We start from the raw sequence: 114,443 nt of genomic DNA on the forward strand, positions 1-114,443 counted from the left end.
GCAGGGCGCAGCCGCCGAATGCCCATTCGGAGCGTCAATTTCGCCTCGCCGCTGACGCCTGGGCCATTGGCACCCGGTCCGTTTGCGCTCGGTTTCAGCATCTGCTTCGACATCCGACTAAGCCCATCCTGCTTTTTGCGCCCGATTGCGCCAACACGCCGTTAATCGCCTGTTAAGCACGCTAGTCGCACTTTGGACCGGCCGACAGGACAGTCTGGTTCAGTTTGGACTCCAATCTGAACTTTGACGGGGATCGACATGGGCCGTTTTGTCCCGGTAGAACATGTTCGCTTTATTGTCATGGGATCAGGACAACAGCATCGAAATGGCCGGGCCCCCGTGAACGCAACCCACAAACCCTTCGGACCTTTGGCCAATGCCTCGGGACGTCTGCTCACGGTGCTGGCGATCGCCGTGGCGCTGTCTGCCGCGATCATGCTTGGCGCGGTCGGGTTGACCAAGCGCGCGGAACAGGAGTTCGAAAGCCGCGCCGTTCTCCAGGTTAAATACGAAACGCAACTGTTCGAGGTCTTCACCCGAAGTCTGCTTCAGCGCTTCGACCAGGTGCTGATGCTCCTCCGCGAGGAAGTGCTCGACGACGGCCCTCCGGTCGACATCGCGACATGGTCGGCACGGCGGGGCGTGCTGCGCGAACCGGTTTTCCAGATCGCCGTGATCGGCGCAGACGGAAAGCTGCTCGCCACCACTGAAAACGCCTCGAGCATCGGCGTCGATCTGTCGGATCGCGAGCATTTCAGCGTGCATCGCGACACGGACGCCGATCGCATGTTCATCAGCAAACCGCTTGTCGGGCGCGCGTCCGGGCGCTTGTCCTTGAACATCAGTCGACCGGTACGAAACGCAAGCGGCCGGTTCCTGGGCGTGGTCGTCGTTTCGATCGATCCCCGGCTTTTCTCCGACTTCCTCGAAATTCTGGGCGAGCCCAACAACACGCTCGTCAATCTTTTCGGGCTGGACGGCATCATCCGCGCGCGCGCGCCAAGCGGTCCTGGGGGGCAGTACATCGGCGGCTCGATCGCCGGCTTCGAAGTCGAGGCGTTGGTAAAGGTTGCGTCGGAAGGGACGTTTCGAACCGCCAGTCGGCTGGACAAGGTGGAACGGATCTTCGCCTTCCGACGTCTGGACGACATTTCGCTGACGGTTCTCGTCGGCAAGAATACCGATGCCGTGTTTGCGGACTTCTACGACCAACGCCGTCTCTACCTCATGATCGGCTTTCTGTCGGCCGCCTTCGTCATTGGTCTTGCCGTTCTGTTCGAAATCTTTCTGCGTGCGCAGGACAGGATCCGGGTCGGCGACGCGCTGGCTGCGTTGCAGAAACAGCAATCGACGGACCTCATCGGTATCATGGACGGCTGCGGTGCGGCCCTCGTCCAAACCGACGCAGCAGGCCAGATCGCAGCCTGCAATTCGGCGTTCGCCGTGATGTTCGGCGTCACGAATCGCAGCGCGTTGGTCGGGCGGCACTTCGACTCCGTGGTCGCGGCAGGCGGCCTTGTTTCCGACCAATTGGGTCAGTTCAGCAGAATTCGATCTGCCGACGAGTATCCCGTGCGTTTCGAGTCTTCGTTCGTGCCGAACGATGTCGCAAGTCTGCGGCGCGACATTATGTGGAGCTGGACGCAGAGCAAGACGGGCATGGATCCAACAGTCAGATTTATTGGTGTTGGCATCGACAATACCGAACTGCGCGCCAAAGAGATGATGTTCATCCAATCGGCAAAATTGGCATCGCTCGGGCGGCTGGCGGCAACGCTCAACCACGAGATGGTCCAGCCGCTGAACGTGGTCCGGCTCGGACTTGCGAACCTAACCACGCTTATCGAGCGGGGCGCGCCCAAGGAAGACCTCCTGGCGCGCGCCGGCAAAGCCGTCGAAAACATCCATCGCACGGGTAGCATCCTTAAGCGCTTTCGTTCGCTGATCCGGCAAGACAGGAATGTCGTCGAAATTGCCAAGCTATCGGATGCGATACACGCGGCAATCGGCATGTACGAAGAACAGTTTCGGATCGACGGAATCAATCTGATTGTCGAGACGGACATCGGGTGCGAACTCGAATGCAGTCGCATCGAGCTTGAGCAGGTCTTCGTGAATTTGCTCGCGAACGCCTACGACGCAATTCTGCGGCACCGTTTGGAAGGCAAGGCGAATCCGGGTTCCCGAGCGCGCGCGCCGGACATGGTCAGGATCCGCATGGAAACGGGTCCTGGGGCGCCGGAAATCGTGCGAATATTCGTCGAGGACAGCGGCGGGGGTATTCCTGCCGACATTATCGCGAATATCTTTCAGCCGTTTTTCACCACACGGTCCGGAAGCGGCGGCACCGGTCTCGGATTGGCCATATGCCGGGCAACGGTCGAAAGCCTGAAAGGGACGATCGAAGTGTCGAATGTCGATCGCGGCGCCTGCTTCGTCGTGTCGCTGCCGATACGCGCGGACGCTGCCGCGGCAACGCTTGCCTCATAGCATCATCTCGACGAGTGCCGAAGCATGCAGATAAATCAGCAAGCAGAAGATGCCGTAAAAATCCTCGTCGTGGACGACGAGGAATGTGCCGTGGAAGAACTTGTTTTTGCGCTTTGTGCTGCCGGGTTCAACGCCATCGGCGCGAATAGCGCTTCGCGGGGGCTCGAATGTTTTCTGAAGGACGATCGCATCGGCGTCGTCGTTTCCGACATTCGAATGCCCATGCAGGACGGCATTGGTTTTCTTCAAAAGATTCGGCGATGCGGCGAACGCGGTGCAGCTTGCTCGCTCATCCTGATGACGGGGTTTCCGGAGATCTCGAGCGCCATCGAGGCCATCGATCTGCGGGTCGCGAGGTATCTTCAGAAGCCATTCGAGCCCGACGAGGCGCTTGCCGTCGTCGCCGCCGCTGTTTCGAGTTACCGACGCGCCGTCGAAGCGTCGGACGCCAACGATGCGGCGGTCTCGGCACTGCGCGCACTCTTGCTCGCACCGACGCCTGGCGCTGCGTCGACAGAAACCGCCAAACCGGGACACGGTGCAGAGACTCCGGAGAACCGCGAGCAACGTCGGACCGAAACCCTCAGATCTCTGCTCCGCTTCCGCAAGCAGCGATCCGAGTTTTTGCCGCAGGAGATGTTCGGGGATCCTGCTTGGTTCATGTTTCTCGAGCTTGCACTCCTCGAAAGAAGCGGCAAGGCGACGTCGGTGTCAGGCTTGTGCATGTCTGCGAACATTAGCCAGACAACGGCGCTGCGGCGGATACAGGACATGGTCGAGGCAGGGCTTATCGTGCGCCACGAGGACCCGCGCGACAAGCGTCGCTCGCACATCAATCTGACGACTGAGGCGAATGAGCGACTGAACCAGCTTCTAGATCGCGCTGCAATCGATGCTTGAATTGTATCACCCATGCATTTCCGACGATTTCGACCTTCAAAAAGGTTGAGCGCAATTTGCGCAAGATCTGCAGAGATCGTCGTGCTTGGGTTCTGGGTTCGAGTGCAGGCGGGCTCACCAAGCGGCGTAGCATTCGCCCAACATTTACCGCTGGAATATCAGCGTGCCGCCGGTCTCGGGCGCGTTGGCGAATGATGTGACGCGCATCGGATCCAGATTGTCGCTCGCCCAAACGATGCAAAAGCCGCCCAGCAGCACGGCGATCGAGCCGTCGGGCTCGGCAAGCGGCAGCACGAGGCGTCGATAGCTAGCATAGGCACTCGTCTCGCTGGCGAGACGCGAGGCGTAGTAGCCAGGGCGGCGCTCGCCTGCCACTGTCGCGAAAAGATGGACGAGGTCGTCGTACGTCTTGCCCGTCCGCATCTCTTCGAGCCGGCGCCCGGTAAACGAAACGCCCAAATGTGCGTCGATCGCCGTTCCGACCAGCCGGTACCGAAATGCGCCTTCCGGCAGCACGTCCATCAGAAAGAGATTCGGCATCACGCGCGGAATCGCGAACGGATCGAAGGCGGCGCGCGGCGGCGCCTCGCCTTGGGCCAGCGACCGCCAATGGCGGTACAGCGCCTGCAGATCCGGATGGTCGATTACTTCGTCGAACGTCACGTGCCGCATGCCCGCAAAAAGTCATTGTTGCTTTTTTCTCTACAATCCGGAGCGGGGGCAGCGCCAGAACAATCTTCGCCGTCCGCCATACAATTGCATGGCGCACCGGAATACGGCGACTAGTTCGCCATCAGCGGCAGTTCCGGCGGCGCGGCCGGCAGATCGAGGGCCGCAACGGCGCCCACGGCCGCGTTTTCGATCGTGAGTTCGCCGTCCATGCGCTTGGCAAGTTCGACCGCGATCGACAGTCCCAAGCCCGCACCGCCTTTGTCGGCGACGAACGACGACTTGCCGAGGAAAGGCTTGCCGATCTGCGTCAGAAGGTCGGCGGCGAACCCCGGCCCGTCGTCGGCGACCTCCAGGCGCACGCGCGCCCCCGGTGCTGTCGAAAGGCGCGCCACGATCTGTCCGCCTGCACGGCCGTGGCGGGCGGCATTCGCGAGCAGATTGACCGCGATTTGCCGGAAAGCGAGCGCGTCGCCGAGTGCGGCAAGCCCCGGCTCGGCCTCGATCTGGAGCTTGGCGCCGGTTTTGCTCGTTTCGGCCGCCGCCAAAGCCGCCGCCTTGGTAAGTTCGATCGCGGGGTCGAATCGTTCGACCGCAACGGCGCGTACACCCTGCTGCAGGCGCGCCATCTCGAGAACGTCTTCGACGATCGCCAACAGGTGCCGGCCGCTCGCCGCAATGTCGTCGACGTAGTCGCGGTGGCGTTTGTCGAGCGTGCCGTTGATACCCATCAGCATCAGATCGGCATAGCCGATCACGGCATTGAGCGGCGTGCGCAGCTCGTGGCTCATGCGCGCCAGGAACGAGTCCTTGGCGCTGTTGGCGGCCTCGGCGCGCTGGACGAGTGCGCGCAAGCGCTCCTCCATTTCCACACGCGGCGTCACGTCCGAGAACGCGCTCACGAACGCCCGCAAGTTGCCCTCGGCGTCGCGCACGGGGGCGATGCTGAGGTCGGCCCAATAGGGCGTGCCGTCTTTGGCGTAGTTCAGAATATCGACGCGAACCGGGCGGGCGGCGGCCACCGCCTCGCGGATTTTCGCGACGGTCGCAGACGACGTGCCCGGCCCCTGCAGCATTCGGCAATTGTAGCCGACGAGTTCGTCGATCGAATAGCGCGTGATGCGTTCGAAAGCGCGGTTGACATAGACGAGCTTGGCGTCGTCGGCTGCCGCGATGGCGATGGCGTTGTCGGCGATCGACATCGACTGCAGCAGCAATTCGCGTTCGGCAATCACGCGGTTGCGCCGCCGCAGTTCGAAGGCCGAATAGCCGCCGCCGGCGAGCGCAAGCGCCAGTGCGATCGCGCCGAACAGCAGCAACTGTCCGCGGCCGAACAGCGCCGACGCCAGAATGTCCCTTTCGCCGCGGGCCGAAAGCACGAGCAGGTCGCGGTTGGGCGACAGCGCAAAACCGCCCATGCGGCGCACCCCGTCGAAAGGCGAAACAGCGGGATAGTAACCCTCCAATTCGCCCGCTCTGTATTTGATGTAGACAGGCCGGTCGCGCGCATCGGTGCCCGCGATGTCGAACGCGAGATCGGGGAAGCGGAACAACGCGACGCCGTCTTCCCGCAAGACCAAGAGCGTGCGCTCGCGCAGCGAGAAGGCCTTGTCGGTCGCCTCGCGCAGGCGAACCAGATCGATCGACAGCGAAACCAGACCGAGCAACGCGCCGTCGCGGCCGACCACGCGATGATTGACGGCGAAAGCCGGACGCCTTCCGACAATGGAACCTTGCGTGGCGGAGAGTTCGAAATCGGCGCCGCTTTCGAGCATGCGCGGCAGGGAGAGCCGAATTGCGTCGGCAATCTGCGCCTCGGTGGCGCTGCTGGCCGCGAGAAATTGCCCATTTGCGTCGATGATCTTGAGAGCGAGGAACTGCGGTTCGAGCGCCAGATTTTCAGCGGCTGCCACGACCGCCGCGCGCGCGCCGTCGTCCGGATCGCTCGCCTCGCGCCATGTCTTCGCAGCGATGGCAATGACTATTTTGGCCGTTCGGATCGACTGGTCGATCTGCTGCGAGACCAGCCGGGCGACCACGATCTCCTCGCGACCGGCATCCTCGAGCAGACGGTTGCGCACCGCACTCGCCACGCCCAGGATCGCCGAACCGGCGATCGCGAAGGCAAGCACCGCGACGACCGAAAAACGCCGCAGCGCGCCGGGCGGCAGACGGCGAAAAAACGACTTGCGCTGATGCGCGACGCCGAGAGTCAAGGTCGGCACCCTTGCGTCGCGCAGGCAGAGCGCCACCCGGCGGCTTGCAGGGCATCCCAGCCATGCATCGCAATTTTTTGCTGAAGGCTCGGCGACCTGCTGGGCACCGAAATGCCAAACATTGGTATTTCTTTCTGGACGTAGGGCGACCTACGAATGCATTCAGGTAGATTGTATTTATTTGTGCAATTGGAGGGAATTGCAAGCAGAATGCGTTCCAATATGATTTAAAGATTCACATTAACCCTTTGTAAACAATTGGGATATGCGGCAGCACGGCGACGGCGAGGGGCTTGCCCCGCCGCCGCCGGCTTGGCGCCTTAGGCCGCGCGAACTTCCGTAAGGAAACTCGTCACCGAGCGGCGCAGATCGCTGGACTGCGTGCCCAATGTCGAGGCGGCGTCTTTGACCTGGCTTGCGGACGTGCCGGTTTCGCTGGCGGCTTGCGTCACGCCCGCGATGTTCGAGGAGACTTCGTTGGTGCCTGCAGCGGCCTGCTGCACGTTGCGCGCGATCTCCTGCGTCGCTGCACCCTGTTCCTCGACCGCCGAGGCAATGCCGGTTGCGATCTCGTTCATCTTGGCGATGGTCTGCCCGATCGCGCGCATTGCTTCGACCGATGCGCCGGTTGCCGTCTGGATTTCGGCGATCTGGCCGCCGATTTCGTCGGTCGCCTTTGCCGTCTGGCTCGCGAGGTTTTTGACTTCCGACGCGACGACGGCAAAACCCTTGCCGGCATCGCCCGCGCGCGCCGCTTCGATCGTGGCGTTGAGGGCGAGCAGGTTGGTCTGCGAGGCGATGCTGGAGATGAGCTTCACCACGTCGCCGATCTTCTGGGCGGCAACCGCCAGCTTCTCGACCGTCTCGCTGGTGCGCGCCACGTCCTCGACCGCCTGGCCGGTAATGCGGCTCGATTCCGAGACCTGGCGCGAAATCTCCGTGATCGAGCTCGAAAGCTCTTCGGCGGCCGAGGCCACCGTCTGCACGTTGGTCGAGGCCTGCTCGGAGGCAGCGGCAACGGCGGTCGCCTGGCGGCTCGTTTCCTCGGCCGTGGCCGACATCGCACCCGCCGAGACCTGCAGCTGTTGGGCCGCACTCGACACGCCGGCGACGACGCTGCCGACTTCGGCTTCGAAACGGTCGGCGAGGGCGGCCATGGCGGCTTTCTTTTCAGCCAACGCTTTGGCCTCGAGTGCCGCTTGTTCGTCCTCGAGCGCTTTGACGCGGATGGCGTTGTCTTTGAACACCTGAACCGCCTTCGCCATCGCGCCGATTTCGTCCTTGTTGTCTTTGGACGGAACTTCCGTTGCGAGATCGCCGCCGGCAAGGCGACCCATCGCCGCCGTCATGGCGCCGACCGGCCCCGTAATGCCTTTGGCGATCCCAAACGCAGCCAGCAGCCCCAGAACGAGCGCAATCGCCGACAGCGTCAGCATGGTCGCCACACCTTCTTGCACTTCGTCGGCTGCTTCGGCGTCGATCTGCGTCGTCGCGGCTTTCTGGCGTTCCTTCAGCGTATCGATGCGCTCGGCCACGCGCGCGGCGACCTGCGCATTCGTCGTGTTCACGAGTTCGTCCATTGCGCGCACGGCCTCCGTCGCCTGGCGGAAGGCAGCGAGATAGCGCGGGGCGATTGCGGCGGCCTGCTCGACCAGCGCGCGGGGCTCGCCGCTTGCGCCGTCGCGCGCCCGCGCCAAATCCTGGTTGAGCTCGTTCATCTGGCGCTCCGCCGCCTGGATCAAGGCCGGATCCGGCTTGATCAGATAGCGCAGCGCGTTGAGGCGAACCAAGCCGAGCTCTTCTTGCGCCTTGCCGACATACGCGGCCGCGCGGTAATCGCCGGCTGCAATGGCGCTATCCATCGCGTTTGTGAGCGCCGTTCGTGCCTGCAGGCCCAGTTCGTTCATGCCGCGATCGACGGCTGCGACCTGCGCTTCGCGCAGCTGGTACATGCGATCGAGATTGCGCATGTACTCTTCGAAAGCCGCCTGCGCTTCGCGCGCAATGGCGCGGCGTTCCTCCGAAAGGATCGAGGCGATCGCCGCTGCGAGATCCTGGCGTATCGAAACTGCCGCCTTGTCGATATTGGCGCGGTCGGCGGCGGCGCCGTCGTCCGCGTAGCGCACCACGGAGCGCCGCATCGCCTGGAAGTCGGCGTCGACGTCACCCATGCGGATCGTATTTGTGCTCACCGAGCTGTAGCGGGCGAAGAGCGTTTTTGTGTCGGTCAGGCCGTTCCACCCGAACAGACCTACGGCGGTGAGAAGAACGAGAATGAGGGCAAAACCGGCGCCGATACGCGTGCCGATGCGGATATTGCTGTTGAGCGAGGCGAGGAACGACATGGTGGGGAGGGCTCTCCGGTTCTGGGTTCTGCAATCCGCAGTTTTCGCGGCTTGTTTGGTTGTTCTCTTAAGTAGTTTTCTTTTTAAACTTTTCGATGAAAAGTTAAGCGAGGCTAATGACTACTGTTGTAGGACGTGTTGTATACATTAGTTTCTGGTAAACCGCTTCGCAATGGTATAAATAAAAACAGACTTGTAAAATATTGTTATTAAACAGTTTTTGTAATTTTTCGATTTTCTACTTAGTCTGAAGTATATGACTAAAAAGCGGCCATTATTTGCATTTTGCGAATAAAAAGGCGCCGACCGGAATCCGAATCCGGCTTGTGGCGACACCGCGTATTCGACCTACGCGGCCATGGCACACGCCATTGCTTCCGGTGCGGGAAATCCAGCGCGACTGGCGCAGGCCCGGAAAACTCGCTACAAACCGCGCGCGGTCGATCAGCGGCTTTGCGGAAGATTCGGGCGGCAGAATTCGGAGACGGGAATGGCGTTGGATTTCGGGGGCGCTCGCGCCCAGTTCGACAATATGAAGGGCGGCGTCGTGATCGAGGCGCGCGATGGCGCCAAGGTCGTGCAGTTCACGGTCGACCAGCGCGCTTTGGCCGATCTCGAAGGGGTTACCAGCACCTCGCCGGGGGCGCTCGTTTCGATCTACCGTTCGAACATGGCGCGCATCCACAAGGTCGCCTCGGTCATGTATGAGGCCGGCGAAATCGACCCCAAACTCGGCTACCACATCACGTCCGACCGCCTCAACGGCGTCAAACGCAAGGGCTAGAACTGCAATGGACATCGAAAAAATCTCGATCGGCGCCAAGCCGCCGCAAGACGTCAACGTGCTCATCGAAATTCCGCTCGGCGGCGAACCGGTCAAATACGAAATCGACAAGAAGTCGGGCGCTTTGTTCGTCGACCGCTTCCTGCACACGGCCATGCGCTATCCCGCCAACTACGGCTTCATCCCGCACACGCTGTCGGGCGACGGCGACCCGGTCGACGTGATCGTCGTGGGCCATGTGCCGGTGGTGCCCGGGGCCGTGATCCGCTCGCGCCCGATCGGCGCGCTCCTGATGGAAGACGAGGGCGGCCCGGACGAGAAGATCGTCGCGGTCCCCGTCGACAAGCTGCATCCGTTCTATTCGGGCGTCAAAAACTACACCGATCTGCCCGAGATCCTGATCGAGCAAATCGCCCATTTCTTCCAGCATTACAAAGATCTCGAAAAGGGCAAATGGGTCACGATCGTCAAATGGGTCGATGCCAAAGGGGCCGAAAAGATGATCCTCGAGGGCATCGCGCGCGCCAAAAAGGCGAAAAAGGGCCGAAAATAGGCAGATAGCGTCGCCGATCCTGTCAAGGACCTCGACAGACCGGGCGCCGGTAGTTTAAATAATCTTAACGAAACTTCGTCCATGGAGAATCCCGATGGCGTCAGCAATTGGTGCATCCGGCCTCACGGCCAGTTTTCTGCCCGTCCAAAAGGCGGCCCTCAATCGTGGCGAGCTCTACAACGACACGACCCAGCAGGTCGCCCAGGTCGCCGCGACGCAAGTCCAGCGCGGCATCCAGGCCGCCGCCGGCGAATCGTCGGACGTGGCGAGCACGGCCCTGCAGAGCCGCGGCACCGAGATCAATCTTCTCGCCTAAGCCAAGCGCGCGGCCCTCGATGCGCAAGGCGTTGCGGCGGCGCGTCTTGTCGCGGTTGATTCGGCCGTGATCGAACTGGTCGTCCTCGGCGCCACGGGATTCGTCGGCCGCAATCTCGCCGAATTTTTCGCGGCCGATCCCGCCTATCGCGTGACGGCGATCTGCCATCGTCGGCCGGCTTTCGATCACCCGCGCATCGCGTGGCGGTCGGCCGACCTCACCACGCAAGCCGGGGTGGACGCCGCCCTCAAAGGCGCCTCGCTCGTGCTGCACGCAGCCGCTGCAACCGCAGGATCGGCTGCAAATCTGCACGATCCCCTGTCGCTCGTGGTCGACAATCAGGTCATGACCGCGCGCATTTTCGCAAGCGCCCACAAGGCTGGGGCAGCGCATGTGGTCTGGTTCTCGTGTGCTGTCATGTATGCCGACACGGCCACGCCGCAGCGCGAGGACGACTACGACCCCGCACTGCCACTGCACCCGGCCTATGTGGGGGCGGCCACGACCAAGGTCTATTTCGAGCGCATGTGCGCCTGGTATGCGAGCCTCGGGCGCACGCGCTTCACGGCCTTCCGCCACACCAATATCTACGGGCCGTACGACAAGTTCGACCTTGCGCGCAGCCACGTGTTCGGCGCCACGGTGACCAAGACGCTGACCGCGACCGACGGGAAGCTCGTGCACTGGGGCACGGGCCGCGCCGAGCGCGATCTCCTGCATGCCGACGATCTGTGCGCGGCCGTGAAGCTTGCGGCCGAACGCCAGCGCACGCCCTTCGGGCTCTACAATCTCGGCAGCGGCAAGACGATTTCCACACTGGCGTTGGCACAGCGCATCGTAGCACTTTCGGGCCGCAAGCTTGCGATCGAGCTCGACCCAAGTCGTCCGACGATCGACACGCGTACAGCGCTCGATTGCAGTCGCTTTGCCGACGAATACGGCTGGGCGCCGCAGGTCGATCTCGACGACGGCATTGCGCGCACGCTCACCTGGTGGCGGGAGAACCGCCCCGATTTTGCAGGAACGTTGGCGCCATGAAGATCAGCTTCGTGCTGCCCTCGATCTTTCCCACGCTCGTGGCCGGCGCCATCGAAGCGGCCCGCACGGAAGCGGCCGGTCTCGACCACGAGATCGTCGTCGTGTCGCCGTTCGAAATCGCAGGCCCGAACGTGCGATGGGTCAAAGAAGAAAGCCCGCGCGGCTCGATCGCCGCCTGCAATCTCGGTTTTGCGGCGGCAACCGGCGACGTGCTTGTGCTGCTGGCCGACGACAACCGGCTCGACCCCGGCGCTTTGGCTCTCGCCTTCGCGCATCTGCAGGCACACGAAGCCCAAACGCCGCTGCTCTCGGTCGGGTTTCCGCTCGGCGTGCGCGGGATCGTGGCGGTCGGCAGCGTCTATGGGCGCTACTACCCGTATTTTTTCATACTGCGGCGCACAACCCTTGCCGCCGTCGGCGGCGGGTTCGATGAAGGGTACGTGAAATTCCACGCCGATCCCGATCTTGGCTTGCGCATCTGGAAGGCGGGCGGGCGCTGCGAATTTGCGCCTGGTGCCATCATCCGCGCTGTCGCCGATCGCGCCGGGGCTGGGCAAGCGCCCGACAAAAGCCGCGGCAGTGCCGTCAGCGACTTTGCGCGTTTTGCCGATATCTGGGGACCGTCCTATCCAGGCTGGGGGACGGCCCAAAACATCATCAATCTCGATATTGCAACCGATCTGCTGCCGCTCGCGGGCTTGCCTGCCAACACGGTGCTGGCCCAGACCCCGGCCCAGATCCTGGATCTGCGCATTCTGGCCGGCCTCACGACGGTGAGCCTGCATCACGGCGTCCGGGTGGGGGCAGGGCGCGCCTTGCAAGCGCTCGAGTATCTGCGTTGGCTCGCCGCGATCGCCCCGGACGTACTGAATGTCGTGGTCAAAAACGGCTGCGAGGCCGCACTCGCGCGACCCTAATTATCTCGGGATTTCGGCGAGTCGTTCGTGATAAAACAAAGCGTTTTCGGGGATGCCCAAACCTTGAGGTAACGACGCCATGCCGCCGCTGCAACGATCCGTATTCACGGCCGAAAAACTTTTGATCCGCGAAGGCAAAATGCCCGCCAACGGCCACGCGACTGCCCCGCTCGCCAAAATGGGCGCGATCGCCGTACCGGCGGCGGCACTGGGCGGCGACGCTTCCGCCGCGATCGCGGCCTTGCGCGCCGACATCGCCGATCTCGGCAAGAAGATCGACGGCATCGGTTCCGCCGCCGCCGCTGCTCCCGGCTTCGACATGACCGAGATCAACAAGATCCGCGACGAGGTGCACGGCATTGCCGCGCGCATCGCGCAGACCAAGAAGGAAATCGGCGCCCTCAAGCATCCGCTCGCGACCGAAGACAAGCTTGCGAGCGCGTCGATGGAACTTTCCTCGGTCGTCTCGCAGACCGAAACCGCGACGTCGCAGATTTTCGACGGCGTCGAAAAGATCGAAGAGATCGCGCGCGAACTGCGCACGATGAAGATCGACGAATACGGCCAGCAGCGCATCGCCGAGATCTCGGACATGTGCACCGCCATCATCGAAGCCTGCTCGTTCCAGGATCTGACCGGCCAGCGCATCAACAAGGTCGTGCGCACGCTCGCCTTCATCGAAGAGCGCGTGCAGAAGATGATGGAAATCTGGGGGGCCGAGGAAATCAAGCTGCTGCCGGTGTCGGACGCCGACAGCATCCACATCAAGGACGTCGGCGGCGTGGTGCTGCACGGGCCGCAGGACGCCGAAAAGACCAACTCGCAATCCGACATCGACAAGCTCTTCGACTGATGCCGGACACGCCCGATCTCATCCTCGCGCGTGCGATCCGCGAAGCCGACACGCGCTATTTTTTCGAGAACTACAGCATCCAGGCGCAAGCCGCGATCCAAGCGCTCGAACGTGCCGGCTATCACATCGTGCCGGCCGTGCCGTCGCGGCCGATGTTCGACGCGGCCGTAAAAGCCATCGTCTACGGCACCAAGCGGCCAGGCGACATCGTGCTGCCGATCTGGAACGCGATGCTCGACGCGCGCCCCAGCCCCTACGGCGAGTAAAAAAGGGATAGCGCTTGGATACGGCCGATTGCGTGGTGGCGGGGGCAGGCGTGGTCGGACTTGCCGTTGCGCGCGCCCTGGCTCGTGCCGGGCGCGACGTGATCGTGCTCGAAGCCGCCGACGCGATCGGCACGGAGACATCGTCGCGCAACAGCGAAGTGATCCATGCCGGCATCTATTACCCGACCGGCAGCCTCAAGGCGCGCCTATGCGTGGCGGGCAAACAGTTCATCTACGACTATTGTGCGGCACGCGGGCTGCCCCATCGGCGCTGCACGAAGCTGATCGTCGCGACCGACGCGAGCCAAATCGCGTCGCTCGAAAAACTGCGCACCCAAGCGGCTGCCAACGGCGTGGAAGACCTCGAACTTATCGAGGGCGCCGCCGCGCGCGCGCTCGAGCCTGAGCTCACTTGCGTTGCGGCCTTGCTCTCGCCCTCGACCGGCATCGTCGACAGCCACGCGCTGATGCTGGCCTACCAGGGCGAGGCCGAGGACCACGGCGCGATGCTCGCATTCGAAACGCCGGTCGTGGGCGGATACGTTGCCAACGACGGCATCGTGCTCGCCACCGGCGGGGCGTCGCCGATGCAGATCAAGGCGTGCACTTTCGTGAATGCCGCCGGGCTGGGAGCCCAAAAGATCGCCACCGCAATCGACGGCATCGCGCAAACGCATGTGCCGCCGCTCTACTACGCCAAAGGCAATTACTTCGCCCTGCAGGGCCGCACGCCGTTTTCGCGGCTTATCTATCCCGTCCCGGCACCCGGCGGGCTCGGCGTGCACATCACGATCGACCTTGCGGGCCAGGCGCGCTTCGGCCCCGACGTCGAATGGATCGATGCGATCGACTACGACGTCGATCCCAAGCGCAGCGACTCCTTCTATGCCGAAGTGCGCCGCTATTGGCCGGGCCTCAAAGACGGGGCCATCCAGCCGTCCTATTCGGGCATTCGGGCCAAGATCGTGCCGCAAGGGGCGGGCAACCCGGATTTCCTGATCCAAGGGCCCGAAACGCACGGCGTTGCGGGCTATTACGCGCTCTACGGCATCGAATCGCCGGGCCTCACCGCCTCGGGTGCGATCGGGGCCTATGTCGCCGATCTAGTTGCGCAACAGGACGGACCGGCTTAAGACGCTATTCAACAAACGACACACGTAAACAAGTGGGGAGCACGACGCCATGGAATTGCCAGTCAACGCCTTCAAGAAAGCGCTCAAAGAAGGCAAGCAGCAGATCGGCCTGTGGTCGAGCTTGGGCTCGAACATGGTGGCCGAGGGCATCGCGCATTCGGGCTTCGACTGGATCCTGCTCGACACCGAACATTCGCCCAACGAATTGCCGGGCCTCGTCTCGCAGTTGCAGGCAATGAAGGGCGGTACCGCCACGCCGATCGTGCGCCCGGCCTGGAACGATGCGGTGCTCGTGAAGCGCCTGCTCGATATCGGCGTGCAGAGCCTGCTGTTCCCGTTCGTGCAGACGCCCGAAGAGGCCAAGCGTGCGGTCGCGGCAACGCGCTATCCGCCGCAGGGCATTCGCGGCGTCGCCACCACGGCGCGCGCTTCGAATTTCGGGCGCGTGAAGGACTATCTCAAGAAAGCCAACGACGAGATCTGCGTGCTGGTGCAGGTCGAAACCATGGAAGCGATCGGCCGCCTGCGCGAGATCGCGTCGGTCGAAGGCGTGGACGGCGTGTTCATCGGCCCGTCGGACCTCGCGGCATCGATGGGGCATCTCGGCAATTTCCAGCACGCGGACGTGCAGAAGGTGATCACGGCCGCGATCGGCGAAATCCGCGCGGCCGGCAAGGCTGGCGGCTATCTCACGGGCGTGGAAGACGAAGCCAAGAAGCGCTTGGCCGAAGGCTACCAGTTCGTCGCCGTTGGCTCCGACAACGGCGTGCTGCTCAAGAACACCGACGCGCTCGCACAGCGATTCAAATCCTGAAGCCGAAAGGGTTGCCGCCATGGCCGCCAAGCCCGATCTGATCTCGACCGCCAAACTGCCCGACAGTAGCTGGGCGAAATTGCAGGAGCGTTTCACGACGCATCTGCTGCCGCCGGCCGGTGCCGAGCGCGATGCATTCATTGCCGCACACGGCGCCAATGTCCGCTTCATGCAGGCAAGCGGGGGCAGCATCGTGCCCGCCGCGATGATTGCGGCCCTGCCGAAGCTCGAAATCATCGCGAGCAACGGCGTAGGCTACGACGGGATCGACGTGGCGGCGGCCTCGGCACGCGGCATCGTGGTAACCAATACGCCCGACGTGCTGAACGATTGTGTGGCCGACACGACGTTCGGCCTCATTCTCGGCGCCTTGCGCAAGCTGCCGCAAGCCGACCGCTTCGTGCGCGAAGGGGCATGGCTCAAAGGCGGCCAGGCGCTGACCACGTCGGTGCACCACAAGAAGCTCGGCATCCTCGGCTTCGGGCGCATCGGCAAGACGATCGCCAAGCGGGCCGGCGGCTTTGACATGGAAGTGGGCTATCACGGCCGCACCAAGCAGGCGGACGTGGCGCATCGCTATTTCGACAAGCTCGTCGATCTTGCCAGCTGGTGCGACGTGCTGGTTGTCATCACGCCGGGCGGGGCGGCCACGCGCCATCTCGTGAATGCGGCCGTTCTCAAAGCCTTGGGGCCGCGCGGCTATCTTGTGAACGTCGCGCGCGGTTCGGTCGTGGACGAGGCGGCCTTGCTGGCGGCCTTGCAGAACGGAACGATCGCGGGTGCAGGGCTCGACGTGTTCGAAGACGAGCCGCGCGTGCCGCCGGCGTTTTTCGCACTCGAGAATGTTGCCCTTGCCCCGCATGTGGGCTCGGCCACGGTCGAGACGCGCAAGGCGATGGGCGACCTTACGGTCGACAATCTGGTCGCACATCTCGAAGGACGCCCGAAACTGACGCCCGTCAATTAGGGATCAAAAACGCGCTCTCAGCGAGCGTTGTTGAACAAGCCGAGCAGCACGCCGGGTTGCTGGTTGGCGATCGCGAGCGACTGCACGGCCAATTGCTGGCGCACCTGCAGCGATTGGCTTTGCGCCGACGCCTTGCCGATATCGGCGTCGATCAAAGCGCCCAAGCCGGTCGTAACGGCGTCGGTGACGGCCGACTGGAAGCTCGACTGCACCGAAAGCGTGCGCGACTCAGTCGCACTCGTCGACAGCGACGAGGCGATGGCACTTTGGAAGGTCGTGAGGGCGGTCAGCGAGTTCGCGGCATCCGACGCAGTCGAGACGTTGACAGCACCGGTGAAGGTGGTCAGCGCCGTCGCCGTCGCACCCAGGCCCGACAGGCTCAGCGTGCTGCCGGTGATGCTCGAAAGATAGGTGCGCGCGGCCGAACCCGACGAAATTAGGTTGGCGCCATTGTAGTTCGCCTGAGATATGAAATTGTTGATCTGCGAAGTGAGCGTGTTGTAGTCGGCCGTGTAGATCGTGCGCTGGGCGGCGCTGATCGAACCGTCCGACAGCTGCACGAGCTTCGCCTGGATGTTGCCGGCCGTGTCCGAGATCGAGGTGAGGGCGGCTTGCGTGACTTGGCCGAGGCCCACGCCGTTGGCAAGCGAGCTCTGCACGGCCGAAAACGCCTGCAGATCACCGCGCAGACCTTGGGCGACCGAGAAGGTGGAGGCGTCGTCGGATGCGTCCGCAACCCGGTAGCCGGTCTGCAGCTGCTTGTTGGCGACCAACAGTTCGGCGTTGATCTTGCGCAGCGACGCAAGTGCCGAAATGGCGCCCAAATTCGTATTGACCGAGGTGGACAGCGAAGCGACCAAGACAACCTCCACAACGCGCCCGCAAACAGGGGCCGTGTCAAGTTATGCTCGGACAACGGGGCCAGTTCTCGCCCGCGGCGTTTTCAAGTTCGCCATCGCAGTCAGCAGTCAAGAGATAAATGCAAAATTAACCAAAATCAAGCCCCTATCTGCCGCCAATCCGACGCCAGATGAAGTTTGGCGCCGGTTTGGGCGCACAGGGCCTCGAAATCGACTCCGGGCGCCATTTCGCGCACCAACAGCCCGTCTTTGGTCACGTCGATGACGGCCAAATTGGTGAAAATCCGCGTGACGACATGGGGAGCCGTGAGCGGATAGGTGCAGGAGGGGACGATTTTGGGCGCGCCGTCCTTGGTCGTGTGCTCCATCAGCACGTACACACCCTTGGCCCCAGCCGCCAAATCCATCGCCCCGCCAACGGCCGGCGGCATCTTCTCGTCGCCGGTCGACCAATTGGCCAGATCGCCCGTTTCCGAGACTTGCATCGCACCAAGCAGCGCCAGGTCGATATGGCCGCCTCGGATCATCACGAACGCGTCGGTGTGGTGGAAGATCGACGCGCCGGGCACCAGCGTGATCGGCGTTTTCGAGGCGTTGATGAGATCGGGGTCGACGTCGTTGGCCAGCGGCGAAGGACCAACGCCGAGCACGCCGTTCTCGGAGTGGTAGACGATCTCGCGGCCGGCGGGCACGTAGTTGGCGACCAAGGTCGGCAGACCGATGCCGAGATTGACGACGGCCCCGTCCCACAAATCCTGGGCTGCGCGTCGCGCGATCGCTTCGCGATCCAGTCCTTTGGGGGCGATACCCTTCATCCGGGCGTCCCTGCTTGTTTGGGGTTGGGCACATGCACGACACGGTCGACGAACAAGCCAGGCGTGACGACCTGTTCGGGATCGATGCCGCCGAGCTCGACAATATGGCGTGCCTGCACGATCGTGAGATCGGCGGCAGCCGCCATGGTCGGCCCGAAATTGCGCGCGGCCAACCGATAGGTGAGATTGCCCCAACGATCGGCGTGCTCGGCTTTGATCAGTGCGACGTCGCCTTTGAGCGGCATTTCGAGCACGTAATCGCGGCCATTGAGCGTGCGGGTTTCTTTGCCGGCGGCGAGTTTGGTGCCGGCGGCCGTGGGCGTATAGAAGCCGCCGATCCCGGCGGCGGCCGCACGTAGGCGTTCGCTGAGGGTGCCTTGCGGCACGAGTTCGAGTTCGAGGCGGCCCGCGCTGTACATCTCTTCGAACACGACCGAGCCCGAGGTGCGCGGATAGGAGCACACGAGCTTGCGCACATGCCCCGAAGCCAAAAGCTTTGCCACATCTGTGCGGCCCGAGCCCGCATTGTTCGAAACGACCGTGAGGTCTTTGGCCCCTTGCTCGATTAGCGCGTCGATGAGCTCGACCGGAATGCCGGAATTGCCGAAGCCCGCGATCAGTACGACCGCACCGTCTTTGATGCCGGCCATAGCTTCTGCAAGCGAGGCTTTTTGTTTGTCGATCATGATGGAACTAGCCTAGAGCCTCGCCCTGGTCAGCGCAAAGATTTCGTGGCTAACTGCCGCGATGTTCGAAGATTTCAGCGTTGGTTCCGCATCCCCCGAGGGGGTTTCCATCCATTACCGCAAGGGCGGAGCCGGACCGCCCTTGCTGCTGCTGCACGGCTATCCGCAGACACACGCGATGTGGCACAAAATCGCGCCGCGATTGGCGCAGCGTTTCACGGTCGTGTGCCCGGATACGCGCGGCTATGGGGCATCCGGCAAACCGGTAGCCGATGCCGAGGACATGGTCTATTCCAAACGCACCATGGCCAAGGACATGGCGGGCCTTATGCGCGGCCTCGGCTTCGACAAATTCTCTGTCTGCGGCCACGACCGCGGCGCGCGCGTGGCCTATCGCTTGGCGCTCGACCATCCCGACGCGGTGCAGAAGCTGTGCGTGCTCGATATTCTGCCGACGTATTCGACCTGGCGGCGCATGGAGAAGGGCTTGGCGCTCGGCATGTACCATTGGCAGTTTCTGGCGCAAGGCGGGGGCTTGCCCGAGAAAATGCTCGGTGCCGATCCCGACTATTATCTGCTCGAGAAGCTGAAACGCTGGTCGAAGGATTTTTCGGCGTTCGCGCCCGAAGCGCTCGAGGCCTACAAAGTCGCGTTTCGCGATCCGGCTTCGATCGCGGCGACCTGCGCCGATTACCGCGCGGGGGCAACGGCCGACGACGCGATCGACGGCGAAGATTTCGGCCGCCGCAAGATCGTCGCCCCTACGCTCGTGCTGTGGGGCGAGGGCGGCCTTGCAAGGCGCGTCGACGATCCGCTCGCCATCTGGCGCCAATGGGCGATCGAGGTCAGCGGCCACGCCCTGAAGTGCGGGCACTTTCTGCCCGAAGAAGCCCCCGACGCGACGGCTGCAGCACTCGAAGAATTTCTCGGCACTTAGCCGAAGCGCGCGAGTTTGAACGCTTCATCGCGCGCAAACAGATAAAGCAGCGTTCGCAAAGCGCCCCCGCGTTCGCTTTCGAGTTTGGGATCGCGCTCGAGCACGGCCGTCGCATCGCTGCGCGCGATCTCGACCAAATCGGCGTGTACGGCAAGATCGGCCAAGCGGAATTGCGGCAGGCCCGATTGTTTGGTGCCCAGCACTTCGCCCGCGCCGCGCAGGCGCAAATCTTCTTCGGCAATACGAAACCCGTCTTCGGTCTCGCGCAGGATTTCGATGCGGGCTTTTGCCGTCGCCCCGAGCGGCTGCGCGTAGAGCAGCACGCAGCTGCTTTCCTCCGCCCCGCGGCCGACGCGGCCGCGCAGCTGATGGAGCTGGGCGAGGCCGAAACGTTCGGCATGTTCGACGACCATCACTGTCGCACTCGGCACGTTGACGCCGACTTCGATGACCGTGGTGGCCACAAGCACGCCCGGCGGGCCGTCGACGAAAGCGGCCATTGCGGCGTCTTTCTGCGCAGGCTTGAGCTTGCCGTGGATCAGATGCACACGGGCTTCGCCGAGCGCTTCGACCAACGCCGAATGGCGCTGGGTTGCCGCCGCGAGATCGAGCACTTCGGATTCCTCAACGATAGGGCACACCCAATAGACGCGTGCACCCTTGGCGATCTGGCGGCGCACGGCATCCACGATGTCGTCGAGCCGTTCGAGCGGGACCGCGACGGTTTTGACCGGTTTGCGGCCCGGCGGTTTTTCGGCGAGCTTCGATACGTCCATGTCGCCGTAAGCGCACATCACCAGCGTGCGCGGGATCGGCGTGGCGGTCATGATCAGCGTGTCGACTTCGCCCGCTTCCGACAGGCCCTTGGCCGAAAACGCCACACGCTGATGCACGCCGAACCGATGCTGCTCGTCCACGACGACGAAGCCGAGTTCTTTGAATTCAACTTCGTCTTCGAACAAAGCATGCGTGCCAACCACAAGATCGAGTTCGCCCGACGCGAGCCCGTCAAGGATGGCTTGGCGGGCTTTGCCCTTGTCGCGGCCCGTGAGGACCGCAAAGCGCACGCCGGCCGCCTCGGCCAACGGCTTGATCGTCTCGAAATGCTGGCGCGCGAGGATCTCGGTCGGCGCCATCAGGGCGGCTTGCAAGCCGCATTCGACCGCGTTCAGCATCGCGAGCAAGGCCACGACCGTCTTGCCGCTACCGACGTCGCCCTGCAGCAGCCGCTGCATACGACCGCTCACGCCCATGTCGCCGAGAATTTCGGCGAGCGCCATTTTTTGAGCACCCGTGAGATCGAAGGGCAGGGCCCTCAGCGCTTTCTCCCGCAATCGCCCGTCGCCCTTCAACGTGCGGCCCTTGCGGCGCTTCTGGTGCGCGCGCACAAGCGCCAAGGCCAACTGGTTCGCGAGCAATTCGTCGTAGGCAAGGCGGCTGCGCCAGGGCGTTTCCAGTTCGGTATCGGCTTGGTCGCTTGGGGCGTGTGCATGCGCGATCGCCGTACGCCAATCGGGCCATCCGTTTTTTGCCACAAGATGCGGATCGGCCCATTCCGGCAGCACTGGGGCGGCAGCGACGGCCGCTTTGGCAGCCTTGGCAACGGTTTTGGGCGAGAGGCCTGCCGTGAGGGCGTAGACGGGCTCGACGATCGCGATCTCATCGAAGCGTGCGAGCGGCACGATATGGTCGGGATGTGCCATCTGTACGTCGTCGCGATAACGCTCGACCCGCCCGCTAACCGCGCACATCTCGCCCACCGGCAATTGCCGCTCGAGATAGTCGCCTTTGACGCGGAAAAATACGAGATCGATCGGGCCGGACTCGTCCTGGCAATGCACGCGATAGGGCAGGCGCGGCGTTCGCCCCGGCGCGTGGCTCAGGACCTGCAGCTTGAGCGTGACGACTGTGCCCTCGGGTGCCGCCGCCACGCTTGGGCTGAAACGCCGGTCGACGAGCCCCGTCGGCAGATGCCACAGCACGTCCACGACGGCCGGTCCTGCCGCGCGCTCGAGCAGCGGTGCGATCTTGGGGCCGACACCGGGCAGCGTGCGAATATCGGCGAAAAGCGGGAACAGGATGGCGGGGCGCATCGGGTGGCGGCTTGGCCTTTTTCGGGGTCCGTGACAGGCGGGGCGTGCAGCGCTATATCCATGCCCCGATTCCAACAAGGCCGCTATGTCCGAATCCCTCGAAATCCGCCGCAAGCGTCTGATCCATCGCAGCGTCTATACCGGCATGAAGGAAACCGACATCCTGCTGGGGGCGTTTGCGCGCGCGCACGTGCCGGATTTCGACGCCGCCCAGCTCGGCGAATACGAGAATCTGCTGACGGCGGGCGACCCCAATATCCTCGATTGGGCGCTCGGGCGCGCGGCCCCGCCGGCCGCTTACGACGGCCCGGTCATGAAACTTCTTCAAAGCTTTAAGATCGCAAGATAACAAATTGTTAAACATCGAACTTCAGAACCGAATCGCCTCCGGCAAAAGGCTTGAAATTGCCGGGGCACCGGCCGGCGTGGACGGCGCCGTTCTGGCAGCCCTGGTACGCCACGGCCACGACGTACTGCATGTGGCGCGCGACGATGCCAGGCTGAGCCAGCTTGCCGAAACGCTCGCCTTTGCAGGGACGCGCGCCCAGGTGCTGAGCTTCCCGGCCTGGGACTGCTTGCCCTATGACCGCGTGTCGCCGAACAGCGAGGTCGTCAGCCGGCGCCTCGATGCACTCGTCGATCTGGCGCGGCCTGTTACGGGCGGTGGCCGACGCATCGTGCTGACGACCGTGAACGCGATCTCGCAGCGCGTGGTGCCGCGCGCCAAATTCGCGCAAGCCGTGTTCGAGGCCAAACGCGGAGCGGCCCTGAAACTCGATGCGCTGTCGGCCTTCCTGGTGCGCGACGGCTATCGGCGCGCCGAGACCGTGCGCGAGCCCGGCGAATACGCGCTGCGCGGCGGCATCGTCGATCTGTTTCCGCCGGGTTTGGCCGAACCCGTACGCCTCGATCTGTTCGGCGACGCGATCGAGCAGATCCGCCGCTTCGATCCCATGACGCAGAAGAGTACAGGCACGCTCGACGCATTTGCGCTCAAACCCGTCAGCGAAGTACTGCTCGATCCGGACTCGATCGAGAATTTCCGCTTGGGCTATCGCGCGCAGTTCGGCGCCGTCGATGCACGCGACGCGCTCTACGCGGCCGTGTCGGCGGGCCAGCGTTATGCCGGCCTCGAACATTGGCTGCCCTTGTTCCACAACGGGCTCGAAACCCTGTTCGACTATCTGCCGAACGCCGTCGTCTCGCTCGACGACCAGATCGACGAGGCGGCGGCAGCACGTTTCGAGCAGATCGACGAATTCTACGAGGCGCGTGTGCTCGCCCGCCAAGCCTTCGCCAAGGGCAAGGCCGCCGACCAGTTCGGCGAAACCGCATCGAGCTACAATCCGCTGCCGAACGAACTTCTATATCTGAAGCCCAGCGAATGGCGCGGCATCCTGGCCAAGCGTGCGGTCGTGGCCTTGACGCCGTTCGCGCGGCCTGTCGGTGCCGACTGCATCGATGCGGGCGGGCGCACGGGCGTTGATTTCACGTCCGAGCGCGCCAAGGCAGACGCCAATCTGTTCGACGCCGTGCGCGTGCGCGTGGCGGCCGAGCGGGCCGCGGGGCGCCGCGTGCTGGTTTGCGCCTATTCGCCGGGCTCGCGCGAACGCTTGGCGCATCTCCTCAAAGAACATGGCCTCACCGAGACGGCGACGGTGCGCGATTGGGCGGAGGCCGAAGCTTTGGCGCCGCAGATCGTCGCGACGACCGTGCTGTCGCTCGACAACGGCTTCACCACACCCAACCTCGCCGCGATTACCGAACAGGATATTCTGGGCGACCGGCTCGTGCGCGCGGCGCGCAAGCGGCGGCGCTCCGACAATTTCCTCACTGAAGCGGCGGCGCTGGGCGAGGGCGACCTCGTCGTGCATGTCGACCACGGGATCGGGCGCTACGACGGGCTCGTGACGATCGAGGTGGCGGGTGCTCCGCACGATTGCCTGCGCATCGTCTATGCCGACAACGATAAGCTTTTTGTGCCGGTCGAAAACATTGAGATGCTGTCGCGCTACGGCTCGGAAGACGCCGGCGCACAGCTCGACAAGCTCGGCGGGGCTGGCTGGCAAGCGCGCAAGGCGCGCGTCAAAAAGCGCGTGCTCGAAATCGCCGACCATCTCATCAAGCTCGCGGCCGAACGCCAACTGCGCGAGGGCGAGCGCTTGGCGCCCGCCGAAGGCCTGTTCGATGAATTTTGCGCGCGTTTCCCCTATGTCGAAACCGAGGATCAGGCGCGCGCGATCACGGAAACACTCGACGATCTTGCCGCGGGCAAGCCGATGGACCGGCTCGTGTGCGGCGACGTCGGTTTCGGCAAAACCGAAGTCGCCTTGCGCGCGGCGTTTGTGGCGGCCATGGCGGGCGTGCAGGTTGCGGTCGTCGTACCCACGACGCTGCTCGCACGCCAGCATTACCGGAATTTCAAAGCGCGCTTCGAGGGCTTCCCCGTGCGCGTGGCGCAGCTTTCGCGCCTCGTGCCCGCCAAAGACCAAGCGCAGACGCGCATCGAAGCGGAAGCAGGCCGCGTCGAGATCGTAATCGGCACTACAGCGTTGCTCGCCAAGGCGGTCAAGTTCAAGCAGCTCGGCCTCGTGATCGTGGACGAGGAGCAGCATTTCGGCGTAGCGCAGAAAGAACGCCTCAAGGAACTGCGCGCCGATGTGCATGTGCTGACACTCTCGGCCACGCCGATCCCGCGCACCTTGCAGATGGCGCTTGCGGGCGTTCGCGACCTGTCGCTGATCGCAAGCCCGCCGGTCGACCGCCTTGCGGTGCGCAGCTTCATCCTGCCGTTCGATCCCGTGGTTATCCGCGAAGCGATCATGCGCGAGAAGTTCCGAGGCGGGCAGACCTTCTATGTCGTCCCGCGCATCGAAGATTTGGGGGCCGTCCGCGAACGGCTCGTGCAACTGTTGCCGGAATGCAAACTCGCCGTCGCGCACGGCCAGCTCACGCCCGCCCAGATCGAAGACGTGATGGTGGGCTTCGTCGAAGGCCGTTTCGACATTCTTCTGTCGACCAATATCATCGAAAGCGGCCTCGACATTCCGAGTGCCAACACGATGATCATCCACCGTGCCGACATGTTCGGCCTTGCGCAGCTCTACCAGCTGCGCGGGCGCGTCGGGCGCGGCAAGCTACGCGCCTACGCGTATTTCACCGTGCCCGGCGATCGCGTGCTGACGGCCGGTGCCCAGAAGCGCCTCGAAGTGATGCAAACGCTCGACAGCCTCGGGGCAGGCTTCCAGCTTGCGTCCTACGATCTCGACATTCGCGGGGCGGGCAATCTGCTGGGCCAGGAACAGTCGGGCCATATCCGCGAAGTCGGCGTCGAACTCTACCAGCAGATGCTCGAAGACGCGGTGCGCGCGGCGCGCACGGCCGGACCCAAGCAGGGGGCCGAGGAATGGGCGCCGCAGATCGGGCTCGGCACGCCAGTGCTGATCCCGGAAGAGTATGTGCGCGACCTCAATGTGCGCTTGGGCCTCTATCGCCGCCTGTCGGGCCTCGTCGAGCGCAGCGAGATCGACGCGTTTGCGGCCGAACTCATCGACCGTTTTGGGCCACTGCCGAGCGAGGTGCAGAACCTGCTCGACATTATCGAGCTCAAGCGGCTGTGCAAACTCGCGGGTGTGGACAAGGTCGATGCCGGCCCCAAGGGCACCGTGCTGGGTTTCCGCAAAAACAAATTCGCGAACCCGGACAAGCTCATCCAGATGGTCTTCAAGCAGCCGACCTTGCTGAAGCTGCGCCCCGACCATCGGCTTGTGTATTTGCGCGCCTGGGATGATGCGGGCGACCGCGTCAAAGGCATTCGCCGCCTGCTCAGCGAACTCGCCAAGATCGCGGCTTAACGCTCAGGCGCAGCGGCCCCAGTCGCGCGCATAGGCTTGGGCGGTATCCATCTCGGCATGGCGCGCGTTTGCGGTCGCAAAAGCGCGCTCGAAGCCGCCTTCGATGGGTTTGCGCAATATCGTGCGATAGCGCGCGAGTGCGGCATTGGCGACCTCGCGTCCGCCGTCGGTGGGGCCGAGCTGCGGGACGAGTTCGGCGAGGCTGCGTTCGATGCGCTGCTTGGCGTCTTCGAGCAGTTCGAGATTGATGCGCACATGGCGGCTTTCGTGCTCGAGCACGACGTCGCGCTGGCAGGTACCCGAGCGGGTCGCGTCGCGTGCCACATAGATGCGATGGCGATCCATCGACACGGTGACCTCGACGCGCTCGGGCTCAATGCAGGCTTGGCGCCCTTGGCCGCGCGCGATCACGCCGACACTCCAATCGAGCTTGATGTCGGCAAGCGTGAGGCCGGCGGGACGCTGGCCGTGCTGCGTGCGCGTGCCGAACAAACCCTCGCGTGCACCCGCGACGCGCGCGAGATCGGCCACTTGCAGCGAATAGTCGATGGCGGCCCCGAGCGGCTTCGTGCGCACGACGAAGCGTGCGGGCGTGCCGAAACATTCGCGCATTTGGGCTGCGGCAGGCGTTGCAACAAGCGGAGCCGCTGCGGCGACACACAGGCCGCGCAGGAAGAAGCGACGCGACAAACACGAACAAGCCATGGCTTTTCGTCAGGCCGCTTCGCGCACCTGGCGGAACACGTCGGCGAACAATTCGGCGGGTTGGGCCCCCGAGACCATGTATTTGCGCTCGATCACGAAACACGGCACGCCCTGGATGCCGAGTTCGCGCGCGTATTTGTCTTCCGCCCGCACGATGGCGTCGTCTTCGTCGGATGCGAGATAGCGCCGCACTTCACCCGCATCGAGCCCGGCCGTGCCCGCTATGTCGGCCAGCACTTCGATGTCGCCGATGTCGCGCGCTTGCGCGAAATAACCCGTGAACAAGGCCTCGACGACGGCGTCGGCCGCCTTGTGATTCTCGGCAAAACGGATCAGGCGTTGGGCGCGCACGGTGTTGGGCGTGCGCTGCATGCGCTCGAATGCGAACGGAATGCCTTCTTCGAGGCCGGCGGCCACCACATGTTTGTAGCGCTCGCCGCCATCGTCGGTGCCGAATTTGGCGCGCAGATAGTCTTTGCGCGACATGCCCTCGACCGGCATGTCGGGATTGAGCTGGAACGGGCGCCAGCCCACCACGATGCTGCCCGGCGCCTCGGCCGCCAGAGCACGTTCGAGGCGGCGCTTGCCGATGAAGCACCAGGGGCAGATGACGTCGGAGACGATGTCGATGCGGATCATAGTAGCTATTCTAGCATCGTCGCCATTGACGCGGCTAGGGGCGGTTCCCGACAATGGGGCAGGGAAGGAAATTCCAATGGCGCCAAAGCGCTCGATCTTCGAAACCGATCTGCCGCAGACGGCAGCAAATTTCGCGGCCCTTACGCCGCTGGGCTTTTTGTTCCGTGCGGCGGCGGTCTACCCGACCAAGACCGCGATCGTGCACGGGCAGACGCGCATCAGCTATGCGCGCTTTGCCGCCCGCGTGCGCTGCTTTGCACATGCGCTGGTCAAGCGCGGTTTGAAGCAGGGCCAGACGGTCGCGATCCTTGCCCCCAACATTCCGGCGATGCTCGAAGCGCATTACGCCGTCCCGCTCGCCGGCGGCGTGTTGAACGCACTGAATTACCGGCTCGATGCCGCGACGATCGCCTTCATTCTCGACCATGGCGAAGCCAAATTCGTGCTCGCCGACCGCGAATTTGCGGCCACGTTGCAGGCGGCTTTGGCGCTTTGCAAAAGCAAGCCAACGGTCATCGACATCGACGACCGGGCGTATACAGGCGAGGGGCCGCGTTTGTCGGCGCTCGATTACGAATCGTTTTTGGCCGAGGGCACACCCGACTATGCGGGCCGCTGGCCTTCCGACGAATGGCAGGCGATTTGCCTGCTCTACACGTCGGGCACGACCGGCGATCCCAAGGGCGTCGTGTACCATCATCGCGGCGCTTTCCTGAACGCGCTCGGCAATGCGCTGACCTTCGGGCTGCGGCCCGAGAGCGTGTATCTATGGACCTTGCCGATGTTCCATTGCTCGGGCTGGTCCTATACGTGGGCGGTCACGTCGGTCGGCGGCACGCATGTGTGCCTGCGCAAAGTGGAGCCGGGTGCCATCTTCGCGTCGATCGAAGAGAACGCGGTCACGCATATGTGCGGAGCACCCATTGTGCTGAATACGCTTGCCCATGCGCCCGCGAATCTCCGCCGCAAATTGCCACATCGCGTCGAAGTGATGACGGGCGGGGCGGCTCCGCCCTCGGCCATCATCGCTTCCATGGAAGAACTCGGCTTTCGCGTGACGCACGCCTACGGCCTCACCGAAAGCTATGGCCCGGCCACCTTGTGCGAATGGCAGCCGGGCTGGCCCGATCTGCCGCTCGAAGAGCGCGCGAAGCTGATGTCGCGCCAAGGTGTGGCCTATCCGACCTTGGGCGAACTTGCCGTGCTCGACGTCGAAACAGGAAGCCCGGTGCCGTCGGACGGGGCCACGCTCGGCGAGATCGCCCTCAAGGGCAATACGGTGATGAAGGGCTATCTCAAGAACCCCAAAGCAACCAAGCGCGCTTTCAGAAACGGCTGGTTCCGCACGGGCGATCTCGCCGTGCGCCACAAGGACGGCTATATCGAGGTCAAGGACCGCAGCAAAGACATCATCATATCGGGCGGTGAAAACATTTCCTCGCTCGAGGTCGAAGAAGCGCTCTATCGCCATCCGGCGGTGATGGAGGCCGCCGTCGTCGCCAAGCCGGATCCCAAATGGGGCGAAACGCCGTGCGCGTTTGTGGCCCTAAAGCCCGACGCCGTCGGCATCTCGGGGCCTGAGATCATTGCCTGGCTGCGCGGGCGCATTGCGGGCTTCAAGTGCCCGCGCTATGTCGTGTTCGGCGCCTTGCCCAAAACCTCGACCGGCAAGATCCAGAAATACGTGTTGCGCGCACGCGCGCAGGAGATTGCCTGATGGGGCCGTTCGATCTTGCCGGAAAAACAGCGCTCGTGACGGGTGCCTCGTCGGGGCTCGGCCTGTCGATGGCTCTGACCCTTGCGCGCGCCGGTGCCAAAGTCGCGGTTACAGCGCGCCGCGTCGACCGGCTCGAAAGTCTGTGCGCCGACATTGCCGCCTTCGACGGGCGTGCACTTGCCGTCGCTATGGACGTGACGGATTCCGCGAGTGTCGCCCAAAGTTTTTCGCGCGCCCAGACCGAGCTGGGTCCGCTCGACATCTGCATCAACAATGCAGGCATCGTGCGCAAAGAATCGCCCGACATCGCCGACGATGCGGGCTGGCGCGACACGATGGCAACCAATCTCGACGGTGCCAATCTCGTCGCGCGCACCGCTGCCAATCTGATGCGTACGCAAAGCAGCGGCGGGTCGATCGTCAATATCGCCTCGATCCTGGGCCTGCGCCCGAGCGTGCGGGTCCCGGCCTATTCGGCCGCCAAGGCCGCGATCGTGAGCCTCACGCAGTCGTTGGCGGTGGTTTACGCGCCGCACCGCATCCGCGTGAACGCGATCGCACCGGGCTACATCGAAACCGATCTCAACCGCGACTATCTGCGCTCAAGTGCGGGTGCTAAGTTGGTCGAGCGCATTGCCCTTGGCCGCTTCGGCCAGGCAAGCGATCTCGACGGCGCGTTGCTGCTGTTGGCATCGGATGCGGGCCGCTTCATGACGGGCACCACGCTCGTCGTCGATGGCGGCCATACTTTGGCGTTTCTCTAGAAGACGGAGCGGGTTCCATGATCGTCGACGTGCGCAGCTACACGGCCCACCCCGGCAAACTGCCGGGCTATTTCGCAGGCTATGCGGCCGAAGGGTTCGAGGTGCAGAAGCGCCATCTCGGCAATCCGCTCGGCTACTACGCCGTCGAGATCGGCGCCATGAATACGGCGATCCATATCTGGGGCTACAAGGACATCGCCGAGCGCCAAGCCAAGCGCGACGGAATGCAGGCAGACCCTGCCTGGGCGGCGTGGCTCGGCAAATCGGCCGGAACTTTCATCAGCCAGGAAAACCGCATCATGAAGCCGGCCCCGTTTTGGCCGATCGCGGGCCAGCCTTCGGGCGGCTACGGCGTGCTGGATTTCCGCGTCTACACCGCCCATCACGGCAAGCTGCCGGAGTTTCTCAACGTCTATCGCGACATGGCGCTGCAGCTGCAACTCAAATATCTCGGCAATTGCGTAGGCTGGTACCAGTCGGACATTGGCGGCCTCAACCAGGTTCTGCATATGTGGGGCTACAAGGACATGGGCGAGCGCCAGGCCAAGCGGGCCGCGATGGCGGCTGATCCATTGTGGGGCGACTATCTCAAGCGCGGTACGCCGCTGTTGCAGCGCATGGACGTGCAATTGCTCGTCAACGCGCCATTCTTCAAACCCTAAAGGTCGAACCCATGGACTTTACGCTGTCGCCGAAGGCGGAGCGCACGCGCCTCGCCGTGCGGACGTTCGTCGAGCGCGAACTCTTTCCGGCCGAAGCCGATCTCGCAAGTTGGGGCGACGGCGAGAATGTGCGCCTCGACACGCTCGCAAAGCTGCGCAACAAGGCCAAAAAAGCGAAGCTTTGGTCGCTGCAATTGCCCACCTCCCATGGCGGCGGCGGGCTCGACATGGTCGGCATGGCCGCGTGCTACGAGGAGATGGGCCGCGCCCTGTTCGGGCCGGTGTGCTTCAACTCCGCCGCCCCCGACGACGGCAACATGATGGTGCTAGCCAAGGTCGCGACGGCCGCCCAGCAGAAAAAATGGCTCGCACCGATCGCCAACGGCGACGTGCGCTCGGCCTTTGCGATGACCGAGCCCGATCCGGGCTCCGGCTCCGATCCCGGCATGATGCTGACGACCGCGACCAAGCGGCGCAACACATGGCGCATCTCGGGCCGCAAATGGTTCATCACCGGGGCGGGCGAGGCCAAACACTTCATCCTCATAGCGCGCACCTCGAAGGATGCGCGCAAGGGCCTCAGCGCCTTCCTGTTCCATGCCGACCAGCCGGGCTGGCGCATCAAACGGCGCATTCCGATCATGGGGCCGGAAGAACATGGCGGGCATTGCGAGATCGAGTTCGACGGACTCGAAATCGACGATTCCGACCGGCTCATGGAAGTGGGCGACGGACTCAAGGTCACGCAGATAAGGCTGGGGCCTGCGCGCCTCACACATTGCATGCGCTGGCTCGGCATGGCGCGGCGCGCGCTCGAAATCGCGCTGCCCTACGTGAAGGCGCGCAAGAGTTTCGGCCACAATCTGATCGACCACGAAGGCGTGCAGTGGATGCTGGGCGAGGCCGCGATGCAGATCGAGATCGGCCGCCTGCTCACGATGCGCGCGGCGTGGAAGCTCGATCAGGGCGATTTCGCGCGCAAAGAAGTGTCGATGGCCAAAGTCGCGGTTGCCGACGTACTGCACAAGTCGATCGATACGGCGATCCAGCTCATGGGCGCGCGCGGCTATTCCAAAGATACGCCACTCGAATGGATGTACCGCTATGCGCGCCAGGCGCGCCTTGTGGACGGTGCTTCGGAAGTGCACAAGATGGTTTTGGCGCGCTTTCTTGCGAACGAAGGCACGGAGTTTTGGGGATGGCGCTGAACGCGCTCGCGGCCCCGCCGGGACTGGCGGGCTGGCTTGTGGGCGCACTCGGCGCCACACAAGTACAGGTTCTGGCGTGGCGGCAATTGTCGGGCGGTGCGATCCAGGAAAACTGGGCGTTCCAAGCGCGTCTGCGCGGCGGACCTTATGCCGGTACGCTCGAAGCCGTGCTGCGGACCGATGCGCCGACAGGTGTGGCGGCGAGCCACGGCCGCCTTGCCGAATACGCGATCCTCGATGCAGCTCACAAAGCCGGCGTCAAAGTGCCCGAACCGCTCGCCGTGTGCGCCGATCCGGGCGTGATCGGCAAACCGTTCTATGTGATGCGGCGGCTCGAAGGCACGGCGCTTGGCCATATTCTGGTCAACGACACTAAATGGACCGGCGACCGCGCGGAATTGGTCGCAAGCCTCGGCAGCGAACTTGCCAAGCTGCACAAGATCCGCCCGCCGCAAGCCGCACTCGGCTTTCTAGGCGAAGCGCCCGCATCGCCAGCATTGGCGGCGGTGGCCGCCTATCGCACCTGGCTCGACGGATATCGCACGGCACGGCCCGCCCTCGAGCTTGCCTTGCGCTGGCTCGAAGTGAACGCGCCCGCGACCGATGCGGTCGTGCTGTGCCATCGCGATTTCCGCACCGGCAATTTCATGGCCGACGAGGCGGGACTTGCCGGCATTCTCGATTGGGAGTTCGCGGGCTGGGGCGACCGTCACGAGGATATCGGCTGGTTCTGCGCCAAATGCTGGCGCTTCGGCCAAATTTCGCGCGAGGCCGGCGGCGTTGGGGCGCGCGACGACTTTCTGCGCGGCTACGCAGGCGCAGGCGGCGATGCGCTCGATTCCGCCAAACTGCGTTATTGGGAGATCATGGCGCATGCACGCTGGGCGGTCATTGCACTCCAGCAGAACGAACGTTTCGTCGCCGGCGGCGAAGCCTCGCTCGATCTCGCCTTGACCGGCCGACGCATCGCCGAACTTGAATACGAATTGCTGGCCGCAATCGATGCAGCAGCACCCGCAGGCGATTTGCCGCCGGGCCTGCCGCGCGACCGTGCCGATGTTGCAGAGCTTGCAGCGCTCGCGCGCGACGTGCTCACCCGCGAGCTTCTGTCGCAAATGGCCGAGGGTGCGCGCCTCAAAGGCCTGATGCTCGCCAATGCGCTCGGCATTATTGCGCGGACGCTGGCGCGCGAATCACGCGACGACAGCGACGGCAATCGGGCACTTGCGACAACCATCCGCAACGGCGCCCACGACGGCGATCGCGGACTGCACGGCGCGTTGTGCTCCGACGCCAAGGCGCGCACGCTTCTGTTCAATCCCAAATATCCGTTTTGAGCTACCAGCCGGCGATGCGCGGCCATTCGGCAACGACCGTGTCGTCGAGCCCATCGACGACGTAGTAGCGGTCGTGCATGGCAGCCGTCATGCACACGTGATTGGGCAACACGAGCAGTCGGTCGCCGATCCCAAAGTCGCCGAAGGGCAGGGGTGCGATCGCATCGAGCCCTGTGCGCGCACTCACAATGCCGTGCTCCTGGTGCACGTCGAGCACGGCAACGTCGGCGCGTGGGGCCGCTTCGGCCGGTGCGCGCACAAGCCCGTAGCCGATCTGCGGCGTGACCGCGTTCGCACCGACGTCCTTCGACAGCGCCAAAGCACCAGCATCGAGCAGCACGTGGTTGCGGGCCTTGTGGTGGCCGATCACGCTTGACAGCACGCTCACGGCCAGATCGTCGGCCGCACACATACCGAGCCCGTGCTGGAACAGGTCGAAGAAAACAAAATTGCCGGGGCGCATCTCGCCGACCCCATCGAGATGGCGCGCATGCAGCGCCGTCGGCGTCGAACCGACGCTGACAAGGCCTACCGTGTGACCGGCCCCGCGCAGTCGTTCGGCTGCCCGCACGACCCCCGCACGCTCGGCCTCGGCGACCGCAACGATCTCGTCGAGGCTCTTGCAGCCGTAGGAATGGCCCGCATGCGCCATCACGCCCGCAAGCATGCCGGCATTGTTCAAAACAGCGCCGATTTCGAGCAGCGCGGGATCGTCCGCTGCGATCCCGGCGCGCCCGCCGCCGGTGTCGATTTCGATCGCGACATTGAAGCGGCACCCAAGTGCATGCCCTTGGGCCGCAACAGCGCGCGCGGTCTCGAGATCGTCGAGGATAATCTTGAGGGCAGGGGCCCGCGCCATCAGGGAGGCGACGCGCGCGAGCTTCGCGGGCACAATGCCCACGGCGTAGAGAATGTCGGCAAAACCCGCTGCCGCAAAATGTTCGGCCTCAGCCAGTGTCGAAACCGTGATCGGCCCGGGCACGCCGCCATGCACGAGCAAAGCGACATCGACGGACTTCGCGGTCTTTAGATGCGGGCGCAGGACGACGCCGAGTTCGCGCGCACGGTCGCGCATGCGGGCGACGTTGCGCTTGAGGCGTGCAAGGTCGAGCACGAGGCAGGGCGTGGGCAGATCGCGAAGGCGCATCGGCACGGACGGTCTAGCGGCCAGGCGGGGCGGCTGGCGTCATCGCGCGCAGAAGCGCGTCGATATGCCAGCCCTGGAACATGCGAATGCCGACCGCCTGGCCGAGTTCGAAGGCCATCGGCGTCTCGCAGCGCCCCATGATGATGCGGTTGATGTCGGCCTCGGCCAGCATCGCGGCCAGTCCCTTCATGCGCCAATCTTCGGCGTGGTCTTTGTAGAAGAACATTTTGACGAGATCGGCGCGCAATTCGGCGCGCCGGAAGAAGGTCAACGTGTCGGGCGTGAGGCCGTCGAGCAGCGTGCGGAAACCCGACTTCTGCAGCGTGTCGAGGGCGCGATTGTAGCCCTCGAAATCCGAGAACACGTCGTGGCGCGGAATCTCGATGATGATGCTGCCCTTGGGAATGAAGTTGGCAATGCGCTGGTCGAACTCGCGGAACCGATCCGACAGAATCGTCTCGACATTGAGGTTGATCGAGATGTTGCCTGCGGACTTGGTTAGGAAACCTTCGGCGAGTGCCCGCAGCATGCGCTGGTCGAAGCTGCGCGACAGGATCTGGAACAGGCCGCGCTGGCCGCGCATGTTGATGCGCGGCACGATCATATTGCGCAGATCGTTGACCGAAAAATGGTACTCGCGAAAAATCGGCCGCAATTGGTTGGCGGTCAGCGCGATAGCGATCGGCTGGTTGCGCACGAGCGTTTTGACGTCGGTCTTGGCGATGAGCTCGTCGAAATTGCCCAAAATCGCGGGCGTGAAAGCCTGGAAGCTCGGGCCAATACCGCCTTGCTGCGCAGCCCCAGCGGCACGCTGGGCCGCGCGCTGGCGCTGCTCCTGCTGGCTCTTCTGGTCCTCGAGTGCGCGCTTTGCGTAATCGTAGAAATCGTTGAACTGCGTTTCGAAGCTGAACCAGGTGCAGGCTTCTTCGATATTCTCGTCCGGCATGCCGGTCGCGACCGAATGGCGGCGCAGGAGTTCGTCGAGTTCGGTGACGATGTTTTCGAACTGCTGCGGATTGTCGACGCGGAACACGAAGACGATGTCGAAATTGGCCTGCGAATAGACCGTCCCTTCCGCGCGCTGGACCATTTCGCGGATCGCGTGGAAGATCACGTAGAAGTTTTCGCGCCGGCGATTGAACCACGCTTGGCGCTGCATCGAGATGACGACCGACATGCGCGGCACCGTGTTTCCCGTCCGCTTGATGCGGTCGAGATCGGAAAGCAGCGTTTCCTCGTCGGTGCGTTGGTTGACTGTGTCCATTCGCTTTCCTGTTACCGACTCCGATTCTAGACGGGACAATCACGTTTTGTAATGGGAATCTGCAGTCCCCGCGCGCCCTAATTCGCTACAATACCAAACGGTTGGACCTAAGGGAGAGTGAACGGATGCAGTACATTCGACTTGGCCGCAGCGGCCTCAAAGTTTCGCGCCTTTGTCTTGGGACCATGACCTACGGCACGCCCGCCTGGCGGCCTTGGGTTTTGGACGAAGCGGCCAGCGTGCCGTTCTTCCGCAAGGCGGTCGAAGCCGGCATCAATTTCTTCGATACGGCCGACATGTATTCGCTCGGCGTGGGCGAAGAAGTCGTGGGGCGGTGCTTAGCCCCGCTGCTGCCGCGCGACCAGATGGTGCTGGCAACCAAGGTCTACAACGCAATGGGGCCGGGCCCGAACGACCGCGGCCTGTCGCGCAAACACATCCTGGCCTCGATCGACGGTTCGCTGCGCCGCCTCAAGACCGACCATGTCGATCTCTACCAAATCCACCGTTTCGATTCCGAAACGCCGATCGAAGAGACAATGGACGCGCTCGACGCCGTCGTGCGCGCGGGCAAGGCGCGCTATATCGGCGCCTCTTCGATGTGGGCCTGGCAGTTCGCCAAGTCGCTCGCCGTCAGCGAACGCCACGGCTATGCCAAATTCGTATCGATGCAGAACCAGTACAATCTCGTCTATCGCGAAGAAGAGCGCGAGATGCTGCCGCTGTGCCGCGAGGAGGGCATCGGCGTGATCCCCTGGAGCCCGCTTGCGCGCGGTTTCCTTGCCGGCAATCGCCACAAACAAGGCTACGGCGAAACCCCACGCGCCAAGACCGACGACATCGCGCATCGCTATTATTTCCAAGATGACGATTTTGCGGTCGTGGCGGCGGTCGAAGCGGTTGCGGCAAAACGCGGCGTCAAACCCGCCCAGGTCGCGCTTGCGTGGCTGCTCGCCAAGCCCGCCGTCACCGCGCCGATTATCGGGACCTCGAAGCTCGAGCAGCTCGACGACGCGTTGGGGGCCCTCAAGATCGCGTTGACCGCCGAGGAGATCGCTTCGCTCGAAGCGCCCTACCGGCCGCACGAAGTGCAGGACCATCGCTAGAAGGACGCGACGTCGCGATAGAGATTGGACAAGCGGGCAAGAAATGCGGGCTGCGTCTTCCACCGCGTGCCCGCGACGGGGTCGGAACCGGCCAGCATCGTGTCCGACGCTTGGCGCGAGAATTCCATGCAAGCCTTCACGCGCGCGGTGCGCAAAGCCGCGACCGCGTCGGGAATATCGGCGAGCGGGCTTGCGTCGCGCACGGCATCGCGTATCAGGCGGGCCGTTGCGCACGCATCTTCGACCGCTTGCGTGGCCCCTTGGCCCAAAGTCGGCACCATCCGATAGGCGGCATCGCCAAGCGCCAGCACGCGGCGCGAGGGATGCGCGTAGACGAGTTCGCCCTCCTGCAGGCGCGCCCAATGGATGCGCTCGGTGTTGCGCACGATATGCTCGACCATGAACGCAACGCTCGGGCACAGCGTGCCGCTTGCCGGCGTGTAGAGTGCGCGCAGGAAATCGGGCTGCTTGAGATCGTCCGTGAGCTTGGCGTCGATGCCAAGCGGAAACGAGCCAGAGCCATAAACCGCATTGCCGGGCACTTGGAACGCCAAGATGCGGTTGGGTCCGTTGAACCATTGGCCGTAGTCGCCGATCGGGCAGGCCGATGGATCGGCGATGCCGTCGATCAGCACGCGGAACGTGGCAGCCCCGACATACTTCGTCGCCATGGGGCCAAACAGACTGTCGCGCAACGGCGAAAACCGTCCCTCGGCGACGACCAGAAGGTCGACAGTGTCGCGCGCGATCTCGGCACCGCTTGTTGCGTCGACAATGCGGAGATCGACGCCGTCTTCGCGCGGCACGGCCGCCGCAATGCTGTGGCGATAGCGGATCGCCGAGTGCGCATGCGCGCGCAGCAGACGGTAGAGCTGCGACCAGCGAATGCGGATGCCCGGATTGTCGGCCACTTGTGCAAGGTCGAGATCCATGAGGTTTGTGCCGTCGACCAGTTCGACGGTCCAGCGCGCCCATGCGAAGCTCTCGGCACGAATCGTCCGTTCGAGATCGGGGCTCGCCAATGCCAGGGCCTTCAGCGCGTTCGGCCCAACATTGAGCCCCGTGCCCGACTGCGAATGGTCGTCTGCGCCGACGCGCTCGTAGACAACGATGTCGAGATCCGCGCATTCCTTCAGAAGGCCCGCCAGCAAAGCGCCCGCAACCCCGGCCCCCGCGATCGCAATGCGCGGACGGCACTTCATTTGTATTTTTGGCGCTGACAAGCAACGGACATGGCCGCAAAACAAAGCAAACGCCGTGCCGGGGGCGTCAACGGGGAAGGGGGTGGACGGCACCGGAAAGCGCGTTAGAATACCGTCCAAATGAGCGACAACGCCAAGCAAGCTGAGAGTGACGCGCCGCGCGCCTATGTGGCGATCGGGGCCTCGGCCGGTGGCTTGGAAGCTTTGCGTGCCCTCATCGGCAATCTGCCCAGCGACACTGGTTTCGCCGTCGTCGTCGCCCAGCATTTGGCGCCGCAGCATGCAAGCATGCTGGCCGCCTTGCTGTCGCGCGAGAGCCGCGTGCCGATCGAAGAGGCGCGCGACGGCGTGCAGCTCGCCGCCAACCGGATCTACATCACGCCGCCCAATTGCGACATTTCGGTGCGCGGCAACGCGATCGTGCTGCAGCGCCCGCATGCCGATCGCGGCCCCAAGCCGTCGGTCAATGTACTGTTCGAGAGCATCGCCAAAGCCTACGGCCCGCGCGCGATCGCGATCGTGCTCTCGGGTACGGGCACCGACGGGGCTGCCGGTATTCGCGCGATCAAGGCGGCGGGCGGGCTTGCGATCGTCCAGAATGAAGAGAGTGCGAAATACAACGGCATGCCGCAGGCGGCGATCGACACGGGCGTGATCGACGTGATCCTGCCGCCCGACGCGATCGGCGCGCAGCTGCCCAAGATCGCGGATGCGCCGCGCGATTTTGCCCCCCCCGCACCGCCGGTGGTGCAGCTCTCGGACATCGACGAGATTTTCTCGCTGCTCAACGAGCGACACGGCATCGACCTCAAGAACTACAAACCCGGCACGGTGCAGCGGCGCGTGGAATCGCGCATGGCCGCCTCGCGCATGGCCGACACGGCGGCGTTCCTTGCGCTGCTGCGCGCCAAGCCGAACGAACTCGACAGGCTCGCGCAAGCGATCATGATCCCGGTCACATCGTTCTTCCGCGATCCGGAGGTGTTCGACGCGTTCTCGATCGCCCTCGACGCGCTGCTGTCGAGCGGCGACCGCACGGCTCCCTTGCGCGTCTGGATCCCGGGCTGCTCGACCGGCGAAGAGGCCTATTCGATCGCGATTTCGATCGTCGAAGCGCTCGAACGCGCCAAGACCGCGCGCAAAGTGCAGATTTTCGCGACCGACATCGACGAGGAAGCGATCGCCGTCGGCCGACGCGGCATCTATCCGTACGACGCGCTGGCGACGGTCGATCCGCATCTTGTGCAGAAATATTTCGTCGATACGGGCGAAGCCTACCAAGTCGCCAAAGAGGTGCGCGAGCGTCTGGTTTTCGCCAAACACAATCTGCTGCGACAGCCGCCGTTCCTGCGCATCGACATCGTGTCGTGCCGCAATCTGCTGATCTATTTCAAGGCCGAGGTCAATGCGCAGCTGATCGCCCTGTTCCACCGCGCACTGCGCGTGAATGGTCTCTTGCTCCTCGGCAAGTCCGAAACGCTGGGTGCGCATTCGGATCTGTTCGAACCTATCGACCGCAAAGCCAAATTGTCGCGCCGCCGCGACGTGCCGGCCGGGGCCGAACCCAGTATTCGCAATCTCGTGCAGATCGGGGTGGGCTATCCGGCCGCACGGCCGCGCGTCGAGATACCGCCGCGCATCTCGACCCAGACGCTGATCGAACGGTCCCTTGCCGAAGCGTTTGCGCCCAAATCCGTGCTCGTGGACGAAAATCTGACGCTGCTGCAAGCGCACGGCGACGTCGCGCGCGTGCTGCAGATCACGGCAGGCAAACCCGATCTCACGCTCGCAGGCCTCGTCACGCGCCAGCTCGGCACGATGATTCGCATGCTCGTGCACAAGGCGCGGCGCGAAAACATCGCGGTCGAAGCGACAGACATCGATCCCGAAACCGGCAAGGGCGTGCGCGTGGCCGTGCGGCCGGTACCCGTACCCGGCGAGAACCTCCAATATTATCTGGTGAGTTTCCTCGACACGGCGTCCGCCCTTGCGGCCAATCTTGCAGCACCCGAGCCGGGTGCCGAGCAGGTCGTGGTCGAAATTCGCCACGAGCTTGCCGCCGCGCGCGAGCATCTGCAGACCGTGACCGAAGAGCTCGAAACGGCGAACGAAGAGCTGCAATCGGCCAACGAAGAGCTGCAGTCCGCCAACGAAGAACTGCAATCCACCAACGAGGAACTCGAAACCTCGAACGAGGAACTGCAGTCGACCAACGAAGAGCTGCAGACGATCAACGAAGAGCTCGAACAGAAAAGCTCGGAGCTGCACGAAGCCAACACCGACCTCGTCAACATCCAGAATTCGATCGCGGCCCCGCTTGTCGTCGTCGACCGGGTGGGGCGCGTTCGGCGCTTCAACTCGGCCGCAGCAGCCGCGTTCGGCCTCACGCTCGAGAACCTGGCCGACGGCGTGTCGCGCATGCGCCAAGCGACGGGCTTCGACGATCTTGCGGGCCGCATCGACAATGTGCTGCAGCGCGGCCGCGCCTTCGAGCGCCAGGTGTCGCTTGCCGAACGCGACTACCAGCTCAGCATCGTCGCCAATCGCGACGACAGCGAGGCCACGATCGGCGCCCTGCTATTTTTCTACGAAAACACCGAAGCCGTGCGGTCCCAGCGCGTGCTCAAAGAGCAGGAAACGGCGTTGCGCGCCCTGGCAGGTGCGCAGAGTGCGGCCCTCGACGGCGTGCCGGCACATCTCGCCCTCGTCGATGCGGTGGGCCGCATCGTCGCCACCAACAAAGCCTGGGACGATTTCGCGCGCCTGAACGGGCTCGTGGGCGAGGGGTTCGGAGCGGGTTCCAACTACGTGGAAGTCTGCCGTAGCTCGACCGGCGACTGCGCGGAAGAAGCGCACGACGTGGCAAGCGGCCTGTCGCGCGTGCTGGCGGGTGAGCTCGCCGAATTCAGCATTGAATATCCGTGCCATTCGCCGGACCAGCAGCGCTGGTATCGCTGCACGTGTCGGCCCGTGTGGCTAAACGGTGCGCGCGCGGCGGTGGTGAGCCACATCGATATTTCCGACCGCAAACTCGCCGAGATCACCCAGCGTGCGGCCGAAAGCAAAGCGCGCGAGGAAGCCGCTTTCCGCGAGCGCTTCCTTGCCGACGCCAGTCGCGAGATGCGCGCACCGCTCGACACGATCCTCGGCATTTCCGAAGCGCTCGAGCGGGCCGGCGTGGCGAGCATCGCCGCCGGCGCGCACGACATCCACGACAGCGCCGAACATCTGCTCGATTTCGTCGCGCGCATGTTCGATCTCTCGCAGCTCGACGCGGGCCCCGGCCTGCTGCGCGAGAGCGACGGCAATCCCGGCGAGATCGCGCGCTCGGTCGTGCGCATGCTCGAGGCCGACGCGGGACGGCGCGGGCACCGTCTGTCGGCGGCGATCGCGCGCGATCTGCCGCGCTTGCGCTGTGACACCGGGCTCGTGCGCCAGATGCTGCTCAATCTCGTCGGCAACGCCGTGCGCTTCTCGCCGCCCGACTCGCTGGTCTCGATCCATATCCGGGAACGCGACGGCCAGATCGAAATTTCGGTGCGCGACGGCGGCCCAGGCTTCTCGGCCGACGAAGTGCTCAAACGCCGCCAGGCTGGCGCTGCGAAGTCGAAAAACGCGAGCGCGCGCGACGCCGAGCGCGACGGCAGCCGCAGTTTGGCGCTTGTGCAAACGCTCGCCAAACTGCACGGGGCCGAACTCAAGCTCACGAGCCGGATCGGCGAGGGGGCTGTGGCCACGCTCGTATTCCCGCCCGAGCGCACCTTGCGCGCCGCGGCCGAAACCAAGACGGCCTCGACCGCCGACGACTAGCGCTCAGACCATTTGCGCGGGGCGGAGCCGGGCGGGCCGAAATCGCGCGGCACGAGCCCGGCATGGAACCAGGTCGCAAACGCATAGATGTCGAACACCGGCCGCTTGATCGCCTGCGCGAGCGCGCGCGAATAGGGCGCCATGTTCGTGCATTCGAGCAGCACCGCACCGACCGACGGCGCCTTTGCGACGAGTGCCTGCCCGGCTTCGATCATGTCGGCTTCGGCTGCCGCGCAATCGAGCCTTTCCTCGTTGCCGAGGATGGCACGCGTGAATTCGCGCCCGCCTTCGGTGCCCATTACGGGCGTGTCGGCGGGCACGTTGGCGGCGGCCAAATGGGCAGGCGTAAGCGCGTTCGCGTCGATCGTGAGGATGCCCACGCGCTTGCCGGGCGGCAGCAGGGCTTGAATGGCTTGCGCCTGCATGAGGCTCGAGGTGGCGACCGGAACGCCGACATGTGCCGCAAGCTCGCGCTGGAACAGCGACAGGAAGCCGCAGTTGGTCGTGATACCGTCGGCGCCTTGCGCGACGAGGTCGGCTGCGGCGTGCTTGAACGCGTCGAGCAGGCCTTCGGCGCGGTTGCGCACCACGCGTTCCGGCGACGCGTCTTTGACGAGCCGATAGAGGACCGGAAACGGCCATGTGGTCGCATTGCCCATGTCGCCCGGAATGCGCGGAAAGCGCGCCTCGAGCATCAGAATGCCGAGCCTTGCGCCGTAAAGCGGCTTGCCGCCCGTCGCCAATCGACTGTCGTCGTCCACCTGCGATCCTTTCTATCGAGCGTCCGACTGTGACCGATTCGAAAGAAGCGCAAAAGGGGCGTTCGAATTCGCACCTTCGCGGTTCGGAAAGGTCGCGCAGGCAACCAGTCCGCGCGGCAAACGATTGCGAAGATCCAGATTGCCGCCGAGCAGTACGACGAGCTGGGCGGTGATCGCCAAACCGAGCCCGATCCCCTCGTTGTTCGCCACAAACGAATCGGTACCGCGCAGGAACGGTGTACCGATGTCGGCGATCAGTTTCGCTTCCATGCCGCGCCCTTCGTCGGAAACGAAGATGCTGAAGCCGCCCTGGGAGTCCCGTACCGCATCGACCGAGACGGTGCCGAAACGGGGCGAATACTTGATCGCGTTCGAGCTCAGATTGAGCAGAATCTGGAGCAGCGCGCGCCGGTCCGTCTGCAGATGCGCCTCCGGATTCGAAAGGCGGATCGCGATTGTCACATCTTTGCGTGCAGCGGCCACCTTCACCATGCGCATCGCTTCGTCGATCACGTCGCGCAAGCGCACGCTCTCGAGCGCCAGAGCGCCGGTCGCACTTTGGATGCGCGTGAGATGGAGAATGTCGTTGATGAGGTCGAGAAGATGGCGTCCGCTTTCCAGAATGTAGCCCTGGTATTCGACGACCTTCTGGGGATCGTTCGGATCGATGATGCGCTGCTCGAGCAGTTCGGCAAATCCGATGATCGCGTTGAGTGGCGAGCGCAGCTCATGGCTCATCGCGGCAAGGAACGTCGATTTGGCCTGATTGGCGGCTTCGGCATCCGCCCGAAGCTTGATCTGCTCGGCCAACGCATCCGCGAGCTGCTCCTTGGCCGCGATCGCGGCGTCGCGCTCGACGCCGGCCGCAACCTGGAAGCTCTGCGCGCGGCGCAGCGCCCAGATCGCCGAGCCTGCGAATGCGACGATCGCAAGGAACTGGGCGAGATATATCGCGATGGCCGGCCAGAACACGCCAAGGGCGCCGAGGCCGAGACCAGCTATGCTCTTGGAACTGCCCAGCACGATCGGCCAAGGCGCAAACGTCAGGTGCACGCCCATGCGCCGCATCCCATCGGCTGCGGCTTCCCCTTCGAACCGCCCTTGCGGCAAACGGGGATAGTTCTGGAAGGTCAGCGGGTTCTGGATCACGGCACCGGAAAATGTCTCAAGGCGCGGCTCCCGAAGCAGAGCCAATTGGTCGTTGCGAAACATGCTCAATGCGTCTTTCCCATCGCCGAGGAAATACGAGAACATCGTCTGGAACAGCGCCGTCGGGATCGATACGTTGATCACGCCAGCCAGGCTGCCGTCGGCGGCGTAGACGGCCTTTGAAGCGCTCAGGACCTCCTGGTTTCGCACGCGTGCCATAAATGGCGACGATACCACCATGCCGTTCTCGGCGTTGCGGATGAGCGTCAGCCGGTCGCCGAATTCCTCTGGATAGATATGTGCGCGGAAATACTCGCGATCGGCCACGTTGGTGCCGGGCCCCGGCACTAAAAGATTGTCGCCCGTTTTCGAAAAGACGAACACCGCCAGTTCCTGGCTCGCGAACGGCGTCTCGATGCGGCGCACGACACTGCGAAGCTCGGCGGTCGGGATCGCCGACGGGTCGCGCCCGTCCAGTTCGCGCAGCACCGCTTCGGCGACGTCGTTCATCGTGTCGTATTGCTGCATGACGTAGCGGCGCAGCGAGCGCGCGTCAGCCGCCGTTTCTTCGAGCGTCTGCTCGATGATCGCGTTGTTTGCCCAATACAAAGTGAACATGCCCGCTCCGACGATCAGCGCGCAAACCAAGAATGCCAACGCGGCAACGCTTGGAACTGCACCCCGACCGCGAAAATATTCTGCGGAAATTGCCGCATCCGTCATCGATTGGCGTCCTTTCGGGCGCGACTATTGCCGTGCGGAACTTAAATTTTGGTTTACAAGGTCGGCGGGCCGCGAGAGCGCTGACAGATGCGCGGTATTCGAAGGCGAAAGTTGCGCGAATGCGCGGTTTTAGCAGCGCATTTTCAACAGACTCTTTTTCCGTGCCTTGAGACTGGGATATAATCGGCGCTGCGGATTCAAGCGCACAGGTCATCCAAGGGAGAGCCACGTGGACACGGTAACCATCACTCTGCTCGTCGCAATGTTCGGCGTTGCCGTGCTCGTTCTCCGCGAGCCGTTCTGCTGGTATTTCAAGATCAACCAAACGCTCGACAACCAGCGCAAGATCCTGGCGAAGCTGCAGGCGCAGAGCGGCGACACAAAAGCCTGAAAGGCACGGGGCCGACGTCGCCGTAAAATCGTCGGCGTTTACGCGTCGTCGACACGCAAATTGGCTACGACGATGCGCTTGGCCAGTTCGTGCGAGGCGATGGTGCTCCAGTCGATTTCGCGGACGCGCCGCAGCGCTTCGACGTCGACGGCTTTGAGGAAATCGATCGAGCCCAAGATGCGATCGACATGCTCGCCGTCTTCGGACAGCGGCACGGCCAGATGTTCGAGATCGACCCGCATGCCGGACGCCGCGACGATCTGACTCTCGGAGACGACCGGCATTTTGGTTTCGAGCGCGAAGGCGAGACTGCGCCGCCATTCGTCTTCGAAACCGCCAAGCTTCATCTGCGACAGATATTTGCCGGTCGCGTCCTGCTTGAGGCGGTCGGCCAGCAGCGTTCCCATCAGGCTGAATTTGAACTCGGCGTCCGGGCCGCTGCCGTGGATCTCGGCAATATAGATCTGCGGCAGTTCGCGGCTGAGATCGAACGGGATCACGTCGGGCTGGAACTCGCGCCGAGTGGGCATTTTTTTGCTGCCGCGCGCGACCACCCAGTGGGCGTAGATATGCGCGTTGCAGGAGCTCGTCAGCACGGGTCGCAAGCGCATCACCCTGTGTTTGAGGCCGACGAATTCGTCGTTCGCGATATTGTCGCGGCCAAACAGTAGCAAAATGCGAAAGATTTCACCACCGCGCAGTTTCGGCGCGGACGCGTTGAGCCCGAAATTGCAAGCTCAGGCTCGCAGACTCAAACCTGCAGACGCAGGTTCGAAATAATGATGCGCTTGGCGAGTTCGACCGAAGTGATTTTCTTCCAGTCGAGCTGCGGGATCATTTTCTGCAGATCGGCCTCGGTCTGGCCGATGAAATCGATCGAGCCGAAAATCTGGTCGACGGTCGTGCCGTCCTCGGAGATCGGCAGGGCCAGATGCTCGATGTCGAGATCGTAGCCGGCCTCGGTCTTGATGATGCTCTCGTCGACGACCGGCAATTTCATCTGCACCGTCTGGACGAGGTTGCGGCGCCATTCTTCTTCCCAGCCGCCGATCTGCAGATCGAGCAGCATGCGGCCCGTACCGTCCTGCTGCAGCCGGTCGCCGAGGTCCGAGCCCATGAGGCGGAATTTGAACCAAGTGCCGAGTTCGTCGCGCATCACGCGCGCGACGTAGAGATAGGGCAGGTCGGGCACGAGTTCCGGCGACAGGGTCGCGGGGCCGATGTCTTTGCTGGTCGGCATGGCTTTGCGCAAGCTCGCCGTCACCCAATGGGCGTAGAGCGTGGCGTTGCGCCGACTTGCCAAAACCAACCGCATATTCGTCCGATTTCTGCTGCAGAAATTGTGGATCGCACCGCAACAATTATCGTGTCACGAAACCCGGTCGAAGCGAAGGCTATTCGCCGCAAAGGCGCGCGGCTGGCGGATGGGGTGAGATTCGAACTCACGGTCGGCTTGCACCGACGGCGGTTTTCAAGACCGCTGCCTTAAACCGCTCGGCCACCCATCCGCACCGCAGTGCCGACGCTCGAACGCGGCGCCCTGCTTTATAGCCGCCGCCGCAAGCGCGGGCTAGGGGGGGCACGAGAAAGCGGCCTTTGAGTTCGATGATCGCGTTGATAATCCCGCCGATTTCGCGTCGGCGCGGTTGCGCTGCGTGCGTGCGGCGGCCTAGAGTGCACGCCGTAAAAAATGAGCGGCGGCGACTTCCAACTCTACCTGTCCAAACTCTTCTGGCTCGTGGCCGAGCCGGCGAGCCTTCTGCTGTCGATCTGGGTTACGGGTTGCCTGGTTTTATGGACCCCGTGGTGGCGGCTCGGACGCTTCCTGGTGTGCTTGGCCGCTCTGCTGTCGCTGGCTGTCGCGATGTTCCCGCTCGGGCAAATGGCGCTGCGCCCGATCGAAGACCGTTTTCCGCCGCGCGCCACGCTGCCGCCGCGCATCGACGGCATTCTCGTGCTCGGCGGCGTCATCGACTATTACGTGATCGGCAAACGCGGCGTGCCGTCCTCGCAGCTTGCCGCCGGCAGCCCGCGGCTCGACGCCTTCATCGAACTTGCCCGCCGCTATCCGGCCGCCCGGCACGTTTTCACGGGCGGTTCGATCGAACTCATCGACGGCAAGGATACCGAGGCCGACGTCGTGCGCCGCATTTTCGCGCGCATCGGCCTCGACACCACGCGCATCATTTTCGAGAACCAGTCGCGCAACACGTTCGAAAACGCGATGCTGAGCCTCGCCCTCATCAAGCCGGAGCCGGAAGAGACGTGGCTGCTGATCACCTCGGCGCGCCATATGCCGCGCGCGATCGGCACCTTCCGCAAGGCAGGCTGGCCGCATCTCCTGGCCTATCCGATCGATTTTGCGACCGACCCCAACCAGCCTTTCGAAAGCGCCTTCCGTCTCGGGCACAATCTCAATTTCCTGTCCGAGGCGATCCGCGAATATATCGGCCTTGCCTATTACTACAAACTCGGGCGCACGGACGCGCTGTTCCCGAGCCCGGATCCGGAAGTGCTCGAAGGCGAGGCCGCACCGCCGCCGCCGCCCGCCGACGAAGGCTAGGGCCGAAACACCCGGTTAACCCGGCGTTAATCGTCCGGGCGCCATTCTGTCCGCACAACGAACGACGAATCTTTGGGGGACACCATGGCCTCTCTGGCCACGCGCAATGCCGTCGCCGTCACCGGCGGCGGCGAGAATACGATCGTATTCGCCCACGGCTTCGGCTGCGACCAATCGGTCTGGCGCCAGCTCGTCCCTTATTTCGAGGCGAGCCACAAGATCGTCTGTTTCGACCATGTCGGATCGGGCATGTCCGACGTGTCCGCCTACACCAAAGAGCGCTACGCGAAGCTCGACAGCTACGCGAACGACGCGCTCGAAATCGCCGAGGCCTACGGTGCGGGTGCGGTGACGCTCGTGGGCCACTCGGTGGGCGCCACCATCGCGATGCTGGCGGCGGCCAAAGCGCCGAAGCACATCGCCAATCTCGTCATGATCGCGCCGTCGCCGTGCTACCTCAACGACGGGGCGTATCGCGGCGGCTTCTCGCGCAACGACATCGACCAGCTGCTCGACTATCTCGAGAGCAACTATATCGGCTGGAGCGCGGCCTACGCGCCGGTCATCATGGGCAACCCCGAGCGCCCCGAGCTTGCCGCGGAACTCGGGCAAAGCTTCTGCCGCATGGACCCCGAGATCGCCAAAGACTTCGCCCGCGCGACGTTTCTCTCCGATTGCCGCGACGTGCTGCCGAACGTGCGCGTGCGCAGCCTCGCCCTCCAATGCAGCAACGACGCGATTGCGCCCGCCTTCGTCGGCGACTATGTCGCGCGCACGATGCCGGACTGCCGGTTGGCGATCTTGCGTGCGACCGGCCATTGCCCGCACCAGTCCGCACCCGACGAAGTCGCAGCGCACATCCGCGCGTTTCTGGCGCGAAGCTGAAGGACGCAAAACGATGAGCGCGCTCTTCGACTATTTCAACGAAGCGCCCTGCGGCTACGTGGTGTGCAATTTCGACCGCACCGTCCGGCGCGTGAACCGCACGCTTCTCGATCTCGTCGAACTCGGCGAGACGGATATCGTGGGGAAGATGTCGATCGGCGATCTCTTCGACGTCGGCGGCAAGATCTTCCTCGAAAGCCGGATTCTGCCGGTGCTGCTGACCGCCGGCAAGATCGAGGAGATCGCATGCAATCTCGTCGGCAAAGCGGGCGTCGGCATTCCGTGCCTGATGCACGGCAAACGGACGCCGTCCGACGAGTTCGTGTTTTCGTTCTTTGCGATCCGCGAACGGCGCCGCTTCGAGCGCGAGATTCAGACCGCGCGGCGCGCCACGCAAAACGCGCTCGAGCGCGCCGAAGACGCGCAGCGCGCCAAGGCGCTGTTTTTCGCGTCGATGAGCCACGAGATGCGCACGCCGCTCAACGCCATCATCGGCTTTTCCGACATCATGGCGATGGAGCTGTTCGGGCCCGTCGGCAATGCGCGCTACAAGGGCTATGCGGGCGACATCGGCAAGTCGGCCCACCATCTCTTGAGCCTGATCGACGATCTGCTCGATTTGAGCCGTGCCGAAAGCGGGGCCGAAAGCGGCGCCGATCCGGCCGGCGACAAGATCGTCGAGATCGACGAGGTGCTCGACGAAGCGACGCGCACCGTGCATCCGATCGCCGTGGCCGCAGGCGTCGAGATCGTCCGCCATTCGGCGCACCAGCATCTGCGCGCCGTCGGCGAACGCCGCAGCCTGCTGCAAATCGTGCTCAATCTGCTGTCCAACGCGATCAAGATGAGCCCGAGCGGCACGCCCGTGCAGCTCGACACCGTGCGCACGGCGCACCATGCCTGCATCACCGTTCGCGACCAAGGCCCCGGCTTTTCGGACTTCATGCGCGCGAATTTCGGCGAGGACTATGCGCAGGATCCCGAACAGACCGTGGCGCACAAGGGTACGGGCCTCGGCCTTGCGATCTCCAAGCGCCTTGCTGCAAGCATGGGCGGCAGCCTGTCGCTCGGCGACACGCGCAAAGGTGCGGCCCTGATCCTCAAGCTCCAACTGGCGAAGTAGGGCGCGCGGGATCGCTCCTAGGCGCACGCCCAGACCGCAAGCCGTGCGGCATCGGGCTTGTCGTTCCAGAAATCGACGGCGAGGGCACCCGTTGGCGCCACGCGCACGCCGCAGCAGGAGCCGGTCGCAACGCCGAGTTTGCCGTCGCGCTGAGCTTGCGCAAAGAACGCAGAGTCGAGCTTGGCGAAATAACGCAGCACGCCTTGCGAGCTCACCAGAACCGGCACAAAACGCGTCGAACCGTTCGCGAGTTCCTGGACCAGCGACGCGGCACCAGCGGCAAGTGCGCCTTCGTCGGGCGCCCAATTCTGCCCGTGCGGCCAAACGCAACGCCGGTTCCAATCCTCGAGCATGGCCGCCCCGACGCGGGCTGCGATCTCGGCGTCGGTCAAGCCTTCCCAATCGCCGTAGTCGATTTCGCGCAGACGCGTATCAAGTGTGGGCACCACGTCGAACCCGTGCGCGACAAAATCGCGCGTGCGCTGGAGCGGCCCCGCTAGAAACGGCCCCAGGCAAAGCCCGGCCGTGCGGGCGGCGGATGCGAATGTCAGCGCTTGCGCCAAACCCTTTTGCGTGAGCGCGAGATCGGAGCGCGCGCCGACCCGTGTGGGTACTGTGCCGTCTTCGAACGTGTTGCCGTGGCGCACAAGCAGAACTCGGCGCATCAGACGCCCCTCTGCGAACCGTCGTAGCGGGCGAGCAACTCGCCCTCGCGCGCGATGATCGCCTCGGCCTCGACAAGATCGCTCGGACTGTCGATCGACCAATGCGTGCGGCCGCGATAGTCGCACTGCACCACGCGCATGCGCATGCCGTTCTCGAGGGCACGCAGCTGCTCGAGTTCTTCGGCGCGCTCGAACGGACCCATCGGAAAGCCGACATAATCGGCAAGGGCGTCGCGCCGGTAGGCGTAGATGCCGATATGGCGATAGAGCGGCGGATTGCCGTCGGGCTTCTTGACGAAGGGGATCAGGCTCTTCGAAAAATACAGCGCGTCGCCGAAGCGATCGAAGGTCACGGTTGTACCGCCGGCTTGGCCGTCGGCCTTCTGGCGCTTGAGGGCGGCATAGGCATCGGCCGACATTTTTGTGGCCAACGTAGCGATGCGGATTTGCGGGTTCTTGAGCATCGCCTCGGCCAAAGCGCCGATCGCCCAAGGCGGGGTAAGCACGGCATCGCCCTGCAGATTGACGATCGCGTCTTCGCGCAGATTGAGCGCATCGACGGCCGCCTTCGTGCGCTCGGTGCCGTTGCGGCAGGATTCCGGCGTCATCACCGCTTCGCCGCCGAAAGCGGCTACCGCATGCGCGATGCGCGCATCGTCGGTCGCGACGACGACACGATCCACACCTGCAGCCGCCTTGGCGATCGCCCAGACGCGCGCCAGCATCGGCACACCCGCGACCAGGGCCAACGGCTTGCCTGGAAAGCGCGTCGATGCAAATCGGGCCGGAATAACAACGGCAACACCCATAGGAACCAACCTTGTCGAATTTCGCGAACCGCCCGGAAAGTGCCTCTTTTCCAGGGCTTGTGCAACATGCAGAGCCGTCGCAAACAGCAACAATTCGTCGATTGCATGGCGTGGCCGCCGCATGGCACTTGATAGCCATGGAATACGCAACGAGTCGGCGCGCTGTGCTGGCGGGGATTGCGGCTGCAGCCGCCCTGCCGACACTCGCCTTTGCCAACGATATGCCCTTCGATGCGTGGCTGCGCGGCTTTCGCGAGGAAGCGCTGCAGAAGGGCCTCAAACGCACGACGCTCGACCAGGCCTTTGCCGGGGTCGCACCGCTGCCGCGCATCCTCGAACTCGACCGCTCCCAGCCCGAGGTGCGCCTTACGTTTGAGCAGTATTTCGCGCGCGTGGTCAATCGCGTGCGCATCGATACCGGGCGCAACCGCCTGGCCGAGAACAGCGCGCTTTTGGGACAGGTCATGCAGCGCTATCCCGTGCAGCCGCGCTTCATCGTGGCGCTGTGGGCGGTCGAAACCGATTTCGGGCGCCTCACGGGCGGGCACAATGTTTTCGCGGCCCTTGCAACGCTTGCCTATGACGGCCGCCGCTCGGCCTTCTTCCGCGAAGAGCTGCTCAACGCCCTGCGCATTGCCGACAAGGGCGTGATGAGCCCGTCGGAGATGCGCGGCTCGTGGGCGGGGGCGATGGGGCAGAGCCAGTTCATGCCGTCCTCGTATCTCGCCTATGCAGTCGATTTCGACGGCGACGGCAAGGCCGACATCTGGAACACGCGTGCCGACGTATTCGCCTCGATCGCCAACTATCTCGTCAAGGTCGGCTGGAAGTCGGACGAGACCTGGGGCCGCCAGGCGCAGCTTCCCGCCGGTTTCGAGCGCTCCCTCGTCGACCACAACAATGTCTGGAAGCCGCTTTCTGAATGGCAGGAGCTCGGCGTGCGCCTGCCCGACGGGCGCGATCTGCCAACGCGCGATCTGCGCGCGGCGATCGCCCAGCCGGACGGTGCCGGTACGCGCGCCTTTCTCGTCTATCCGAACTTCCGCGTGATTATGCGCTGGAACCGCTCGGTCAATTTCGCCGCCTCCGTCGGACTGCTTGCCGACGCGATTGGCGAGGTTTAACTTTTTCAAGATAGTCGCTTGCGCCGCTTCGATTCGGGCGCAAATTCAGGGGTTTTCGGCATCGTGACTGCCTCCACCAAGCGTCTCCGGGCGATTTTCGTCGTATCAGCGGCAACGCTGGTGCTGGGGGCGTGTGCCGAACTCAAATTCGGCGTGAACGCCGTCAAAAAGATTCAGGGCCCGTCCACCGAGCAGGCTGCGGCACCGCCCGTCCGCCCGCAAGGCATCTACAAGGTCGGCGAGCCCTATCAGATCGCCGGGGCTTGGTACTACCCGGCCGAAGACTGGTCCTACGCCGAAAGCGGCATCGCCTCGTTCTACGGCGGTGAGCGCAGCGGCACGGACTTCCACGGCAGGCTCACCGCCAACGGCGAGCTCTACGACATGAACGCGCTGACGGCCGCACACACCACGCTGCCGATGCCAAGCCTCGTGCGCGTGACCAATCTCGAAAATGGCCGCTCAATCGTGCTGCGCGTCAACGACCGCGGGCCTTTTGCGCGCGGCCGCATCATCGACGTGTCACGCCGCGCCGCCCAGCTGCTGGGCTTCGAAGGGCAGGGGACGGCGCGCGTGCGTGTCGAGATCCAGGCCGAGGAAAGCCGGCGCCTCAAAGCCGCCCTCACGGGCCGCGACGAAAACCAGACGGTCGCAGCGGTCCCGCGCACGGCCGTGGCGTCCGATGCGCTGCCCCCACCGCCCGGCGCGCGCGAGACGCGCACGCAAGCGACCGCCCTGCCGCCGCCCTCGGCGACTTTGCCAACCGCACGCACGGATCCTGCGCGGGCCGCCCAGCCAACCACACGCCAGGGCCGCCCGCGCGAAACCCAAGCGCCCTTGGCGCGCCAAGCTGCGCCGATCCAAACCCAAGCGGCGAACGACCCCATTCCGGCGCCAACGCCGGCACCGAATGCTACCCCAGTAGCCCGCCCGGCCCAACCGGCCACAGGACGCAACAACCAGGCTGTCGCCGGCCCGCCCGTACCGGCGGCCCCGCGCAACGCAGCCGGTGCGGTCGAAGTTGCCGCCCTGCCGGTCGAGCAGCAGGCGACGGCGCGCCCGACGCTGACACAAGGCCAGGCGCTGCGCACAAATCTATGGGTGCAAGCCGGGGCGTTTGGAAACTACGAAAACGCCTATCGCCTGTCGGTGCGTTTGTCGCGCTACGGCTCGGCACGGGTGCTGCCCGCAACAGTCAACGGTGCGCAAGTGTTTCGCGTACGCGTGGGGCCGCTTGCCGATGTCGGCGAAGCGGATAAGGTCCTCGATCAGATGGCCGCCGATGTGCCCGAAGCGCGCATCGTGGTCGAATGACGGAGCGAAAAATGATCCGGCACCTCGTTGTTGCGGTAAGCCTTGTTTTTGTATCGAGCGTCGCACTCGCGCAGAATCCAGCACAGCAGCGCCAGAATGCCCGCCCGGCGGCACCGGCGGCCCAGCCGCGCGCGCCGGTCAATCCCGACGCGATGCCCGAAATCACAGCCAAACAGGCGATCGCGATCGACTACCAGACCGGCTTCGTGATGTTCGAGCGCAATGCCGACGAGCGTATGCCGCCGTCGTCGATGAGCAAGATCATGACGGCCTACATGGTCTTCGAAGCAATCAAGAATAAGCAGATCGCGCTCGACGACATGCTGCCCGTGTCCGAGCGCGCCTGGCGCATGCAAGGCTCGAAAATGTTCGTGCCGCTCAACGGACGCGTCAAGGTCGAGGATCTGATCAAGGGCATGATCATCCAGTCTGGCAACGATGCGTGCATCGTGCTGGCCGAGGCGCTGGCGGGCAGCGAAGAGGCGTTTGCCGAACGCATGAATGTGGTCGGCAAAAAGCTCGGCCTCGCCAACACGAATTTCCGTAACGCCACCGGCTGGCCCGACCCCGACCACTACACAACCGCACGCGACCTCGCCACGCTGGCGCACCGCGTGATCGACGACCATCCCGAGTACTACGGCTACTACAAGCAGCTCAATTTCACGTTCGGCCGCGACGAGCGCACGGGACGCGAGATCACGCAAGGCAACCGCAACCCGCTGCTCTACCGCAATATGGGGGCGGACGGCATCAAGACCGGCCATACGGAAGCGGCCGGCTACGGGCTCACCGCTTCGGCCACGCGCGACGGGCGGCGCGTGATTGCGGTGTTCAACGGCTGGGCGTCGATGCGGCTGCGTGCCGAAGAGTCCGAGCGCATGATCGATTGGGCCTTCCGCGAGTTCCAGACCTACCGCGTCTTTACGGCCGGTCAGGAAATCGACCGGGCCGACATCTGGCTCGGTCTCAAATCGAGCGTGCCGCTGCTTGCAGGCCAAGACGTCGCAATCACCATGCCGCGACGCTTGCGCAACCAGCTGCAGGCCAAGATCAGCTACGATTCCCCCGTGCCTGCACCGATCCTGCCAGGCCAGCAGCTTGGCCGCATCACGTTGACGGCACCCGGTGTTCCGACGGTTGAAGTGCCATTGGTGGCCCAAGAGGGTGTAGATCGGCTGGGCTATTCGGGGCGCTTGGGTGCCGCGGTCAATTACCTCATATTCGGTGCGAAGAAATGACCGTAAGGCCTTCCAATAAAGGAAGGTTTGTTACATTTGAGGGCGGGGAAGGGGTCGGCAAGTCGACGCAGATTCGCCGCCTTGCCGCGTCCCTCGTCGCGGCCGGGATCGATGTTTTGGTCACGCGCGAGCCGGGCGCTGCCCCGGGGCTGCTCGTACAAGCAAACGCGATCCGGCAATTGCTGGTCGAGGGCGAGCCCGGCACCTGGCAGCCCGAGAGCGAAGCACTGCTCAACTATGCGCAGCGCCTCGAACATGTGCGCCGCGTGATCGCCCCGGCCATCGAAGCCGGGCGCTGGGTCTTGTGCGACCGCTTCGCCGATTCCACGATGGCGTATCAGGGTTACGGGCATCGGTTGGGGCCGGAATTTGTCCGGAAACTGCATCGTCTCGTGCTCGGAAGGCAGCAACCCGATCTCACCTTGATGTTCGATCTGCCGGTCGAAATCGGCCTCAAACGGGCCCTTGCGCGCGCCGGAGCGGAGACGCGCTACGAGCGCATGGACATCGCGTTCCACAAACGCCTGCGCCAAGGATTTCGGGCGATCGCAAAGGCCGCACCCAAGCGCTGCAAGATCGTCAAAGCCGACGGCAGCGAAGACCAAGTGGCGGCCCGCATTGCCATGCTGGTCACGGCGCGTTTTGGGGTTAAGCTCGCCCCGTGAATCCCGAAAACCAAACTCTTTCGCCCGATCCCCGGGCCAATCCCGATTTGCGCGGCCATGCGGCGGCCGAAGCGACGCTGCTCTCGGCATGGAATTCCGGTCGTCTGCCGCATGCCTGGCTAATCGCGGGCCCGCGCGGTGTGGGCAAGGCAACGCTTGCCTTCCGGTTTGCGCGCTTCGCGCTGGCCCAAGGGGTTCCGGATGGCGGCGGCCTGTTCGGCGGTCCGCCTGCGAAACCGACGACGCTCGCGCTTGCGCCCGACCATCCGGTCTTTCGTCGCGTGGCCGCCGAGGGCCATGCCGACATGCTGACGCTGACCTCGGGCATGGCGCAGCCCGAGCGCCAGAACAAGCCGTCCGAAGACATTACGGTCTATTGGGTGCGACGGGCGGTCGATCTCCTGCATCGCACGGCCGCCGAAGGCGGCTGGCGCGTCGTCGTCGTCGATACGGCCGAAGACATGAATCCGGCAGCCGCCAACGCACTCCTCAAAGCGCTCGAAGAACCGTCGCCCAACTGTCTGCTGATCCTGGTGTCGAACGCACCGGGGCGGCTTTTGCCGACGATTCGCTCGCGCTGCCGAGCGCTGTTTCTGCAGCCCTTGCCGACCGACGAGGTCGACCGGCTGCTGCAGCTCTATCGTCCCGATTTGGCGGCCGACGAACGCGCCTTGCTGATGGGTTTGTGCGAAGGTTCGATCGGGCGTGCGATCGAGCTTGCCGATCGCGGCGGGGCCGCCCTTTACCAAAAACTTCTCGATCTTCTTGCCGGGTTGCCACAGCTTGATTACGGCGCCGTGCAAAGTTTCGCCGACGGGTTCGGCCGCAAGGGCGAGGAGGCCCAGACGGGTTTGCGCACCGCGCTCGACCTTATGGGCGGCATCGTTCATCGGCTGGCGCGCATCGCCGCTGGCGACGGGCGCAGCCTTGCGGCCGAAGCGCAGCTTGCCGCACGCTGTGCAAGACGCGGCCCGCTGCCGTGGGTCGAGGCGTGGGATCGGCTTGGGCGGCTCGGCAGTGCGGGCGAGGGGCTCAATCTCGACCGCAAGGCCGTACTGATCTCGGCCTTCACAACCCTCCAGAACGCGGCACAAGCCTAATGCTGGAACAAACCCCGCGCCTCGCGCGTTCGCTCGACAAGGTCGATATGCGCGTGTTTTTCCGTCTTTTGCCGACAGCGGCGTTTTTCCTGGCGATCCCGGCGCTTGCGGCCGCCCAAGATGCGCCAGAGGCCCAAGTCGGCACGCTGTCGGTTGTCGTCGAGAACGACAAATTCGGTTCGTTCGACCAAAGCAAACAGACCGACCGCAATTTCACCAACGGCATCCGTCTCAACTGGATATCCGAACCGCGCGCGACCCCGCGTTGGGGCCGGGAACTCGCCGCCTGGGTCCCAATGTTCCCGGACGGCGGCACGACGCGCGTCGGCTACGCGTTCGGGCAGAACATGTACACGCCCGAAGACATCGTCGTGCGCGAGGTGCAGCTGCGCGACCGGCCCTATTCGGGCTGGACCTATCTCGGGGCCGCCATCACCAGCGACCGCGACGACGGCGGCCAAGGCCGGCTCGACACGCTCGAGCTCAATGTCGGCATCGTCGGCCCGCAGAGCTATGCGGGCGAAACGCAGCGCGAATACCATCGCCTGATCGGCGCCCAGGTGCCGCAGGGCTGGAAAAAACAGCTGCGCAACGAGCCCGGCGCCGTGCTGTTCTACGAGCGCAAATGGCGCAATATCGGGCGCTCGGATCTGCTGCCCGGCATCGAAGGCGACTTCTCGCCGCATGTCGGCGCTTCGCTCGGCAACGTGTTCACCTATGCGGGCACGGGCCTGACGCTGCGCATCGGCAACAATCTTTCGACCGACTACGGGGCACCGCGCATTCGCCCGGGCCTAGCGGGCTCGATGCATTTCGACACGCCGCGCGAGCGGCCCTACGCATTCTACGGCTTCGTCGGCATCGAAGGGCGGGCGGTCGCGCGCGACATCACGCTCGACGGCAACAGCTTCGCGCGCAGCCATTCGGTCGATCGTCGGCCGCTTGTCGGCGACGTGCAGTTCGGCTTTGCGGCGATCGTGGCGCCGGTGCGCGCGACATTCACCTACGTGGTGCGCACGCGCGAATTCGAGACGCAGCGCAATGCAGACCGCTTCGGTGCGGTTTCCTTTTCGGTCAAGTTCTAGAACAGCGCGAAAACGTGGCCGTAGGCGAGCATGGGGGCGATCGCCGCCTGCACGATTTTGCGCGCGCCGTCCGCCCCGACGATGCCGTCGGCGACGGCACGCTTTTCGATGTCGGCAAGCGTGTTCTGCCCGTCGACCAGCGCCAAAATGCGGCCGATTTCGTTGGGCGTAAAAAACCGATGGCCTTCGCGCGCGTAAGCCAACGCGTTGCCCTCAGCGGTCGGGCCGACAAGGCTCGGATGGCGCACGGGGATCGCTTTGGTCCAGTCGGCCGTGTCGATGTCAAAGCGTGTCCGCGCCACATAGTCGGGGCGGGCCGCCACGAAACTGTGGGTGCCTTGGCTTTGCGTGAGCAGGTCGCATACATGCGCCTCGGTACGCGCATCGAGCGTCGGCGCCAGGCGCTGGATCGGATGGTCGGCGGCGAAGCGGGCGGCGAGGCTGTAGCGGAAGCCCTCCTGCCACGACATGAATGCTAGCCCATTGTTTTCGCAGAACGCGTAGATTTCGGGCACGCTGTAGGCGCGGTCCACGGGATTGAGAAAACTGTCGACGATACCGGCGTCGAATTTCATATCCTTGGTCGAGTTGATGTAGGTGTTGGCGGTGTGGTGGGCGGGCAGGGCGCCGATCACGGCCTTGACCATTTCGACCGACTGCTGCGACTGGTCGAGCCCGAGCAGGCGAAAGGCTTCCTGCAGCATGTATACGCCCACACGCAAGCCCTTGCCGTAGACCATCAGATCGAGCACGCCTTCGGGGCGCAGGCAGCCGGCAAGCGCGCGCAAGCCTGCATCGGGGTCGCCCATATGGTGCAAAACGCCGGTCGAAACGATGAGATCGAAATCGCGGCCGAGTTCGGCCACGTCGAGAATGTTCTTCTCGAGCAGCACGAGATTGTCGAGGCCGTGCTTGCGCACAAGAAACGCCTGCCGCTCCAGGCTCTCGGCCGAAAGATCGATACCGACGAAGCGGCAGTCGCGATTGTGGTAGGCGAAATAAGCCGCCTGCACGGTGCCGCAGCCGGCGATCAGAATGTCGAGCGGCTGGCGCTTGCGCCGATGCGGCCAGTATTTCGGCCATAGCCCCGACGGTTCGCCGCGGATGCGCGCACCGGCCGCCACGAACTGCTCGAGATCTTCGACCGGCTGCGGATAGACCCAGTTTTTGTACTGGGCGGCAATCTTGGCCGAAGCCGGTTCGCTGGACGACATTGGGGCTTTCCCAGGATGCGCGATGAAGAGCTGCGATTCGCGCTGCTAGCGTAGCGGATGCGGCCCCAAAGCAGAAAGGGCGGCGCTGGAACCAGCGCCGCCCTTTTGCGAAAGAAATGGCTCCCTGGGTTAGATTCGAACTAACGACCAGCCGATTAACAGTCGGCTGCTCTACCGCTGAGCTACCAGGGAACGGATGACGCCTGCATATAACAAAATGCCCGGCCAGCGCCACAGCAAAAATCGCAAAGGCAGACGCGCACCCGCCGCACGCAGCGCCGCCCAAATGGAGGCCGGGGGCGGAATCGAACCGCCGTATAGGGGATTTGCAGTCCCCTGCATTACCACTTTGCTACCCGGCCCCGGGTTGCGGACAGGACGTATAGTCAGGACCGCCGCAAGGGTCAACAGGCGGGCGTTGCCGCAGCGCAACAGCGCCCGCAATCGGTCGCCCCCCTTGCGGGTCGGTGCAATTGTCACGTCGTCGTTAAGGACTTATAAGATATAGTCTTGCGAATCGTTCTGTCGGATTCGCCGACAGGTGCGCTCGTTTTTGCAGGTGCCCAAAAGCATGGATTTCGCTGCCGCCCGCCTGAACATGGTCGAAAGCCAGCTGCGCACCAACCGCGTGATCGATACGCGGCTGGTTGAAGCGATGGCCGCTGTGCCGCGCGAGGCGTTCCTGCCGTCGCATTTGCGCGCGATCGCCTATGTCGATGAAGATATTGCGCTCGGCGGCGGTCGTTATCTGATGGAACCGATGGTTTTCGCGCGGCTCGTGCAGAGCGCCCAACTGGCGCAAGGTGCACGCGTTCTACTCGTTGGCTGCGGCTGCGGCTACGGCGCGGCTGTTTTGGCGCATATGGGCTTGAACGTGACGGCGCTCGAGTGCGATGCAAATCTCGCCGCCGCAGCTCGTACAGCCTGTGCCGTCAACGGAGCGGGTGCCGTTGCAACGGTCCAAGGACCGTTGGAATCCGGATGGCCTGCGGCTGCACCTTACGATGTGGTTCTGTTCGAAGGCGGGATCGGCGATTTGCCGCCGGCATTCGCGGCCCAAGTTGGGGAGGGCGGGCGCCTGCTCGCCGTGCTTGCTCCGCCCGAGCACCAAGGCAAGGCCACGCTGTGGCAGAAATTCGCGGGCAGCTTGACGGCACGAAGCTTGTTCGATGCTGCAACGCCGCTGTTGCCGGGCATGGCCCGCGAACCGGGGTTTGTGTTTTGATCGCCGAAGTCAAAATACCGGCCGCCGAAACTGCGGCGCTGCCGCTGCAAATCGAGCCCGAAGATCTGGCTGCGATGCGGGCCGGCGCGATCGCGCACACGCTTATCGACGTGCGCGAACCGTGGGAGACCGAGCTTTGCCGCATCGACGGCAGCCTCGATCTGCCGATGGGCGAAATCGACGAATCGCTTGGCCGAATTCCGAACGACCGGCCAGTCGTAGTGCTGTGCCATCACGGCATTCGCTCAATGCAGGTCGTGGGCTGGCTGCGCGGGCAGGGATTCAACAACGCAACCAATCTGCGCGGCGGCATCGCGTTGTGGGCCGACCGCGTCGATCCTGGCATGCGTCGCTACTGAGTATCGTTTTAGGAGCAATTCGACGATGAATAAGATTTTGTCCGCTTCCGCCGCTGCGACAGTGGCTCTTGCGATCGGCTTCGGCGCCGTCGCCGGCGCCAATGCCCAGACGCTGGAAGAAGCGCTGTCGAACGCCTATCGCTCCAATCCGGAAATCCTCGCCCAGCGTGCTGGCTTGCGCGCCGTCGACGAACAGCTGCCGCGTGCACTTTCGCAATGGCGCCCGACGGTCACGGCGAGCGGCAATGCCGGTCCGGCGCGCGACAGCAACGCGACGACGGCCACCGTGTTCGGCGCCAACGGCGTTTCGGACCGCACGACGACCTACACCGACCGGCGCCGCACGCAAGCGCTCGCCTCGCTGCAGGCGACCCAGCCGCTCTATCGCGGCGGCCGTTCGACGGCCGAGCTCAATCGTGCGGAAGCCAACGTCCAGGCCGGCCGCGCCCAGCTCAGCGCCATCGAACAGCGCGTGCTGCTCGACGGCGCCACCGCCTACATCAATCTCGCGCGCGAACTCGCCGTGCTCGAACTCAACACCAACAACGTTCAGGTTCTGCAACGCCAGCTCGAAGCCGCGCGCGACCGTTTCCAAGTCGGTGAAATCACGCGCACCGACGTAAGCCAAGCCGAAGCGCGTTTGGCGCAGGCGCAAGCGACGCGCACGGGCTCCGAAGGCAACGTTGCGACCGCGCGCGCGGCCTATCTGCGCGTGGTCGGCAGCGAGGCCGGTCGCGTCGCAGTACCGCCCTTGCCGAGTTCGCTGCTCCCCGGTTCGGAAGAAGAAGCCCGCCAGCTTGCCATGGCCGCCAACCCGACCCTGGTGCAGGCGCGCTTTACGCATGAATCCTCGAAGCACGATGTGGCCCTGGTCGAGGGCGAGAAATTGCCGACGGTCGCCTTGCAGGCCGACGCCATCCGCTCGGTCGAACCGGCGGGCTCGCGCGGGTTCCGGCGCGACACGGTCGATGTGCTGCTTACCGTGACCGTGCCGATCTACCAAGCCGGCCAGCCCGATGCGCGGACGCGCGAAGCCAAGCAGGTCGAAGGCCAGCGCCGCACATTGGTCGATGTGTCGACCCGTCAGGTCTCCGACGACGCAACGCGCGCTTGGCAGCAATTCCAGACGGCGGGCGCGCAGATCGTGTCCTTCCGGGAGCAGATCCGGTCGAACGAAATCGCGCTCGAGGGCGTCACGCAGGAAGCGCGCGTCGGTTCGCGCACCGTGCTCGACGTGCTCAATGCCGAACAGGAACTACTCACGAGCCGCGTTAGCCTTGTCCAATCGCAGCGCGACCAGGTCTTGGCGGCGTTCCAGCTGCTGAGTGCCACCGGGCGCCTGTCGGCCAAGGATCTGGCCCTGCCGGTCGAAATCTACGATCCGACGGTCTATACGGAAGCGACGCGGTCGCGGTGGATCGGTACCGACATACCAGGAGAGCCGGCCAAGAAGTAGCCCTGCTTTGTTCTTAAGGGATCGGCGGATATCTCTGGCGCCTAAAGGTTTTGTCGCCTAAAGTTAAGAATAGGAATGGCTAAAGCACGACGATGACGGATCCAAAGAACCAACAAGAACCGTCGATGGAGGAAATCCTCGCCTCCATCCGCCGAATTATTTCGGAGGATGGCGACGCTGGAAAAGCGCCTCCTGCCGCACCGCCACCTGCGGCCGAAGCCCCGCCGCCGCCACCACCCCCACCTCCGCCGCCGCCGCCTCCTATGATGGAGCCCGAGCCGGAACCGATGATGGAGGAGATGGAGGCTGCACCGCCACCGCCACCACCACCCCCGCCGCCGCCACCCCCGCCGCCGCGTCCGCGGGCTCCGATGCCGGAGCCCGAAATGGACGACGTGATGGAGCTCACGAACGTCGTCGACAAGCCGCCCCCGGTCATGACGGAGGAGCCACGCAGGCTCATGTCCGACGGTACGGCTCGCCAAGCGTCCGACGCGCTGCAGGGTTTGCAGGCGCGCGTGCCGCGCAACCTGCTGCTCGGTAACTCGGATCTCACGATCGAAGATCTTGTGCGTGCCGAACTGCGCCCGATCCTCAAAGCTTGGCTCGACCAGTACCTGCCCGATCTGGTCGAACGCATGGTCCAGCGCGAAATTCGCCGCATTACGCGCGAATCGCAGGACTATTGAGCTTCGGCGCCGCAGCACTTAAGACAGCCCAATGACCGAACAAGCAAAGCCCGAGGGCGCCGAGAGCGGCCTCGCAAAAACCTATGCGCCCGCCGCGATCGAAGCCAAGCACTACGCTGCTTGGGAGAAAGCGGGCAGCTTCGCCTGCAACCCAGCCTCGGATCGCACGCCCTACACAATCATGATGCCGCCGCCCAACGTGACGGGCTCGCTGCATATGGGCCATGCGCTGACCTTCACCTTGCAGGATGCGCTGATCCGTTTCTGGCGCATGCGCGGACGCGACGTGCTGTGGCAGCCAGGCACGGACCATGCCGGCATTGCGACCCAAATGGTGGTCGAACGTCGTTTAGCCGAGCGCGGCATTGCGCTCGACCGCGGCGGAAAGCCCGAAGGAAACAAGCAACTGATCGGGCGCGCCGAGTTCCTCGACGAAGCCTGGAAATGGAAGGCAGAGTCGGGTGGCACCATCACGCGCCAGCTGCGCCGTTTGGGTGCGTCGCCCGACTGGGCGCGCGAGCGCTTTACGATGGACGAGGGTCTGTCGAAGGCCGTGCGCAAGGTCTTCGTCGATCTGCACAAGCAGGGCCTTATCTATCGCGACAAGCGGCTCGTGAATTGGGACCCGAAGCTGCACACGGCGATTTCCGATCTCGAAGTCGAGCAGCGCGAGATCAAGGGCCATCTCTGGCATCTCAAATATCCGATCGCGGGCGAAGAGGGGCGCTTCATCGTTGTCGCGACCACGCGCCCCGAAACGATGCTGGGCGACACAGGGATAGCCGTGCATCCCGACGATCCGCGCTTCAAGGATCTGCAGGGCAAACAGGCCGTTCTACCGCTCGTCGGCCGCCTGCTGCCGATCGTGGCCGACGACTATTCGGATCCCGAAAAAGGGACGGGTGCAGTCAAGATGACGCCCGCGCACGACTTCAACGATTTCGACGTCGCCAAACGCCACGGGCTTGCGTTCATCAACGTGCTCGATAAGGACGCGCGCATCTCGGGCGACGTGCCCGACGCCTATCGCGGGCTCGACCGCTATGCCGCGCGCAAAGCGATCGTGGCCGATCTCGAGGCTTTGGGCCTCGTCGACAAGATCGAGCCGCACACGCACACGGTGCCGCACGGCGACCGCTCGGGCGTGGCGCTCGAGCCGTGGCTCACCGACCAATGGTTCTGCGATGCGGCGACACTCGCCAAACCCGCGATCGAAGCGGTCGAGCAGGGGCACACGAGCTTCGTGCCCAAGCATTGGGAGAACACCTATTTCGAGTGGATGCGCAACATCCAGCCCTGGTGCGTGAGCCGCCAGCTCTGGTGGGGCCATCGCATTCCGGCGTGGTACGCGCCCGACGGCAGCGTGTTCGTCGAGGCCGACGAAGCGGCCGCAATGGCCGCCGCGCACGCGAAGTTCGGGCGCGACGTCGAACTTAAGCAGGACAACGACGTGCTCGACACGTGGTTCTCGTCCGCCCTGTGGCCGTTCTCGACGCTCGGCTGGCCCGAGCAGACACCGGAGCTTGCGCGCTACTATCCGGGCGACGTGCTCGTCACGGGCTTCGACATCATCTTTTTCTGGGTCGCCCGCATGATGATGATGGGCATCCATTTCGGCAATCCGGGCAAAGCGCTTGCCGAGCGCGTGCCGTTCAAACACGTCTATATCCACGCGCTGGTGCGCGACGAACGCGGCCAGAAAATGTCGAAATCGAAGGGCAACATCATCGATCCGCTCGATCTCATCGACAAATACGGCACCGACGCTTTGCGCTTCACCTTGTGTGCGCTCGCAGCCCAAGGGCGCGACATCAAGCTCGCCCCGGCGCGCGTCGAAGGCTACCGCAACTTCATCACCAAACTCTGGAACGCCGCGCGCTATGCCGGCATGAACGGCGTTTCGCCCGATCCCAAATTCGATCCGGCGTCGGCAACGCTCACGGTCGACCGTTGGCTGCTGGGCGAGCTCGCCAAGACGGCGGCTTCCGTGACGGCAGCGCTCGAAGCCTATCGCTTCAACGAAGCGGCCGATGCGCTCTATCGCTTCGTGTGGGGCACGTTCTGCGACTGGTATCTCGAATTCAGCAAGCCTTTGCTGCAAAGCGGCTCTGCGGCCGACCAAGCCGAAGTGCGCGGCACCACGAGCTTTGTGATCGGCCAATGCCTGAAGCTCCTTCATCCGCTCGCCCCGTACGTGACGGAAGAACTTTGGGAGACGATGGGCTATCGCAATGCAGGCCCGCAATTGATGGTCGAGAGCTGGCCCGATCTTCCGGCCATGCCGGGCGATGCGGCCGCCCAAGAAGAAATGAACTGGGTCGTCGAGACGATCTCGGCGATCCGCACGCTGCGCGCCGAGATGAACGTCCCGCCGGCTGCACGCTTGGCCTTGCATGTGCGCGACGCGAACGCGACGGCCCAGCAGCGCATCGAGCGCCATGGGGGGCTCATCCGTACGCTGGCGCGCATCGAGGCGATCGCGCCCGAAACCGGCGGGCCGACCAAGGGCGGAGCACCCATCGTGGTGACGGACGCGACGTTCGTATTGCCGCTTGCCGGCATTGTCGATGCGGCCGCCGAGACCAAGCGGCTCGAAAAAGAGCTGGCGCGCCTCGACGGCGAGATCGCCAAGATCGACAAGAAATTCGCGAATGCGGATTTCGTCGCCAAAGCCGATCCGGAAGTCATCGCCGAAAACAAAGAGCGCAAGGCCGATGCGCAAGCGGCAATCGCACGGCTGCGCGCGTCACTGGATCTAATCCGCTCGATCTGAGCCTTACGCCGCCGGCGGGTCGATCAGCGACACGTGGGCGGCAACCACGCGCCAGCCTTCGGGGAAACGCACCCAGCTCTGCTGCTGGCGGCCGAGCTTGTTGCCGCCGGCGCGGCGGAACAGCGTCGAAGCGACCGCAAAGTCGCGCCCATAGCTCGTGATGACCGTGTTCTCGAGCGTGCGCTGCAGCCCTTGCGGCGAACGTGCGGCGCGGAACGCCTTGATCGCTTCGTAGCCGAACAGATTTTCGGCAATGCCGAGTCGTACCGTCGTCGGCTTTTGCGAAAACAACTCGTCGAGCGTTTCGACGTCGTTGGTTGTGAGTGCGACTTCGTAGCGTTCGAACGCCGCTTTCACTTCGGCGAGCACGTCGGGCAAATCGATCTCGGGCATTGGGGACTTTCCAAAAAAGAACTAGAGGGCGACCGGTGCGCGCACAACGCCGGCCGTTTCGAGGAAATGTGCCGCGCGCAATGCAAGATCCTCGCGCCATGGGGCGGCGATGATCTGTACGGCGACGGGCAGGGGGCCCAGCCCATGCAGCGGTACAGCAACGACCGGCAAACCTACGAACGAAATCGGCTGCGTATAGACGCCAATATTGGGGCGCAACAGCATTTCCTGGCCGTTCAGGGTGAAGGTCTGCTGGCCGAGCGCGGGTGCGGCACACGGCGTTGCGGGTGCAAGCAGCAGGTCGAATTTTTCGAACAGCTTGGCGACTTCGCCTTGGAACCAGCTGCGCACGCGCTGGGCCTGCATGTACCACGCACCCGGCACAAGATTGCCGGCAATCAGGCGATCGCGCGTGGCCGGATCGAAATCCGCCGCGCGCTTGCGCAGACGTTCGAGATGCAGCTGTCCGCCTTCGACATTGGTGATGACGAAAGCCGCCGCTCGCGCGCGATGCACTTGCGGCATCTCGACCGTTTGTTTGGTGCCCAACGCCTCGGCGCAGCGGCGCACGGCTTCGTACACGATTGCTTCGCCGCCCGCCCCGAAATAGCCGCCAAGCGAAGCCACGCGCAGACCGCCAATGCCGCTTTCAAGCGTGGGCAAGGTCGCCTCGAGGCTGCGCTGCGCGCAGGCACGGTCGTTGGCGTCGGGGCCTTGCATCGCGTCGTAGGCCAACGCGAGATCGCCCGCCGAACGCGCCAACGGGCCCAAATGATCGAAGGCGCCGACAAACGGAAACGAACCGTGGCGCGAGAGACGCCCAAAGGTAGGTTTGAGCCCGAACAGGCCGCAGAATGAGGCCGGCACACGGATCGAGCCGTTGGTATCGGAGCCCAACGCGATCGTGGCCATGCCGCCCGCAACTGCACCGCCCGAACCGCCGGACGAGCCGCCAGTCATGCGCGATGTGTCGTGCGGATTGCGCGACGCACCGTCATGCACATTCTCACCCGTAAAGTCGTAGGCGTATTCGCCCATGTTGAGCGCACCCAGCAGCACCGCATCGGCCGCGTCCATGCGTGCGACGAGGGCGCCGTCGGTCTCGGCCGGCGGCAAATCGCGATTGATTTTGGAGCCGGCGCGCGTCGGCAGGCCCGCAATGTCGAACAGGTTTTTGACCGCGAACGGCACGCCCGCGAGTGCGCCGAGCTTTTCGCCGCGCATGCGCCGCGCGTCGATATCGCGCGCCTTGGCAAGGGCGCGTGTAGCCGTCACCTCGGTATAGGCGTTGAGCGTGGGGTTGGCGGCAGCAATCCGCGCCAAATGCGTCTCGACAACGGCGACGGCGCTCAGCGCACCCGACTGAACTTGGCGCGCAATCTCGCGCGCCGGCATCTCAAGCGGGGTCATGGCCGGAAGACCGGGGCGGCTTCGACCGTATCGGGCAATTCGAACGACAGGACCAATTCTGCAATCGCGGCGGTGCGCTCGAAATTGGCGACCACGCCGGGCCGATACTCGGGGTCCAATGTGAGGCCCAACAAGGCAGCCGCACGATCCACATATTCTTCGACAGCAACTTTGTCCAAAACCGAACTCCCGTAAGCCTCAGAAGAAAGCAGAAACATGCACATCGGATGCCAAGCGCCCGGCGGTTGCCAGCGTGCCCGGAATCCTCCATAAACAGCGCACTTTACGACAGGAAAACCCGATGCGTTCCTACTACATCACGACCCCCATCTATTATGTCAACGACGTGCCGCATATCGGGCACGCCTACACGACGCTTGCCTGCGACGTGCTGGCGCGTTTCATGCGTCTGGACGGGGCCAACGTGTTTTTCCTGACCGGCACGGACGAGCACGGGCAAAAGGTCGAAAAGTCGGCATTGGCGGCTGGGATGACGCCGCAGCAATTCACGGACAAGGTCTCGGCGAATTTCCGCGCTCTTGGACCGGCCCTCGATTTTTCGAACGACGATTTCATCCGCACGACCGAGCCCCGCCATGTCAAGGCCAGCCAAGCGATCTGGCAGGCCATGGCCGCACGCAAGACACCGCTCGGGAACAACAACATCTATCTCGACGCCTATCGCGGCTGGTACGCTGTGCGCGACGAAGCCTATTACGACGAAGGCGAACTCACCACTGGGCCCGACGGCAAGAAGCGCGCGCCGTCGGGTGCGGAAGTGGAGTGGGTGGAAGAACCTTCGTATTTCTTCCGCCTGTCCGACTGGACGCAATGGCTGCTCGATTTCTACCGCGACAATCCGGCCGCCGTCGGGCCGCAAACGCGCCTCAACGAAGTGCGCAGCTTCGTGAGCCAAGGGCTGCACGATCTGTCGATTTCGCGCACCACGTTCGGCTGGGGCATCAAGGTGCCGGGCGACGACAAGCACGTAATGTATGTGTGGCTCGACGCACTCACCAACTACATCACGGCCGCAGGCTACCCCGACATCGATGGCGAAAAATTCAAGACCTTCTGGCCTGCCGACCTGCATATGGTCGGCAAGGACATTGTGCGCTTCCACACGGTCTATTGGCCCGCGTTTTTGGCCGCCGCCGGTCTGCCCACACCCAAGCGCGTGTTCGCGCATGGCTGGTGGACGATCGAGGGCCAGAAAATGTCGAAATCGCTCGGCAACGCGGTCGAACCGCTGAAGCTCGTCGAGCAATACGGCCTCGACCAAGTGCGCTATTTCCTGATGCGCGAAGTGCCGTTCGGCCAGGATGGCGACTTCAGCCGGGCGGCGATGATCCGGCGCACCAATACCGACCTTGCCAACGATCTCGGCAATCTGAGCCAGCGCGTACTTTCCTTCATCGCCAAGAATGCCGGTGCAGCCGTGCCCACACCGGGCGACTATTCGGATGCCGACCGCTCGATGCTGGCCGCAACCGCGGGGCTGCTCGACGCGACGCGCAACGAGCTCGATCAGCAAAATTTCCACAAAGCGCTCGAAGCAACTTTCGGCGCGATCGCCGACGCGAACCGCTATGTCGATGGCCAAGCGCCGTGGAGCCTGCGCAAGACCGATCCGGCGCGCATGGCAACCGTACTTTATGTGCTCGTCGAAACGCTGCGGCGCGTGGGCCTCGTGTTGCAGCCTTTCATGCCGGGTACGATGGCAAAGCTGCTCGATCAGCTGGCTGTTCCGGCGGCTGCACGCAGCTTCGCTGCGTGGGAGCAAAGCCTCGTGCCCGGCACGGCGCTGCCGCCGCCGAGCGGCTTGTTCCCGCGTTATGTCGAAGAGCCGCCAGCGGGCAAGGCCTAAGTCCCATGCTCGTCGACAGCCATTGCCATCTCGACTATCCCGACCTTCAGAAGGATTTTTCGGGCGTGATGGCGCGCGCCAAATCGGCGGGCGTTGAAACGATGCTGGCCATCGGCACGAAGCTGCGCGACTTCGACGCCGTGCGCGCGATCGCCGAAGCCAACGACAATGTTTTCTGCACGGTCGGCATCCATCCGCACGAGGCCGCCAACGAGCAGACGGCCGCCGACGCTTTGGTCGCACTCGCCGACCATCCCAAGATCGTCGGGATCGGCGAAACCGGGCTCGATTATTTCTATGAAAAAAGCCCGCGCGAAGCACAAGCCGAGAATTTCCGCGCCCATATGCGTGCGGCCCGCGCGAGCGGCCTGCCGCTTGTGGTGCATACGCGCGATGCGGACGCCGACACGGCCGATTTGCTCGATTGGGCGCACCGCGAATTGCCGGGGACGATCGGCGTGCTGCATTGCTTCACCTCGTCGCTTGCGCTTGCGCAAAAGGCGATCGGGCTCGGCTACTACATCTCGATCTCCGGAATCGTGACCTTCAAGAACGCCGAGGATCTGCGCGCGACGGTGCGCGCGTTGCCGCTTGAGCGGCTGCTGGTGGAAACGGACTCGCCGTATCTGGCCCCCGTACCCAAACGCGGCAAACCGTGCGAGCCGAGCTACGTGCTGCACACGGCCACGTTCGTGGCCGAGCTCAAGGGCGTGGGCCTGCCGGAACTCGCCAAGACGACCAGCGACAATTTCTACCGGCTGTTTTCGCGCGCCAAGCGCCCGGCGGCATGAAACTCAAAGTGACCGTTCTGGGCAGCGGAGCCTCGGGCGGCGTGCCGGTTATCGGCTGCGACTGTGCGGTCTGCCGCTCGAGCGAGCCCGCCAACAAGCGCTTGCGCGTGTCCATCGTGGTCGAGAGTGCGACGACGCGCATCTTGGTCGATGCGAGCCCCGATCTGCGCCAGCAATTGCTACGCCTGGGGGGTGCACCGAAATTCGATGCCGTGATTTTCACCCATGCGCATGCCGACCATATGCACGGCATCGACGAGCTACGCTCGGTCAACCACGCGATCCAGGCGCCGCTACCGTGCTACGGCGACGCTTCGACACTTGCCGACGCTAAACGGCGCTTCGGCTACGCGTTTGGCACGATGGCGGACTTGCCCGACCGTCGCCATTTTGTGGTTCCGGTTCTAGCGCCGACGGTAGTGCAACCGGGCGAGGGGTTCCGGATCGGCGATATCGACGTGCAGCCTTTCGAACAGCTGCATGGCGGCGATCGCGACCCGACCTTGGGCCTGCGGTTCGGGGCGTTTGCCTATTCGACGGACGTCAAAACTTTGCCCGAGGCCGCGTTCGCGAGCTTGGCCGGGGTCGGGGTCTGGCTGGTCGATTGCCTCCAAGAAGCACCGAACTGGGCCCATAGCCATTTGGCCCAGACCTTGGAGTGGATCGCGCGCGTGGCGCCCAAGCGGGCGATCCTCACGCATATGAGCCATCGCGTGGATTATCCGACATGGCATCGCGATTTGCCGCCAGGCGTGGAGCCAGCATTCGATGGGATGGTGCTTGAGATCGGCGCGTAGACCTCGAAACAGTGTGAGAGTAGCCGGTTAAGTATCTGCATAAGAACTATATAGTTTATTTTTGATAATATACATTATGACATTACTTGATGTCGGGAATTGACCACGTGCGGCGACCCGCCATCGACCTGCCCCCAATGTTACGATTGGCGCCTGCGATTCGCCTCCCGGCCCAAAGGCACCGCATGGAGAACCCATTGGACTATGCGTGGTTCTGGCTGCTCGCCAATGCGGGCGAAGTTCGCGATCTTTTGATCGCGTTCGCGGCTGCGTGTATCGGACCGTATCTGGGGTATCGGGCCTATGTGGCGCGCCGCCTGGTCGCGGCGCGGCAGCGTACGGCCGAGGCAACCGAACTTGGCAAATCGGCTGAAATCATGGCGGCCGCTTTTGCCGGTCTTGGCGGGCTCGAGATCCACACGCGCGTTGGCGCGATCTACACGCTCGAGCGCCACGCCCGCGACCGGCCGACCGACCAGGGCCCGATCGTGCAAACGCTCGCAGCCTTCGTGCGCGAACGCTGCCCAGCCCCCGTCCCCAAACTGGTCGGCGGCAGCTACCAAAATCCGAGCCCCGAGGCGATCTACGTGCCGCCGGCGACCGACATCCAAGCGGCCGTCACGGTGCTGGGACGCCGCGAGCGCGCCAACGATCCGCCCAATACGCGGCTGTCGCTCGCCTGCGTGAATCTGTCCGGCTACGATTTGTCGGACGGCGATTTTACCGGCACGAGCTTCCGGGGGGCTTATCTCTGCGCAACGAACTTCGCCGGGGCCAAAGTCATGCGCGGCGACTTTCAATTGGCGATGCTCGAAAGCGCCGATTTCTACAATGCCAAAGCCCAGGAGGCTTCGTTTTCAGCCGCCTATTGCGGCCAGACGCGCTTTGCCCATTGCGATTTGACGGGCGCACGCTTCGTCGAAAGCGATCTGCGCGATGCCGACTTTACCGGTGCGACCTTACAGCGCGCCGATCTCGCCGGAGCCGCCCTTGACGGTGCCAAAATCGAGCCGCGCGCTTTGCCGAAGCCCCGCTCGACAGATGCGTGATCGGCCCTTAGGCTCCTCCCCGACATGACCGACACGACCGACAAACCCGCGCCGATTTCGCGGCTCCTGGCCATCATGGCCAAGCTGCGCCACCCGACCGAAGGCTGCCCCTGGGATCGCGAACAATCCTTCGCAACCATCGCCCCCTTCACGATCGAGGAAGCCTACGAAGTCGCCGACGCGATCGCGCAAAACGATCTTCCGGCCCTCAAGGAAGAGCTTGGCGATCTTCTGTTTCAGGTCGTGTTCCATGCGCGGCTGGCCGAAGAGCAAGGCCAGTTCGATTTCGACGCGATCGCCGAAGCCTTGTCCGACAAGATGGTGCGTCGCCACCCGCACGTGTTCGGTGCGGCCGACATCCGCAGTGCGGACGCGCAGACCGAAGCCTGGGAGACGCAAAAAGCGCATGAGCGCAAAGCCAAGGACGCAGGCGCCGGAGCACTGAGCGGCGTACCGGTCGGCTTCCCTGCCCTGATGCGCGCGCAAAAACTCCAGAAGCGCGCAAGCCGCGTCGGCTTCGATTGGGGCGAAGCGTCGCTTGCTCTTGAGAAAGTCGCCGAAGAGGTCGAAGAGCTCGGTGCCGAACTAGCCGGCGGAACGCCGGCCGCGATCGAAGAGGAATTGGGCGATTTGCTGTTCTCGGTCGTCAATGTCGGCCGCCTAGCGGGCGCGGATGCGGAAACGGCGTTGCGCAACGCCAACGCCAAATTCGAGCGGCGCTTCCGGCGCATCGAAGCGCTGCTGGCCGAACAAGGCAAGACGCCGGCACAGTCCAATCTGGCCGAAATGGACGCGCTGTGGGACCAGGCCAAACACGAAGAAAAATCCTGACGGGAGCCGCCGAAAAATGACCGCCTTGCCTGTTTACGAAGACGTTCTGAAGGCCGCTGGCCGCATCAAGGGCCAAGCCGTGCGCACGCCGCTGCTGACCTCGCCGTCGCTGAACAAAAAGCTCGGCTGCCAGCTCTATGTGAAAGCCGAGCCCTTGCAACGCACGGGCTCGTTCAAGTTCCGCGGTGCCTACAACAAAATCTCGCAGATCCCCGCCGCCGACCGTGCCAAAGGCGTCGTTGCGTTTTCGTCCGGCAACCACGCGCAAGGTGTAGCGGCGGCGGCAACGATGCTGGGGCTGCCGTCCTGGATCATCATGCCGGCCGATGCGCCTGCGATCAAAATCGCGCGAACGCGCGAATTCGGCGCCTCGGTCGTCCCTTACGATCGCTACAAGGACGACCGCGAAGCGATGGGCCTCGAGCTGCAAGCAAAATACGGCGCCACTTTGGTGCGCCCCTACGACGACGCCGACATTCTGTGCGGCCAAGGTACGCTCGGTCTCGAAATCGTCGAACAATGTCGCGAGTTCGGCGTGTCGCCCGACGCGGTCGTGGTGTGCTGCGGCGGCGGCGGGCTCGTCTCGGGCACCGCCCTCGCTTTGTCCGGTGCCGCACCAGGCGTGCCGGTCTACTCGGTCGAACCTGCCGATTTCGACGAAACCAAGCGCAGCCTCGTTTCGGGAAAACGCGAGAGCAATTCGCCCGACGCACGTTCGATCTGCGATGCGCTGCTGGCCCCCACCCCCGGCGAACTGACCTTTGCGCTCAACCGCGCGCTGCTCGCGGGCGGCCTGTCGGTAACCGACGACGAGGTTCGTGCCGCCATGCGCACCGTCTTCGTCGAGCTCAAACTTGTCGTCGAACCCGGCGGGGCCGTTGCAATTGCCAGCGTGCTCACGGGAAAACTGCCCACGGAAGGCAAAACGATCGTCGCCGTTGCCTCGGGCGGCAATGTCGACCCAGCATTGTTTGCCCAGATTATCGGCAGTTGATGCCGAATTAGGCGGCAACTTGCCTCAAGGCGCCTTGTGCCGTCGCGATTGCGGGAATGGCCCTAGCCTTGCAAGCCGTTGCGATCTCGTACGAGCCCCCAGCGCAGGCGACCTGCGCCTAATTCAGATGAAAGGTTCTCTGCCAATGACCAAATCGATTTCTCGGCGCAAATTCGGCCTCGGCGCCGCCGGTGCGATGGCTGCCGCGTCGCTCGCCGCCCCAGCTCTGGCGCAGGCGCGCACGCGCATCCGCTTCACCCTCGACGTCGATTTCTGGGGTCCGCAATCGAACTTCCTGCTCGGGCTCGAGCGCAACTTCTACGCCGAAGAAGGCCTCGACGTGACGATCGACGGCGGTGCGGGTTCGGGCCAGGCCGTCACACGCGTGGCACAAGGCACCTACGAAATCGGCTTCGGCGATTTCGGCACGATGGCCCGCTTCACGGCCTCCAACCCGACCACGCCGGTCACCTCGTTCTTTGTGCTGTGGGACCTGCTGCAGCACGGCATCGTGTTCCGCAAGGGTGCTTTCGCCTCGCCCAAGGACATCGAAGGCAAGGTTCTCGCGGCTCCCGAGCCCGACGCCGGGCGCCAGATGTTCCCGCTGTTCGCGCGTGCGGCCGGCATCGACATTTCGAAGGTCACGCTGCGCCATATCGACTTCCCTCTGCGCGAAACTCTCGTCGTGCGCGGCGAAGCGCAGGGTGCAACGGGCTTCGTGTCGTCGGTCGCGCTCAACATGGTGCGCGCCGGCGTGCCGCTCGACCAGATCGGCTGGTTCAGCTACGCCAGTGCCGGCATCGACCTGTTCGGCTCGACGATCTTCGCGCGCAAAGACTGGCTGGAGCGCAACCCGGATGCCGCCCGCGGCTTCGCCCGTGCCACGGCGCGCTCGATGCAGGCGATGATCGCCGATCCGCGCGCCTCGATCCAGGCGGCCATCCGCCGCCAACCGCTCAACACGATGGAAGTCGAACTGCCGCGCTACCAGATGGTGCTCGAACAGTCGATCGTGACGCCGGCGACGCGTGCCGGCGGCATCGGCGTCGTCGATGCGGCACGCCTCGAGCGCAACATCAAGGCGCTGTGCGAAACCTTCAACATCACGCCGGTGCCCAGCAACGACACGATCTACACCAGCGCGTTCCTGCCGGCGGCCGATCTGCGCCGCCTGCCGCCGAACGTCTAACAGACCTGCAAGCGCCACAAACGACGGCCGATCGGGTTCGCCCGGTCGGCCGTTTTTCTTTGGGGCGCGCGCTTGCGCCGTCCGACGCGGCACGGCATGCTGGCGGCGTACCGCAATCGTGCGAAAGGGAGACGATCCGTGGCGCGCTCGTCGGGCCTGCTCCATACGCGCAAAGACGTTCAGACGCTGCTTGCAGCACTGGAAACGCACGCCGACAAGGTCATCGCCGCCGCCAAGGAAGCCTCGCAGGCCCTGTCGGAAGAGGAATTCGGCATCTATTCGCGCTTCCGCGGCCATTGCGACGATTTCGACACGCTGGCGATCGTGATCGAGTATCGCCTCAAGAACATGCGCACGGGGCGCGACATGGCGCTCGAAAAACAGTTCGAAGAACTCGGGATTTTCATGCTCACGGCCACGCTGCAGACCAGCCTGCATTTCCTCAAGATCCTATCGACGCGCAACGAATTGCCGCTCGGCTCGAAAGACATATTCCTCGGCGAGTTGCGCAATCTCTACCGCGTCAAACAGATGCTCGAGCAAGACCGCTACCGCAAAAAAGTGTCGTCGCGCGCGGTCAAGGACATCGAAACGGCCGAAGATATCCTGGGCGTCATCATCGAACGGGCACCGAGCCTCCTGCAGCTCGAAACCGGCGAACTCGCATGATCTCCACCTCCACCAAGATCGACCGCGAAAACGAGCAGGTCGCCGAGAAGGTGCGCGAAATGCTGTCGGCGCTCGAGCGCGGTGCCACCCGCGTCGTGACGGCAGCCCAGCAGGCCGCCAACGACGCCAACGACGACAAATTCAAGGCTTACGTGGCGTTCCGCGAATATGTCGACGATTTCGACACGCTCGCCATCGTCATCGAATACAAGATCAAGCGCCTGCGCGACGGCAAGGCCGATAAACTGTCCGAAAAATTCGTCGAGCTCACCGGGTTCATGCTGTCTGCCATCGTGACGGCGAGCCTGCATTTTCTGCGCATCCTCGCCGAAAAACGCGAATTGCCGCTGGGGGCGCGCGACGTCTTCATGTCCGAATTGCGCAGCCTCTACCACGCCAAAGAGCGCATCGAGACCGAGCGCTACGCGCATTTGCTGACCGACCGCACCAAGAGCGATCTGGCGGCGGCCGAACAGATTCTCGAAGTCGTGATCGAGCGCGCACCCAAATTGCTCAATTTCGACGATTAGGGCCGTCAGCGCGGTCTGTTTTTGGCGCGGCCCTGGATGATTTTGCGCTCGACCGCGCGCTCGCAGCGCAGGCGCTGCAGGCTCGCTTTGCTCTGGCTTTCGCGCAAATCACGGTTGGTCTGGACCGCATAGCGCTTAAGCTCGCGCGCATAAAGCGCGTCGCAGTCGGCATAGGTGCTCGGCTCGCGGTTCTGGGCGACGCTTTGCGTTGCCAGGGCAACGAATCCGATAACGGCGAGACCAAAAACGATGCGCATATCGCAGCATAATTGAAGCGCTACATCACTGGCAAATTGCAGATTATTTCTTCTGAATCAGAGTCTTAGTTATCTTTATCGATTTCTAATAAAAACATTTGACCTTTTTTAAAAATTTGATATAAATACTTTGGCTTGGGTAGATGATACTCAAACGGGTTCTGCAGGAGGCTTCTCCACCTCTTTGCGCCCAATAACTTGGCTAAGCTGGTCCCTTGGCCTGGTCGGCCGACCTGCGGTTCGTCGCGGTTCCGCAGGTCGGCCAAATTTTTGCGCATCGGCCCGAAAAGCGCTAAAATGTGACATGGATCCAATTGAGGCCTCTGCCCAACTCGACAAAACGGCATTGCAGATTCTGGCATCGTCGGTCGGAACCATTTTGGGTGAACAGTCGAAAATCCACCAATTCGTGAAATTGGCGGCCGAACGCCCGTCCAGCATCAATATGGACCGTGCACGCCGCACGTTCGATGCCCTGCCCGTCTACCAGCGCAAACGCGTCGCCGAAACGGCCGAGGGCACTGCGCACAAGCAGAAGAGCAGCTCGTCGATGGCGGCGATTTTGAACCGCCTCAGCAACGAGCACCCAAAGCCGCGCGCCAAACCGAGCGAGATGCCGCCGCCGCCGGAGACCAAAGCGCCGATCAAAAAGGTCGCCCGCGAAGTCGCCTGGAAATAAACCGCCAAAATCGGTTACAGAGCCGCCGCTGGACCCAGCGCGAAAATTGTGTAGGTTCGCGCTCCATGGACCCCAGCGAACTCGAAGCGCGCCTGCTGTATCGCGACGGCATGATGCTGATTCTGGACAAGCCACCGGGGCTTGCCGTGCATGCGGGCCCGCGCGGTGGGCCAAGCTTGCGCGACGATCTCGACGGGCTGCGCTTCGGCCTGCCGCAAGCGCCCGAGCTTGCACATCGTCTCGACCGCGATACCAGCGGCTGTCTGGTGCTGGGGCGCCATCGCAAGGCGCTCGCCAGACTCGGCAAGCTGTTCGCCGAAGGCCAAGTCCGCAAAACCTACTGGGCGATCGTCGTCGGCAAACCGCCGCAAGCGGCAGGCCTCATCGATCTGCCGCTACTGAAAGAGAATCGCAAATCCGGCTGGCGCATGAAGGTCGATGCCAAGGGCCAAGCCTCGCAGACCGAATACAGCACGATTGGAAGCGTGGACGGCAGCACGGGCGCCTTGACTTGGCTGTCGCTTGCCCCCAAAACCGGCCGCACGCATCAGTTGCGCGTGCATCTGGCGGCGATCGGCTGCCCGATCCTCGGCGATCCAGTCTATGGCGGCGATGCGACGAAAGCGGCAGAATTCCCGCTGCATCTGCATGCGCGCGAAATCCGCGTGCCGCTTTATCCGCGCCGTGCCCCCATCAAAGCGGTCGCCGAAGTTCCGGCGCATATGCACGTGGCCATGCGAAGCTGCGGCTGGAAGGACGGCCCGCGCGAAGCACAAGTCCCCGCGGCCTGATGCCCCGCCGCTAATGCTCGCCGCCGACACCGATCGCAACAGCCCGTTTGTAATGGCCGCGTCGTTGCGCGACACGCGCCGCGGCGTCCTCGCGGGGCTCGCTTTGTCGCTACTGCTGCATTTGCTGCTTGGGTTGCTTTGGCTCGATCTCACGCCAATGAATCTCGCCGATGCCGGCACGGATTTGGTCGCGATCGAGCTCGTCAACGAGCCGCCGCCCATCCCTACGCCGCCGCCGCCGCCCGCACCGCCGCCACCCCCGCCGCCGCCTGCGCCAGAACCCCCGCCGCCACCTCCGCCGCCGGCGGCACCAGCACCGCCGCCGCCCCCGCCGCCGGCCGCGGCCGCCGCTCCGCCCTTGCCGCCGCCCTCGGTCGTGCAGCGCGAGACGGCGCGCAACGCCGAACGTTCGTCGTCGCCAAACCAAGCCCCGGTCCGCCCGCCGACGGGCGGCACGTTCGCATCGCCGCCAACCCAGGCCGCCCCTGCGCCGCAGCCCGCAAGCCGCGACGGGTTGCTTGCCCCCGCCCCGCCGCGCCCGCGCGACGAGCCGCGCGGACTTTCCGCCATTCGCGGCCCCGTGCAGCCGCCGTCGGGCGGCCCGCCCGGCGAAAGCCTGACCCAAAGCGAAATCGACCATCTGCTGGCGCAGGTCTTCGCCGTGTGGATTTTCGATTTCCGCAACCCGCGCTTTCGCGATCTCACGATCGTGGGCGCGTTCGAACTCAAACCCGACGGCACACTCTCCGCCCCGTTCGGCGCCTACGATCCGTGGCGCCCCGATCGCATGATCGCCGACTACGAAACGCTTTTGGCACGCCCCGATCTGCGCGAGCAGCGGACGGTCATGGAGAGTTTCTTGGGAGCCATGCGCCAGGCCCAGCCTTTCGCGCGCCAACCCGACGCCCCGCCGCTGACGGCACCGAAAATCCTTCGGTTCTCGTTCCGGCTTGGGGATCTGATGCCGCCCTGATAGCGTGCCCCTTCAGCAGACAGGTTCATCCCACGTGCCGCCACATCTTGCCATTCTGACGACCCCAGGCTGGGACGATTACGCATTGCTCGACAGCGGTGCGGGCAAAAAGCTCGAACGCTTCGGTGCCAACACGATCGTGCGCCCGGAGCCGCAGGCGATTTGGCAGCCGTCGGGTGCCGCGTCTGCGTGGGACGCGGCCGACGCGTTTTTCGACGCCAAGCCCGGCGACAGCAAAGCGGGCGACGAGGACGACAATTGGGGCCGCTGGCGCTTTGCGCGCGACCTCGCCCCCGAATGGCCCGTTGCCTATCGCGACATTCGCGTGGCCTGCCGCTTCACGGCGTTTCGCCATGTCGGTCTGTTTCCCGAGCAAGCGCCGCATTGGGATTGGGTTGCCGAACGCAAGCCCGCGGTCGAGGGCGGTGCGCGGCCAAAGCTCCTCAATCTCTTTGCGTATACGGGGGCCGCAAGCCTCGTGGCGGCTGCAGCCGGCTACGAAGTCACGCATGTGGACGCATCCAAAAAAGCCATCGCCTGGGCCAAAGAAAACCAAGCTGCCTCGGGCCTCACGCAAGCGCCGATCCGCTGGATCTGCGAAGACGCCACCAAGTTCGTCGCGCGCGAGGTTCGGCGCGGCAATCGCTATCACGGCATCCTGCTCGATCCGCCCAAATTTGGCCGCGGTCCTGCCAACGAAACCTGGCGCATCGAAGAAGGCTTGATGCCGATGCTGGCCGACTGCGCCACACTGCTCGCCCCCGGCCCGTCTTTCCTGATGCTGACCGCCTATGCGATTCGGCTTTCCGCCTTGTCGCTGCTCGAGGCCGCGCGCGATCCGCTGAGTACCCTTGGCGGCACGCTCGAGGCAGGCGAACTCGCCGTGGCCCAACGCGCAGGCGGTCGATTCTTGTCGACGTCGCTCTATGTGCGCTGGACCGGCCCCGGAAGCGCGCCATGATCGAGGACCAGATCCGCGCCATTTCGAGCCCCAGCAATCCGCTGATCAAAGACATCCGCGCTTTGCATATGCGCAAGGCGCGCGCCGAAACTGGGCTGTTCGTAGCCGAAGGTGCGCGCACGGTGCGCGAAGCGCTCGACCACGGCATCGTGCCCAAGATGCTCGCCTATCGCGCCGACCAGCGCGACCAGCCGAGCGTGGCACAAGTGCGCCAAGCCGCCGCCAAGGGCGGAGCCACGTTGCTCGAAGTGTCGCCCAACGTGCTCGAGAAGATTTCGGCGCGCGACAATCCGCAAAGCGTGATCGGCGTGTTCGCGCAGAATCTGCGCCCGCTGTCGGACCTCGACCCGACGCGCGCGGCACTGTGGCTGGCACTCGAGGGCGTCAAAGACCCCGGCAATCTCGGCACCTGCATCCGCACGGCCGACGCGGTCGGTGCGGGCGGTGTGGTGTTGATCGGCACGACCTGCGATCCGTTCGGGCTCGAGGCCGTTCGCGCCACGATGGGCTCGATCTTCGCGGTTCCGCTCTATGCGGCAACGCAAGAAGAAGCGATCGCCTTGCTCCACCGCTGGCCGGGCACGAGCATCGGCACGGCCTTGCAAACCGCGATCGACTATCGCGACGTCGCCTACAAGAAGCCCTGCCTCATCGTCAACGGTGCCGAGCAAAGCGGCCTCAGCAACGAAGTTCGTACCGCGTGCAACACGCTTGCCAAGCTGCCGATGATCGGGCGCGCCGACAGCCTCAATCTGTCTGTTGCCGCCGGCGTGATGCTGTACGCGGCCCTCGACGCGCAAGCGCGCGGCTAGTCGTCCGCTGCCGTCGGCTCGGCGCGCTTGCCCACGAGCGACGCACCCGCTGATTTGGGCATTGCCAAAAACACGAAGCCCGAGCACGCGGCGATAGCGCCGACGGCAATGAAAGCCGGCACGAATTGCACGGCGCCCAAACTGCCCGTGACCGCCCCGCCGCTGGCGGCCGCAAGCGCCAACGCTGCGACCGAAATGCCGATCGAGCCCGACAATTCCTGCAGCACGGCGGCGAACGTCGAGGCACGCGCCGTCTGCTCGGCCGAGACGTCCGCGTAGAGCACGGCGTTTGTGCTCGTAAACTGGAGCGAGCGCGAGAAGCCGCCGAGCAGCAGAATTGCCGACAGCGTGGTGCCGGCCATGGCGGCCGTAAACGTGATCGGGATCGCGATGAAAACAGCCGCCACGAAGGCGTTGAAGATCAGCACGCGCCGAAACCCGACGGCGCGCAGGATCTTCGGCGCGCAGATTTTCATCGCGAGCGCGCCGATCCCCGTCGCGAAGGTCACGATGCCGCTTTCGAAGGCCGAGCGCGCGAAGCCAAGTTGCAGCAGCAAGGGCAACAGAAATGGCGTGGCCCCTGCGCCGACGCGAAACAAAAAGCCGCCCATGACGCCGATGCGGAAGGTGGGGATCTTCAGCAATCGCAAATCCAAAACCGGGCTTGGATGGCGCCACGCATAGCGGCAATAGAGGGCGATCAGCAGCAGTCCCGTCGCCGCCATCGCCGCCGCATAGACAGTTGCGATGACTTCAAGCCCGATCGCGGTCGCACCGACCAACGTCAAGGCCAAGCCCGGCCCGATCATGAGGAAACCGCGCAGGTCGAAGGCGGCCTGGGTCTCGGCACGGATTTGCGGCAAAAAACGCGCGGCGACGGCGATGCCCAGTAAAGCCAGCGGCACGTTGATCCAGAAAATCCACGGCCACGACATATACGTGGTGAAAAACCCGCCAATAGGCGGCCCAAGAATCGGTCCGATCAAGGCGGGCGTGGTCAGCACGGCCATGGCGCCGATCAATTGGTTTTTGGGCACGCTGCGCACGACGACAAGGCGCGCGGTCGGGATCATCATCGCCCCGCCCGCCCCTTGCAGGATGCGCGCAAAAACGAGGCTCCACAGGCCCGTCGAAAGCGCGCAGGCAACCGAACCTGCCGCGAACACGGCCATCGCCCAACAGAAGACCGTGCGCGTGCCGTAGCGGTCAGCGATCCAGCCCGAGGCCGGAATGAACACCACCAGCGACACGAGATAGCACGTCAAAACGAGTTTGAGATCGACCGCATCGACACCGAAATCGTTGGCAATGCTCGCAAGGGCCGTCGCCAGCACAGTCGCATCTATGTTTTCGACAAACAGGGCGCTGGCGGCAATCAACGGCACATGACGCGCCATCGGCGGAACGGCTTCAGCCATAGGCCATTATCGGCGCTCGTCACCGTCTACTCAAGCACAGCGGCCGTAAGGCAAATGCCGCGAAAACATCGCTTGCGCTGCGTCTGTGGCCTAAAGCAAAGGCCTAAACCAAAGAAGTGGCGGAGGGGATGGGATTCGAACCCACGATACCGGTTTCCCAGTATAACAGTTTAGCAAACTGCCGCCTTCAGCCACTCGGCCACCCCTCCGCCGGGAGTGGGTTTTTACACGGCATATGCTGCTGCCGGTTCTAAGCGCGGTTGCCGTTTCTGTCAACGCAAAGACAGGCCAAACGCTTGTCATATTTGGGATTCTGCCCACAGCCGAGGGGCAGATGTGGGGATGGGGCGTGGTATATCCGCAACACTGCTAAAATTCAAAATCAGTTGAATCAAAATATTTGGCAAGTTTTAGAGAAAATTAACCAGTGGAGGCTCAATCTATCCGCAGGCGACCTGAGAAAGGTCACCGCAGGATCAGGACCAGAAACCACTTTACGACCTCATTAACCACCAAATCAGGACCAAAGGAGCCATAACCCATGTCGTCGCTTTCCCGCCCCGTCATCGACACGCTGCTCGATCTCATCGACAACAAGCTCACGGCGATGGACGTGATCGACCGCGAAGATGCGCGCATCCACTCGGTGCTCGAAAACGCCAAGCGCGAATTGCTGGTCGCCCGCGGCCCCGCTCTGCCGCGCCGCACGCTGCGCCCGCGCAACAGCATCCGTCCCGGCTCGGCCATCATCGAAAACTCGGTCGCGGCCTAAGACTAAGTCGGTTTCGGGCGGGGGCACCTGCCCCCGCTTTTGCCGCCTTTTCCATTCGCCTACATCTCGACGCCGCCTTGGCGTTGAATTAGGTTGTCGGCCCCGTCGCATCGGCAATTCAGCCGAACCGGGGCCGAGGTTCAAGGTTTGAGCAAAAAACGCGTTTCGCCGGTCGGCATTTTGCCGTTCCAGGATTATCGCCGGTTCGTGGCCGATGGCCGCATCGCTGCCCAAACGGCGATCGACGATTCGCAAATCCAGCCTGCCAGCATCGACCTGCGCTTAGGGGCGACGGCCTATCGCGTGGCCGCAGGCTTCATGCCCGGCCCCGACGCGCTTGTCGCCGACAAGCTCAAGCTCCTCACCATGCATGTACTCGATCTAACGGCCGGTGCCGTGCTCGAGCGCGGTTGTCTCTACATCATCCCGCTGCAGGAATCGCTCGACCTGCCTAAAGACGTCGCGGGAAGCGCCAATCCCAAAAGCACGACCGGGCGGCTCGACATCTTCACGCGCCTGATGTGCGACCGCGGCCGCGAATTCGAAAAAGTGCCGGCCGGCTACAAGGGCCCGCTCTATCTCGAAGTGAGCCCGCGCACCTTCTCGATCCTGGCGCGCAGCGGCCAGACGCTGAACCAACTGCGCCTGCGCCGCGGCAATCCGACGATGACGGATGCGGCCCTCGCCGCCCTCGACAAGCGCCTGGGCCTTGTCTACGCGCCCGATTCAAACCGCGAGCGTGCGCAGATCGGCCAAGGTCTGTGGATTTCGATCGATCTCGAGGGGGCGGATGGCAGCCGCACGATCGGCTACCGCGCGCGCCACAACGCGCCCTTGATCGATCTCGCGCGCATCGGGCACTACGACCCCGCCGATTTCTGGGAGGCGCTGCCGCGCACCAAATCGCGCTCGCTGATCCTCAATCCCGACGATTTCTACATTCTCGTGAGCCGCGAGAAAATCCGCGTGCCGCACGAATACGCGGCCGAGATGGTGCCGTACGATACCTCGGTCGGCGAGTTCCGCATCCATTATGCGGGCTTTTTCGACCCCGGCTTCGGCTATGGGGCCAACGACATCGAGGGAACGCGCGCCGTGCTCGAGGTGCGCTCGCACGACGTGCCGTTCCTGCTCGAACACGGGCAGATCGTCGGGCGCTTCGCGTTCGAACCGCTGACGCAAACGCCCGACCGCATCTACGGCGTGGATATCGGCTCGAACTACCAGCGCCAGGGCCTGACGCTGGCCAAACAGTTCAAGCGCGCGCGCTAAAACGCCGTTCCTTTGACGACCGCCGGACGTGCTGCGATCGCGTCGTGCCAGCGCTTCACGTTCGGGAAATCGGCCAGATCGACCTCGTGGTAGGTGTGGCGCGCTACCCACGGGAACGTCGCCATGTCCGCGATGCTGTACTCGGCGCCAGCCAGATGCACGCTTTCGCCTAGACGCTTGTCCATGACGCCGTAGAGACGTCGCGTTTCCTTCGAATAACGTTCGATGCCGTAGGGCACTTTTTCGGGCGCGAAGCGGATGAAGTGATGCGCCTGGCCGAACATCGGCCCCACCCCGCCCATCTGGAACATGAGCCACTGCAGAACTTCGGCGCGCGCGCGCGGTGCGGTGGGCAGGAACTTGCCGGTCTTCTCGGCGAGATAGATCAGGATCGCACCCGATTCGAACACGGGGAGCGGTTTGCCGTCGGCCGCCGCGTGGTCGACGATCGCGGGTATCTTGCCGTTGGGATTGACCGCAAGAAAAGCGGGCGCGAACTGCTCGCCCTTGCCGATGTCGATTTTGTGGGTCTTGTAGGCAAGCCCGCATTCCTCGAGCATGATCGCGACCTTGCGGCCGTTGGGCGTGCTCCAGGTATAGAAGTCGATCATGTGCGAGTCTCCGGTGGGTTGAGGATCAGGGCGGCGAAACGACGGCGATGTCCACAATCTTGCGCGAGCCGGCCGCAATCGGGCCGATGTCAGTCATGCGCCCGCTTGCGACGGCAAAGGAGAAAAGGCGATTGGCGACGACGGCAAACGACCTATAGACCGTCATGCTTTTGTCGGTGTGGATGTCGGCCGCATCGATACGCGATTCCGCCGGCAAGCCCAAGGGTGCGATCGAATTGAGCGTGCCGGCATTCGGCGGATCCTGGATCGCATAGAAGCCGTGGCCGGAATCGAAATCGAACAATTGGGTCTGAGTCGTGCCGGCGACCGAATTGAGATAGGCAGCGGCCGTCACGAGCGGCAGCTTGCCGGCATTTGCATCGCCCTCGGCATAGGCGATGCGCCCGTCGACGGCCGTTTCGCCGGTATCGACATTGACGCGCAGACTCTGACCCGACGGGCCGATCACGCGCAGGCGATTGGCCTGCGGATTGAAATCGACCACGGCCGATTCGGCGATCTCGAGCGGCACCGACAGGGTCGAAACTTTTTCGGTCATGCCCGTGCGCGCATCGATGCGGTAGATCCCGCCCGCGGCATCGAGCCCGTAAAGCTTGAGATCGGCCGGGCGCAGATCGATGCCGAGCAGGCGCGCAGCGGTTGCCTGCACCGCCACCATCGACGTCATGGCTGGATTGGCGGAATCGAACAGCACCAGTTCGTTGCGGTCGGTCAGCGCCACAATATCGAGCGCTTCGGCGCGCCCGGCACCGAGCGCCAAAGCGCCTGCCAGAATTGCGGCTGCGATCTTCATGTGGTCCCCCCAGGGTTGCGGTTGAAGATACGCGAAAACTACGCCCCGGCGGCGTTGCCGGATCAGCCCGAAAGTTTAGCCTTGAGGATTTCGTTGACCTTGGCCGGGTTGGCCTTGCCGCCCGTCCCCTTCATGACCTGGCCCACGAACCAGCCGAACAACGTCGTCTTGCCCGCCCGATACTCGTCCACCTTGGCTGCGTTTTCCGCCATCACCTTGGCGATCGCAGCATCGATGGCGCCGGTATCCGTAACCTGCACAAGGCCCTTTTCCGCAACGATGCTGGCCGCATCCTTGCCGGTCTCGACCATGAACTGGAACACGTCCTTGGCGATGCGCCCCGAAATCGTCTCGTTTTCGATGAGATCGAGGAGCCCCGCGAGGTTCTTCGCGCCGACGGGCGAATTGGTTACGTCCACGCCCTTTTTGTTCAGCGCCCCGAACAGTTCGACGATGACCCAATTGGCCGCGAGCTTGGGGTCCTTGCGGCCCTTGGCGACGGTTTCGAAGAAATCGGCCTGTTCCTGCTCGGCCACCAGCACGCCCGCATCGTACGGGCTGAGCTTGTAGGCATCGACAAAGCGCGCCTTTTTGGCATCAGGCAACTCCGGCATCGACGCTTTGATGCGCGCGATCGCCTTGGGATCGAGGATCAAGGGCAGCAGATCGGGGTCGGGGAAATAGCGGTAGTCGTGCGCATGTTCCTTCGAGCGCATCGAGCGTGTGACGCCGCGCGCCACGTCCCACAGGCGCGTTTCCTGGCGGATGGATTCGCCCGCCTCCAGCGCTTCGACCTGACGGTTGGCTTCGTATTCGATCGCCTGCATCACATGGCGGATCGAATTGACGTTCTTGATCTCGTTGCGCGTGCCGAACTCGGTAACGCCCACTTTGCGCACCGAAACGTTGGCGTCGCACCGCATCGAGCCTTCTTCCATGTTGCCGTCGCAGGTCCCGAGATAGCGCAGGATCGCGCGCAGCTTCTTGAGATAGGCCCCCGCCTCTTCGGGCGAGCGGATGTCCGGCTCCGACACGATCTCCATCAGCGCCACACCGGAGCGGTTGAGGTCGATATAGCTCTTGGTCGGGCTCTGGTCGTGCATCGATTTGCCGGCGTCCTGCTCGAGATGCAGGCGCGTGACGCCGATCGTCTTGGTGGTGTCGCCCGGCAGGTCGATCACGAGCCGTCCGCCCGACACGATGGGGCGCGTGTACTGGCTGATCTGATAGCCCTGCGGCAGGTCGGCGTAGAAATAGTTTTTGCGATCGAACACCGACACTTCGTTGACCGTGGCCTCGATGCCGAGGCCAGTCTTGATTGCCTGTTCGACAACATAGCCGTTGATGACCGGCAGCATGCCTGGAAACGCCGCATCGACGAGGCTCACCTGCGCATTCGGCTCGCCGCCATACGTAGCCGAAGCGCCCGAAAACAGCTTCGACTGCGAGACGACCTGCGCATGGACTTCGAGGCCCACGACGATTTCCCAAGAACCCGTTTTGCCTTCGATGATCATCGTCTTACGCTCCCGGCCGCGCTTTGAAATTTGCGGCCGTCTCAAGCACGCCGCCCACACGGAACAAGGTCGGCTCGTCGAACGGCTTGCCGATCAGTTGCAGGCCCAGCGGCAACCCCTCGCCCGACAGACCGGCCGGAACCGACATGCCCGGCAACCCCGCAAGATTGACCGGCACCGTGAACACGTCGTTCAAATACATCGCGATCGGATCGTCGGCCTTGTCGCCGATGCCGAAGGCAGCCGACGGTGCGGTCGGCGTCAAGATCACGTCGCATTTCTTCCAGGCTTCCTGGAAGTCCTGGAAGATCAGCGTGCGGACCTTCTGCGCCTTCAGATAATAGGCGTCGTAATAGCCCGCCGACAGCACATAGGTGCCGATCAGAATGCGGCGCCGCACCTCGGCGCCGAAACCGGCTGCGCGCGTATTCTCGTACATCTCGTCGAGGGTGTTGCCGGGCACGCGCAGCCCGTAGCGCACGCCGTCGTAGCGCGCGAGGTTCGACGACGCTTCGGCGGGGGCAATGATGTAGTAGGTCGGCAGCGCGTATTTGGTGTGCGGCAGCGAAATCTCGACGGGCTCGGCACCCGCCGTCTTCATCCAATCGATGCCCTGCTGCCAGAGCTTTTCGATTTCCGCCGGCATGCCGTCGACGCGATATTCCTTCGGGATGCCGAAGCGCAAGCCGCGAATGTCGCCGGTCATGGCCGCTTCGTAATTCGGCACCGGCAGCGGCACCGAGGTCGAATCCTTGGCATCGTGCCCGGCCATCGCCCCCAGCATGATCGCGGCATCGCGCACGTCGCGCGTCATCGGCCCCGCCTGGTCGAGCGACGAGGCGAACGCGACAATTCCCCAGCGCGAGCAGCGGCCGTAGGTCGGCTTGATGCCGACAATGCCGGTGAAACTCGCGGGCTGGCGGATCGAACCACCTGTGTCCGTACCCGTCGCACCCGCCACGATGTGAGCGGCAACCGACGCGGCCGAGCCGCCCGACGAACCGCCGGGAACAAGATCCTTGCCGTCTTTGCGCTTCCATGGGTTCTTCACGGGCCCGAAATAGCTCGTGATATTGGCCGAGCCCATCGCGAACTCGTCGAGATTGAGCTTGCCCAACATGACAGCACCCGCATCGAACAGATTCTGCGACACGGTCGATTCGTAGGGCGGCTTGAAGCCTTCAAGAATGTGGCTGCCGGCCGTGGTCTGCACGTCCTTGGTGCAGAACAGATCCTTGATGCCGAGCGGCACGCCCTCGAGCGCGCCGCCCTCGCCTTTGGCAAGCTTGGCGTCGGCGCTTGCGGCTTGTGCAAGCGCTACATCCGGCGTTTCGAGGATGAAGGCGTTGAGCGCGCGCTGCTTTTCCATCGCGGCCAAATAGGTGTCGGCCACTTCGCGCGCCGAGAATTTGCGCGCCTTCAAACCATCGCGAAGCTGGGCAATCGTCAGATCATTGAGCGCGCTCATTATTCGACCACCTTCGGCACGGTGAAAAAGCCGCCCATTTCCTCGGTCGTCGAGACGCGTACGGGCTCGGTTGCGTTGGCGAGGATCTTGTTGGGATAGCCGCCGTCGGTGACTTGGTCCGCACGCTGCGGCATGACCATTTCGACCGTCGACGTCATCGGCTCGACGGCCGACGTATCGAGCGTTTTGAGCTGCTCGACCCAGTCGAGAATTGTGTTGAGCTCGCCTGCGATGCGCACCTGTTCGTCGGGTGCGATCTTGATGCGCGCCAATGTGGCAATGCGGGCAACGGTAGCCGGATCGAGCGACATGCTGTATGTCTCGCTTTGGGCCTTGAAAAGATGGTGAAAACGGGCCGGGAAGCTAACACTCGACATGCCGATCCGCAACCCCAGCGACCTGTTGGCCGAACTGCCGGAAAAGACCTGTCTTTTGGGCCTCGATCCCGGCGAGAAAACCATCGGCCTTGCCGTTTCGGACCCGAATCTGACCATCGCCTCGCCGCTCGAAACGATCGAACGCGCGCGCAAGGCGAGCGCCGACTATGCCCGCATCGCCGAGGTCGCACTCGTGCGCAAAGTCGGCGGCTTCGTCGTCGGCATGCCGACCAATATGGACGGCTCGCTGGGGCCCCGCGCACAATCGGCTCGCGCGTTTGCGCGCAATCTCGTGGCGCGCATCGACCTGCCGCTGGTCTTTTGGGACGAGCGAATGTCGACGCAAGCCGTCACGCGCACGCTGATCGAAGCTGACATGAGCCGCGCCAAGCGTGCGGCTGTCGTCGACAAAATGGCGGCCGCGTTCATCCTGCAAGGTTTCCTCGACTGGATCCGGATCGGGCGATGAGTGCGGTTCTGGCCGCCATCGCCCCGATCTTCGGTCTAATCGCTCTTGGCTGGCTGCTCAAACGCACTTTGTTTCCGAGCCCCGATTTTTGGGTGCCGATCGAAAAACTGACCTATACCGTGCTGTTTCCTGCCCTGCTGATCGCCTCGATCGCCACGGCACGATTGGAGGGGCCCGCCACGCTGCGCTTGATCGCGGCGGCACTCGGCACCCTTGCCGCAATCGCAACCCTGATGTTTTTGCTGCGGCGTGTGCTCGGGCTCGACGGACCGGCTTTCACCTCTGTGCTGCAAGGCAGCATTCGCTTCAACACCTACATCGCCCTTGCCGGTGCGGCCGGTCTCTACGGCACACGCGGTTTGGCCGAAATCGCGATCGTGCTGGCGGTCGCTATCCCGTTCGTAAACGCAATCAGCATCTATGCGTTGAGCGCCTACGGTGCCCGCGACGGAGACGCCAACGAAGCCGCCAGTCCGTGGCGCGAGCTTGTACGAAATCCATTGATCGTAAGCTCGGCTGTGGGGCTGCTGCTGGCGATCGCCGAGCTGCCGCTGCCGGCCTTCGCGAGTGCAATGCTCGACATTCTCGGGCGCGGCTCTCTGTCGCTGGGTTTGCTCACGGTCGGGGCGGGTCTCGTCATCAGCAATATCGGCCGGCAAATGCGCGGTGTGGCGATCGCGTCGATAGCCAAGCTTGCGCTTGCGCCGCTCTTGGCCTTTGCCGCCGCGCGATATTTTGAGCTCGCCCCAATGTCGGCGGGCATTCTCGTGCTGTTTGCAGCGCAACCCACCGCGACGACCGCATATATCCTGGCGCGGCGCCTCGGCGGCAACGGCGAACTGATGGCCGCAATAATCGCTTTGCAGACGCTGCTTGCGGCATTGACCCTGCCGCTTGCGGTCGCGTATCTGATGTAGGGGCATAGCCCACTCCGCCTGCAAGGATCGAAGCGCCGCATGGAACTGCTGGAAATCGTTTTGGGCATGCTGGTCGTGGCGGTGGTGCTGGCGCGGTTTTCGGAAACGCTGCGCGTGCCCTACGCCGTGCTGCTCGTCGTCGCGGGCATGGCGCTCGCCTTCGTGCCGGGCTTGCCGACCGTCGATTTCGATCCGCAGCTCATCATGGCGCTGTTCTTGCCGCCGTTGCTGTTTTCGTCGGCCTACTTCACGTCGTGGCGCGACTTTAAACTCTACCTGCGGCCGATCTTGAGCCTCGCGATTGGGCTTGTACTGGCGACCACACTCGGTGTGGGCATCGCGCTGAAACTGCTGCTGCCCGAGGTGCCGTGGGCGGTGGCGTTCCTGCTCGGCGCCATCGTGTCGCCGCCCGACGCGGTTGCGGCCGCTGCGATCATGGAAAAGCTGCGCCTGCCCAAGCGTATTGTGGCCATCCTCGAAGGCGAAAGCCTCGTCAACGACGCAACGGGCCTCGTTCTCTACAAATTCGCATTGGCGGCGGCCTTGTCCGGCATGTTCTCGGCGGTCGAAGCCGCGGGAACTTTCGTGATCTACGCGGTCGGTGGTTGCGGTATTGGCTATGCGGTCGGCCTCATCGCCGTGTGGACGCTCAAGCGCTTGCACGAAACCCAGCTACAGATCGCCTTCACCTTCATCGTACCGTTCGTGGCGTACCTTGCCGGCGAAAACGTACATGTGTCGGGCGTGCTCGCGGTCGTGGTGGCGGGCCTCGTCGTCGGTTGGCACGCGCCGGAGTTCTTTACGGCCGAAGCGCGTATCCAGGGGCAGACCGTCTGGGCGTCCGTCGTGTTCGTGCTCAACGCGCTCGTATTCATTCTGATCGGGCTGCAGCTCGACGGGATCGCCGAGCGCCTTGCCGCCTATTCGGGTTCGCATTTGCTGTGGTTGGCGACGTGCGTTTCGGCGGCCGCGATCGCAATCCGGATGATTTGGGTCTTCCCCAATACGTATCTGCCGATGCTGTCGGCATCCATCCGGCAGCAGGAAGGCGGTGTCCCGCCTGTCGGTTGGGTGGTCATCGTCGGCTGGACCGGGATGCGCGGCGTTGTGAGCCTCGCCGCTGCCCTCGCGATTCCGCAGACCATGGCCGATGGATCTGCCTTCCCGGCCCGCGATCTCGTGGTGTTTCTGTCGTTTGCGGTGATCTTCTCGACGCTCGTCGTGCAGGGAACCACTTTAGGCCCGCTGATCCGCTGGCTCGGCGTGGGCGGCGACCGCAATTTCGAGCGCGAAGAAGAGTCTGCGCGGCGCAAACTTGCGCACGCCGCCTTGGTCGAGATCGACCGGCTCGCGGCCGAGGACATGGTGGCGATGGAAGTCGCCCCCAATCTGCGTCGGGGCTACGAAGCGCGCTTGCGCGCCGAGAAACCGACCCAGCACGACCGCGAACTCGACGCGGCCCGCCGCCAGGCTCGCCGCGTGCGTCTCGCCGTCGTTGCGGCCGAACGGCGACGCCTGCTCAAGCTGCGGCGCGAGCGCGAAATCGGCGACGACGTGCTGCACAAGCTGATGCGCGAGGTTGATCTCGAAGAAATGCGGCTTTCGAATCGCAGTCAGGATTAGCGCAAGAAGCCGCTGATCGCATCGTAAAGAAGCTTCAGGCCGCCGAGCAGCAGCAGCGTGTAGCAGACCAAATAGAGCGTGGGTTCGGCGATGCGGTCATGCCATTTGCGCCCCATCCACACGCCGAGCGGCACGGTGGGTGCGAGCGCCAACGCGGTCCACAAAAGATGCGGCTCGAGCGCGCCGAGCCACATATAGGGACCGATCTTGATCGTGTTCCCCATCGCGAAAAACGCCGCTGCCGTGCCCGCGAACACCGTTTTGTCGAGCCGCTGGCGCAGCAGATAGATCTGCAAAGGCGGCCCGCCCGAATGCGCCACGAATGTCGTGAAGCCGGCCATGCTGCCCCACAGCATGGCGCTTGGAAAACTCGGAAGCGTGGGCGGCGGCAACGGCGCCGTGCTCCGCAAGAGCCGGTTCGCAAACCAGCGCAAGGTGAAGACCAGCGTGATCAGCGCGATGGCGAGCACCACATAGCGCTGGTCGACATAGACGAAGGCCAAAAATCCGAGCCCGAGCCCGACGAGCAAGGCCGGTGCGAGCCGCACGAGATTCGGTTTGCTCCAGGTGCGCGGCGGATAGGCGTTCAGCGCGAACACATCCTGCAATGCAACCAAAGGCGCCATAACGATCGCGGCATCGAGCGGGTCCATGACAAGCGAAAGAAACGGAATCCCGAGCGTCGCAAAACCGCCGCCGAAACCGCCTTTGAGGAACGAGATGACGAAGATCGTCGTTGCGGCAACGAGATAGAATGTCGGATCGGTCGGCAAACCCATGGCGCTACAGTGATTTGCCTGCACAGCGCCTGCAAGACAAACCTATGTGCTGCAAATCATTTATACACGTCAGATACTTATGAGGCTGTCACAGGTCTGCAATATCGGCAATTTGCCGGCTTCCCAATGGCTTCAAGGGCTTGGCTTACTGCGCTTGACCCCCTTGGCGCGAGCGCCTAGACCTGAGCCTCGAAAACGAAAGACGGATCCCATGTCGTCGATCAAATCGGTTATTTCCGCACTTTGCGGCCGCCAGTTCAGCTGGCTTTATTTGTCGTCCGAGCCGGACCGTTAGCGTTCCGAGCGAACGCGCATCTGCGCTCCGTCCAAGTTATGTGCAATTGAGAGTTACAAGGACTGGCTCCGCAACGGGGGCCGGAACGGTGTCATGTTTTTCGATACGATCGATTTCTCCGCGCGCCGCCCGACGGTGCGAGCGCGCATCCCCGCCGTGCGCGGTCGCCTTGTCGGTATGCGCAAAGCCGAAGTGTGCGTCGTGGGTGCAGGCTATGCGGGCCTGTCCAGCGCCTTGCATTTGGCGCAAGCCGGCTACGACACAGTGGTGCTCGAAGCCGACAGCGTGGGTGCAGGCGCGTCCGGGCGCAATGGCGGCCAAGTCATGCCAGGTTATGCCGCCGACCCGCACGCCTTGCTGGCTGCCCTGGGGGCACGGCCGGCATCGCAGCTCTGGGCTTTGTCGGTCGAAGCTGTCGCCAAGACACGCGCCCTTGCCGGCACGAGCTGCGACATCGACGCGAAGGTCGCAATCGTCGCGGCCGACCGTGCGAGCCATGCCGAAATCGAACGCGCCGTTGCCGTGCGCCGCGACGTTTTCGGCGACCGCCTAATCGCGTTGCACGACGCGCCCAGCCTTGCCCGCGCGGTTGCGGTCGCAAACCAGCAAGGCGGCGCCATCGATGCGCGCGCCTTCGCCCTCGACCCGCAGAAATACGTGCAGAGCCTTGCAAAGCGCGTGCGCGAGGCCGGCACCACGATCCACGAGGCAAGCCCTGCCCTGCGGCTTTCGCGGGCCAACGGAATGTGGACGATCGACACGCCGACGGGCAGCGTGCGCGCGGCCCACGTCGTACTCGCGGCCAACGTCGACAATGCGGGCCTTGCGACCGATACCAATCGCCTCGCCGCACCGGTGCGCACTTTCATGCTCGAGACGGCGCCCTCGCCCCTGGTCGGCCGAGCGCTGGCGGGCGTTGCCGCCGGTTTCGACACGACCGCAAGCCTGCACTATTTCCGGCGCACGGCCGACGGGCGTCTGCAGTTCGGCGGCGGCGGCTGGCCGGGCCGCATCGCCCCGCCGCTCGCCGATATGTATCTGCGGCGCAAGATGGCGCGCGTGTTCCCGCAGCTCGCCCATCTGGCGGTGGCACGCCAATGGAGCGGCCTCGTCGACGTGACGACCGACGGCTTGCCGCGCTTTGCGCGCGCGGACGGCCTCATCCGCCTGTTGGGCTTCTGCGGCCACGGCATCGCGCTGGCAACACTCGCAGGCCAGCTCGTTGCGGACGCGATCGACGACCAGTCGGACAGGCTTGCCCTGTTCACGCGGCTCGACCAGAAACGCAATTGGCCGACGGCAGCGGGCCGAACCGCACAGCTCGCGATTCAAAGCTTTGCGCCGTCAATGGCGCGGTTCCTCAAGCTGGCCAGCGCATAAAGCTTGCGCGAGCTCGGGCAAGGCGGCAAATTCCGCCGCCTTCCCGCCCTCGTCGCTTTAAAGGTCCTGCTTGCCCATGCCCGCTCTGCCGCTGACCGGTCTTCGCGTGTTCGACCTTACGCGCATTCTCGCAGGTCCGAGCTGCACGCAGCTGCTGGGCGATCTCGGGGCCGACGTGATCAAGATCGAACGCGCGGGTGCCGGCGACGACACGCGCAAATGGGGGCCTCCTTACGTCAAAGACGCGGCCGGCAACGACACGTCGGAGAGCGCTTATTATCTATCGGCCAACCGCAACAAGCGGTCGATCACGCTCGATTTGTCGAAACCCGAGGGCCAGAAACTGGCGCGCCGGCTGATCGCCAAATCCGACATCATGATCGAGAATTTCAAGGTCGGCGATCTCGCCAAATTCGGGCTCGACTACGCCACGCTGTCGCGCGAGTTCCCGCGTCTTGTGTACTGCTCGATTACCGGTTTTGGCCAGACAGGGCCTTACGCGCCGCGCGCGGGCTACGACATGCTGGCCCAAGCTCTCGGCGGCATCATGTCGATCACCGGGCCTGCGCATGATGGCCCCGGCAGCCAGCCCTACAAAGTGGGGGTGGGCATTGCCGACCTCATGACCGGCATGTATGCGGCCGTAGCGATCCTCGCGGCCTTGCGCCACCGCGACAGTACGGGCGAAGGCCAGCATATCGACATGGCCCTCCTCGACACGCAGGTTGCGTGGCTAGCCAACGAAGGGCTCAATTATCTCGTGTCCGGCAAGACGCCCGTGCGCCGGGGCAACGCGCACCCAAACATCGTGCCCTACGAAGTCTTCGCTTGCGCCGACGGTTTCGTCATTCTGGCGATCGGCAATGACGGCCAGTTCGCCAAATTTTGTGCCTTTGCCGGTCGCGCGGAGCTTGCCGCAGATCCGCGCTACGCAACCAACCCTGCGCGAGTCGCCAACCGCGCCGAACTCGTGGCGATCGTGAACGGCATTACGGGTGCGAAACCGCAGAGCCATTGGGTCGAAGGCCTCGCGAAAGCCGGCGTGCCGTGCTCGCCCGTCAACGACATCGCGCAGGTTTTCGAAGACCCGCAGGTCAAAGCGCGCAACATGCAGATCGCGATGCCGCACGCCTCGGGCCAGGACGTGCCTTTGATCGCAAGCCCGATCAAGATGTCGAAGACGCCGCCCGCATATCGCCATCCCCCGCCCACCTGCGGCCAGCACACCGACGCGATCCTTGAAGAGCTTCTGGCACTTTCGTCGTCCGAAATCGCCGCCTTGCGCAAAGACGGCATCGTCTGATGGCGTATTCGGCCGATTTGTGGAGCGGCCTCCTGCTGCTGATCGGCGTCGCCTTCCTCGTCGCAGGCCTGCTTGTGGCAAGCCGGCGCCGCCCGACCGACACGGCGGGCGGCCGCTGGCTTGTGAGGATCGGTGCCATTGTACTTTTCGGTGGTATATGCTTGACAATCCTCGGTGTATTTCGTGAAGTGACGCGATGAGTCGCGTTTCGACATCCTCGATCTGGCGCGAGATTGCGCTCTGGCTTGCCGCACTTGCCGTGTTTGTGCAGGCGACGACGCTGTCGGCGCACTTGGCGCATGCGGCGGCAGGCCAGCCGCATGCGGTTCTGTGCTCGGGCGACATGCTGCCCGACGACGGGATGGCGCCGGCGAGAATGGCCTGCCCAATCTGCCAGGTGCCGCAGACCGGCGGCTTGCTGCCGCCGGTCTGCGCAAGCGCTTTGCCAATTGTTTTCGATGGCCGCCCGATCGAATTCGCCGTCGTATCGGCGCCCGCACCGCAGAAGCTGCGCCTGCATCAAAGCCAGCCGCGAGCCCCCCCAGGCTTACCCGAGAAAATCTAGTTCGAAGATTCTCGCGTTCGATCCACCTGGAGATACGAAAATGTTGAAGACCGTTCATGCGGCGGCCCTTGCGGCCGCTGCTCTTGGCTGCGTGCTCGTTGCTGGCCATGCCACTGCCCATGTCACACTCGAACAGCAGCAAGCCGTTGCCGGCAGCACCTACAAGGCGGTGCTGCGCGTGCCGCACGGCTGCGAGGGCTCGCCCACAATCCGACTGCGCGTGCAGATCCCCGACGGCATGACCAACGTCAAACCGATGCCGAAGGCGGGCTGGGAGCTTTCGACCGTGCGCGGCAAACTCGCCACACCGGTTGCGGGCGACCACGGCGCGCAAATCACCGAAGGTGTGCGCGAGGTGGTCTGGAGCGGCGGTCGCCTCCTCGACGAGCACTACGACGAGTTCGTGCTGCGCGGCACACTGCCCAACAAGGCGGGGGAAACGATCCATTTCCCGACCGTGTCGGAATGCGAACGCGGCGTGGAGCGCTGGATCGAGATTCCGGCCGCCGGAAAGTCGTCCGGCGACTATCGCTTCCCTGCCCCGTCCTTGCGCCTGACGCCGCGCAATTGAGCGGCAGCCGCAAAAAACGCATTGGCCATGCCGCGATCCTCGCGATCGCGGCATGGCTTTGGGCGTCGGCGGCCTTTGCGCACGCCGTCCTGCTCGGCACGTCGCCTGCCGACGGGACGGCGCTGGCGCAGAGTCCGCAACGCATCGTGTTCGCGTTCAACGAAACGGTCGTGCCCGCCGATGTGCGGATCCTCGATGCCAACGGAACGCTGCATGCGGGGCCAACAGGTGCGGAAGTCAAAGACGGTGCGGTAACGCTGACGCTCGCGGCACCCTTGCCGCCGGGCCAGTATGTCGCAGCCTATCGCGTTGCCTCGGCGGACACGCATCCGATCTCCGGCGCCATTCGCTTTTCGGTCGGCGAAACGGCACCCGACATATCGGGCACGATCGACAACACCGACTACGCGGATCGCTGGACGGCACTCTCCATCATCGTGCGCTTCGTGCGCGATACGGGCCTTGCCGTCGGAATCGGCGGCGCATTTTTTGTTCTGCTGGTCGCTCCGGCCGCGACGGCGATCGCATCGATCCGGTTGGCCCTCGGTGCGGCGGCCTTGGCGAGCCTCGCGGGGGCCATGGTCGCCGGTGCGCGTCTGGCAGCGCCAACCTCGCCCCTGTCGCCATCGTTCTGGCAAACGACCTTGAGCCTTTCGGCCGCGGTTGCCGCCGCTACCATTCTGCTTGGCCTCTTTGCTTCGTGGTTCGCACTGCGGATGGGGTCGAAAACGCTGGCGCTCCTCGGCCTTGTCTTGGCCGCACTCGGCACCGCGCTGACCGGCCACGCCGCAACCGGCGACAGCGTCGCGTTGCTTGCGCAGACCGCGCATAGTCTTGCCGCCTTCGTGTGGCTCGGTGCGCTGGTGCCGTTGTTGCGCCTTGCGCAAACCGCTTCGGCGCCCGCAATTCAAATAGCAGCACAGCGTTTTTTGGGGCTGGCGCTCGCGATCGTGCCGATCGCCCTAGCGGGTGCCGTCATCCTTGTCGTCGCCCGCGTTCCGATCGAACTCGCGGGATCGGCCTATGGTCTTTTGGCTTTGGCGAAAACCGTGCTGCTGGGAGGTCTGCTTGCTGTGGCAGCCCAAAACCGCTGGCGCTTGGTGCCGAAGCTCGTTGCCGACACGGCCGCGCGCGTGCACTTCGTGCGAAACATGCGCATCGACATCCTATTGGCAGCGGCCCTGCTTGGCGTCACGGCCCTGCTGAGCCACACCCCGCCGCCGAGCCATAGTGCGCTACACGCGCACGCACCCTCGGCCGGCCGATCGGTTGCCCTTATGCGCGAGGGCCATCAACTGACCGTCGTGGTCGAGGGTGCGACGATCGATCTCTATCTCGCAGCACCCGACCTTTCGGCCTTCGACCCGCTCGAGACGATTCTGGCGATTTCGCAGCCCGGCCTTGGCATCGAAACGTTGAAGCTGCCGCTGCAGCACCGCGCGCCCGGCCACTACCAGGCGCGCTTGAGCGGCATCGCCGCGCGCGGCAAATGGCAGCTGCGTGTCGAAGCGCTCGTGACGGATTTCAAGAAGATCCTGTTCGAAACCGAAATCGATCTCGGATCAGCGTCCAGCTAGGCGCACATTCTCGGCTTCGAGCGCGCGTGCGATGTCGGCCGCGAGCAGCGATGCTGCCTTGTGTCCAAGCTCGCCCGATGGACCGCCATTCGTCAAAGCCAGCAGCTTGTCGATTGCGGCCGCACACTGCGCTGCCACCGCATGGCTTTCCGATGCCGAAGGGCTTGTACGAGTCGTCAGATCGGGCGGGGTTGCTTTGGCCATGGGACGAACTTGGCATGCAATGGTTAACAATTGGTTTCGTTGCCAAATTCACGATACGCAACGCGCTGCTTGCGGGCGCTGTGGCCTGTCGATATAACGCCGCTTTAATGTCTCAAAGTGCATTTCCCGTCGGCCGACTGCGTCTGCGCCATCTCTTGGGCATCGAAGGCCTATCTGCCGAGGAAATCACGCTCCTTCTCGACCTCTCCGAATCCTACGTCGAACAGAACCGCGCGCGCGGCGGCAAAAGCAGCCTGCTGCGCGGTCGCACCATCATCAATCTGTTCTTCGAGAATTCCACGCGCACGCGCACTTCATTCGAGCTTGCGGGCAAGCGCCTGGGCGGCGACGTTGTGAACATGTCGGCCGAAGTTTCGTCCATCAAAAAGGGTGAGACCCTGATGGACACGGCCGTCACAATGAACGCAATGCTGCCCGACGTGCTGATCGTGCGCCATCCGGACTCTGGGGCCGTCAAGCTCCTGTCGGAGAAAGTGGACTGCGCGGTCATCAACGCGGGCGACGGCACGCACGAACACCCGACCCAAGCGCTGCTCGACGCGCTCGCCATCCGCCGCCACAAGAAGCGCCTGCAGGGGCTGCTCGTGGCGATCTGCGGCGATATTCTGCACAGCCGCGTGGCGCGCTCGAATATCCATCTTCTGGCCACGATGGGGGCACGCGTGCGCGTCGTCGGCCCGCCGACCTTGATGCCGACGGCGATCGCACGCATGGGCGTGGAAGTGTTCCACGACATGCGCAAAGGCCTTGAAGGCGTTGACATCGTGATGATGCTGCGCCTGCAGACCGAGCGCATGCAGGGCAATTTCGTGCCGTCGGTACGCGAGTATTTCCGCCATTACGGCCTCGACTACGAAAAGCTCAGCGTGGCCAAGCCCGACGCGCTGATCATGCATCCGGGCCCGATGAACCGGGGCGTCGAAATCGACAGCGAAGTCGCCGACGACGTCGACCGCTCGCTCATTCGCGAACAGGTCGAGATGGGTGTCGCCGTGCGCATGGCGTGCCTCGATCTGCTCACGCGCAATCTCGTTTCCAACACCGGCGGTGCGACGTGAGATATCCCGACGGCGTTGTGCCGGCCAAAACGCCGGGCGGACGCGGCGGCCCGCCAGTCGCCTACGTGAATGCGCGCCTCCTCGATCCGGCCTCGAATCTCGACGCCCTGGGCGGCATGGTTGTTCGCAACGGCCAGGTCGCGGAAATTGGCGCCCATTTGGCGGCCGCAGGCGCTCTGGCCGCCGCCGGCCCCGCAGGCATCGAAACGATCGATTGCGGCGGCATGTGCCTTGCCCCCGGCCTCGTCGATATGCGCGTGCAACTGCGCGAACCCGGCGAGGAGCACAAAGAAACGATTTCGACCGCGAGCGAAGCGGCGGCTGTGGGCGGCATCACGACGATGGTCGCGCTGCCGAACACGCGACCCGCGATCGACGATGCGGCCCTGGTCGAATCGGTCGCACGCCTCGCGCGCGAAACGAGCCTCGTGCGCGTACATACTTACGCGGCCGTCACGCGCGGCCTCAACGGCAAGGAAATGACCGAGTTCGGCCTGCTCGCAGCCGCCGGCGCTTTGGGCTTTACCGACGCCACGCACGCCGTCGCCGATCCGCAATTGCTACGCCGTGCCCTTTCCTATGCGCGCACGTTCGGGAAAGCGATCATCCAGCATCCCGAAGAACCGATCCTGTCGCGCGGCGCGATGAACGAGGGCGAGTTGTCGACTCGCCTCGGCATTCCAGGCTCGCCCGCGATGGCCGAGATCATCCAGATCGAGCGCGACATCCGCATTGCCGAACTCACCGGCGGGCGCCTGCATTTCTCGAACGTCACGACCGCCCAAGGCCTTGCCGCGATCCGCAACGCCAAAGCGCGCGGCCTTGCGATCACGTGCGACACCGCCCCGCATTATTTTGCGCTCAACGAGATGGCGCTCAGCGACTACCGCACGTTTGCGAAAGTCTCCCCGCCCCTGCGCAGCGAAGACGACCGCCGTGCTGTGATCGAAGCCCTCAAGGACGGCACGATCGACGCGATCGCGTCCGACCATTCACCGCACGACCAGGATTCCAAACGCCTGCCGCTCGCCCAAGCCGCGTTCGGCACGGTCGGGCTCGAGACGCTGCTGCCGATCGTGCTCGAGCTAGTGCACAACAAGCAGCTCGGCCTGCTCGAAGCGCTCGCGAAGATCACGAGTGCGCCCGCCGCCTTGCTCGGGCTCAAGGAGGGGCGCCTTGCAAAAGGTCTTGCCGCCGACTTCGTCGTGTTCGACCCGGCAGCCCCTTGGAAGATCGAAGCCAAGCGCCTGCAGTCCAAATCCAAGAACTCCGCGTTCGACGACCGGCTCGTACAAGGGCGCGTGCTGCGCACGGTCGCCGCCGGCATTCCCATCCATATCGCAAGCTAGGGCATCGCCTTGTTCGATCCCGATACGTTGGCGCTGGCTTGGCCCTATCTGGGGACAGCCCTCGTTGCTGGCTATCTGCTGGGCTCCGTGCCCTTCGGCCTCGTGCTAACGCGTGCGGCAGGCCTTGGCGACATCCGCAAGATCGGCTCGGGCAATATCGGGGCCACCAACGTGCTGCGCACCGGCAACAAGGCGCTGGCCCTCGCAACCTTGGTGCTCGATTCCGGCAAGGGTGCGATTGCGGTCCTGATCTTGCGCGCGATCTGGGGACCCGATACGGCGCTGGTCGCCGGCTTCGGCGCACTGCTCGGGCATCTGTTTCCGGTGTGGCTCGGCTTCAAAGGCGGCAAGGGTGTGGCAACTGCGCTGGGAACCCTGATCGCGTTCTCTTGGCCGATCGGGCTTGCGGCCTGTGCCACTTGGGCGCTCGTGGCGGCCGTGTTTCGCTTCTCCTCGCTTGCAGCGTTGATCGCGGTCGCGGCAGCGCCCGTGTTCGCCTGGTATCTGCCGATCCTGTGGGCGCCGGGCCAGGAGTTGGGCGGCGACCTGCAATTGGCCGGCTTTGCCGCCGCGATGGCGATCCTCATTTGGGTCAAACACAAAACCAACATTGCGCGGCTGCTGACCGGAACCGAACCGAAAATCGGCCAGAAGAAGGCGCCGCCGACCGAGGGTTGACGACCGATTGCAGGCACGGCCAAAATCGGCCGATGTCAGCAAGCAACCTTACCGACGACGAGCGCTGCCAATGGTTGCGCCTGATCCGCACAGAGAATGTCGGCCCCATCGCGTTCGGCCAATTGCTGAGCCGCTACGGCAGTGCTGCGGCGGCCCTTGCCGCCATTCCGGATCTCGCGCGGCGGGCCGGCAAACGCAGCATCCGCGTCGCGACGCTTGCCGAAGCCCAAGCCGAAATCGCCGCCTTGGCGAAACTCGATGGCCAATTTGTCGCCAAGGGCGAGCCCGACTATCCCCCGCTACTGGCCGAGATCGAAGATGCACCGCCGCTGCTGGCATTGCGCGGCTTTGCGCATGTCTGGAAGCGCCCGTGCATCGCCATCGTGGGCGCGCGCAACGCGTCGCTGAACGGCCAGCGCTTTGCGCGCGACTTGGCGCAAACGCTCGGTGAGGCCGGGCTCACGGTCGTCTCGGGCCTTGCGCGCGGCATCGATACATCGGCCCATGCGGGGGCGCTGGCAACCGGTACAGTTGCGGTCATGGCCGGCGGCATCGACCATATCTACCCGGCCGAAAACAAGGAACTCTATGGGCGGATTGCGGCCCAAGGGGCGGTCGTTTCGGAGATCCGCTTTGGCGAAGTTCCGCAAGCCCGCCACTTCCCGCGCCGCAACAGGATCGTCTCGGGCATGTGCCGCGGCACCTTGGTCGTCGAGGCGGCGTTGCGCTCGGGCTCGCTGATCACGGCACGCCTCGCGGGCGATCAGGGCCGCGAGGTTTTTGCCGTACCCGGCTCGCCGCTCGACCCCCGCGCGCGCGGTGCGAACGAGTTGCTGCGCCAGGGGGCAACGCTCGTCGAAACAGCCCAGGACGTGCTGGATGTCTTCAGTCGTTTGCACCTGGAATCGCCCAAGTTTTCACCTGAGAAACCGCCAGCAAGCAATTATAAAATAACGGAAAAGGAAATCTCCGACGCGCGCGATTCGATCTACCAAGCCCTGGCCCCATCGCCGACGTTAGTTGACGAAATCGTGCGCGAGTGCCAATTGTCCGCCCCCGTCGTCCTGGCCGCCTTGCTCGAATTGGAGCTTGCCGGCCTCGTCGACAGACATCCGGGCGGCCGGGTTTCGCGTCGGGTTTAGCGAAAATCGACCGGTCGGCACGGCAGAAGGCGCGATCGCGCCGACAGGCAGGCGGATGAAGCTCGTTATTGTGGAATCGCCGTCGAAGGCGAAGACCATCAACAAATATCTCGGCGACGAGTACCGCGTCCTCGCCTCGTACGGGCATGTGCGCGACTTGCGCGAAAAAGACGGCGCGGTCGAACCCGACCGCGACTTCGAAATGCATTGGGAAATCGGCGAGCGTGCCAAAAAACCCGTTTCCGAAATCACGCGGGCGCTGAAGGGCGTCAAGACGCTCATCCTGGCGACCGACCCCGACCGCGAGGGCGAGGCGATTTCCTGGCACCTAAAAGAAGTGCTGGCGGCCGCCAACAAGCTCAAAGACGTCGACGTGCGCCGGGTCGTGTTCAACGAAATCACCAAGACCGCGATCCTCGAGGCCATGCGCCATCCGCGCGATCTCGACCGCGATCTCGTCGATGCGTATCTCGCCCGCCGCGCCCTCGACTTTCTCGTGGGCTTCAATCTGTCGCCCGTGCTGTGGCGCAAGCTGCCGGGCAGCCGGTCGGCCGGCCGCGTGCAGTCGGTTGCGTTGCGGCTGATCTGCGAACGCGAAAACGAAATCGAGCGTTTCCGTGCGCGCGAATACTGGACGATCGGCACCCAGTTCACGGCCAAAGGCGGCGAGAAGTTCGAAGCACGCTTGACGCAGCTCGACGGCGCGCGCCTCGACAAGTTCGACATCGCAAGCGAAGCCGCCGCCCAAGCGGCGGTTGCAAAGATCGAAGACGGCGATCCCTATTCGGTCGCGAGCGTCGAGCGCAAGCGCGTTCGGCGCAATCCGATGGCGCCGTTCACGACCTCGACTTTGCAGCAGGAAGCCTCGCGCAAATTGGGCTTCGGCGCCTCGCGCACGATGCGCCTTGCCCAGCAGCTCTACGAAGGCTTCGACATCGGCGGCGAGACCGTGGGTCTCATCACCTATATGCGCACCGACAGCGTGACGCTCTCGGGCGAGGCGGTGCGTGCCGCACGCGCGCTGATCGCCGAGCGTTTCGGCAAGAAGTTCCTGCCCGAGCAGCCGCGCATCTGGAAGACCCAGGCCAAAAACGCGCAGGAAGCCCACGAAGCCATTCGCCCGACGGACCTTTTGCGCCGTCCCGACCAGGTGGCACACGCACTCGCCGACGACCAGCTCAAACTCTACGAGCTGATCTGGAAGCGCACGATCGCGTCCGAAATGGAAAGTGCGCAGCTCGACCAAGTCGCGGTCGATCTTGCCTCGCCCGACGGCCGCACGGTTCTGCGCGCGACGGGCTCCACGCTCGTGTTCGAAGGCTTTTTGGCACTCTATCGCGAGGATCGCGACGATCCGGCCGAAGGCGACGACGACGAAAACCGTCTTCTCCCGCCGCTTGCCGAGGGCGACGCCACACCGCGCGGTGCGATCAAGCCCGAGCAGCATTTCACGCAACCGCCGCCGCGCTTCTCCGAAGCAAGCCTTGTGAAGCGCCTCGAAGAGCTCGGCATCGGCCGCCCCTCGACCTACGCCTCGATCCTCGAGACGCTGCAGGAGCGCGGCTATGTGAAGCTCGACAAGCGCCGCTTCACGCCCGAAGACCGCGGCCGTGTCGTTACGACGTTCCTCGAGAACTATTTCAAGCGCTACGTCGAATACGATTTCACGGCCAAGCTCGAAGATCAGCTCGACGAGATTTCGGGCGGGCGTGCCGATTGGCGCAAGGTGCTGGCGGAATTCTGGAACGCCTTCTCGAAATCGATCGCCGACACCAAAGACCTCAAGATCCGCGACGTGATCGACGCGCTCGACGAAGCGCTCGGCCCGCATTTCTTCCCCGACAAGCCGGGCGGTGCGGATGCGCGCGGGTGCCCAGCCTGCTCGGGTGGTCGCTTGGGCCTGCGCCTGGGCAAGCGTGGTGCCTTCATCGGTTGCTCGAACTACCCGACCTGCAGCTTCACGCGGCCTCTGACGGTCGAAGGCGGCGACGGCGAACCAACGGCCGGTGTCGCCAACAAGGTCATCGGTGTGGATCCTGAAACCAATGAAGAAATCCATCTGCGCAATGGGCCGTTCGGGCCGTATGTGCAGCTCGGCACGGGCGGCGAAAAGGTAAAGCCGAAACGCCAATCCGTGCCCAAAGACATGAAGCCCGAGGAAGTCACGCTCGAGATCGCACTCAAGCTTTTGTCGCTCCCGCGCCTGGTCGGCACGCATCCCGAGACGGGCGAGACGATCCTTGCCGGGCTCGGCCGCTTCGGGCCGTATCTGAAACACGGTGAGAAATACAAATCGATCCCGACGACCCAGGATGCGCTCGAGATCGGCCTAAATCGTGCGGTGGATGTGCTCGCCCAACCCTCGACCGGACGGCGCTTCGGCCGTGCGGCCGCCCCTGCCGGGCGCGTGGTCGGCAACCATCCGGACGACAACACGCCCATCACGGCCGCAGTCGGCAGCTACGGGCCTTACGTCAAACACGGCAGCACCTACGCGAACTTGCCCAAAGACATCACGCCCGAAGAAGTCTCGCTCGAAGACGCCGTGCGCCTTATCGCCGAACGGCGCGCGCGCGCGGGTACTGCACCCGCGCGCAAAAAGGCCGTCGCTAAGAAGGCGGCGAAACCCAAGGCCGAAAAGCCGAAGGTCGAAAAGCCAAAGGCCGAAAAACCGGCACCCAAAGCCAAACGCGCCAAGAAGCCTGCCGCCGCCGAGCAGTAATCTTAACGGGAGCCGCATTGCGCCTCGGCGCAAAGCGGTTCACCCTCGGCTTCGATGTCGCGAACGAGTCGTCCCCCTGCCCGCCTCGACGCCAAAACGGTGCTCAGCACAGTGGCGCGAAGTCCCGTGCCCGTCGAAAAGCGCCGCATCGCCAAACTCCTCGGCCTTAAGGGGCCTGCCCGCGACACACTGAAAGCCTTGCTGCGCGACATGTTGCGCGACGGCCAACTTGTCGCAGCTGGCGAAGGCCGCGTCGCGGTCGCGCGAAAAGCACCGCCGCCGGGCCTAACAATGGTCGCGATCGAAGCGATCGACATCGAAGACGGCACGCCGCTTGTGCGCCCGACCGAATGGACCGGAGAGGCTCCGCTCGTGCGCCTGACGGTGCCTGTCGGCCACGCAGCACCGGCGATCGGCGCACACGGCCTCGTCGAACTTGGCCAGACGGACGGCGTTTGGCAGGCGACGTTGGTGCGGCTCGTCGAGCCCACGGTCGAGCGGCTCGTCGGGCAAATCGCCGCCAGCGGTTCGCATTTCCGCCTGCTGCCGACCGATCGGCGCATCCGCACCGAGTTCACCGTCGACGCCGATGCGCTTGCCGGTGCTGTCGCGGGCGATCTTGTGTTGGCCGAAGTGCTGCCAACCCGACGCTTGGGTTTGCCGAAAGCCAAGGTCGTCGAGCGCATCGGCCAGCTCGGCGATCCACGCTCAGCAAGCCTGATCGCGATTTTCTCGCAAGGTATTCCGACCGAGTTCCCACCCGAAACGCTGAAACTTGCGGCCGCTGCAAAACCTGCCGACACGGCCGAGCGCGAAGATCTGCGCGCGCTTCCGATCTGCACGATCGACGGGGCCGACGCGCGCGACTTCGACGACGCCGTACTGGCCGAGCCCGACAGCGACCCCGACAATCACGGCGGCTTCAAACTCATCGTCGCGATCGCCGATGTCGCTTGGTATGTGCGGCCCGACGATGCGCTCGACCGCGAAGCCTACCGGCGCGGCAACTCGTGCTATTTCCCGGACCGCGTCGTGCCGATGCTGCCCGAGCGCCTGTCGAACGATCTGTGCTCGCTGCGGCCGGACGAAGATCGCCCGGTGCTGGTGGCCCATATCGTCATCGATGCGGCCGGCAAAAAGCGCAGCCACCGCTTTGCGCGCGCGACAATCCGCTCGGCCAAGCGCTTCACTTACGAAGCCATCCAGGAATTCGCCGACGGGCACGCAAAAGCGCCGGCCTGGATCGCCGACAAGATCGTCGCCCCGCTTTACGCAGCCTATCGTTTGCTCGATGCAGCCAAGCGCGAACGCGGTGCGCTCGATCTCGAAGTGGCCGAGCGCAAAGTCGAAATCGGCGAGGACGGCAAGATCGCGGCAATCCGCCCGCGCGTGCGCCTCGACAGCCACAAGCTGATCGAGGAGTTCATGATCCTTGCCAATGTCTGTGCGGCCGAGACGCTCGAGCGCGCGGGTTTGCCGTGCATGTATCGCGTGCACGAACCGCCCGCCCCCGACCGTGTCGACGGGTTGCGCGATGTGCTGGATGGGCTTGGGTTTCGCCTCGCGCGCGGGGCCGCGATCAAGCCGCAGGATTTCGGCAAAGTACTGGCCTGGGCTGCCGACCAAGTGGCGCGCCCGCTCGTCAATCAGATGGTGCTGCGCTGCCAGTCGCTGGCCGTCTATTCGCCCAAAAACCAGGGGCATTTCGGCCTTGCCCTCGCGCGCTACGCGCATTTTACCTCGCCAATCCGCCGCTATGCCGATTTGCTCGTGCATCGCGCCCTCATCGCCGCCGGCAATCTCGGCGAGGGCAGCCTGCGCGGAACGCGGCCGCCGCCCGACTTCGCAGTGGCCGGCGACCATATTTCGGCGACCGAGCGGCGCGCCGTAGCGGCCGAGCGCGATGCGATGGCGCGCTATGTCGCCTCGTATCTGATGGAGCGGCGCGATGCGCAGTTTACGGGCCGCGTATCGGGCGTGCAGAAATTCGGTCTGTTCGTCACCCTCGACGAAACCGGCGCAGACGGGCTTGTACCGGTCCGCTCGTTGCCCTCCGATTTCTACAATTTCGATGAACGGCGCCATACACTTACGGGCAATCGCAACGGCCGGATCTATCAGCTTGGCCAAGCCGTGGAAGTGCGCCTGCGTGAGGCCGACAATCTCACGGGAAGCCTGGTTTTCGAACTCCTCGAACACGGGCCGGCGCGTCGGCCGCAGCGGCCGAATGGGGGCAAACCCAAGCATAAACGCCGACGTTAAGGCGGGCCGCCAGCGCCCACGACATGTGGCAAGAATGCCGCAGCCAGCGTTGGTTTTTTGTCGCAGCGGTTCCAGCACTACCTTCCGACATACAGGCGTATAGTATCGAGTTCTGGAGAACCGACGAAGATGCTGATCGAACAGCCACACGAAACGACACAGCCGCCGCCGCGGTCGTGGCTCTTGGGTATGCGGCGCGGTGCCGTCGGCCACTGCCCCAATTGCGGGGCTGCACCGGCCTTCGCCGGCTACTTGCGTGTCGTAACGCGCTGCGCCTCGTGCGGGCACGAACTGGGCGCCTATCGCGCCGACGACGCCCCGCCCTATTTCACGATTTTCGCCGTCGGCCACATCATCGTGCCGTTGATGCTGCTGCTCGAGAAGAGCCAAGCGCCGGCTTTGTGGATCCATATGGCCGTGTGGCTGCCCGCAACAATCGTGCTGTCGCTTGCGCTGCTGCGGCCGATCAAGGGTGCGGTGTTGGGCGTGATGTGGGCAACCGATTCGGAAACGAAAGCATCGCCGTGAGATTTGCGGGCCTCTCCTATCGGCAGACATCGCGCATCGCCGCTTTGATCGGCGCATTGGTGCTGTTTGCGACCGCTTGTGCAGGTCCGCGCGAAACGACACGGCCTATCGCCCCGCGCGAAGCGCGCCATGCACCGGCGCCGGCATATTTCTACGAGCGCGCTTACGACGAGTTGATCGCGCGCTACATCAGCACGCTCGACGCGCCGACGCTGGCCACGTCGGGCCTTGCCAATCTTTCCAAACTCGACACGCGCGTTGGCATCCGCCAGGAGGCCCAGCGCCTCCTCGTCCTCGACGGCGACGCACCGGTCGCTAGCTTCGAAGCACCGCGCCGCGAAGACACGCAGCGTTGGGCAAGCCTGACTGCACAAGCAATCGAAACCGCGCGCGGCTTCTCGCCGACCTTGCGCGAAACCGCCAACGACCGCCTGTATCGGACCATTCTCGAAGGCGCGTTGTCGCGGCTCGACACCTACACGCGCTACGACGATCCGGACCGCGCACGCGAATCGCGCGCGTCGCGCAACGGGTTCGGCGGCATCGGCGTGACGGTCGGCTTCGAGAACGGCGAAACGCGCATCGACAACGTGATCGCGACCTCGCCTGCGGGCCGTGCGGGCTTGCGCGTCGGCGACCGCATCCTGTCGGTCGACGGCCGCTCGATCGTGGGTGTGGGCGAGCGCGACGTGATCGCGCGCCTGCGCGGGCCCGTGGGCACGGAAGTGCGCGTTGAAGTGCGCCGTCCGCCGACCGACCAGCGCACGGAGGTGCGGCTCTTCCGCAGCCATATCGTGCCCACGACCGTCACCTATCGCCGCGACGGCGACGTTGCCTATCTGCGCATTTCGGGCTTCAACCAGCGCACCGCCGATACCCTGGCCGATGCCGTGCGCCAAGCCAAAGCCGAAATCGGACCTTCGATGCGCGGCGCTGTAATCGATCTGCGCGGCAATCTCGGCGGCCTGCTCGACCAGGCGATCTACGTCTCCGACCTGTTCCTGGCTCGCGGCACGATCGTCTCGACGCGCGGGCGCCATCGCGACAGCCTGCAGAGCAAAGCGGCGGCGTCTGGCGATATCGGCGAGGACCTGCCGTTGGTGGTGCTTATCAACGGCCAATCGGCCTCGGCCTCGGAAATCGTCGCAGCCGCCCTGCAGGACAATGGCCGCGCCATCGTCGTGGGCACTACGAGCTTCGGCAAAGGCTCCGTGCAGACGCTGGTCGAGATGCCCAACGACGGCGAACTCGTGATCACTTGGGCGCGCTTCCATGCGCCCTCGGGCTATCCGCTCGCCGATCTCGGCGTGATGCCGGCCTTCTGCACCTCGGGCCGGGCCGACAGCGTGGCCGAAGCGCTTGCCGCCGTGCGGCGCGGCCAGATCACCGATGCGCGGACCATGGCGCGCTGGCGCGCGGCCGACCATGCCGATTCGGGCCTGCTCAAGCGCTTGCGCGAAATCTGCCCCCCCGACAGCGTCAACCGCGACGGCGATCTCGAAATCGCCGAAGCGCTGCTGCGCGATTCGGCCGTGTTTGCCCGCGTTCTGCAATCGGTCCAGCAGACGGCTCAGGCGCGCTAGCAAAGTACCGCCCTTGACAAGCCCAGTTTGGGCGCTATTGTCGCGGCCCGTTTGCGTTTTCCCCAGATTTTGAGGGCCCAATGGCCAAGTCCAAACCCATGCTGATCAAGCTCAACAGCACCGCCGACACGGGCTTCTTCTACGTGACCAAGAAGAACCCGCGCAAGACGACGGAAAAGCTCGAGCTCAAGAAATACGACCCCGTGGCGCGCAAGCACGTCGTGTTCAAAGAAGGCAAGATCAAGTAGCCTTCGGTCTTCCGTTTTGATGGATTGAACCGGGCGGCCGCCTGTCGGCCAGCCCGGTTTTTTCATGTTCGCAAGGGCTCAGTCGTCGGTCGATACGACCCGATCGCGGCCCTGTTGCTTGGCGCGATAAAGCGCTTCGTCCGCCCGCTCGATCAAACGCGCAGGGTCGAACCCGTCGAGCGGCGTGGCCGCCACGCCGATGCTGATCGTGACCGATATCGTACCGTCCGGCGTCGGCACTTTGACGGGCGTCTGCGCCACCTTGCCGCGCAGGCGTTCGCCCACCATGCAGCCGACCTTGATGTCCGACTCAGGCATCACGACCATGAACTCCTCGCCGCCCCAGCGTGCGACCGTGTCGAACGGGCGCACGTTGTTCTGCAGCCGCTCGGCAACCGCCCGCAGCACCCGGTCGCCGATCGGATGGCCGTGCGTGTCGTTGACCGCCTTGAAATGGTCGATGTCGACCATCAGCAAGGCAAGCGAGCGTTCCGACTGGATCGTGCGGCGCGACAGGTTGGCCAGATGCGCTTCCATGTAGCGGCGATTGTAGAGACCGGTCAGCGAATCGGTCAGTGCGAGCGCCATGTTGCGTTCGTAATTGTGGCGCAGCGCCTCCATGTAGCGGCGGCGGCGGATCTGCGTGCGCACGCGCGCGATAAGCTCGTTGGGTTCGACCGGCGTCATCAGATAGTCGGTGACGCCGATGTCGATCGCGCGCGTGAGCCTGGCATCGTCGCCGTCGTCGAGCACGGCCATGAGCGGCGTCTGGCGCGTACGCTCGCCCGACCGCAGATCGGCGCACAGCCGCAGCGCGTCGGATTTGCGCATCAGCGTGTTGACGATGATCGCGTCGAAATCCTTGTCGCGCACGGCGGCAAGCGCGGTCGCCTGATCGTTCGCGACGACGAGCGACCCCGCCTCGTCCTTCATGTGCTGCGTGAGCAGACGCTGCAAGGTCGGCATCTCGTCGACGACGAGCAGACTCGCCCCATGCGTCGGGATCTCCTGCTGGATCGTCTGCGCCTCGTCGCCGATGCCGAAACGCTCGCTGGTAACGTTGCGCAAGCGCCATTCGTCCGCCAGCATTTTGAGGCGCACGAGCGAGCGGATGCGCGAATAGAGGGCGATGTCGCGCACGGGCTTGGTCAGGAAATCGTCGGCCCCCGCCTCGAGGCCGCGCACCCGGTCTTCGCTCGCCGACAGGGCCGTCACCATCACCACCGGGACGTGGCAGGTGCGCGGATCGGCCTTGAGCCGCCGGCAGACTTCGAAACCGTCCATCTGCGGCATCATCACGTCGAGCAGCACGATGTCGGGCGGGTTCTCGAAGGCCTTATCGAGCGCGTCGCGTCCCGAAAACGCCGTAGTCACATGGAAATACTCGGAGCTCAGCCGCGCTTCGAGCAGCTTCACGTTAGGCAACAGGTCGTCGACGACCAACACGCGAGCGGACATCGGTCAGCGTTCCCTGAAGGGCCCCTGCGACACGCTAGGCCAGAAACCGCTGGACGGTCTCGAGGAATTTGGCGACCGAAATGGGCTTGGCGATGTAAGCCTCGCAGCCGCCCTGGCGGATCTTGTCTTCGTCGCCCTTCATCGCAAACGCCGTGACCGCGACGACCGGGATCGCGCGCAGTTCCGGATCTTCCTTGAGCCACTTGGTGACTTCGAGGCCCGAAACTTCCGGCAGTTGGATATCCATCAAAATCAAATCGGGGCGGTGCAGACGCGCCATTTTCATGGCTTCGATGCCGTCCTTGGTCTGCAAGGTCGCATAGCCATGCGCCTCAAGAAGATCGTTGAACAGCTTGATGTTCAGTTCGTTGTCTTCGACGATCAGAACTGTTTTTGCCATCGCCTTGCCTGCGGATGATCTGCTTACCAATTCGGTATTCTTATCTAGCACGCGGCGACCGACGCATACTAGTCTGCAAATTGGCGTCGAAACATGAAAAGAACTACGGCCAATGCGCTACGGAATCGATCTCGGCGGAACAAAAATCGAAATTGCAGCACTCGCGAACGACGGCAGCATTGCTTTGCGCCGCCGGACCGCGAGCCCCAAGGGCGACTACCGCGCGACGCTCGAGGCGATCGCAGTCTTGGTCGAAGCGGCCGACGCTGAGCTTGGGCTTCACCCGCCGGTCGGGGTCGGCATCCCGGGCACGATTTCGCCGGCCACTGGTCTTATCAAGAATGCAAACTCGGTCTGGCTGATCGGCCATCCGCTCGACCGCGATCTAACCGATCGGCTGCGGCGCCCCGTCCGGATTTCCAACGATGCCGACTGTTTTGTGCTGTCGGAAGCCTCGGACGGTGCCGCCGCCGGTGCGCGCAGCGCATTCGGGGTAATTCTGGGCACGGGCGTGGGCGGCGGTCTCGTCTTTGGCGGCCGGCCGATCCAGGGGATCAACGCGATCGCGGGCGAATGGGGGCACAATCCGCTGCCAGATCCCCAGATCCGCGACGGGCTCGACGAGCGCCCGGGCCCGCAATGCTATTGCGGCCGCCGCGGCTGCATGGAGACGTACCTTTCAGGGCCAGGCCTCGCGGCCGACCATGTGCGCTATGGCGGGGCTACGGCCAGTGCCGAAACCATTGTGGCAGCTGCCTCCCAGGGTGATGCCGCGGCCAAGGCCACACTGGCTCGCTATATCGACCGGCTGGCGCGCGGGCTCGGCACAGTCATCAATCTCTTCGACCCAGAGGTGATCGTGCTCGGCGGTGGGCTTTCGAACGTGGCGGCGCTCTACGAACAGGTGCCGCAGATCTGGCAGCGCTATATCTTCTCTGACCACGTCGCCACACGGCTCGTAAAAAACAAGCACGGCGACTCGAGCGGCGTGCGCGGTGCGGCCTGGCTCAACCCGGCCGAAGGCGCTTAGCAGCGCGGGCGCGGCAAGGCCTCGAGCCGCTCGAGCTTGGCCTTCATCGTGAATTCGGGATATTCGAACGTGTAGTCGGCAGCCACGCCGTTGTCGAGCATGCGCATCGACGTTTCGTAGGTCGGCGTGCCGGACTGGTCGTCGGTGTTGAAATAGGCCATGCGCACGCGCCAGCTCGGGCGGTTCCCCACGGCCGGCGCGATGTTGGCGGCGCTGTCCTGCGGCGGCAGCAGATTGCCGATGAGGGCCGAGACGTCGAGCGCACCGTCGAGTGTGGCACCGTCGAACACGGCGCGCGCGACCTGCTTTTCGCCGCCTGCCGCAAGGTTCAGCAGCAACAGCGCATGGGCTGTCGGGAACAGCGTGCCCGGCGGCAAATCCATCGTCGTCTCGGGTACGGCAAACACGGCCGAGCCGCCCTTGTCGGGATCGAGCGACGCGCGGCCGCGCAGCTCTTCGACCAATTCGCCGTCGCGCGTGGTGCGCAGCGAAAAACGATAGCCCTTCCCGTCGTGCGATTCGAAGCTCGAAAACACGATTTCGGTATCGACCGAATTGCCGTCGCTTTCGGACATGCGGAAGCGCAGGCGCTGAGCGATCGTCCAGCCTTCGCAGACTTCCGCCCAATCCATGGCGAGCACGCCTTCGATGCCGACAATGTCGCCGCGCGCGGCACCGAGACTCAGCGAATAGGCCGCTCGATGCGGGGCGATCGTTTGCGCCCCCGCCGGTAGGGCCGTCGAAACGACCGCCAACAAGGCCAATGCCAACAAGAAAACGCGTTTCATCGCAACTCCGATCGGCGTCAGGTTTGCCGAACAATATGGCGTTTTCACGGCTCGTTGACGAGTGCAGGTCAGTCTTTCTTTTTGACGGGCGGAAGGTCCGGCTTGATGTGCAGCTCTTTGTAACGCGCCGCGTCGACGGTGTTGGGCGCCTGCATCAAGAGATCGACCGCCCCTTGCGTCATCGGGAAGGCGACAACCTCGCGGATATTGGGCTCGTCGGCGAGCAGCATCACGATGCGGTCGATGCCGGGTGCCGAGCCGCCATGCGGCGGGGCGCCGAACTTGAATGCGTTCAGCATGCCGCCAAAGCGCGTCTCGACGTCCTGCGGCGAATAGCCCGCGATTTCGAACGCGCGATACATGATTTCGGGCAGATGGTTGCGGATGGCACCCGACGACAACTCCACCCCGTTGCACACGATGTCGTATTGGAAAGCCTTGATCGCCAGCGGATCCATCGTGTTCAACGCCTCGAGCCCGCCTTGCGGCATCGAGAACGGGTTGTGGCTGAAATCGATCTTGCCCGTGTCCTCGTCACGCTCGTACATCGGGAAATCGACGATCCAGCAGAAGCGGAACGCGTTAGGCTCGATGAGATCAAGCTCTTCACCGAGTTTGCGACGGGCCGCACCCGCAAGCTTGGCGGCCGCCAGCGGCTTTTTGTCGGCAACGAAGAAGACCGCGTCCCCTGCCCCGACGCCCGCCAGCGCCTGGAGCTTGGCAAGGCGGGCGGCATCGAGGAACTTGGCGATCGGGCCCTTGGCTTGGTCGCCCTCGAAAACGATGTAGCCAAGGCCGGGCGCGCCTTCGCTCTGCGCCCAGGCATTCATCTTGTCGAAGAAGCTGCGCGGCCGGTCGGCGGTCTTGGGTGCAGGAATGGCGCGCACGATGCCGCCCCCCGCCACGATGCCTGCAAACACTTTGAAGTCCGACCCCGCAAAGACCTCGCCCACGTCGGCGATCACCAAGGGATTGCGCAGATCCGGCTTGTCGGAGCCGTATTTGAGCATCGCGGTGTCGTAGGGGATCCGCGGGAAGCGATTGTCGTCGACCTTGCGGCCCTTGGCGAATTCGCGGAACACGCCCGCCAGCACGGGCTCGATCGCGTCGAACACGTCTTCCTGGGTCACGAAGCTCATCTCGAAATCGAGCTGGTAGAATTCGCCGGGGCTGCGGTCGGCGCGCGCATCCTCGTCGCGGAAGCAGGGTGCAATCTGGAAATAGCGGTCGAAGCCCGAAACCATCAGCAACTGCTTGAATTGCTGCGGGGCCTGCGGCAGCGCGTAGAACTTGCCCGGATGCAGCCGCGAGGGCACCAGGTAGTCGCGTGCACCCTCGGGGCTCGAAGAGGTCAGGATCGGGGTCTGGAACTCGGTGAAACCCTGTTCAATCATGCGCCGGCGGATGGACGCGATCACGTTCGAGCGCAGCATGATGTTGGCGTGCAGGCGCTCGGTGCGCAGATCGAGGAAGCGGTATTTGAGCCGCATTTCCTCGGGATAATCCTCTTCCTGGGCGACCTGGAACGGCAGGATTTCGGAAGCCGATTGCAGCTTGGCCTCGTCGATGCGCACCTCGATATCGCCGGTCGAGAGCTTGGAATTGACGGTCCCGGCCTCGCGCGCGACGACGCGGCCCGTGACGGTGACCACGCTTTCGGGGCGGTAAGCTTCCACGCCCGCGAAAAGCGGGCTCGAGGTGTCGAGCACGCATTGCGTGATGCCGTAATGGTCGCGCAGATCGACGAACAGCAGGTTGCCATGGTCGCGCTTGCGGTGCACCCAGCCGGACAGGCGGACGGTCTTGCCGACATCGCCCAGACGCAGTTGGCCGCAGGTATGCGAACGATAGGCATGCATGGCGAGACGAT

The 114,443-nt window shown here is 64.1% G+C and carries 108 protein-coding genes and 4 tRNA genes (1 of these 112 running past the window's edge); 72 read left to right on the plus strand and 40 right to left on the minus strand.

Going from position 1 to position 114,443, the window contains the following annotated elements; genetic code table 11:
* A protein-coding gene (locus O9320_12075) for a HAMP domain-containing sensor histidine kinase (protein ID MCZ8311587.1) crosses the window boundary here: on the minus strand, positions 1-113 show its start. Its footprint begins 832 nt before the window's first position; 113 of the gene's 945 nt are visible here — the first part of the coding sequence; the start codon lies at positions 111-113; the stop codon falls past the left edge of the window.
* A 145-nt stretch (positions 114-258) separates the two neighbouring features.
* Here O9320_12075 and O9320_12080 point away from each other — a divergent pair, with 145 nt between their 5' ends.
* Together O9320_12080 and O9320_12085 are read left to right on the plus strand one after the other, a co-directional pair.
* Positions 259-2,490, plus strand: coding sequence for an ATP-binding protein (locus O9320_12080; protein MCZ8311588.1), 2,232 nt, complete (start codon positions 259-261; stop codon positions 2,488-2,490).
* A gap of 24 nt (positions 2,491-2,514) precedes the next feature.
* A complete protein-coding gene (locus O9320_12085) occupies positions 2,515-3,390 on the plus strand; it encodes a response regulator (protein MCZ8311589.1) in 876 nt (291 codons plus the stop codon).
* A gap of 144 nt (positions 3,391-3,534) precedes the next feature.
* On the opposite strand, the gene O9320_12090 is transcribed toward O9320_12085, so the two are convergent.
* The 3 genes from O9320_12090 to O9320_12100 form a co-directional block, all read right to left on the minus strand.
* Positions 3,535-4,053 (minus strand): PAS domain-containing protein, encoded by a 519-nt coding sequence (locus O9320_12090; protein MCZ8311590.1) that lies wholly within the window; start codon positions 4,051-4,053, stop codon positions 3,535-3,537.
* A gap of 119 nt (positions 4,054-4,172) precedes the next feature.
* Positions 4,173-6,275: a PAS domain-containing protein gene (locus O9320_12095; GenBank protein MCZ8311591.1), complete on the minus strand. Its 2,103-nt coding sequence runs from the start codon at positions 6,273-6,275 to the stop codon at positions 4,173-4,175.
* A gap of 320 nt (positions 6,276-6,595) precedes the next feature.
* Complete coding sequence (locus O9320_12100) at positions 6,596-8,620, minus strand: methyl-accepting chemotaxis protein (GenBank protein MCZ8311592.1); 2,025 nt, start codon at positions 8,618-8,620, stop codon at positions 6,596-6,598.
* Between the two features lie 490 nt (positions 8,621-9,110).
* Between O9320_12100 and O9320_12105 the strand changes: the two genes are divergently transcribed.
* From O9320_12105 to O9320_12150, 10 genes are all read left to right on the plus strand, one after another.
* Positions 9,111-9,404, plus strand: a complete 294-nt coding sequence (locus tag O9320_12105; GenBank protein ID MCZ8311593.1) for a DUF1488 family protein — start codon at positions 9,111-9,113, stop codon at positions 9,402-9,404.
* 7 nt (positions 9,405-9,411) lie between these two features.
* Positions 9,412-9,957 carry an inorganic diphosphatase gene (gene ppa, locus O9320_12110; GenBank protein ID MCZ8311594.1) on the plus strand — a complete coding sequence of 182 codons (546 nt, stop codon included), beginning with the start codon at positions 9,412-9,414 and terminating at the stop codon, positions 9,955-9,957.
* A 94-nt stretch (positions 9,958-10,051) separates the two neighbouring features.
* Positions 10,052-10,273 (plus strand): hypothetical protein, encoded by a 222-nt coding sequence (locus tag O9320_12115; GenBank protein ID MCZ8311595.1) that lies wholly within the window; start codon positions 10,052-10,054, stop codon positions 10,271-10,273.
* 66 nt (positions 10,274-10,339) lie between these two features.
* Complete coding sequence (locus tag O9320_12120) at positions 10,340-11,311, plus strand: NAD(P)-dependent oxidoreductase (GenBank protein ID MCZ8311596.1); 972 nt, start codon at positions 10,340-10,342, stop codon at positions 11,309-11,311.
* Positions 11,308-12,228 (plus strand): glycosyltransferase, encoded by a 921-nt coding sequence (locus O9320_12125; protein ID MCZ8311597.1) that lies wholly within the window; start codon positions 11,308-11,310, stop codon positions 12,226-12,228. The genes O9320_12120 and O9320_12125 overlap by 4 nt, the downstream gene beginning before the upstream one ends.
* A gap of 79 nt (positions 12,229-12,307) precedes the next feature.
* The gene (locus O9320_12130; GenBank protein MCZ8311598.1) at positions 12,308-13,081 is read left to right on the plus strand and encodes a protein phosphatase CheZ; all 774 of its coding nucleotides are present in this window, start codon (positions 12,308-12,310) and stop codon (positions 13,079-13,081) included.
* The gene (locus tag O9320_12135; GenBank protein MCZ8311599.1) at positions 13,081-13,347 is read left to right on the plus strand and encodes a hypothetical protein; all 267 of its coding nucleotides are present in this window, start codon (positions 13,081-13,083) and stop codon (positions 13,345-13,347) included. The genes O9320_12130 and O9320_12135 overlap by 1 nt, the downstream gene beginning before the upstream one ends.
* 14 nt (positions 13,348-13,361) lie before the next feature.
* A complete protein-coding gene (locus O9320_12140; GenBank protein MCZ8311600.1) occupies positions 13,362-14,480 on the plus strand; it encodes an NAD(P)/FAD-dependent oxidoreductase in 1,119 nt (372 codons plus the stop codon).
* A 49-nt stretch (positions 14,481-14,529) separates the two neighbouring features.
* On the plus strand, positions 14,530-15,294 hold the full coding sequence (locus tag O9320_12145; GenBank protein ID MCZ8311601.1) for an HpcH/HpaI aldolase/citrate lyase family protein: 765 nt from the start codon (positions 14,530-14,532) through the stop codon (positions 15,292-15,294).
* 19 nt (positions 15,295-15,313) lie between these two features.
* On the plus strand, positions 15,314-16,261 hold the full coding sequence (locus O9320_12150) for a 2-hydroxyacid dehydrogenase (GenBank protein ID MCZ8311602.1): 948 nt from the start codon (positions 15,314-15,316) through the stop codon (positions 16,259-16,261).
* A gap of 17 nt (positions 16,262-16,278) precedes the next feature.
* On the opposite strand, the gene O9320_12155 is transcribed toward O9320_12150, so the two are convergent.
* The 3 genes from O9320_12155 to O9320_12165 form a co-directional block, all read right to left on the minus strand.
* On the minus strand, positions 16,279-17,121 hold the full coding sequence (locus O9320_12155) for a hypothetical protein (GenBank protein ID MCZ8311603.1): 843 nt from the start codon (positions 17,119-17,121) through the stop codon (positions 16,279-16,281).
* Positions 17,122-17,258: 137 nt separating this feature from the next.
* On the minus strand, positions 17,259-17,936 hold the full coding sequence (locus O9320_12160; GenBank protein ID MCZ8311604.1) for a 3-oxoacid CoA-transferase subunit B: 678 nt from the start codon (positions 17,934-17,936) through the stop codon (positions 17,259-17,261).
* The gene (locus O9320_12165) at positions 17,933-18,622 is read right to left on the minus strand and encodes a 3-oxoacid CoA-transferase subunit A (protein MCZ8311605.1); all 690 of its coding nucleotides are present in this window, start codon (positions 18,620-18,622) and stop codon (positions 17,933-17,935) included. The genes O9320_12160 and O9320_12165 overlap by 4 nt, the downstream gene beginning before the upstream one ends.
* A 61-nt stretch (positions 18,623-18,683) precedes the next feature.
* Here O9320_12165 and O9320_12170 point away from each other — a divergent pair, with 61 nt between their 5' ends.
* On the plus strand, positions 18,684-19,559 hold the full coding sequence (locus O9320_12170; protein ID MCZ8311606.1) for an alpha/beta hydrolase: 876 nt from the start codon (positions 18,684-18,686) through the stop codon (positions 19,557-19,559).
* On the opposite strand, the gene recG is transcribed toward O9320_12170, so the two are convergent.
* A complete protein-coding gene (gene recG, locus O9320_12175; GenBank protein ID MCZ8311607.1) occupies positions 19,556-21,652 on the minus strand; it encodes an ATP-dependent DNA helicase RecG in 2,097 nt (698 codons plus the stop codon). The genes O9320_12170 and recG overlap by 4 nt on opposite strands.
* A gap of 85 nt (positions 21,653-21,737) precedes the next feature.
* Between recG and O9320_12180 the strand changes: the two genes are divergently transcribed.
* The gene (locus tag O9320_12180) at positions 21,738-22,001 is read left to right on the plus strand and encodes a succinate dehydrogenase assembly factor 2 (protein MCZ8311608.1); all 264 of its coding nucleotides are present in this window, start codon (positions 21,738-21,740) and stop codon (positions 21,999-22,001) included.
* 4 nt (positions 22,002-22,005) lie between these two features.
* On the plus strand, positions 22,006-25,506 hold the full coding sequence (gene mfd / locus O9320_12185) for a transcription-repair coupling factor (protein MCZ8311609.1): 3,501 nt from the start codon (positions 22,006-22,008) through the stop codon (positions 25,504-25,506).
* A 3-nt stretch (positions 25,507-25,509) separates the two neighbouring features.
* Here mfd and O9320_12190 read toward each other — a convergent pair whose 3' ends face one another.
* Both O9320_12190 and O9320_12195 read right to left on the minus strand, forming a co-directional pair.
* Complete coding sequence (locus O9320_12190; GenBank protein MCZ8311610.1) at positions 25,510-26,211, minus strand: hypothetical protein; 702 nt, start codon at positions 26,209-26,211, stop codon at positions 25,510-25,512.
* Positions 26,212-26,220: 9 nt separating this feature from the next.
* The gene (locus O9320_12195) at positions 26,221-26,850 is read right to left on the minus strand and encodes a DsbA family oxidoreductase (protein ID MCZ8311611.1); all 630 of its coding nucleotides are present in this window, start codon (positions 26,848-26,850) and stop codon (positions 26,221-26,223) included.
* A gap of 76 nt (positions 26,851-26,926) precedes the next feature.
* On the opposite strand from O9320_12195, the gene O9320_12200 reads away from it, so the two are divergent.
* The 5 genes from O9320_12200 to O9320_12220 are packed head-to-tail and all read left to right on the plus strand — an operon-like array spanning position 26,927 to position 32,538.
* Positions 26,927-28,567 carry an acyl-CoA synthetase gene (locus O9320_12200; GenBank protein MCZ8311612.1) on the plus strand — a complete coding sequence of 547 codons (1,641 nt, stop codon included), beginning with the start codon at positions 26,927-26,929 and terminating at the stop codon, positions 28,565-28,567.
* Positions 28,567-29,331 carry an SDR family NAD(P)-dependent oxidoreductase gene (locus O9320_12205; GenBank protein ID MCZ8311613.1) on the plus strand — a complete coding sequence of 255 codons (765 nt, stop codon included), beginning with the start codon at positions 28,567-28,569 and terminating at the stop codon, positions 29,329-29,331. Before O9320_12200 ends, O9320_12205 begins: the two co-directional genes overlap by 1 nt.
* Positions 29,332-29,348: 17 nt before the next feature.
* A complete protein-coding gene (locus O9320_12210) occupies positions 29,349-29,993 on the plus strand; it encodes an NIPSNAP family protein (GenBank protein MCZ8311614.1) in 645 nt (214 codons plus the stop codon).
* 11 nt (positions 29,994-30,004) lie between these two features.
* A complete protein-coding gene (locus tag O9320_12215; protein ID MCZ8311615.1) occupies positions 30,005-31,201 on the plus strand; it encodes an acyl-CoA dehydrogenase family protein in 1,197 nt (398 codons plus the stop codon).
* Positions 31,192-32,538 carry a phosphotransferase family protein gene (locus O9320_12220; GenBank protein ID MCZ8311616.1) on the plus strand — a complete coding sequence of 449 codons (1,347 nt, stop codon included), beginning with the start codon at positions 31,192-31,194 and terminating at the stop codon, positions 32,536-32,538. The genes O9320_12215 and O9320_12220 overlap by 10 nt, the downstream gene beginning before the upstream one ends.
* Position 32,539: 1 nt before the next feature.
* On the opposite strand, the gene O9320_12225 is transcribed toward O9320_12220, so the two are convergent.
* Both O9320_12225 and O9320_12230 read right to left on the minus strand, forming a co-directional pair.
* Entirely contained in the window at positions 32,540-33,685 is a 1,146-nt protein-coding gene (locus O9320_12225) for an alanine racemase (protein ID MCZ8311617.1), read from the minus strand.
* A 13-nt stretch (positions 33,686-33,698) separates the two neighbouring features.
* The gene (locus O9320_12230; protein MCZ8311618.1) at positions 33,699-34,949 is read right to left on the minus strand and encodes an EAL domain-containing protein; all 1,251 of its coding nucleotides are present in this window, start codon (positions 34,947-34,949) and stop codon (positions 33,699-33,701) included.
* A 125-nt stretch (positions 34,950-35,074) separates the two neighbouring features.
* Here O9320_12230 and O9320_12235 point away from each other — a divergent pair, with 125 nt between their 5' ends.
* Positions 35,075-36,055: an aldo/keto reductase gene (locus O9320_12235; protein MCZ8311619.1), complete on the plus strand. Its 981-nt coding sequence runs from the start codon at positions 35,075-35,077 to the stop codon at positions 36,053-36,055.
* On the opposite strand, the gene O9320_12240 is transcribed toward O9320_12235, so the two are convergent.
* Complete coding sequence (locus O9320_12240; GenBank protein ID MCZ8311620.1) at positions 36,052-37,257, minus strand: hypothetical protein; 1,206 nt, start codon at positions 37,255-37,257, stop codon at positions 36,052-36,054. The two genes, O9320_12235 and O9320_12240, sit on opposite strands and share 4 nt — an antisense overlap.
* 120 nt (positions 37,258-37,377) lie before the next feature.
* Between O9320_12240 and O9320_12245 the strand changes: the two genes are divergently transcribed.
* Positions 37,378-41,067, plus strand: coding sequence for an ATP-binding protein (locus O9320_12245; protein ID MCZ8311621.1), 3,690 nt, complete (start codon positions 37,378-37,380; stop codon positions 41,065-41,067).
* Here O9320_12245 and O9320_12250 read toward each other — a convergent pair.
* Positions 41,064-41,828 carry an aspartate/glutamate racemase family protein gene (locus tag O9320_12250; protein ID MCZ8311622.1) on the minus strand — a complete coding sequence of 255 codons (765 nt, stop codon included), beginning with the start codon at positions 41,826-41,828 and terminating at the stop codon, positions 41,064-41,066. The two genes, O9320_12245 and O9320_12250, sit on opposite strands and share 4 nt — an antisense overlap.
* A gap of 12 nt (positions 41,829-41,840) precedes the next feature.
* Complete coding sequence (locus O9320_12255; GenBank protein ID MCZ8311623.1) at positions 41,841-43,595, minus strand: ATP-binding protein; 1,755 nt, start codon at positions 43,593-43,595, stop codon at positions 41,841-41,843.
* 334 nt (positions 43,596-43,929) lie between these two features.
* On the opposite strand from O9320_12255, the gene O9320_12260 reads away from it, so the two are divergent.
* Complete coding sequence (locus tag O9320_12260; protein ID MCZ8311624.1) at positions 43,930-44,091, plus strand: hypothetical protein; 162 nt, start codon at positions 43,930-43,932, stop codon at positions 44,089-44,091.
* A 38-nt stretch (positions 44,092-44,129) separates the two neighbouring features.
* Here the strand turns inward: O9320_12260 and O9320_12265 are convergent, their stop codons facing one another.
* The 3 genes from O9320_12265 to O9320_12275 form a co-directional block, all read right to left on the minus strand.
* The gene (locus tag O9320_12265; protein ID MCZ8311625.1) at positions 44,130-44,702 is read right to left on the minus strand and encodes a PAS domain-containing protein; all 573 of its coding nucleotides are present in this window, start codon (positions 44,700-44,702) and stop codon (positions 44,130-44,132) included.
* 140 nt (positions 44,703-44,842) lie between these two features.
* On the minus strand, positions 44,843-45,406 hold the full coding sequence (locus tag O9320_12270) for a PAS domain-containing protein (protein ID MCZ8311626.1): 564 nt from the start codon (positions 45,404-45,406) through the stop codon (positions 44,843-44,845).
* Positions 45,407-45,509: 103 nt separating this feature from the next.
* Positions 45,510-45,599, minus strand: a tRNA-Ser gene (locus O9320_12275).
* Between the two features lie 182 nt (positions 45,600-45,781).
* Here O9320_12275 and O9320_12280 point away from each other — a divergent pair.
* From O9320_12280 to O9320_12290, 3 genes are all read left to right on the plus strand, one after another.
* Positions 45,782-46,654 (plus strand): YdcF family protein, encoded by an 873-nt coding sequence (locus O9320_12280; GenBank protein ID MCZ8311627.1) that lies wholly within the window; start codon positions 45,782-45,784, stop codon positions 46,652-46,654.
* Between the two features lie 84 nt (positions 46,655-46,738).
* A complete protein-coding gene (locus O9320_12285) occupies positions 46,739-47,539 on the plus strand; it encodes an alpha/beta hydrolase (GenBank protein MCZ8311628.1) in 801 nt (266 codons plus the stop codon).
* 13 nt (positions 47,540-47,552) lie between these two features.
* The gene (locus O9320_12290) at positions 47,553-48,662 is read left to right on the plus strand and encodes a HAMP domain-containing sensor histidine kinase (GenBank protein MCZ8311629.1); all 1,110 of its coding nucleotides are present in this window, start codon (positions 47,553-47,555) and stop codon (positions 48,660-48,662) included.
* A 17-nt stretch (positions 48,663-48,679) separates the two neighbouring features.
* On the opposite strand, the gene O9320_12295 is transcribed toward O9320_12290, so the two are convergent.
* Complete coding sequence (locus O9320_12295) at positions 48,680-49,327, minus strand: phosphoglycerate mutase family protein (GenBank protein MCZ8311630.1); 648 nt, start codon at positions 49,325-49,327, stop codon at positions 48,680-48,682.
* Entirely contained in the window at positions 49,327-50,136 is an 810-nt protein-coding gene (kdsB, locus tag O9320_12300) for a 3-deoxy-manno-octulosonate cytidylyltransferase (protein MCZ8311631.1), read from the minus strand. Before kdsB ends, O9320_12295 begins: the two co-directional genes overlap by 1 nt.
* A 137-nt stretch (positions 50,137-50,273) precedes the next feature.
* On the opposite strand from kdsB, the gene O9320_12305 reads away from it, so the two are divergent.
* The 6 genes from O9320_12305 to O9320_12330 all read left to right on the plus strand — a co-directional run bounded on the left by O9320_12305 (position 50,274) and on the right by O9320_12330 (position 56,665).
* Positions 50,274-51,260, plus strand: coding sequence for a lytic murein transglycosylase (locus tag O9320_12305; GenBank protein ID MCZ8311632.1), 987 nt, complete (start codon positions 50,274-50,276; stop codon positions 51,258-51,260).
* A gap of 63 nt (positions 51,261-51,323) precedes the next feature.
* A complete protein-coding gene (locus O9320_12310) occupies positions 51,324-52,574 on the plus strand; it encodes a septal ring lytic transglycosylase RlpA family protein (GenBank protein MCZ8311633.1) in 1,251 nt (416 codons plus the stop codon).
* Positions 52,575-52,585: 11 nt separating this feature from the next.
* Positions 52,586-53,815 carry a D-alanyl-D-alanine carboxypeptidase gene (locus O9320_12315; GenBank protein MCZ8311634.1) on the plus strand — a complete coding sequence of 410 codons (1,230 nt, stop codon included), beginning with the start codon at positions 52,586-52,588 and terminating at the stop codon, positions 53,813-53,815.
* Entirely contained in the window at positions 53,812-54,480 is a 669-nt protein-coding gene (gene tmk, locus O9320_12320) for a dTMP kinase (protein MCZ8311635.1), read from the plus strand. The genes O9320_12315 and tmk overlap by 4 nt, the downstream gene beginning before the upstream one ends.
* On the plus strand, positions 54,477-55,580 hold the full coding sequence (locus O9320_12325; GenBank protein MCZ8311636.1) for a DNA polymerase III subunit delta': 1,104 nt from the start codon (positions 54,477-54,479) through the stop codon (positions 55,578-55,580). Before tmk ends, O9320_12325 begins: the two co-directional genes overlap by 4 nt.
* Positions 55,580-56,665: a lipid A deacylase LpxR family protein gene (locus O9320_12330; GenBank protein MCZ8311637.1), complete on the plus strand. Its 1,086-nt coding sequence runs from the start codon at positions 55,580-55,582 to the stop codon at positions 56,663-56,665. Before O9320_12325 ends, O9320_12330 begins: the two co-directional genes overlap by 1 nt.
* Here O9320_12330 and O9320_12335 read toward each other — a convergent pair.
* The 3 genes from O9320_12335 to O9320_12345 form a co-directional block, all read right to left on the minus strand.
* Complete coding sequence (locus O9320_12335) at positions 56,662-57,879, minus strand: class I SAM-dependent methyltransferase (GenBank protein ID MCZ8311638.1); 1,218 nt, start codon at positions 57,877-57,879, stop codon at positions 56,662-56,664. The two genes, O9320_12330 and O9320_12335, sit on opposite strands and share 4 nt — an antisense overlap.
* 117 nt (positions 57,880-57,996) lie before the next feature.
* A tRNA-Asn gene (locus tag O9320_12340) sits at positions 57,997-58,071 on the minus strand.
* A gap of 95 nt (positions 58,072-58,166) precedes the next feature.
* Positions 58,167-58,241: transfer RNA gene (locus tag O9320_12345), tRNA-Cys, on the minus strand.
* A 209-nt stretch (positions 58,242-58,450) separates the two neighbouring features.
* Here O9320_12345 and O9320_12350 point away from each other — a divergent pair.
* The 5 genes from O9320_12350 to O9320_12370 all read left to right on the plus strand — a co-directional run bounded on the left by O9320_12350 (position 58,451) and on the right by O9320_12370 (position 64,381).
* The gene (locus O9320_12350) at positions 58,451-59,104 is read left to right on the plus strand and encodes a protein-L-isoaspartate O-methyltransferase (protein MCZ8311639.1); all 654 of its coding nucleotides are present in this window, start codon (positions 58,451-58,453) and stop codon (positions 59,102-59,104) included.
* Positions 59,101-59,463, plus strand: coding sequence for a rhodanese-like domain-containing protein (locus O9320_12355; GenBank protein ID MCZ8311640.1), 363 nt, complete (start codon positions 59,101-59,103; stop codon positions 59,461-59,463). The genes O9320_12350 and O9320_12355 overlap by 4 nt, the downstream gene beginning before the upstream one ends.
* A 25-nt stretch (positions 59,464-59,488) precedes the next feature.
* Positions 59,489-60,919 carry a TolC family outer membrane protein gene (locus tag O9320_12360; GenBank protein MCZ8311641.1) on the plus strand — a complete coding sequence of 477 codons (1,431 nt, stop codon included), beginning with the start codon at positions 59,489-59,491 and terminating at the stop codon, positions 60,917-60,919.
* Positions 60,920-61,290: 371 nt separating this feature from the next.
* The gene (locus O9320_12365; protein MCZ8311642.1) at positions 61,291-61,608 is read left to right on the plus strand and encodes a DUF2497 domain-containing protein; all 318 of its coding nucleotides are present in this window, start codon (positions 61,291-61,293) and stop codon (positions 61,606-61,608) included.
* Between the two features lie 31 nt (positions 61,609-61,639).
* A complete protein-coding gene (locus O9320_12370) occupies positions 61,640-64,381 on the plus strand; it encodes a valine--tRNA ligase (GenBank protein ID MCZ8311643.1) in 2,742 nt (913 codons plus the stop codon).
* Positions 64,382-64,384: 3 nt separating this feature from the next.
* Here O9320_12370 and hpxZ read toward each other — a convergent pair whose 3' ends face one another.
* The 3 genes from hpxZ to O9320_12385 are packed head-to-tail and all read right to left on the minus strand — an operon-like array spanning position 64,385 to position 66,363.
* On the minus strand, positions 64,385-64,774 hold the full coding sequence (gene hpxZ / locus O9320_12375) for an oxalurate catabolism protein HpxZ (protein ID MCZ8311644.1): 390 nt from the start codon (positions 64,772-64,774) through the stop codon (positions 64,385-64,387).
* 21 nt (positions 64,775-64,795) lie between these two features.
* Positions 64,796-66,184, minus strand: a complete 1,389-nt coding sequence (locus O9320_12380; GenBank protein MCZ8311645.1) for an AtzE family amidohydrolase — start codon at positions 66,182-66,184, stop codon at positions 64,796-64,798.
* On the minus strand, positions 66,181-66,363 hold the full coding sequence (locus O9320_12385) for a DUF4089 domain-containing protein (GenBank protein MCZ8311646.1): 183 nt from the start codon (positions 66,361-66,363) through the stop codon (positions 66,181-66,183). Before O9320_12385 ends, O9320_12380 begins: the two co-directional genes overlap by 4 nt.
* A gap of 74 nt (positions 66,364-66,437) precedes the next feature.
* Here O9320_12385 and metG point away from each other — a divergent pair, with 74 nt between their 5' ends.
* The 9 genes from metG (at position 66,438) to O9320_12430 (ending at position 74,901) form a co-directional block, all read left to right on the plus strand.
* Complete coding sequence (gene metG, locus O9320_12390; GenBank protein MCZ8311647.1) at positions 66,438-68,051, plus strand: methionine--tRNA ligase; 1,614 nt, start codon at positions 66,438-66,440, stop codon at positions 68,049-68,051.
* A gap of 5 nt (positions 68,052-68,056) precedes the next feature.
* Complete coding sequence (locus tag O9320_12395; protein ID MCZ8311648.1) at positions 68,057-68,842, plus strand: TatD family hydrolase; 786 nt, start codon at positions 68,057-68,059, stop codon at positions 68,840-68,842.
* Positions 68,839-69,639, plus strand: a complete 801-nt coding sequence (locus O9320_12400; GenBank protein ID MCZ8311649.1) for an MBL fold metallo-hydrolase — start codon at positions 68,839-68,841, stop codon at positions 69,637-69,639. Before O9320_12395 ends, O9320_12400 begins: the two co-directional genes overlap by 4 nt.
* A gap of 185 nt (positions 69,640-69,824) precedes the next feature.
* A complete protein-coding gene (locus O9320_12405) occupies positions 69,825-70,688 on the plus strand; it encodes a pentapeptide repeat-containing protein (GenBank protein ID MCZ8311650.1) in 864 nt (287 codons plus the stop codon).
* 24 nt (positions 70,689-70,712) lie between these two features.
* Positions 70,713-71,519, plus strand: coding sequence for a nucleoside triphosphate pyrophosphohydrolase (mazG, locus tag O9320_12410; protein MCZ8311651.1), 807 nt, complete (start codon positions 70,713-70,715; stop codon positions 71,517-71,519).
* Positions 71,520-71,535: 16 nt separating this feature from the next.
* Positions 71,536-72,513, plus strand: a complete 978-nt coding sequence (locus O9320_12415; protein MCZ8311652.1) for a threonine/serine dehydratase — start codon at positions 71,536-71,538, stop codon at positions 72,511-72,513.
* 145 nt (positions 72,514-72,658) lie between these two features.
* The gene (locus O9320_12420; protein ID MCZ8311653.1) at positions 72,659-73,702 is read left to right on the plus strand and encodes an ABC transporter substrate-binding protein; all 1,044 of its coding nucleotides are present in this window, start codon (positions 72,659-72,661) and stop codon (positions 73,700-73,702) included.
* Between the two features lie 138 nt (positions 73,703-73,840).
* On the plus strand, positions 73,841-74,371 hold the full coding sequence (locus O9320_12425; GenBank protein ID MCZ8311654.1) for a hypothetical protein: 531 nt from the start codon (positions 73,841-73,843) through the stop codon (positions 74,369-74,371).
* Positions 74,368-74,901 carry a hypothetical protein gene (locus O9320_12430; protein ID MCZ8311655.1) on the plus strand — a complete coding sequence of 178 codons (534 nt, stop codon included), beginning with the start codon at positions 74,368-74,370 and terminating at the stop codon, positions 74,899-74,901. The genes O9320_12425 and O9320_12430 overlap by 4 nt, the downstream gene beginning before the upstream one ends.
* 5 nt (positions 74,902-74,906) lie before the next feature.
* Here the strand turns inward: O9320_12430 and O9320_12435 are convergent, their stop codons facing one another.
* A complete protein-coding gene (locus O9320_12435) occupies positions 74,907-75,158 on the minus strand; it encodes a hypothetical protein (protein ID MCZ8311656.1) in 252 nt (83 codons plus the stop codon).
* A gap of 304 nt (positions 75,159-75,462) precedes the next feature.
* On the opposite strand from O9320_12435, the gene O9320_12440 reads away from it, so the two are divergent.
* The 5 genes from O9320_12440 to O9320_12460 all read left to right on the plus strand — a co-directional run bounded on the left by O9320_12440 (position 75,463) and on the right by O9320_12460 (position 79,374).
* On the plus strand, positions 75,463-75,837 hold the full coding sequence (locus O9320_12440; GenBank protein MCZ8311657.1) for a hypothetical protein: 375 nt from the start codon (positions 75,463-75,465) through the stop codon (positions 75,835-75,837).
* A gap of 65 nt (positions 75,838-75,902) precedes the next feature.
* Positions 75,903-76,628: an RNA pseudouridine synthase gene (locus tag O9320_12445; GenBank protein MCZ8311658.1), complete on the plus strand. Its 726-nt coding sequence runs from the start codon at positions 75,903-75,905 to the stop codon at positions 76,626-76,628.
* Between the two features lie 13 nt (positions 76,629-76,641).
* Positions 76,642-77,601, plus strand: coding sequence for a hypothetical protein (locus O9320_12450; protein MCZ8311659.1), 960 nt, complete (start codon positions 76,642-76,644; stop codon positions 77,599-77,601).
* Positions 77,602-77,635: 34 nt separating this feature from the next.
* Positions 77,636-78,562, plus strand: a complete 927-nt coding sequence (locus tag O9320_12455; GenBank protein ID MCZ8311660.1) for a class I SAM-dependent methyltransferase — start codon at positions 77,636-77,638, stop codon at positions 78,560-78,562.
* The gene (locus tag O9320_12460; protein ID MCZ8311661.1) at positions 78,559-79,374 is read left to right on the plus strand and encodes an RNA methyltransferase; all 816 of its coding nucleotides are present in this window, start codon (positions 78,559-78,561) and stop codon (positions 79,372-79,374) included. The genes O9320_12455 and O9320_12460 overlap by 4 nt, the downstream gene beginning before the upstream one ends.
* Here O9320_12460 and O9320_12465 read toward each other — a convergent pair.
* Both O9320_12465 and O9320_12470 read right to left on the minus strand, forming a co-directional pair.
* On the minus strand, positions 79,371-80,792 hold the full coding sequence (locus tag O9320_12465) for an MFS transporter (protein ID MCZ8311662.1): 1,422 nt from the start codon (positions 80,790-80,792) through the stop codon (positions 79,371-79,373). The two genes, O9320_12460 and O9320_12465, sit on opposite strands and share 4 nt — an antisense overlap.
* Positions 80,793-80,909: 117 nt before the next feature.
* Positions 80,910-81,001 (minus strand) — tRNA-Ser (locus O9320_12470).
* Positions 81,002-81,333: 332 nt separating this feature from the next.
* On the opposite strand from O9320_12470, the gene O9320_12475 reads away from it, so the two are divergent.
* Both O9320_12475 and O9320_12480 read left to right on the plus strand, forming a co-directional pair.
* Entirely contained in the window at positions 81,334-81,564 is a 231-nt protein-coding gene (locus O9320_12475; GenBank protein ID MCZ8311663.1) for a hypothetical protein, read from the plus strand.
* 147 nt (positions 81,565-81,711) lie between these two features.
* Positions 81,712-82,836: a 2'-deoxycytidine 5'-triphosphate deaminase gene (locus tag O9320_12480; protein ID MCZ8311664.1), complete on the plus strand. Its 1,125-nt coding sequence runs from the start codon at positions 81,712-81,714 to the stop codon at positions 82,834-82,836.
* Here O9320_12480 and O9320_12485 read toward each other — a convergent pair.
* From O9320_12485 to gatC, 5 genes are all read right to left on the minus strand, one after another.
* Positions 82,833-83,447 carry a glutathione S-transferase N-terminal domain-containing protein gene (locus tag O9320_12485; protein ID MCZ8311665.1) on the minus strand — a complete coding sequence of 205 codons (615 nt, stop codon included), beginning with the start codon at positions 83,445-83,447 and terminating at the stop codon, positions 82,833-82,835. The genes O9320_12480 and O9320_12485 overlap by 4 nt on opposite strands.
* Before the next feature lie 25 nt (positions 83,448-83,472).
* Positions 83,473-84,261, minus strand: coding sequence for a DUF4394 domain-containing protein (locus O9320_12490; protein ID MCZ8311666.1), 789 nt, complete (start codon positions 84,259-84,261; stop codon positions 83,473-83,475).
* Between the two features lie 62 nt (positions 84,262-84,323).
* On the minus strand, positions 84,324-85,778 hold the full coding sequence (gene gatB / locus O9320_12495) for an Asp-tRNA(Asn)/Glu-tRNA(Gln) amidotransferase subunit GatB (GenBank protein MCZ8311667.1): 1,455 nt from the start codon (positions 85,776-85,778) through the stop codon (positions 84,324-84,326).
* Between the two features lie 4 nt (positions 85,779-85,782).
* The gene (gene gatA / locus O9320_12500; GenBank protein ID MCZ8311668.1) at positions 85,783-87,246 is read right to left on the minus strand and encodes an Asp-tRNA(Asn)/Glu-tRNA(Gln) amidotransferase subunit GatA; all 1,464 of its coding nucleotides are present in this window, start codon (positions 87,244-87,246) and stop codon (positions 85,783-85,785) included.
* Positions 87,246-87,557: an Asp-tRNA(Asn)/Glu-tRNA(Gln) amidotransferase subunit GatC gene (gene gatC, locus O9320_12505; GenBank protein MCZ8311669.1), complete on the minus strand. Its 312-nt coding sequence runs from the start codon at positions 87,555-87,557 to the stop codon at positions 87,246-87,248. The genes gatA and gatC overlap by 1 nt, the downstream gene beginning before the upstream one ends.
* Before the next feature lie 64 nt (positions 87,558-87,621).
* On the opposite strand from gatC, the gene ruvX reads away from it, so the two are divergent.
* Genes ruvX through O9320_12520 form a run of 3 tightly spaced genes read left to right on the plus strand, consistent with a single transcriptional unit; the run spans position 87,622 to position 90,632 of the window.
* Positions 87,622-88,092 (plus strand): Holliday junction resolvase RuvX, encoded by a 471-nt coding sequence (ruvX, locus tag O9320_12510; protein ID MCZ8311670.1) that lies wholly within the window; start codon positions 87,622-87,624, stop codon positions 88,090-88,092.
* Positions 88,089-89,009, plus strand: coding sequence for an AEC family transporter (locus O9320_12515; GenBank protein MCZ8311671.1), 921 nt, complete (start codon positions 88,089-88,091; stop codon positions 89,007-89,009). Before ruvX ends, O9320_12515 begins: the two co-directional genes overlap by 4 nt.
* Positions 89,010-89,048: 39 nt before the next feature.
* Complete coding sequence (locus O9320_12520; protein ID MCZ8311672.1) at positions 89,049-90,632, plus strand: Na+/H+ antiporter; 1,584 nt, start codon at positions 89,049-89,051, stop codon at positions 90,630-90,632.
* On the opposite strand, the gene O9320_12525 is transcribed toward O9320_12520, so the two are convergent.
* On the minus strand, positions 90,629-91,411 hold the full coding sequence (locus O9320_12525; protein ID MCZ8311673.1) for a sulfite exporter TauE/SafE family protein: 783 nt from the start codon (positions 91,409-91,411) through the stop codon (positions 90,629-90,631). The genes O9320_12520 and O9320_12525 overlap by 4 nt on opposite strands.
* A gap of 388 nt (positions 91,412-91,799) precedes the next feature.
* On the opposite strand from O9320_12525, the gene O9320_12530 reads away from it, so the two are divergent.
* The 6 genes from O9320_12530 (at position 91,800) to O9320_12555 (ending at position 97,102) form a co-directional block, all read left to right on the plus strand.
* The gene (locus O9320_12530; GenBank protein ID MCZ8311674.1) at positions 91,800-93,086 is read left to right on the plus strand and encodes an FAD-binding oxidoreductase; all 1,287 of its coding nucleotides are present in this window, start codon (positions 91,800-91,802) and stop codon (positions 93,084-93,086) included.
* A 76-nt stretch (positions 93,087-93,162) separates the two neighbouring features.
* On the plus strand, positions 93,163-94,389 hold the full coding sequence (locus tag O9320_12535) for a CaiB/BaiF CoA-transferase family protein (protein ID MCZ8311675.1): 1,227 nt from the start codon (positions 93,163-93,165) through the stop codon (positions 94,387-94,389).
* Positions 94,389-94,589, plus strand: coding sequence for a hypothetical protein (locus O9320_12540; GenBank protein ID MCZ8311676.1), 201 nt, complete (start codon positions 94,389-94,391; stop codon positions 94,587-94,589). Before O9320_12535 ends, O9320_12540 begins: the two co-directional genes overlap by 1 nt.
* Complete coding sequence (locus tag O9320_12545) at positions 94,586-94,954, plus strand: hypothetical protein (GenBank protein MCZ8311677.1); 369 nt, start codon at positions 94,586-94,588, stop codon at positions 94,952-94,954. Before O9320_12540 ends, O9320_12545 begins: the two co-directional genes overlap by 4 nt.
* Before the next feature lie 40 nt (positions 94,955-94,994).
* Complete coding sequence (locus O9320_12550) at positions 94,995-95,525, plus strand: YcnI family protein (protein MCZ8311678.1); 531 nt, start codon at positions 94,995-94,997, stop codon at positions 95,523-95,525.
* A complete protein-coding gene (locus tag O9320_12555) occupies positions 95,522-97,102 on the plus strand; it encodes a copper resistance protein CopC (GenBank protein ID MCZ8311679.1) in 1,581 nt (526 codons plus the stop codon). The genes O9320_12550 and O9320_12555 overlap by 4 nt, the downstream gene beginning before the upstream one ends.
* Here O9320_12555 and O9320_12560 read toward each other — a convergent pair.
* Positions 97,088-97,306 (minus strand): hypothetical protein, encoded by a 219-nt coding sequence (locus O9320_12560; GenBank protein ID MCZ8311680.1) that lies wholly within the window; start codon positions 97,304-97,306, stop codon positions 97,088-97,090. The genes O9320_12555 and O9320_12560 overlap by 15 nt on opposite strands.
* Positions 97,307-97,413: 107 nt before the next feature.
* Between O9320_12560 and O9320_12565 the strand changes: the two genes are divergently transcribed.
* The 9 genes from O9320_12565 (at position 97,414) to rpmG (ending at position 108,897) form a co-directional block, all read left to right on the plus strand.
* Entirely contained in the window at positions 97,414-98,385 is a 972-nt protein-coding gene (locus O9320_12565; protein ID MCZ8311681.1) for an aspartate carbamoyltransferase catalytic subunit, read from the plus strand.
* Entirely contained in the window at positions 98,382-99,734 is a 1,353-nt protein-coding gene (locus O9320_12570) for a dihydroorotase (GenBank protein MCZ8311682.1), read from the plus strand. Before O9320_12565 ends, O9320_12570 begins: the two co-directional genes overlap by 4 nt.
* A 27-nt stretch (positions 99,735-99,761) precedes the next feature.
* Positions 99,762-100,412 carry a glycerol-3-phosphate 1-O-acyltransferase PlsY gene (gene plsY / locus O9320_12575; GenBank protein ID MCZ8311683.1) on the plus strand — a complete coding sequence of 217 codons (651 nt, stop codon included), beginning with the start codon at positions 99,762-99,764 and terminating at the stop codon, positions 100,410-100,412.
* A 32-nt stretch (positions 100,413-100,444) separates the two neighbouring features.
* Entirely contained in the window at positions 100,445-101,554 is a 1,110-nt protein-coding gene (gene dprA / locus O9320_12580; GenBank protein ID MCZ8311684.1) for a DNA-processing protein DprA, read from the plus strand.
* A gap of 55 nt (positions 101,555-101,609) precedes the next feature.
* The gene (gene topA / locus O9320_12585) at positions 101,610-104,276 is read left to right on the plus strand and encodes a type I DNA topoisomerase (GenBank protein ID MCZ8311685.1); all 2,667 of its coding nucleotides are present in this window, start codon (positions 101,610-101,612) and stop codon (positions 104,274-104,276) included.
* Between the two features lie 54 nt (positions 104,277-104,330).
* Complete coding sequence (rnr, locus tag O9320_12590; GenBank protein MCZ8311686.1) at positions 104,331-106,538, plus strand: ribonuclease R; 2,208 nt, start codon at positions 104,331-104,333, stop codon at positions 106,536-106,538.
* Positions 106,539-106,667: 129 nt separating this feature from the next.
* Positions 106,668-107,066 carry a DUF983 domain-containing protein gene (locus tag O9320_12595; GenBank protein MCZ8311687.1) on the plus strand — a complete coding sequence of 133 codons (399 nt, stop codon included), beginning with the start codon at positions 106,668-106,670 and terminating at the stop codon, positions 107,064-107,066.
* Positions 107,063-108,649, plus strand: coding sequence for a S41 family peptidase (locus O9320_12600; protein MCZ8311688.1), 1,587 nt, complete (start codon positions 107,063-107,065; stop codon positions 108,647-108,649). Before O9320_12595 ends, O9320_12600 begins: the two co-directional genes overlap by 4 nt.
* Positions 108,650-108,729: 80 nt before the next feature.
* A complete protein-coding gene (rpmG, locus tag O9320_12605; protein MCZ8311689.1) occupies positions 108,730-108,897 on the plus strand; it encodes a 50S ribosomal protein L33 in 168 nt (55 codons plus the stop codon).
* Positions 108,898-108,975: 78 nt separating this feature from the next.
* Here the strand turns inward: rpmG and O9320_12610 are convergent, their stop codons facing one another.
* Both O9320_12610 and O9320_12615 read right to left on the minus strand, forming a co-directional pair.
* Positions 108,976-110,355, minus strand: a complete 1,380-nt coding sequence (locus tag O9320_12610) for a PleD family two-component system response regulator (GenBank protein MCZ8311690.1) — start codon at positions 110,353-110,355, stop codon at positions 108,976-108,978.
* A gap of 34 nt (positions 110,356-110,389) precedes the next feature.
* Positions 110,390-110,755: a response regulator gene (locus O9320_12615; protein MCZ8311691.1), complete on the minus strand. Its 366-nt coding sequence runs from the start codon at positions 110,753-110,755 to the stop codon at positions 110,390-110,392.
* A 112-nt stretch (positions 110,756-110,867) separates the two neighbouring features.
* Here O9320_12615 and O9320_12620 point away from each other — a divergent pair, with 112 nt between their 5' ends.
* Positions 110,868-111,785, plus strand: coding sequence for an ROK family protein (locus tag O9320_12620; protein ID MCZ8311692.1), 918 nt, complete (start codon positions 110,868-110,870; stop codon positions 111,783-111,785).
* On the opposite strand, the gene O9320_12625 is transcribed toward O9320_12620, so the two are convergent.
* Both O9320_12625 and aspS read right to left on the minus strand, forming a co-directional pair.
* Complete coding sequence (locus tag O9320_12625) at positions 111,782-112,573, minus strand: DUF1849 family protein (protein ID MCZ8311693.1); 792 nt, start codon at positions 112,571-112,573, stop codon at positions 111,782-111,784. The genes O9320_12620 and O9320_12625 overlap by 4 nt on opposite strands.
* 68 nt (positions 112,574-112,641) lie before the next feature.
* The gene (aspS, locus tag O9320_12630; GenBank protein ID MCZ8311694.1) at positions 112,642-114,432 is read right to left on the minus strand and encodes an aspartate--tRNA ligase; all 1,791 of its coding nucleotides are present in this window, start codon (positions 114,430-114,432) and stop codon (positions 112,642-112,644) included.
* Between the last annotated feature and the right edge of the window lie 11 nt (positions 114,433-114,443).

Origin of the sequence: Magnetospirillum sp. (assembly GCA_027532905.1) — a bacterium.
GTDB lineage: Bacteria > Pseudomonadota > Alphaproteobacteria > CACIAM-22H2 > CACIAM-22H2 > Tagaea.

Coding starts and splice junctions, on each gene's coding strand:
- O9320_12230 (MCZ8311618.1), bottom strand. CDS start 34,949: ATGGACACAGTCAACCAACGCACCGACGAGGAAACGCTGCTTTCCGAT.
- O9320_12445 (MCZ8311658.1), top strand. CDS start 75,903: ATGGACCCCAGCGAACTCGAAGCGCGCCTGCTGTATCGCGACGGCATG.
- aspS (MCZ8311694.1), bottom strand. CDS start 114,432: ATGCATGCCTATCGTTCGCATACCTGCGGCCAACTGCGTCTGGGCGAT.
- O9320_12380 (MCZ8311645.1), bottom strand. CDS start 66,184: ATGACCCCGCTTGAGATGCCGGCGCGCGAGATTGCGCGCCAAGTTCAG.
- O9320_12420 (MCZ8311653.1), top strand. CDS start 72,659: ATGACCAAATCGATTTCTCGGCGCAAATTCGGCCTCGGCGCCGCCGGT.
- O9320_12525 (MCZ8311673.1), bottom strand. CDS start 91,411: ATGGGTTTGCCGACCGATCCGACATTCTATCTCGTTGCCGCAACGACG.
- O9320_12535 (MCZ8311675.1), top strand. CDS start 93,163: ATGCCCGCTCTGCCGCTGACCGGTCTTCGCGTGTTCGACCTTACGCGC.
- O9320_12190 (MCZ8311610.1), bottom strand. CDS start 26,211: ATGGCTTGTTCGTGTTTGTCGCGTCGCTTCTTCCTGCGCGGCCTGTGT.
- O9320_12245 (MCZ8311621.1), top strand. CDS start 37,378: ATGAGCGACAACGCCAAGCAAGCTGAGAGTGACGCGCCGCGCGCCTAT.
- O9320_12620 (MCZ8311692.1), top strand. CDS start 110,868: ATGCGCTACGGAATCGATCTCGGCGGAACAAAAATCGAAATTGCAGCA.
- kdsB (MCZ8311631.1), bottom strand. CDS start 50,136: ATGGGTGTTGCCGTTGTTATTCCGGCCCGATTTGCATCGACGCGCTTT.
- O9320_12210 (MCZ8311614.1), top strand. CDS start 29,349: ATGATCGTCGACGTGCGCAGCTACACGGCCCACCCCGGCAAACTGCCG.
- O9320_12450 (MCZ8311659.1), top strand. CDS start 76,642: ATGCTCGCCGCCGACACCGATCGCAACAGCCCGTTTGTAATGGCCGCG.
- O9320_12540 (MCZ8311676.1), top strand. CDS start 94,389: ATGGCGTATTCGGCCGATTTGTGGAGCGGCCTCCTGCTGCTGATCGGC.
- O9320_12195 (MCZ8311611.1), bottom strand. CDS start 26,850: ATGATCCGCATCGACATCGTCTCCGACGTCATCTGCCCCTGGTGCTTC.
- O9320_12405 (MCZ8311650.1), top strand. CDS start 69,825: ATGGAGAACCCATTGGACTATGCGTGGTTCTGGCTGCTCGCCAATGCG.
- O9320_12295 (MCZ8311630.1), bottom strand. CDS start 49,327: ATGCGCCGAGTTCTGCTTGTGCGCCACGGCAACACGTTCGAAGACGGC.
- O9320_12205 (MCZ8311613.1), top strand. CDS start 28,567: ATGGGGCCGTTCGATCTTGCCGGAAAAACAGCGCTCGTGACGGGTGCC.
- O9320_12615 (MCZ8311691.1), bottom strand. CDS start 110,755: ATGGCAAAAACAGTTCTGATCGTCGAAGACAACGAACTGAACATCAAG.
- O9320_12080 (MCZ8311588.1), top strand. CDS start 259: ATGGGCCGTTTTGTCCCGGTAGAACATGTTCGCTTTATTGTCATGGGA.
- recG (MCZ8311607.1), bottom strand. CDS start 21,652: ATGCGCCCCGCCATCCTGTTCCCGCTTTTCGCCGATATTCGCACGCTG.
- O9320_12460 (MCZ8311661.1), top strand. CDS start 78,559: ATGATCGAGGACCAGATCCGCGCCATTTCGAGCCCCAGCAATCCGCTG.
- O9320_12545 (MCZ8311677.1), top strand. CDS start 94,586: ATGAGTCGCGTTTCGACATCCTCGATCTGGCGCGAGATTGCGCTCTGG.
- O9320_12285 (MCZ8311628.1), top strand. CDS start 46,739: ATGGCCTCTCTGGCCACGCGCAATGCCGTCGCCGTCACCGGCGGCGGC.
- gatC (MCZ8311669.1), bottom strand. CDS start 87,557: ATGTCGCTCGATCCGGCTACCGTTGCCCGCATTGCCACATTGGCGCGC.
- O9320_12370 (MCZ8311643.1), top strand. CDS start 61,640: ATGACCGAACAAGCAAAGCCCGAGGGCGCCGAGAGCGGCCTCGCAAAA.
- O9320_12165 (MCZ8311605.1), bottom strand. CDS start 18,622: ATGATCGACAAACAAAAAGCCTCGCTTGCAGAAGCTATGGCCGGCATC.
- O9320_12160 (MCZ8311604.1), bottom strand. CDS start 17,936: ATGAAGGGTATCGCCCCCAAAGGACTGGATCGCGAAGCGATCGCGCGA.
- ppa (MCZ8311594.1), top strand. CDS start 9,412: ATGGACATCGAAAAAATCTCGATCGGCGCCAAGCCGCCGCAAGACGTC.
- O9320_12290 (MCZ8311629.1), top strand. CDS start 47,553: ATGAGCGCGCTCTTCGACTATTTCAACGAAGCGCCCTGCGGCTACGTG.
- O9320_12440 (MCZ8311657.1), top strand. CDS start 75,463: ATGGATCCAATTGAGGCCTCTGCCCAACTCGACAAAACGGCATTGCAG.
- O9320_12430 (MCZ8311655.1), top strand. CDS start 74,368: ATGATCTCCACCTCCACCAAGATCGACCGCGAAAACGAGCAGGTCGCC.
- O9320_12475 (MCZ8311663.1), top strand. CDS start 81,334: ATGTCGTCGCTTTCCCGCCCCGTCATCGACACGCTGCTCGATCTCATC.
- O9320_12350 (MCZ8311639.1), top strand. CDS start 58,451: ATGGATTTCGCTGCCGCCCGCCTGAACATGGTCGAAAGCCAGCTGCGC.
- O9320_12240 (MCZ8311620.1), bottom strand. CDS start 37,257: ATGAAGTGCCGTCCGCGCATTGCGATCGCGGGGGCCGGGGTTGCGGGC.
- O9320_12520 (MCZ8311672.1), top strand. CDS start 89,049: ATGGAACTGCTGGAAATCGTTTTGGGCATGCTGGTCGTGGCGGTGGTG.
- O9320_12315 (MCZ8311634.1), top strand. CDS start 52,586: ATGATCCGGCACCTCGTTGTTGCGGTAAGCCTTGTTTTTGTATCGAGC.
- O9320_12595 (MCZ8311687.1), top strand. CDS start 106,668: ATGCTGATCGAACAGCCACACGAAACGACACAGCCGCCGCCGCGGTCG.
- O9320_12150 (MCZ8311602.1), top strand. CDS start 15,314: ATGGCCGCCAAGCCCGATCTGATCTCGACCGCCAAACTGCCCGACAGT.
- O9320_12220 (MCZ8311616.1), top strand. CDS start 31,192: ATGGCGCTGAACGCGCTCGCGGCCCCGCCGGGACTGGCGGGCTGGCTT.
- O9320_12625 (MCZ8311693.1), bottom strand. CDS start 112,573: ATGAAACGCGTTTTCTTGTTGGCATTGGCCTTGTTGGCGGTCGTTTCG.
- hpxZ (MCZ8311644.1), bottom strand. CDS start 64,774: ATGCCCGAGATCGATTTGCCCGACGTGCTCGCCGAAGTGAAAGCGGCG.
- O9320_12335 (MCZ8311638.1), bottom strand. CDS start 57,879: ATGTCGTCCAGCGAACCGGCTTCGGCCAAGATTGCCGCCCAGTACAAA.
- O9320_12225 (MCZ8311617.1), bottom strand. CDS start 33,685: ATGCGCCTTCGCGATCTGCCCACGCCCTGCCTCGTGCTCGACCTTGCA.
- gatA (MCZ8311668.1), bottom strand. CDS start 87,246: ATGAGCGCGCTCAATGATCTGACGATTGCCCAGCTTCGCGATGGTTTG.
- O9320_12130 (MCZ8311598.1), top strand. CDS start 12,308: ATGCCGCCGCTGCAACGATCCGTATTCACGGCCGAAAAACTTTTGATC.
- O9320_12515 (MCZ8311671.1), top strand. CDS start 88,089: ATGAGTGCGGTTCTGGCCGCCATCGCCCCGATCTTCGGTCTAATCGCT.
- O9320_12560 (MCZ8311680.1), bottom strand. CDS start 97,306: ATGGCCAAAGCAACCCCGCCCGATCTGACGACTCGTACAAGCCCTTCG.
- rpmG (MCZ8311689.1), top strand. CDS start 108,730: ATGGCCAAGTCCAAACCCATGCTGATCAAGCTCAACAGCACCGCCGAC.
- gatB (MCZ8311667.1), bottom strand. CDS start 85,778: ATGATCATCGAAGGCAAAACGGGTTCTTGGGAAATCGTCGTGGGCCTC.
- O9320_12235 (MCZ8311619.1), top strand. CDS start 35,075: ATGCAGTACATTCGACTTGGCCGCAGCGGCCTCAAAGTTTCGCGCCTT.
- O9320_12530 (MCZ8311674.1), top strand. CDS start 91,800: ATGTTTTTCGATACGATCGATTTCTCCGCGCGCCGCCCGACGGTGCGA.
- O9320_12490 (MCZ8311666.1), bottom strand. CDS start 84,261: ATGAAGATCGCAGCCGCAATTCTGGCAGGCGCTTTGGCGCTCGGTGCC.
- O9320_12305 (MCZ8311632.1), top strand. CDS start 50,274: ATGGAATACGCAACGAGTCGGCGCGCTGTGCTGGCGGGGATTGCGGCT.
- O9320_12265 (MCZ8311625.1), bottom strand. CDS start 44,702: ATGCGCTTGCGACCCGTGCTGACGAGCTCCTGCAACGCGCATATCTAC.
- O9320_12485 (MCZ8311665.1), bottom strand. CDS start 83,447: ATGATCGACTTCTATACCTGGAGCACGCCCAACGGCCGCAAGGTCGCG.
- O9320_12115 (MCZ8311595.1), top strand. CDS start 10,052: ATGGCGTCAGCAATTGGTGCATCCGGCCTCACGGCCAGTTTTCTGCCC.
- O9320_12085 (MCZ8311589.1), top strand. CDS start 2,515: ATGCAGATAAATCAGCAAGCAGAAGATGCCGTAAAAATCCTCGTCGTG.
- O9320_12145 (MCZ8311601.1), top strand. CDS start 14,530: ATGGAATTGCCAGTCAACGCCTTCAAGAAAGCGCTCAAAGAAGGCAAG.
- O9320_12200 (MCZ8311612.1), top strand. CDS start 26,927: ATGGCGCCAAAGCGCTCGATCTTCGAAACCGATCTGCCGCAGACGGCA.
- O9320_12170 (MCZ8311606.1), top strand. CDS start 18,684: ATGTTCGAAGATTTCAGCGTTGGTTCCGCATCCCCCGAGGGGGTTTCC.
- dprA (MCZ8311684.1), top strand. CDS start 100,445: ATGTCAGCAAGCAACCTTACCGACGACGAGCGCTGCCAATGGTTGCGC.
- O9320_12215 (MCZ8311615.1), top strand. CDS start 30,005: ATGGACTTTACGCTGTCGCCGAAGGCGGAGCGCACGCGCCTCGCCGTG.
- O9320_12465 (MCZ8311662.1), bottom strand. CDS start 80,792: ATGGCTGAAGCCGTTCCGCCGATGGCGCGTCATGTGCCGTTGATTGCC.
- O9320_12255 (MCZ8311623.1), bottom strand. CDS start 43,595: ATGTTCACTTTGTATTGGGCAAACAACGCGATCATCGAGCAGACGCTC.
- O9320_12395 (MCZ8311648.1), top strand. CDS start 68,057: ATGCTCGTCGACAGCCATTGCCATCTCGACTATCCCGACCTTCAGAAG.
- O9320_12100 (MCZ8311592.1), bottom strand. CDS start 8,620: ATGTCGTTCCTCGCCTCGCTCAACAGCAATATCCGCATCGGCACGCGT.
- tmk (MCZ8311635.1), top strand. CDS start 53,812: ATGACCGTAAGGCCTTCCAATAAAGGAAGGTTTGTTACATTTGAGGGC.
- O9320_12105 (MCZ8311593.1), top strand. CDS start 9,111: ATGGCGTTGGATTTCGGGGGCGCTCGCGCCCAGTTCGACAATATGAAG.
- O9320_12125 (MCZ8311597.1), top strand. CDS start 11,308: ATGAAGATCAGCTTCGTGCTGCCCTCGATCTTTCCCACGCTCGTGGCC.
- O9320_12610 (MCZ8311690.1), bottom strand. CDS start 110,355: ATGTCCGCTCGCGTGTTGGTCGTCGACGACCTGTTGCCTAACGTGAAG.
- O9320_12270 (MCZ8311626.1), bottom strand. CDS start 45,406: ATGCGGTTGGTTTTGGCAAGTCGGCGCAACGCCACGCTCTACGCCCAT.
- O9320_12280 (MCZ8311627.1), top strand. CDS start 45,782: ATGAGCGGCGGCGACTTCCAACTCTACCTGTCCAAACTCTTCTGGCTC.
- O9320_12415 (MCZ8311652.1), top strand. CDS start 71,536: ATGACCGCCTTGCCTGTTTACGAAGACGTTCTGAAGGCCGCTGGCCGC.
- O9320_12330 (MCZ8311637.1), top strand. CDS start 55,580: ATGCTGGAACAAACCCCGCGCCTCGCGCGTTCGCTCGACAAGGTCGAT.
- O9320_12435 (MCZ8311656.1), bottom strand. CDS start 75,158: ATGCGCATCGTTTTTGGTCTCGCCGTTATCGGATTCGTTGCCCTGGCA.
- O9320_12360 (MCZ8311641.1), top strand. CDS start 59,489: ATGAATAAGATTTTGTCCGCTTCCGCCGCTGCGACAGTGGCTCTTGCG.
- O9320_12365 (MCZ8311642.1), top strand. CDS start 61,291: ATGCCGGAGCCCGAAATGGACGACGTGATGGAGCTCACGAACGTCGTC.
- O9320_12565 (MCZ8311681.1), top strand. CDS start 97,414: ATGTCTCAAAGTGCATTTCCCGTCGGCCGACTGCGTCTGCGCCATCTC.
- topA (MCZ8311685.1), top strand. CDS start 101,610: ATGAAGCTCGTTATTGTGGAATCGCCGTCGAAGGCGAAGACCATCAAC.
- O9320_12550 (MCZ8311678.1), top strand. CDS start 94,995: ATGTTGAAGACCGTTCATGCGGCGGCCCTTGCGGCCGCTGCTCTTGGC.
- mazG (MCZ8311651.1), top strand. CDS start 70,713: ATGACCGACACGACCGACAAACCCGCGCCGATTTCGCGGCTCCTGGCC.
- ruvX (MCZ8311670.1), top strand. CDS start 87,622: ATGCCGATCCGCAACCCCAGCGACCTGTTGGCCGAACTGCCGGAAAAG.
- O9320_12400 (MCZ8311649.1), top strand. CDS start 68,839: ATGAAACTCAAAGTGACCGTTCTGGGCAGCGGAGCCTCGGGCGGCGTG.
- O9320_12180 (MCZ8311608.1), top strand. CDS start 21,738: ATGTCCGAATCCCTCGAAATCCGCCGCAAGCGTCTGATCCATCGCAGC.
- O9320_12135 (MCZ8311599.1), top strand. CDS start 13,081: ATGCCGGACACGCCCGATCTCATCCTCGCGCGTGCGATCCGCGAAGCC.
- rnr (MCZ8311686.1), top strand. CDS start 104,331: ATGTCGCGAACGAGTCGTCCCCCTGCCCGCCTCGACGCCAAAACGGTG.